Origin of the sequence: Vibrio sp. zbq_1, from assembly GCF_043102935.1 — a bacterium.
Taxonomy (GTDB): Bacteria; Pseudomonadota; Gammaproteobacteria; order Enterobacterales; family Vibrionaceae; genus Vibrio; species Vibrio parahaemolyticus.
On record NZ_JBICJH010000015.1, the window covers coordinates 1 to 115,343 of the forward strand.

The following is a 115,343-nucleotide window of genomic DNA, read 5'->3' on the forward strand; positions in this document are numbered from 1 at the left end:
ATCGACTCACTTCTTCCCTGGAACTTCTCCCACACATAAAAAGCGCCCGTGTGTTCATGGGGCGCTTACGAAATACTACCAGTCCTCGTTGCTATCTGAGCTAGCTCAAACACGTTTTGGGGCAGATCCGTGTCAGCCACACACTGAGCACGATTCTGGACAAATGAGGAGTAGTCACCTGTCTGACCGAATTAAGCTTTGACTTTAAAGGTAACAGATTCAGTCCAAGCTAATTCAGATTAGTATTTAGATAGGATGGCTGTCTTCTCAGATTGCAGCTTCTTGAGTTCTGATGAGATTTCACTTAAACGAGCTTTATCTTCTGGAGTAATTTCTCTGGCTTTTGGATTAAAGCTACACGCTGATAGTGCCTTCTTAGATTTAGCAGTAAAACCAGAAAGACTGACATTGAAGTCAACAATTTCTGAACGTCTGTCATTTTGAATCTTCACATATGCTTTATTACCAGCAATCATTTGAGCAAGTAACTTACTTACGTCTGCTTCTGTCTCACCGCTGGCGTTGACGTATCCTGCACGATATGAGTTTGTATATAGTTGACCTCGGAAGCTAATAGGCTGATTATCATCGACTTTAACAAACATATCTACGTTGGTTCTCGGTGTCCCTAATGCGTTATCTGCATTAAAGGTCAACATTATGCTTTTCTTGTTATCAGAAACATCACATCTCACACCAATACTTTCATCTTGCTTGTAAACATACGAAAATGCGCTCACTGTGCGTTTACCTGTGATTTCATCGGTATTATCCGTGTTCAGCCACTCAGCATGAACAACAGTTGATAGTAGTAAGGCTGCAATCGGTAATATCGTTCTTTTCATTGAATAACTCACTCCCAGATGATCTAGTTGTTTAGCTTAATCAGTTAAACATGCACTCATACGCCACTGTAGAATAGCATTTGGCTAATTAATTGACTAAAAGCATATTGAATCCTGAAAGTAAAAATGGACACTCAGCAAAGTAACATTTTTCAACCCATAGTTTTCTTGGCCACGATCCCTCAATTGCCAGTCATGAGTAAAAGTATTGAGATTCCAGTGGCACGATCTGCTACTGAGTAAAAGCGTTAGCAAGAAAAGGGACAAAGACATGTTTGCCGAGATCTGAATCAGAACGCCCTTGGACAAAAATCAGTTAGGGTAAACAGTCTAAACCGTGTAATTCGGATCAACGGTGTTTGTGTCCCCTGGTCACTAACGTCTGTCATTTCGATATCTATTTAGCTAATGTTGTGGACTCGGTTGTATAAATTGCTTTCGCCCCATGATACCACGCCTCTTTTCAGTATAAGTGTGACGGCTATAGTCACAATCGTTGCGGATGTCGTATATGGAAATACCTGTTGTCAGAAAGGTAACGCGCCAAATTGAGTAATGTTGCATATCATCCTCGTAAGCCCAATTCCTTTGCGAGGTAGTAATGGAACAAACTAATTTATCCCGATATCTGATGTGTAGCTTCGCCTTTGTGTTGCTATATCCTACAGCGATAGATCTCTACTTGGTTGCTTTGCCACAAATTGCGAGTGATCTGTCTGCAAGCGAATCACAACTTCATATTGCTTTTTCTATTTACCTTGCAGGCTTAGCATCGACCATGATTTTTGTTGGGCGTGCAGCTGATTATTTTGGTCGTAAGCCTGTTGCCATGTGCGGAGCCGTGATTTTTACCCTTGCTTCAATGTTTGCGGGCTCGGCAGAGACCAGTGATAGCTTTCTAATAATGCGCTTCTTCCAAGGTGTGGGAGCCGCATGTTGCTATGTAGTGGCCTTCGCCATTTTGCGCGACACTTTAGATGAGCAAAAGCGAGCCAAGGTACTGTCGATGCTCAATGGAATCATTTGTTCTATCCCTGTACTTGCCCCCGTGGTCGGAAATCTGATCATGATTAAGTTTCCGTGGCCTGTGTTATTCATCGCCATGGCCATGATGGGTATTACGATAGGTTTAATTGCTTGCTTTGTCTTAAAAGAAACCTTGCCCAAAAAAGCTAAGCGCCCTCTTTTAGATGTGAGTGAAGACACGAACGAATCGCTTTATAACCATTTTTTCATTTCGCGCGTTGTTTATACATCTTTAGGCGTCGCAGCAATTCTCTCTTATGTAAATACGTCACCAATGATCGTAATGGATTCAATTGGCTTTACTCGAGCCGAATACTCAATCGCGATGGCACTGCTCGCAATGGTAGGTATGACAACATCGTTTTCAGTCCCATTTGCTCTGTCTTACTTCAAACAAACTACATTAATGTTCACAGCACAAATAACCACTTTGCTGTCGGCTATCGTTATTCTCGCGGCTCACTTGAATGGCGATAGTTCGACACTCTATATGGTAGGTTTCACGCTAATCAGCATGGGTTTCTCAATGGGGTTTGGTGTGGCAATGAGTCAAGCGTTAAGTCAGTTCTCTCGCAAAGCTGGACTGGCAAGCTCTATGCTTGGCATAGGGCAGGTTTCTTGGTCTGCACTTTACATTTGGTTAATGGCTACGTTAGGTGTGTCGGCCGTGATGATGTTAATCATAGCGTTGGTTGCTAGTGGCGTTATTGGACTCTCCATAATATTATTATTTCCAAATCATAACGTTAGTGAGCCTCATGAAGAAATCTCTTGCCCGACTTGATCTTAATTTACTGCTCACTCTGCAATTGCTACTGCAAGAGCAGAGTGTTACTAAAGCGGCGAAAAAACTTAATGTGACTCCCTCAACCGTGAGTAAGTCTTTAGGCAAATTGCGGGCTTGGTTTGATGACCCGCTTTTTGTGAATACGCCGCAAGGCCTAAAGCCAACAAATCTCGCGACAAACGTGCAAGTGCTTTTGTCAGACTGGATGCAGATCGGTAACCAGATAGTTTCACACAGAGGTGATGATGCGCCAAGTGGAGTGAAATTTCATCTTGGAGTAGAGTCGCCATTGTCACTCATCATGGCGGATGAACTGACCAAACGAATCCATGATTTTTATCCAGACTCAACGGTGAAGTTCCATAACTGGGATTACGACTCGTTAGACGCCATTACCAGCGGTGAAGTGGATATTGGTTTTACCGGCCGTGAAAGCCATCCTCGCTCCAAAGAGTCGTTAGAACTGCTCCCGTATTTTATTAATTTCGAAGTGCTGTTCTCGGATTTACCTATGGTGTATGTCCGCAAGGATCATCCTGCGCTCAAGCAAGAGTGGAATTTAGATACTTTCTTAAGCTATGCCCACATTAATGTGGCATGGGAGAAAAATGACAGTTGGGCATTGGATGAGATCTTGGCTGAGCAAGGACACACTCGAAACGTTAGCCTAACGATGGCGAGTTTCGAGCAAGCTTTATTTGTTGCAGAAAAGCCCGACCATCAAATGTTAACCACTGCACCAAAATATTGTCAGCGATACTGCGAGCAACTTCACCCCAACTTAGTGGCGTTACCTATCCCCATTGCGGAAGATTATCAGCATAAGCTACTGATTCCATTTACGATGATTTGGCACAAGCGCAATAACCAGAATCCTAAAATCATGTGGTTGAGGAAGACGATAAAGAGCTTGTATGGCACAAGTTGAACGATTCGTTTTTAAGTACACCTAAAGCAAAGGAATGAACAGCCCCCCACCTTGATGCTATTAATAGCCGTAGGAGTGAAGTCTTACCTTCCATTCGATTAAGTATTTTAAAATCTTGGGTTCTATTATCCACTTCGACGTCGGTCTCTGCTCATTTTGGGGAACAAACAAGTTACATCAACTTCAAGTCACCAATTCCAAATGACTAGGGCGCTGAAGTGAAAATTGGCTTCCCCCTCTTTATCGAGTTTAACTCAGCACTAAAGAAGTGAACCAATAGTCTTATCTAATATCCAATGGACTTTGGACAAGAGTAGAGTGGGAACGAGAGAAGGCATAGATAGTTACCATCTATGCCTTTAGAACGAGCGTCTATTAGCTAATTAGAGCGGGAATACCCGGAAGCTGACCAACGACAGCAAGGGAACCTGCACAAACGATAAAGGCCACGCCAGGGATCAGGTATTTATCTTTACCCGATAGTTCGTTAGCGCGCTCATGATCACCGATAAGTCCGAGGTTATCCAACAGCATAGTTATTGCCCAGCCGAACACTGGGTTAACGAATGCACAAGCAAAAATACAGATACCTGCACTGAGTGAATCTTTATGCTTATGGATCATCTGCATACCCGCTTCAAGAAGTGGTAAGAACACGCCGACAATCAGCGCAACGCGTAGAACTGGTTCCCACATCGCGAGATCCATTGGGTAACCAATTACCGCGGCGGCAATACACATTAAGCCAGTTAACAGCGCGCCGCCAGGAATAGGACGTTTGGCAATTGCGGCTGGAATCATGTACGTGCCCCAAGAAGAGGCTAAGTTACCGCCACCTAATAGTGAACCAACCCCCTGACGAATAGACGCGCCGACCATCGTATCGTCGACATCCATTAGTACGCCTTTCGCTTCTTTTGGGTAGTTAAGCTCTTGAAAAACTCGATGCCCAAGGTAGTCAGGAGACCACATAGCGACGGCTAACAGAGCAAATGGCGTAACAGCAATAAAGTGCTCTAACGTTGGCCAGCCCAGTTGCCAGCCGGTATTTTCACCCCACCAGTAGAATGGACTGAAATTAGGCAGGCCCGGCTCCGTGGTAAAAGCAAACTCAGCACCCATCGCGTAAGCGACAATACCCGCTAGCGCAGAACACAGTGGGATAGCCAACCAACGTTTGTTGATTTTGGCTAAGTAGGCATAAACCATAACCGTTAGACCAATGACCACAAACGAGATGTAACCTTGGTCGGTACTTGCAGCCCACGCTTCTGTCTTATTGATTTGTCCGATCAATCCTACTGCGCCAAGGTAGATCAGCAACCCACCTCTAACCCCAATGCCAGTCAGGGTCATGAGTTTTGAACCGCCCTTAGTAAAAGCGAGAATTAAACCAAACGCACAAACCATCAAACCGAGAGCCAGTGGATGTCCCCCTGCGGCGGCAATCATAGGAATCAGCGGTATCATTGGGCCATGAGTACCGGCTAAGTTTGCGTTCGGGTTTAGGATGGCGGAAAACAGGATAACGAACAGAGCACCTGCAATAAGCAGTTCGTAACGCACGTTTTCTGCAACGAACTCCGGAGATAAACCAAACTGAGCAGCAAAGGCCGCAACCATGGCGGTCACCATAACCACTTTGCCTATGGTGGCGGCTAACGCTGGTACCCAATCTTCGATTTCAATACTGTAATCACGCGATGGCAAATGAATACCCCAGCGACGAAAGCTCATAACGGTTAAATCATGGTTTAGAAAGTCTTCTCGGCTTTCAAATTCATGCGGTTTCTTGCGCACATCCCTGTAAAAAGTCTTACTTGAGTCAGACATTGAGTTATCCTTTTTTACGTTTCAAAGCTGAACCATCTCAACTAGAGTTTCGCGAGGTACACAAACCTTCGACCAATACGAGACCACACCCTAGCTGCTATCGAGCACCTTTATTGATTTGCACTTATTAAGCATGTGTTGCTACCGGTAGGAATATTAGACATTAGTAAAAGAGCAACAAAACTCTCACTTATTAAACATTAATTTAACAACGCGTTGGTGTTCGTTGATCTTGTATGAGTTGTTTTCTCAAGGTAAGCCAAAGGGAGAACGGTCGTCGCTCCAACTTATGTTTGTTAAAGACTAAGTTTTTGGGGAACGTAATGGTTGCTATTGAGATACGTTGTCTATTTACAGTCAGCTTGAAGCCATTAGAACTAATAGTGTGAAAGGAATTAAATAGAGTTTCTGACTCTGAATGATTTTGGGCAAGAATAAATGAATCATGGCAAGCCAATTCGTGCTTACCATGATTTCTGCTCGTATGTACTGGCGTTCGAGAAACTCGAAAGTCAGCTCATGAGCTCTGGGTAGAGGCTATGTTCTGTAGAGAACCTTGACCACATGCCAGCCAAATTTTGTTTTGACTAAGTGCGGAGTTAACACTTCACCAGAAAAACAAACTTTGTCGAATTGAGGCACCATTTGACCGCGACGGAACTCACCGAGGTCACCACCACGTTTGCCAGACGGGCAAGTTGAATATTTTTTCGCTAGTGTTTGGAATTTAGCGCCTTTTTTCAGTTGCTTGATGATGTCTTCAGCTTGTTCTTTGTGCTTAACAAGAATGTGCAATGCGGCTGCTGTGTTTGCCATGTGTTTATCTCTCACTATTCTGGTGGCGCAAGTTTACCGAATACACTGGTTTGCGCCAAACATTTCTCCACCTTACCCATTTTAGGCCATGGCTTGCCCCAAAAACACTTGGCTAGGTGATGAAAACCTGTGCAACACGGGTAATATTGACCTCGATTTATAAAGAGATTGCTTAAAAAGCTCACATTTACTTCCTATACGGTTGAAGCTGTCGCTTTATAAGATATGATTAGACACAAATCGGTGGCATTTATAAGGTTATTTCATGGCAAAAGTCGTTAGTAAGGCGAATCAATCTCAGGGTATGTTGATGTTTAAACTCACCCTGCAACAAAACTTCGCAATAGGGACACTTAAAGTTCGTGAAATTGTACCCTACATGCCAACCACAAAAATCCCGTATTCCCATCACCATGTGATTGGTACGGTGACCATTCGTGATCTCACCGTTCCAGTTATCGACATGTCCGCTGCGGTTGGCTTTCGTCCAATTACGCAAGAAGAATACAAAAACTGCTACCTCATCGTGACCGACTGTTTACGCACTGTGGTTGCGTTTATGGTTCGTAGCATAGAGAAGATCATCGAATGTGATTGGAAAGCCATTGAAACGCCACCAGCAAGTGCTGGAAAAAACATCTTCGTGACAGGTATCACTCGTTATGGCGATCAAACAGTTCAAATGCTCGATGTCGAGCTGCTGCTTTCTAAAATTTATCCGCAGTATGAAAACGCGAATATCCCGATGCTGACGGATGTAGAGCGTGAACGCCTCAAAGCACTGAATATCTTGTTGGTGGATGACTCATCAATTGCGCGTAAGCAATTAAGTGACGCGCTAGATAGCATCAATATCTCCTATCAAATTTGTAAAAATGGCTCAGATGCACTGCAGTTGATGAAAAATGAGGCAGAAGCAAACCGCCCAATAGATATTCTGGTCAGTGATATTGAAATGCCGGGGTTGGATGGTTACGAGTTAGCGTTTGAAGTGCAAAATGACTCAGCTCTTAATCACTCGTACCGCATTCTGCATACTTCACTGTCGAGTGAGATTTGTGTCGATAGAGCGCATCAAGTTGGCGCTCACGAAGCGTTAGAAAAGTTTAATGCTGGTGAGCTCATCGAAGCTATGCTCCGTGGGGCAAAAGAGCTAGAAGCCAATGCCATGGCTTCTTAACTGCACGTTTAACTGAACATAATATGTGGCTTTGTGTTCACTCGAAATCGTTATCACTTTGTCGTCATTTCAACGATTTATCGCTGACTATTGATGACACTGCGACGCTTAAGGCACGTGTACTAAAGCGACTTGTTTACAGCGTTTACTTCTTTGGCATAGCGTAGCTGCGAGACACAAACTCAGTTTCTTCCACTTGGTAAACATGATTAATGTAAGAAGCCAAGCTGTAAATGACATTGGCCATTAAGTTGGCGTAACGGAACAGAATCGGCGCTGGTTGCTTTTTCCCAGCATGCTCTATCGCGACGAGTGCTCGAACGGTTTTCTTTGCTTGGCAGCGACACAAATGCAATTGACTAGACGTAGCATGGCCACCGGGCAGCACAAAACCTTTAAAACCACCGTCTATGCGCGCTTTTACGGCCTCATAGTCTGCTTTAAGCTCTTCAACTTCCGATTCTGTAATCGCTAACTTGCCACGCACCGAACCATTGAGATGGTAAACATTAGGCTGAAGGCGCGTGAGAATATCTCGACTGAAGTCGTCCAATTCCATCGACAGCACCACCCCAATCCGGCTGCACAACTCGTCTGCGGTGATCTCGAAATCGCACACAGGGCTGTCTTCGTAAATAAAGGGATAACAGATCTCGCTCAGTTCCTTGCTTACAGGTCTCATGCTGTTGTTCCAATGTAAAAAAGGGAGCCAGTATAACCTAACTCCCTCCTAGCAATCATAAAAACGACGTCCGCATTAGGCGTTTTCGATTTTCTTGTGACCTTCTTGTAGATGCACAAAATCAACCAAGTCATCGCCTGAGACTTGATACGCTTGACCGAACCCTTTTACGAACAAACCTTTCTCAGCTTTTAGGTTGAACAGTACAAAGTCTTCAAGCTGGCTTAGACCGTCGATGATGTCACCGAAACGCGCTTTCATCTGACCAACGACCAATTGCCACATTTCAGTATCACGCTCAACAACCGTTGCGACCGCATCAAACGTCAGACGCTTACGTGCGAAAAGCTGTTTGGATGAATCTTCATCTTCGATCATCATCAGTGAAACGTTTGGATTTTCTAGCAGATTTCGAGCATGGCGAGCAATCTGAGAGATCAAAACGAAGTAACCTTCCTGATTCTGAACATAAGGCGCGTAACTTACGTTCGGACGGCCTTCGCTGTCTACCGTTGCAAGCTGTAAAGTACGGCGCTCCTGACGAAATTCCTTAATCTCTGGCCCTAGACGGCCTTGCAAACGCTCTTGTTTAACTTGTTGATCCATATTGATACCTGACTTTATTTCTATTTATTTGTCCCGAATTCTAGTTCGGTTATGTATGTTCGTGGTCGCGACTTCTCACGTTCTTGAACGTAAAAACCGCGACGACTGGCGGTCTTTGTTACTGATTTAGCTCAGCTTGCATGGCACGAAACGCCGTTACCTGCTCAGCAATAAGTTCGCGTTTTTCATCACGCCCTAAGTACACTTTGAAGATATTGCTGCCGCATTCAGAGAAAAAGCCAAAGTAGTGACTTTCACGTCCCATAAACGGCTTACTGACCAGTGCGATATTTTTCACGTTATCCAATTTGAGGTGACCATGCAGCTCACCTTCTCGCCCCATTAGATTGTAATAACCACGCGCAACTTTGCCTTTCGGAAAAGGCGCTTTCACCTCGAAAATGGAGCCGAAGGAATGTACGATCGTCGTCACTGGGCCAAAGCCAACTAGGCTTTCAAGGATTGTTTGCGCTTGTTCGCCCGGAGCAATCGCAATCATCTCTTGCGGCAGTGCTGCGACAACATCAAATTCTGTCACACCTAAACGCTCTGCCATTGCGGCAGGCAGAAGTTGAGGTTCTTGTTCCAATAGAGCTTCTACCTGTTGCTTGATTGATTCCATTTTGTTTTCCATCTTTTTCTTCAATTTGTCTTCATTAATTATTGGATACTTTTGGCACGCTTTCGTTCATCTCTGATGTCAGTACCTGAATACAGGCTTGCGCTAACGAAACGGCCCAAAAACTGCCCGCTAAAGTAAGCACTAAGCTTCGCTCTTGAAGCTCAACTAAGCCTTTGTCTTGCCATACTTTAAACAGCGGCATGAGAAAATCGAACGTATCGCTACCCATAAACACCGGTAGTTTACTTGCCTGAACAATGCCGCGGTCAAACCCGGATTTTAGCGCTGAAAATAATGGCTCTAATGGGCTGTGCTTCATCATCATCGCAATCGTACTTTGCCCTTCATTCACCGCTTTGATGTAGGTGTCTAAAGTGCGGTGCAGCATCATCCCGTAGCCGCCAATGTTGCCACCAGCACCGCATCCAATCGGTAACACTTCTGCGTACGTCTTGGCTAAGCTGTTGTATAGGCTACGCTCACGGTTATCGACGGCCCAGTGGTTCACGCTCAACTGCTTCATGTGGTGCTTCGCCATAAAGTTCACACCCAGCTCATACATGCCCGCTTTCTCTGGCGTCGTCGCTGGTGGGGGGATCTTGCCTTTTTCAACGAGATTGAGCATTGGCGCGGTTCCACCCACGACCAACTGATACAAATCCAAGCCATGCGCGCCTGTCGACATAAAATCGTTAAGATCTTGTTCAAGTATTTCTTTGGTTTGATAAGGCAAGCCGTACAACAAGTCGATGATGACTGGGATTTTGTCTTCCTTCGCCAGTTCCGAAACGCGTTTAAGTACGTCTTCTCTATCATCAAGACGCTTTGCACTGCGACGAACTTGAGTGTTGAAGCTCTGCACACCAAAAGAGAAGCGATTAAAGCCGCCATCTAACGCACCTTGATACAACTCATCGGAAAAACGATTGATGCGCCCTTCTAAAGTAATTTCGCAATCAGACGCGAGAGGGAAATAATCATGAATGGCCTGCCCCAGCACGCGAACTTGTTCGGGAGAAAGATCGGTCGGCGTTCCACCACCAATGTAAACCGCATGGAAGATGCCGCTTTGCGTCCAAGGAAGTGCTGCTTTCTCCTTCAATTCCTGCATTAAAGCAGCGAAGTACTCATCGACAAGTTTGCGACTGGCCGCATTCTGAAAGAAGTTACAAAAAGTGCAGCGAACACGGCAAAACGGTACGTGAATGTACAAACAGCGCTTGTTGTTTCTCACGTTTTGGTCAGAAGCAATGCTCGACAAAACCCCTGCTTGTTGAGGTGGAGGTACTGGTACACTCGCTCCGCCAGCATGAGCCGAGTACTTCTTCACAAAAGCAAATCTCAGGGGGTCAGGGCTATCGCTGCCCAGAACTGATTCGTCAAATTTATCAATATCGACGCTCATATATACTCACTTAAACCCCACCACATAAGGGATAGAGGCTAATCTCAAAAAAACTGCAAGGATCATAATTTGACCGTAATGATAATGCAATTGATAATTGATCTTATTTCGATTGTAAGTAATAATCGCCTCAAGTTTTCATAGTACTACCGAGAATAACCCGTGAACGTACAAAGATATGTCATTGCAGGAGGCGCCTCTCTCGTCATTCATGCCGCACTTCTTTTTGTCTCGCAAGAGAACAAAGTGTTCGCAATGCCTGCTGGAAACCCAGCAAGCTCGGTAAGCCTCAACCTTGTATCTGCACCACCGCCAACGCTCGAAAAGCCCACACCAGAGAATGTGGAACCACCAAAAGAGCCACAGCCTCAAAAGCAGCCTGAGCCTGAAAAGAAGATCGTTAAGAAGCAGGTTGTCAAAAAAGAGGCGGTGAAGAAAAAGGTGGTCGAGAAAAAGCCAGAGCCAATTAAGCAACCTAAGAAAGTGGAACCAACCAAAACGGTTGCCAAGCAAGAAACTCAGCCCAAAGCCGAACCGAAGAAAAAAATTGAACCGGTGAAGAAAGATACGGTTACTCAGCAAACTGCATCAGCGAGCCAATCCAAAGGGGCAACGTCTCAGCCTATTTTGGTCGACAAACCAACGTTTGTGAGTCAACCAACGCAGCCCCGCTATCCAAGGTCTGCGCAAAGGCGCGGTATCGAAGGCGCAGCCTTGTATGAGGTATGGCTCGATGAGAATGGCAACCAAATCAAACATGTTTTGCTTGAATCATCTGGCACCGAGTCGCTGGATGCCTCAGCGCTGCGTGCCATTAAACAATGGCAATTTACACCACATATTTTAGGCGGGCTAAAAGTGGCTCACCGAGTACAAATACCAGTTCGTTTTAAGTTGGAAGGATAATGGAACAACTACAAGAATTACAAACTCAGTTCGGTCTTATGACATGGCCTTTGATCATTTGCTCGGCACTCACCGTCATGATCATTGCGGAACGACTCTTCCAAGTATTCATCAGTCTTGGCGTTGGAAAAAGTGCCATTCGTCAACATTTGGCTAGTCTAGACCCAACGAACAGCCGAGATATTGAAGCGCTGGCCGATGAGTTGTCGGGCAAGCGTCCCCTGCTTTATCGCGGTGTAGCAATGCTGTTGGCTCACCACTCATTCGCTAAATCGCTACGTGAAGACGCGGCGGGCATGTGGCTGCAAGAAAAGCGTCATCAACTGCATTCTGGTCTTCGCCTTCTGACGTTGATCGGCGTAATCAGCCCGCTAATTGGTCTTCTCGGCACAGTATTGGGATTGATTGAGATGTTTAAAGGCATTGCGGTTTCAACTGGGAACATCACACCTAACGATTTGGCCGACGGCTTGGGTTTAGCCATGCGCACAACGGCCGCAGGCTTGATCATCGCCCTACCTGCTATTTCTGGCGCACAAATCATTGGTTTGTGGGCTGACCGCGTACTCGCCAAACTTGAGCATACTCTCAACTACGTGAATTTGTGGCTTGAAGGCATTTCCCTGCAGCACGTGTCTCCAGAAAAAACAACGGCAAGTGTCACCAAAACGGCTGAGGCGAAAGCTTCATGATCAAAGTACCACAGGACAATAACCGCAACGGCTTAACACCAGATTTAACACCGCTGTTAGACATCATTTTTATTGTGATGGTTTTCTTGATGCTTACCGCCGCAGTCAAACTCGACTCATTAGATGTCGCGCTGCCAAGCACCGACTCGCAGGCCGTTGCAGAGGTCGATAAGCAGTCGATTACCGTTAATATCCTCAAGGATGAGCCTTATTGGGCGATCAACGGACAAACGTACATCGATTGGGAAAACTTCACTCTCGCGCTGTTAGAAGAGAGTAAATCAACCGATAAACCTATTGTGATCGGTGCAGAAAAAACAGCTAATATTCAATCACTTGTTCAGCTTCTTGGCTTTTTGCAAGAAAACGGAATTCAGGCGACTCAATTGCTCACTGAAGAGTCGCCATAACAAGAACATAAAACTGAGAACATTTTCATGAAGAACACATTATCACCAGTGCGCACTGCGTTGACTGCTGCCGCTCTGTTACTTGCAAGCACGAACCTTTTTGCCAACAACGCCCCAAACTCAGAACGCGTCGTCAGTGCGGGCAGCGCCGTTACCGAACTACTACTTGCGCTCGATGTGAAAGACAGCTTGGTCGCCGTTGATGTAACCAGTACTTTGCCGCAAGGCATGGAGTTACCCGACGTTGGGTATCATCGCCGACTTTCAGCAGAGGGGTTGTTGGCACTGAGCCCAACCAAGTTAATTGGCTCTGATGAGATGGGCCCAACAACCACCTTAAATCAACTAAAGTCGGCAGGTGTGGATGTCGAGATAGTCAATACAGAAGCCAACGTTGACGGGCTTTTGCATCGTATCGATCAGATTGCGACTATCATGAACCGTGAGTCTCAAGCAACAAACTTGAAGCAAGAGGTAAAAACGCAAGTCGAATCTTTGCAAGCGAATCAGCCTGCACCTTCTGCTAAAAAGAAAGTGCTATTTTTGCTTATTCACGAAGGTCGCCCAGCCAATGTTGCAGGCTTGGATACCACGCCAGACGCCATCATCGCGTTAGCAGGCGGAGACAATCCTGCGGCGAAAAAACTAACCTCTTACAAACCACTGTCCACCGAAGCGATGGTAGAAATGCAACCCGATGTCATTTTAGTTAGTGGCCGCAGCTATGAGACCATGGGCGGTGCAGACGCCATTTTAAAGGCGATGCCGTTACTTGCAGCAACACCAGCAGGCCAGACAAAGAACATCATCACCATTGATGGACACGCTTTGGTTGGCGGTTTGGGACTAAAAAGCCTGTCAGAGGCTAAACGTCTCAATGCCTTGCTTTACCCATAGAGATTTTCGATGCTGTTACGACGTATTCCTTTATCAACCACGCTGATTACGCTGTCTGGGTTTTTAGCGTTTATCGCCATCGCTTCTATAACCGTCGGCCCGATGAATATCAGTTTCACAGACAGTCTGCGCGGCTTAGTTGGCGCACATTCAGAGCTGGCACCGCACATTCAACTCGTTATCAATGAGATTCGCCTGCCTCGTACGATTTTGTGTATGTTCATCGGCGCAATCCTCGCCATTTGTGGTGTAGTCATGCAAGGGCTTTTCCGAAACCCATTGGCAGAACCCGGCATTATTGGGGTTTCTGCTGGTGCGGCGTTGGGCGGCGCTTTTGCCATCGTCGTTTTTGCTGAGTTTAGCCAAAACCATCCTCAACTCATGAACTTAGCAGCGTTGCCATTATTTGCTTTTCTGGGCGGTGCTCTGACAACGGTGCTGGTGTACTGGCTCGGTACGAATAAGTTTGGTACGTCCGTCACGATCATGCTGCTCGCTGGCGTGGCGATCAGTGCACTTTCAGGTGCCGCGATCGGCTTTCTCAACTTTTCTGCGGATGACCAAATGCTGCGCGATTTAACGTTGTGGTCGATGGGTTCGCTTGCGGGCGCAAACTGGGCAGGCATTGGCTTAGCTTCTGTGACTCTCGCGGTACTACTTTTCTGGTTTCACAAAAAAGCCATGTCTTTAAACGCATTATTGCTTGGTGAATCAGAAGCTCGCCACCTGGGCGTTCCAGTACAAAAATTGAAGCGTCAGCTCATTCTGCTTTCCGCCGTAGGCGTTGGTGTCACCGTAAGTATCTGCGGGGCAATCGGCTTTATCGGTTTGGTTATCCCACATCTCGGACGCATGCTAGCAGGCCCAGATCATCGCACACTGTTACCTATTTCGGCGTTGTTGGGAGCTTTATTGCTGACCTGTGCAGACATGATCGCGCGAGTGTTATTAGCACCAGCCGAATTACCTGTCGGAATCGTAACTGCGCTCATCGGTGCGCCATTTTTCATTTACTTACTGTTCCAGCAAAGAGGGAAGATTCTGTAATGAATCATGTGGTTTTATCTGGCCGGAATATTTCAATGAAATACGGCCATCGAGTAGTACTAGATGACATCAGCATCGATATTCGTGCCGGCGAAGTGACGGCGTTATTGGGGCCAAACGGCGCGGGGAAAAGTACACTACTTAAACTTTTGTGTGGTGAGATTCCATCACACAACGAAATTGACTATTTTGGCGAGCCTAAAGAAGCCTGGAAACCTGAAGACATAGCAAAGCACCTCGCCATGCTGCCACAGCACAGCACGCTCACTTTTCCATTTTTGGCACGAGAGGTGGTCGAACTCGGTGCGATCCCTTTGTCGCTTTCAAACAAAGAAACGACTGAGCTTGCCCTACACTACATGCAAAAAACCGATGTTCTGCACTTAGCGGAAAGCTTGTACCCTGCCCTCTCAGGCGGAGAGAAGCAACGTTTGCACTTGGCTCGAGTGCTAACGCAACTGCATCAATCTGGTGACAAAAAGATTCTGATGTTGGACGAGCCTACGTCGGCACTGGATCTCGCCCACCAGCACAACACGCTTAAAATTGCTCGTGAGGCGGCAAAAGCGCAGAACGCTGCAGTGGTTGTCGTATTGCATGACTTGAACTTAGCCTCACAATACGCAGACCGACTTGTGTTGCTCCATAACGGCAAACTCGTATGCGATGACAATCCTTGGCAGGCCCTAACGCCCGAACGTATTGAACAAGTTTATGGGTATCGCTCTATCGTGACAAAACACCCGACTCTGGACTTTCCTCAAGTCCACGCTGCGGCATAGCTTAAAGAGGCGCAGAGCCTCTTTAAGAAGCGATGTACGAGCGATTTCAAGCACTAGCCGGCTCTGTCACTCACTTGTTTAAATTTCCCCTCAGAAACGCAAAAGCCCCGCTAATAATTAGCGGGGCTTTTTGTAATTTGTGATTATTTGCTCATTTGAATCAGCGAGCGTCCAATCAACCATTCCAGTTCTTTATCTCCACCTGAGCCAAACTGGCTTTCTACCATCTTGTACAGACGATCAATGCCATTTGCTGCAAATTCGTGAGCGCTTTCAGACGTAACAATGTGATGGAATAGTAGTCGTAAAATCGCTAAGAATTCAGAGTCTTCTAAAGCTTTAATCCAGCTCTGTGAAAACGCATCTAAACCTTTTTCGAACTCAAGATGTTCGATAAACATTTTAAAAATACGACCATCTAGTGCTGCGGTGAAGTCCGTTTTCTTAGGAAAATGGTGGCTAATACCTGTACGCGATACACCTGTCTGCTGACTCAACGTCGTGTACGACATTTTGTCGTAACCAAGTCTTAGCAATTGATCAACAACGGCATCCATGATCTTCTGGATAGTGATTTCGGTATCTTCTTTACTACGCTTTGGCATACTTTAAGCTCTTCTCTTTGTAAATCCATCTAACTCACAATTAAATGAGGCCAGAATGAAATCATCCTCAGCATTATGTACTGTGCTTTCCTAACGTAACGTTAGGCCCTCAATCATAACGAAATTGCACTGCGTAACGCGCAATTTACGGTGATATTTGTGTCAATACACGTCGCTTAAAATCAGGCGAAAAGTGAATTGCATCAAAACCTTGCGCCAAATTATTCATTGAAACTATTCAAAGACCAAGAATGATAATTATGTAGAAATAATCAATCAAGAAATAGTCTTATAAATTTACCCCTAGTTCAACTGGCCTGACCCAAATCTCGTTAGTATGTTGGTTAATTGCTCTTAAATGTTGATACATATCACATTAACGTTATTGTTGACTTACTCACCCAATCGTTAACCGGCAATTAACAAAACAACATACTGTTGTATTTTTATACGAAACTGCTCATTTTTGTAGATACAGATCAAATACCTGCTAGAATACCCTTAGTTTTTACAAGAGGATTCGTTATGAGTGTCGAATTAGAAGAAAGCCAAGTATGTGAAGCTTGTGGCTGTGCTGGTGAGATTGGTTTCATCATCAAAGAAGGCGACGAGGTTGCTGACGTAACGATTTTCGCAGAGACTAAAGATGCATTAGAGTCTGAGTTAGCGAAATACATCGAACTAGCTAAATCAGTCTGCGCTGGCGTTGAATACAATGTGTCAGAGCTGACAGAAGAATCTAAAGAGCTAACCGCTCGATTCAAGTTTGAAGTAAGTGCAGAAAAGCTTATTTTTGAACTGAAAACTCGCTCTCTAGCGCGTTAATTCAATTTAAAGCGAGCAACGAGCTCGCTTTATTCTTATCTAAATCACTTCTTTTGCTTCAACACGACCCACTTTAACGACCCATTGGTTTCGTAGTCGTTTTCATCAGAGCACACCAAAAGCACATCATCAACTTTGATTACCGCACCAGCGGTATAGGCTTTATCTTCGTAGTAACAAATTCGCTGGCCTATTTTACCATCAGCAACCACCAAAGCCTTTGACTCCGGCGTACTGTAAGATTTGGCAAAAACTGAACCAGACAATAGCGCGACCATGGCGCTCAGAGTAAAAATAGAAACTCTTTTAAACTTCATGAATATCCCCTTATGCCCGAACAATACTAGCAAGGAAGTATTTCAGGTTCTTGGCAGAATCTCATATTCTAGCAATTTGTTCTTACTTCTAATTCTCAGATATTCCTCCACGTCGTTACGAACAACGGCGAGTTAAGTTCAGGCCGATATAGCCGTCACTAACTCTTTAGGTTATGCTTTTGTCGTTTTTATTGGAAAGTAATCGTTATGCGTTTCATCCCTTTCGCCCTTGCGTTAATTGCATTTAGCTCGTCTCCTAGTGCTTACGAGCTCGATTACTATTCCAAATTTGGCCATATCGACAACTATGGCAATCTAGATCTTCGAAACAAGCCATACACTGAACTCCCATCTGGCTTGGTCATAAAAGGGAATGTGGACATTTCCCAAACGCCAATTACTCAGCTGCCTAAGGGCTTAGACGTTGGTGGCAGCTTAGACGCGAAAAATAGCGCCCTGAAAACAATCAAGTCGGGCGTAAAAATCAAAGGTTACGCTAACTTACTTGGTAGTAAGATTGAAAGCTGGCCCAAAGGGGTAAAGCTGGGTGGGTATTTGAACCTGACCGATACTCCGTTAAAGACACTTCCGGCAAAACTTCGAGTAAAAGGTGATTTGAGTGTGATCCGAACGCCACTGAAAGCGCTGCCAGAAGGGTTGGTGGTCGATGGCAACCTCTACATTGGTGGATCGGCCCTGACCGAGTTTCCCGACACAATGACGGTAAAAGGCAACATCTTTTTGGGTGGCAATAAGATAATCAAGTGGCCAAAGAATCTGACCTTAGGTGGCGCAGTCGCGCGCTAATTGGATAGACAAAAAAAGATACGCAGAGACAAAAACACCTCGTTCAATACGAGGTGTTTTTTCATTGGAGTAGTTGGAATGCGCCCAACTCATTTGGGCAGCATACACAGCGACTAATCTTGGTTATTCACTGGGTTAGCGTAGCTCGCAACAAGATACGGTCTTGCGCCTTCTGGTAGCTGTTCTAGCTTATCAGCAAGCTGACGTTTCACCGCTTCTGTAATAATGCTTGAATCTTCACGACCTGCAGCGAGCAAGTTGATCGGATACAACTTGTAGTTCTCGTGGATCTGACGGTCGATTTCATTCGCTAGCGATTCAGGCGTTTCAAACTCTTGCTCAACCACGTCACCAAATGCCACATGAACACGGCCTTTGTAACCAACAATGCCTTGGATGATGCTTTCGATATCTTCAAACTCGCCTTTTTCATAACGGCCGTTTTCTGCTTTCTCAAATAGCTCTTTTGCCTTAGCGATGTCACATGGATCGTTCTCGTAAGCAATCGAGACCGGCACAATTTTTAACGAGCGCATGTACTCGCCAAACGCGACCTTTTGCTTGCGACCTTCAACGTGGAACATTTTTAAGATCGCAGGATCTGTAAAGTCGTTACCGTCTTTCGCGCGCCCTTCTTTTTGAGCAATCCAAATAGAGTTGCCCGTATCCAACGAGTGTTTGATGTAGCCAGACAACTGTCCAAGCGCTTTCATCATCTCTCGTGGCGCTTTTGCAGAACGCTTAACAATAAAGCTCTTGTTCAAACGCATCAGCTCTGTCGCACACGGTTTTTTCAGCAAATTATCGCCGATTGCAATACGCACAGTGCGGTGACCACTTTGGTACAAACCGTAGTTAACTAAAGCGGGATCCATTGCGATATCGCGATGGTTAGACACGAATAAGTAGGAGGTGTTTTTATCCAGTTTGTCTAAACCAGAGAACGTGACGCCATCCGTTGTCTTATTCAACGTATCTTGAAGGTATTTTTTCACCTCGATTTGGATCGCTTCTACGGAGTCAAGTTTGCTCCACTTCGCTTTTAGGTAAATGCGAAGGAACGGACTCATGAGCGTTTTGAACCATTTCGCTTTGTTTTCAAAACGGTGATCGAGAATCGCAGTGATAAATTCATCATCTTGGATTAGACGATCCAGCGCTGCTGGAATTTCTTCGTCATTGTAAGGACGAATTTCAATATAAGGATCGGTATTGGCAGTCATTATTCATTACATATCAAAAAAAGCTGGCACATTTTACGCATAGTTTTGCTGTCTCGCAGCATTTCAACCCATACTTTTAACATGGTCATACCAGTTAGGCTACAATTTCTCATGCTAAAAATTACGGTTAGCTGGTTGGAATCGTTTAGGTTTAGCGTTACCCTTAGCGCCCCAAAAACACTGGTGATCATAATGAACTACGCTATTGAATTTCACGACGCTAATTACCCTTTTCTGAACGTTGCCGCGCGTAAAAAATCGCTAAAGCACAGTTTACTGTCTGTCGTAAGCGGATTAGCGATCATCAAATTGGGTAAGCAAGAGTATGCCATTGAACCCGGCCAGTATTTTTGGATTCCTCAAGGATGTTTGAGCTCACTCACTTTTTTACCTAACACTCATGTCCATCGTTGTGATTTTTCTGTGCGTTTGAATGATGCATTTGCTCAACAGGCCGGTTTTATCAAACCATCAATTTTGCTGAAAGCCTTAATTGAAAAGTTGGCGAAGACGGAGACGCGTTCTGATATCCAGTTAGATTTGCTCGCTGTGGTTAAACACGAAGTACTGGCGATTTCACCAAATCTATCAAACTCGGCACTCAGCCAAGCAATCAATCAGTGGAAGCCAGGATGCGAAGCTCGCATTTCGAGAGAGCTTTGTTTGGTGCTTACGCTGCGCGAAGCAAGAAAAATGAAGTTGTCTGGGAAAAAGGAATCTCAAATTGTTGAGCACTTGTTTGCTGGCAACACAGAAGAATACGAACAGCTTTGCTTTCTAGTGTTTGGTGAAGCGCTATAAGTCAGCGGTGTATAGCGTTTTCTCACACAAAATTGCGAACACAAGATCGAAAAGGGCGTACTTTGCGGTACGCCCTTTTCTTATTCTTTGCCTCACGTAGGGTCACATATTTCCCCAAGTAACCCCAAGCACGACACACATCGAACGATTGGTGAAAAACGATGAACTAAAATGGCACTTCAATTTGCATCATCCAGTCGGCGTCGTAATACTCGTGCCAACGATAGTCGAAGCGCATTCTTGGCTCACCATCAGCTTTATTACCAAAACCGATGCTGAACATGAGACCATGGCTGCGAAGCCACTCTTCTGTGGTCATTTTGTTTTCTTCTTCACGTAGCTCTTCTGGCATCCAAATACCAAGACCAAAATAGTTTTTGTCTACGTTTTGAGTAAGAAACGGAATGTCTTGCGATTTGATTGCCCACTCTTCCCAGTAGTTTTCTGTTGGTCCTTCTGCTGTCGCTTCAGCAGCATACCAATCTAAGGTATCGGTACTAAGCACACCAACAGTATCAAAAATTTCTTCACAGATGGGCATGGTGTTGTCTTCAAACACCACGGAGCGATCAGAAAGATAGTTACATGCGGAGTTAGCTTGCGTCACCACAAGCAGCGCACATGCACTAAATACGGCTACTCTGACCATGAAAACCGACCTCTTATTTACCAGATAATGTTTCTCTATATAAGCCTTCGTTGAGCAACAGTTCACTGACAGTTGGTGTCGTATAGGTGCTGATATCTTTGCCTTCTACGAGTGCATTGCGGATATCCGTGCTTCTAATTTTAACTTTTTCTGGGCACGCCATGACAGTCCAACGTTCCGTAATTTCTTCCGCCTTATAAAATTTAGCAAATTTGAAGAAATTATCCGGACCAATGACAAAAGTTATATCGGCAGTTGGGTAGATTTCTTGAATTTTTCCTAATAACGCATAGGTCGTCACACTTTGTCCCGGTTGGTACAAAGCTTGCTCTAGGTCTGAGCGTTGAACATTAGAAAGCCCCATGTCCTTGATAAAGGCATCAACCAGTTTGCACCGAATTGGGTAATCCAACATATTCTTGCCCCATGCATGTGCAATGCTAGGCTCGAGTAGCACGAGATCGAAGTGGCTCAGAGACTCGATAACGCTCTTATGACCTAAACTAGGAGGGTTAAATGCGCTACCAAAAATGGCGATTTTTTTCATATCCGGTGATTACCTGGTTGAAGAGAGTTTTCTAATCTGATGAATTCGGTATGATACTACTAATCTTTAGAGCTTTTGACACTAAAGCGACGTTTACGAGCCTTAATTGAATGGTTTATCACCATTTTAGCTCGATAACGACGTCACACTGTTTGATCTTTGGTGAATGACCACTCGAAGCAGTTTTTGTGTCTAAGATATTTGCAGGAAAAGGAACCCTAAATGGAACAATCCATCCGTGACGAAATGCGTGTATTGCCGTCAATTGACCCGCATTTCGAAATTGAACGCCGTATTGCTTTTATTAAGCGCAAGCTACAAGAAGCAGGTTGTAAGTCACTTGTGCTTGGCATCAGTGGCGGTGTTGACTCAACCACGTTAGGTCGCCTTGCCCAACTTGCTGTAGACCAACTTAACGAAGAAACTGGCAGCAACGATTACCAGTTTATCGCAGTACGTCTGCCTTACGGTGAGCAAAAAGACGAAGATGAAGCGCAATTGGCGTTGTCATTCATTAAACCTACGCATTCTGTCTCTGTGAACATCAAACAAGGTGTTGATGGTATGCATGCCGCTTCTAATGTTGCACTAGAAGGCACAGGGCTAATGCCAGAAGACGCGGCAAAAGTAGACTTTGTAAAAGGTAACGTAAAAGCACGTGCTCGCATGATCGCTCAATACGAGATCGCTGGTTACGTCGGTGGCTTGGTGTTAGGTACTGACCACTCTGCAGAAAACATCACTGGTTTCTACACCAAGTTTGGTGATGGCGCGTGTGACCTTGCCCCTCTGTTTGGTTTGAACAAACGTCAAGTGCGCGAAGTAGCCGCAACGTTGGGCGCACCAGAGGTGTTAGTGAAGAAAGTGCCAACCGCAGACCTAGAAGAACTGGCACCGCAGAAAGCAGATGAAGATGCACTAAACCTAACTTATGAGCAGATTGACGACTTCTTGGAAGGTAAACCAGTTTCTCAACAAGTTGTCGATCGTTTGGTTTCGATTTACAAAGCAACTCAGCACAAACGTCAGCCAATCCCAACGATTTACGACTAAGTGATCTTTTTGCTCGCTTTTAAAACTCCAAACGCTGCTAAAATTAGCAGCGTTTTTTGTTGGTTAGTGGCCGCACCTTCTCGGTTATTCCGTTACCGTGACATCCGTTTCTGGAATCGCGCAACACGCCAATACCGTTCCCATTGTGCGTTCTTCATCCGTCAAGGCTGGTACATCTGGGTGATGAACTTGTCCTGATGTGAGCTGTACCTTACACGCACCGCACAAGCCAGCACGACAGCTATTGCTCACTACTTTCCCTGCATCTTCAATTTGATCCAAGAGCGTTTTTTGATTGTTGCCTTGGATCTTCAAGCCATTGAATTCAATCTCAACCTCTTTTTCTGGTCTTGCTTCCACAGCAGAAACACCAAAGGCTTCTTGATGATAATGTGCCTCTGGCAAACCTTTCTTCAACAATAAGTTTTTGGCTTTTTGCATGAAACCATCAGGCCCACAAACAAACACTTGTCGTTGTTCAACGTCTTTGATTTGCTTGATATGAGACAGACTTAAACGCCCTTTAAGACCAAACCAATCCACCGCTGGTTGCGTTAAACAGATTTTCACTTCCAGCCCTGAATGTTCGCGTTTTAATTGCTCTAACTCTGAGCGACATGGAATATCGTGCTCAGTACGGCATTGATGATAAAACACCACGTCATTCAGTTGATTGTGATCTGCAAGATAGCGCACCATCGACAGCATTGGAGTAACACCACTGCCCGCCGACAGCAATAGTAGCGGCTGCGCATCATGCGTTTTAAGGTGGAACTGACCATCTGGGTTTTCTGCCTCTAATACATCACCGACTTGTAGGTTGTCTAACAAGGCATTCGACACGCGGCCACCCGCAATACGCTTAACGGAGATAGCATAGCGACCAGGGCGAGATGGGCTAGACGATAAGGTATATCTACGACCAATTTTCTTACCATTGATATCCACCTCTATCGGCAAATGTTGGCCCGGTAAGTAGTTTGGTAAAGAACCTTTGCTCGGTTCTAGCCATAAGGTCACGAAATCTTGAGCAATCTCTTCACGCTCAACACACGTCAGCATCATGCGCACAGGTGAGTTGTCCGGATAAAACTCCGGCTCCTTATATTCGAGCACTTCAACTTTATCGCCTTGGCGAATAATGCCCTCATTGCGCGCCACAAGGTTTTGTCCAAAGAACACACCACCTCGTTCATTGGCGCGGAACTGTTGCAACGTTTTGAGCGGCTCTTTGCTTTCGCGGAAAGTGCCACGTTGAGTATTGATCGTGGTAAGAATACAACGCTCACAAGGTTTGAGAGATTCGAATTCCACTTCCCCTATTCGGATGCGCTTCCAAGAATCTTCTTCAAATGGCTTGGTATCAGATACGACTAAGTTTGTGCGGAACTGATCCATGGAGTGTTGCTCAGAACTTCTTTTGTTCAATTCCTCTAGCGAAGCTTGGCTGATCACCAACACTGGATAGCCGTCAGCAAAACTCACATTTTGTCCCAGGTTTTCACGGACACGATTGGATTGTTCACCGCAAAAAAGCAACTCTACGCGCTGTCCCAATACCTGACTAAACCAATCATCCGCATCATCGGTAGTCGTGTAAGCGGTGAAGGTATCTTTCCAAACCGTTGCGGGTGTTTCCTGCATTTTGAAATCTTGATAACGGATTTTAAGTGGTTCCATTCCCAAGCTACTGAACACCACCCCATCGGCAAGCAACGCTGATTTCACGGTTACCATTTGAGGGTACTTTCGCGCAGTGATCATCGAACCATCGGCTTTGGCAATCATAAAACGACGGTCAAAACTCAACCCTTGTTTTTCTACCCATGCGGACGAAAGCGACACACCTCCGACTGATTTAACCGGAAAAACATTGATTTGGGATAAAACGGGTTGCGACATAGCCTTCTTCCTACGGGTGATCTTTAATTGTTGCAGTATTGTATACCTAAATGACATTAAGATGCAGATTCACGAATTAGCATTTATCCCAAAATCAAACCTTTAAGAGAGAAAACGGTTTGGATTTACTGAGATGCCTTTACTACACTCAGAATTCACATTTTTTAACACTGCTCTGACCAAATACCATTTGATAAAGTGTGATACGAAACACATAATGCGCCATATTTTTGACGACATCCATTCATTGACTTGGAGCTTTACCCATGGATACAAAAAAACTGATTCTAATTTTGCTGTGTATCTTTCTTCCACCGGTAGCGGTTTACATGGAAAAAGGTCTGAATAAAGACTTCTTCATCAACTTGATCCTAACTTTCTTCTTCTTCCTACCAGGTACGATTCACGCACTTTGGTTAACGATGAAGTAACCACTTACACTCCTACTCTGTAGAAAAGTGAAAAATGGGATGAAATGTGAAGGCAATTCCTCTATCATCCTGTCGCCTAAGCGCAAGCGTTTGCTCCAAAAGGCAAATGCAGCGTTTAGGCTCCAATCAGACAACTTTTCAATGGTGGGAGCAATTAATGACAACACTGACTATTACTCGTCCTGACGACTGGCACGTTCACTTACGCGATGGTGAAGTTCTAAAAGACACCGTTCGCGATATCAGCCGCTACAATGGCCGCGCACTGATCATGCCAAACACCGTCCCACCTGTTACCAATACCGAAATGGCACTTGCCTACCGCGATCGAATTCTGAAAGAGCAGCACGGCGAACAATTCGAACCTCTGATGGCGCTTTACCTAACCGATAACACCACGCCAGAAGAGATTCGCGCAGCAAAAGCAACCGGTAAAATTGTCGCAGCGAAGCTTTACCCTGCAGGTGCAACGACTAACTCAGATTCTGGTGTGACCGATGCGAAGAACATTTACCACGTTCTCGAAGCCATGGAAGAAGTCGGGATGTTGCTTTTGGTTCATGGAGAAGTCACTCATCACCACGTTGATATCTTCGACCGAGAAAAAGAATTCCTTGATACCGTCCTCGCTCCTATCGTTAATGACTTCCCTAATCTTAAAATCGTTCTAGAACATATCACCACCGCCGACGCAGCACAGTTCGTTAACAACGCGTCTGATAATGTTGCCGCTACCATTACTGCTCACCACCTTCTTTTCAACCGCAATCACATGCTTGTCGGTGGCATTAAGCCTCATTTCTACTGCTTACCGATTCTAAAGCGCAACACCCACCAGCAAGCGCTAATCGAAGCCGCAACCAGTGGTAGCAAAAAGTTTTTCCTAGGTACCGACTCCGCTCCGCATGCAAAAGGCGCGAAAGAATCGGCTTGCGGTTGTGCAGGTTCTTACACTGCGCACGCGGCGCTAGAACTTTATGCAGAAGTCTTTGAAAAAGAAGGCAAGCTGGAAAACTTGGAAGCGTTCGCAAGCTTCAACGGTCCTGATTTTTACGGTATTGCGCGCAACGCAGATACGGTGACGCTAGAAAAATCGGCTTGGGATGTTCCTGAATCTATGCCATTTGGCAACGACATCGTTGTGCCTATTCGTGCAAACGAACAAATTGAGTGGAAAGTGAAGTAATCGCTTCACGTAAATAACGTGCATAAAAAAGGGTCATGAAGTTCTCCGAATTAGAGACAGCATGGCCCTTTTTCATTTTATATGTGGATTATTTACCGCGAAGCTTTTCTACCACCGTCCAAACAGCAACTACAATCAAACCCGCCACAAAGCCGATAATGCCGTTAAGCAAAATAGGCAGAATCGCTGTAGCAACCGAATGACCACTAAAGTTCATAATAATCGGTTCTACAAAGTGGTGAATGGCGGGTACGTTGTGCACTACAATCCCGCCACCGACTAAAAACATCGCAGCAGTTCCCACAATCGTTAACAACTTCATCAGCTTTGGTGCAAAAGCAACTAAAGCACTGCCAACTTTCGCCATCCAGCCCTTACCTTTTGAGCGAATTTCAAGGTAGAAGCCCAAGTCATCCAATTTCACGATGCCTGCTACTAAGCCATAAACACCAATGGTCATGATGACCGCAATTAAGCTCACCACTAAGATTTGCGTCACAAGACTCGCCCCAGTCACGGTGCCCAACGCAATCACAATAATTTCCGCTGAGAGAATAAAATCGGTTCGAATCGCACCTGCAACTTTTCGCTTTTCGTAATCCTCTAACGACTCGCCCGTATCCACAAGCTCTTCTTTTTCTTCATGGGGATGTGAGTGTGGAAACAGTTTTTCGAGTACTTTTTCAGCCCCTTCAAAACAGAGAAACAAACCGCCGATTAGTAGCAATGGCATGATCAACCAAGGAATAATTGCGCTAATCAATAATGCAGAAGGCACCAAAATCAGTTTGTTTTTAAATGAACCTTTGGCCACCGCCCAAACTACTGGAATTTCTCGCTCAGATGCGACACCCGAGACCTGCTGAGCGTTTAACGCTAAATCATCACCCAATACACCTGCGGTTTTTTTTGCCGCCATTTTTGACATCAACGCAACATCATCCAATACCGCGGCAATATCATCCAACAGTGTGAGTAAACTTGCTCCAGCCATTTTTTATCTCTTATATGAAATTGAGTAAGTAACAAAATGTAACACCATTAACCCCCTTGGCAAAGTGATGATTTTGCAAAGAATACCGTCACAATTGGTGTTTTGTATTGCCGATAAGATAAGACAGGTCTAGTCTTGTCATACCTTTCAGCACACAAAAGAAAAAGTATAGATGAAAAGCGGATACTCTTACCCAATAGGTACCCCAGGCCAACCTTGGGGCGAAGCAGAACGTAAAGCGTGGCTGGCACAGCGCGAAGTAAAACGCAGCTACCAAGAAGAAGTAGTCAGCAAAATTGATGCGTTACGCGACCGTTTCGATGTAGAACAATATGGTGCGCTTTCTTACGACCAAGCTCGCTTCCCACTTTTTTGCATCAAAACACGTAACTGGGACTCAGCAAAACCGATTGTTCTTGTAACTGGCGGTGTGCATGGATACGAGACCAGCGGCGTACACGGCGCGCTAAAATTCGTAGCAACAGAAGCAGAGCATTACGCAGAGCACTTCAATATTGTAGTGGCACCCTGCGTGAGCCCTTGGGGTTACGAAGTGATCAACCGTTGGAATCCAAACGCGATTGATCCAAACCGCTCTTTCTATGCAGATAGCCCAGCAGAAGAGTCAGCCAACTTGATCAAGCTCGTATCGACATTGGGCGACGTGTTAATGCACATTGATTTGCACGAGACGACAGATTCTGACGAAACTGAGTTTCGTCCTGCCTTAGCCGCTCGTGATGGTATTGAGTACATTGAAGGTATGATCCCAGATGGCTTTTACACCGTGGGAGATACTGAGAACCCTCAACCTGATTTCCAAAAAGCAGTCATTGAGTCGGTTGCAAAAGTGACTCACATTGCACCAGCAGATGAACACGGCGAGATCATTGGTTCACCAGTTGTACAATTTGGCGTTATCAACTACCCAATGGTGAAACTGGGTCTGTGTGGCGGCGTAACAAATTGCGTTTACGGCACCACCACAGAAGTTTACCCAGACAGCCCGAAAGTAACGGACGAAGAGTGCAATGATGCACAAGTCGCTGCTGTTGTGGGTGGTCTGGATTACATCCTCGCTCAGCTATAACAAGCGATTCTTATATTGCTCCGGTGTCATGCCGGAGTATTTCTTAAACATCGCGATAAAAGGGCTGGCTTGGTTGTAACCTAACGTCAGCGCGACTTCTTTTACGGTTTGCCCTTTGCGTAGCAACTCCATCGAGTGCAAATACCGCACACGTAAACGCCACTCAGTAAAGCTCATTCCCAACTCACTCTGGCAATGTCTCGCTAACGTGCGCTCTGTGGTATGCACTTTTGCCGCCCACTCCGCCAAGCTGATTTCATCGGTTGGCGATTCTTCTACCGCTTTTAAGATTGGCTGAAGATATTTGTTGTCGGTTGTCGGTAAAAAGTGATGTTCCACTTCTTGTTTCGCCAGTTGATCCAACAACACTCGCACCAAGCGTTTGTCTTCATCGCTCTGCGCGACGTTAATGTCACGCTGACGAAAGTCCTCAATGATGGCAGAAACGATGGGTGTGACTTTGATTAAACTGGTTTTGGTTGGAAAATGCGCCGTCAGCTCTGGAGCAATATTCAATGAGCAATATTCGATTGGTTTTCGGTTGTAGCTGGTATGACGAATGCCCGCTGGCACCCAAATTGCCAAATGAGGTGGCGCTAAAAATCGTGTGTCCTCCGCATCCATTTCCAAAATCCCACCGCTGATCAGCTGCACTTGCCCCCAAGGATGGCTATGAATCCGGGTTTCCGTATTGGAAAGAAACGCTTCAAAATTCATAAAAACATCCGATGGCGCACGATCAATTGATAATGAAGGATGAAGATTTCTCGCACTCTTTTTCAAAATTGTCTTCCTATCACTTACGATGTCTTTTAAGAGATACTTTTCATTATAAAGACCTGTCAGACTAGCGCCATCAATTATTGTGCGATGAGGTTCTCATGGTTTATTTGCTTCCGTTTTTTACTGTCATGATTTGGGGTGGAAATTCTATCGTAAACAAAATGGCGGCAAGCACGATTGAACCTAGCGCAATGAGCTTCTATCGTTGGTTTGTTGCGATGGTTCTCCTAACGCCATTTTGCTTGCCAGCCGTAATCAAACAGCGCCATGTAATTCGCCCATACCTGACTAAACTGGCATTTTTAGCCCTACTCGGCATGGTACTTAACCAGTCGTTAGGCTACTACGCAGGCTTAACTACAACGGCTTCAAACATGGCGTTGATTACGTCATTAGTGCCTTTGATCAGCGTGTTTTTAAGCGTCCCGCTATTGGGTAAATCGGTTTCTATATTAAGCATTGTCGGTGGGGTAATTTCACTTGGTGGTTTAGCATTTATGCTTGGGCACGGTGACGTCACCTACTTCTTGCATCAAGATATGACGCAAGGCGACAGCTTAATGTTACTGGCCGCGTTAGTTTATGCCGCATATTGTGTGCTTTTAAAACGTTGGAAAATGCCATTTAACAGCCTAACATTGGTTTACATGCAAGGCTTCTTCTCTGTCATCATGCTGACTCCACTGTGGCTTTCAAGCGAACAACTGCTTCCTAGCCAAGAGGCGCTTCCACTGATCGCTTATGCTGGTATCGCAGCGTCTATTTTCGCTCCATTGATGTGGGTAAAAGCAATAGATTTGATTGGCGCAGACTCCAGCGCCATGTTCATGAACTTAATGCCTGTGGTCTCTGTCGCCTTAGCTTCAACACTGCTCGGTGAAGAAATTCATGTGTACCATATTATCGGCGGCTTGATGGTTATCTCCGGCGTGATTCTGTCGCAGATAAAAGTACGTAAGAAGCAAACTCTTGCCGGCCAAGAACTACCATCAACTTCCGCCTAACAACAAAGAGAAAAGCCACGGAGTAGAGCCGTGGCTTTTTGGTATCAACACCTCAAACAAAAGTTAATGTTTTGTTGCTCGCCCTATTCCCGTCACAAACGCTTGCTGCTACATTGTCAGAACAATAACTCACAAAGGAATGACAGATGAGCAGTGGTCAAAGAGATATTACCCTTCGTTTTTTAGCTGAACCTGGCGACGTTAATTTTGGCGGAAAGGTTCACGGCGGCGCTGTAATGAAATGGATCGACTTAGCCGCTTATGCATGCAGTGCCGCTTGGAGTGGAAAATACTGCATTACTGCCTATGCGGGTGGGATTCGTTTTGTTGCGCCTATTCATGTTGGCAACCTTGTGGAAGTTAGCGCGAAAGTCATTTACACCGGTCGAAGCTCAATGCACATCGCCATTGATGTTCAAGCTAGCGATCCAAAACAGATGAAAAATCGTTTAACTACGCACTGTATCGTGATTATGGTAGCCGTAGATGAAAGCGGTAAACCTACCGATGTACCGAAGTGGATTCCTGAATCTGATGAAGACAAGGCTCTAGAGCAATCGGCTATTCGCTTAATGAATATGCGTAAAGAAATTGGCGAAGAGATGGAAGCGCACGTTAAATATCTTAAGTAATTTTCCTGCTTCGAAAGCCCCTCTCTACCCCTCTTTCCAACTCAGAGTGTGAAGCAACATCATGCTTCGGCCATTTGCTTCACACTCGTGACACATTGTCATAATTCCGTCACCTTGTTTTGCTTAAATCCACCCTGTATTTTGGAGCTATATAGAGTTTGGATCTTGAGACTAAAGCAAACAACCTTAAGTGAAGAGACGTTGACCAATTTGAAAGCGGTCGAATATCAATGGGTAAGAACCATGTACGTGGAGGGTTATAACGAATCGGAAATTAACCACTATATTCAGACCTGTTTCGGCGGCGATACCACTTTTGCCAACCTGTTTCGTCGCGTAGCGCTACAACAAGAGAGCTTGTATACACTGCTACAATACGTTGGCTGCGCGCCATCTAGCCGCGAGTTTTAAGTACCTCGGCATTTCCCGTCTTCACCTCGTTAAAACTGACGTCCTTACTTGTAAATACGTCCACGACACCGCACATTAGTAAGACCTAAATCTCATACTTTCCCGCCATCACAGGTATTTATGTGAAGTGATTCGCAGGGCACCTCGGCGCCCCTGTGTAATCCATTGCAAAGCCGCTACTCTTTGTGTGTTTATTAAGCATAAAAAAACCTGAGTCAAGACTCAGGTTATGGTTACAAAAACTGTTAGTGATTGAATCGTAAGGAACTAAGCTAACAGCCAGCTATGCGTAACGCCAATAGAAGCAGGATATTACTGATCGGCGGCCAAACCAAAAGTGTAATATCGATGCTAAATATAAGGGCGACCATATGGTCGCCCTTTTCTAGTTATTCTTGTCAATCTCAGACCACTTGAGATTATCCTTTCACACCACCAGCGGTTAGACCACCAACCAACCAGCGTTGAGCAAGTAAGAATACTGCAGTGATTGGCACTGCTGATAGAACTGCAGCAGCAGCAAAGTCACCCCACAAGTAGTTTTGTGGATATAGGTATTGCTGCATACCTACTGCAAGTGTGTACGAGTCTACATCAGAAAGTAGTAGTGATGCTACAGGAACTTCACCAATTACCATGATGAACGACAAGATGAATACTACCGCTAGGATTGGCACTGACAGTGGCAGTAATACCAAACGGAATGCTTGCCATGGTGTTGCGCCATCAAGAGCAGCCGCTTCTTCTAGAGACGAGTCAATACTTTCGAAGTAGCCTTTAATCGTCCATACGTGCAGTGCGATACCACCTAAGTAAGCGAAGATCAGACCGCCGTGCGTATTCAAACCAAGGAAAGGAATGTACTGACCAAGTTTGTCGAACAACGCGTATAGAGCAACCAATGCCAATACCGCTGGGAACATTTGGAAGATCATCATCGCTTTAAGGATGGTGTTCTTACCCTTGAACTTCATACGCGCAAACGCGTAAGCCGATGTTGTAGACAGCGCCACAATCAAGATTGCAGAGATGCCACCAACTTTTACCGAGTTCCACAACCACGTCATTACTGGGAATGGAGGTGGTGTTACGGTGCCATCTGCGTTCGTAATTGAGAAACCAAGCGCTAACTTCCAGTGGTCAAGCGTTGGGTTGTCTGGGATCAAGCTACCCGTTGCGAAGTTACCTTCACGGAACGAAATCGCGATGATCATCAATAATGGGAAAATAATCAGTGCTAAGAATGCCCACATAGCAATATGAGTAGCCCAAACACGATACTTTAATGACTTACCTTGTACCATTGCCATTGTAATCTCTCCTTAGTCTTGAGCTACTTTAGTTACACGTAGGTTGATAAGTGCCAACGCGCCAACCAATAGGAAGATAAGTGTTGCTACTGCACTTGCTAGACCGAAGTCTTGACCGCCCGCACCTTCGAATGCGATTCGGTAGGTGTAACTTACCAATAGGTCTGTGTAACCCGCAGGTTCTGATGTACCAATCATGTTTGGACCACCACCAGTCAACAACTGGATAAGCACGAAGTTGTTGAAGTTAAAAGCAAAGCTTGCAATCAATAGCGGAGTCAGCGGTTTCAGCATCATCGGCATTGTGATACGCGTGAAGTTGGTGATGAAGTTCGCACCATCGATAGCCGAAGCTTCATAAAGATCATCAGGAATCGCTTTTAGCAGACCCATACATAGAATCATCATGTAAGGGAAGCCTAGCCACGTGTTCACAATCAGGATCATGGTTTTTGCCATAAATGGGTCAGAGAACCATGCCGGGCTGATACCAAACAAACCTTCCAGAAGCATGTTGATCTCACCAAAGCTCTGGTTGAACAAACCTTTGAAGATCAGGATAGAAATAAACGCCGGTACCGCATAAGGCAGAATCAGTAGTAGTCGGTAGATTGAACGACCTTTCAACGCTTCCCACTGAACAACGCTTGCTAACACTAAGCCGATAACCAATGTGCAGACTACGGTTAGCGCAGAGAAAACAATAGTCCAGATAAAGATGCTGATGAACGGTTCTTTGATGCCATCATCTTTCCACACACGTTCAAAGTTGTGCGTACCGATGTTCACCACGAAACCTGGAGACACTGTGCTGCCAACAAACTGACCGTTTTCATCCACTGGCTGGTAGTAACCCACTTCCATATTTGGACGCAGTGTTTCTTGGGTACGGTTGTTGTAAAGGGTTTCGCCGTCTTCTTGTAACGTGTAGAGCGGAACCACTGCTGCGAACTTACGCAAGCCGCTCATACGGATATCGTCACCGTTCGGAAGATGCAGATCAACGCTACTTAGCGCAGTGCGGTTCTTCACGATGGTTTTGATTGGCTCTTTATCGCCTGCCGCCTCTGTAATAGGCGCTAGGTCTAAGTCTGTCTCTGAGAAGCCTTGAAGTTGGAAAACAGGAGTTGCTAGTAGCTCGCCATCTTTCTCAACCACAATTTGGTGGCCCTGCTCGGTGTTGTACAAAGTGAATGGATAGCTATCACCACTTTGGTAAGTTCTGTCTAACAGGACGCTCTGAGCACGATCAAATGAGAGTTGGTTTTTCGCGCTGTAGTTAGTAAACGCCAAACCGATGGTATAGGCCAAAGGGAAAAGGATGAACAAAATCATCCCTGCAATACCAGGGTAAATGTAACGGTGTGCGTACGTCTTTTTACTACCAAAAATGAACAACGCTAAAGCGGTAAGAATGATCGTAAGTAGTGCAAACGCAATCTCACCGCGAGAATACATAAGGATTGTTGCGTAGCCATTGAGAATGCCGACTGTGCCTAAAAGTGACCATTTGATGAACACTTTTTTGCTGCTCGGAAGGCTGGCTTCTGGTGCTGTCATAGCATTTGTACCTTGAACTGACTGCATAGGGAACCTGCTAGCGAATATAGAATAAATATAGAAAAGTAAGGAGGAGTTGCCCCCTCCTTAAAAAAGTATTACTGAATTATTTAGTCATTTGTTTTTCTGCATCTGCAAGAGCTGCATCTACAGTTTGACGACCGTCAACAACGTTGATGATTGCGTTCTTAGCCGCACCCCAGAATGCGTTCATTTGAGGAATGTTTGGCATGATTTCGCCGTTCATCGCATTGTCCATTGTCGCAGCGATACGAGTATCTGAATCTAGCTCACGTTGGAACGAGTTAAGCGCTACCGCACCTAGAGGCTTGTCGTTGTTAACCATACGTAGGCCATCGTTTGTTAGTAGGTAGTTCTCTAGGAATTCAACCGCTAGGTCTTTGTTTGGAGACGCAGTGCTGATACCAGCAGTTAGTACACCAACGAATGGCTTAGAAGACTGACCCTGGAACTTAGGTAGTGTTGTTACGCCGTAGTTGATGCCAGACTTCTCGATGTTGCCCCAAGACCATGGACCGTTGATAGTCATCGCAGCTTTACCTTGGTTGAATGCAGACTCAGAAACTGAGTAGTCCATATCCGCAGAGATAACGCCTTTGTCTACCAAGCCTTTCACGAAGTTCATCGCGTCTTTCACGCCTTCTTTCGCGATGCCTGCGTCTTTAACGTCGTAACCTTCAGAAGTGTATTTGAACGCGTAACCACCGTCAGCAGCCATTAGAGGCCAAGTGAAGTACGGTTCTTTTAGGTTCCACATGATTGCAGACTTGCCGTCTTTTTTAAGTTTTGCATCTAGCGCTGCAACTTCTTCCCAAGATTTTGGTGGGTTTGGAACTAGGTCTTTGTTGTAGATTAGAGATAGAGACTCAACCGCAACAGGGTAGCCAATCAGTTTGCCGTCGTAACGTACAGCATCCCATGCAAAGTCAACGATGCCTTCTTGGATTGCTTTAGAAGGCTTGATTTCTGCTAGTAGGCCGGCTTCTGCGTAGCCACCGAAACGGTCGTGAGCCCAGAATACGATATCAGGGCCATCACCTGTTGCTGCAGTTTGAGGGAATTTATCTTGAAGGCCGTCTGGGTGAGCCACTGTTACTTTGATACCAGTGTCTTCTTCGAATTTCTTACCAACTTCAGCAAGGCCGTTGTAACCTTTGTCGCCGTTGATCCAGATAGTAAGTTGTCCTTCTTCGATGGCAGCATTAGCACCAAAAGAACCCAAAGCAACAAGAGTACCTAGTGCTACAGCGCTTAACTTTTTCATGTTCGTATCCTTTTTATATTTTTGATGTAGGGCTAGTCCATTGAGGTTCAGCCGTATTTCGACATATATCATCTGAAATAATCCAATATGTCTCATCCTCCTAATCCCTACGCCCTTACAATTATGACGTATTTTCGTGATCTAAATCGCCAAGGGTAAGAGACTCAAATCACAAAATGGATACTTCCTGTGATCGGTTTCAACTTTAGGCGGTGCAATAATGTGATTTCCGCCCAACTGCTTCATTACTCCTCCTTTTTTACTCCTCCCCATCTACTCCCCCTACAATTATTTCGATTAGGAGGATGTAGCAGATAGCACAATCTTAGAAACTGCATTCATCCAAGAGTGGATGGTAAGAACCCTTTCCCAGCAGTGCCTATTAGCTAGGTAAAAAGATTTGCTGGTTTTGCATTGCCAGACGAGTGGAATGTCATTATTGGTGTTGTTTGTGGTAATTATTTCACGGGGGAGACAACACGAATAATGTGGGGGAGAGAAACTCGTACTTGGCTATGATGGGTAGCACTTCTATTTAGGACATTTCATTGAAGTGCTACCCTACTTTTCTTACCAACCGCAATAACTTACCGATTCCTACTGTTACTGCTCGCTAGATAATTCATATAATGATGAGCGGTGAATAATAAAAAAATTGATCGAGGACGAGCTACATGGCGAGTGTCACGTTAAAAAATGTTTGTAAAGCGTATGGCGACGTACTGATTTCTAAAAACGTAGACCTACAGATTGACGAAGGTGAATTTGTTGTTTTCGTAGGTCCATCTGGTTGTGGTAAATCTACCCTTCTACGTTGCATTGCCGGTCTTGAAGACATTACTTCAGGTGATTTGTATATTGGTGACCAGCGCATGAATGACGTCGAACCATCCAAACGTGGTGTTGGTATGGTTTTCCAGTCTTACGCTCTATACCCACACCTAAACCTATACGACAACATGTCATTTGGTCTGAAACTGGCTAAAGCAGACAAGGCAGAAATCGACAAACGTGTTGAACACGCAGCAGAAATCCTACAACTGGGTCACTTGCTTGAGCGTCAACCGAAAGCACTTTCAGGTGGTCAGCGTCAACGTGTGGCTATCGGCCGTACACTAGTATCGCAACCAAACGTATTCCTTCTAGATGAACCTTTGTCTAACCTAGATGCCGCGCTACGTGTAAACATGCGTGCTCAAATTACCAAACTACAACGTCAACTTGGCTGCACCATGATCTACGTTACACACGATCAGGTGGAAGCAATGACCATGGCGGATAAAATCGTCGTACTAGATGGTGGTTACGTCTCTCAAGTTGGCAAACCTCTTGAACTTTACCACTACCCACAGAACCGCTTTGTGGCTGGTTTCATCGGTTCTCCAAAAATGAACTTCATGAGCGTGTTCATCGATGAAGTAGAATCAGAACGCGTTAAAGTTCAACTATCTAACGGCGTATCATTCTGGATTCCTGTAGATGGTACAACCGTTAACCGTGGCGACCGCATGTCTTTGGGTATTCGCCCAGAGCACCTACTTTCTGCAACCGAAGCTGACGCAACCATTCACGGTGAAGTGATGATCGTAGAGAAGCTTGGTAACGAAACTCAGGTATACCTAAACCTAGAAGGCGCAGACGCGGATGTGATCTATCGTCAACCAGACACGCTAGCTGTCGACACGGGCGATAAATTGGAAATCGGTATTCCTGCTCACCGTTGTCACCTATTCCATAGTGATGGTCGTGCTTGTAAACGTCTATTTAAAGAAAATGGCGTAGATTTCGAATAAATTATTCACCTATAGTTGTTATAAATCCCTCTCTCCTGAGAGGGATTTTTTGTATCAAAACCACATAAATGACCGACATCACTCGCTCGCTGGACTCATCACTCATACTCCGCACCCAAGACTAAATCATTAACTTCCCTGTAAATAAGTCATCCGTTAGACCATCAAGAAATTAAACCTTAGTTTTTATAATCAAACTCGCTTCTTAATACTTTTCCTCATCCCTGCTTAGCAAGTACCAGCTTTTTCCTAAACAGCAAAACTTAGCCAAAGGTCTAAATTTCATTCTTATTTCCACTTACCTAAACAACACGAATTTTTAAACTTACCTTCGAATTTATGCGTTACAGAAATTCAGAAACATTCATAGAAATGTCTCTGCTCATCAATTAAAACGTTCGCGACACAGCTAATTGGGCAATCACCCCAATGGCGGTAGCGTGCTAGAAGGGAAACTAGGTCATGAAACACAAAGGACTAATTCGTTCTTATGAGATGGAGTTCGCTTTTTTATATCGCCTCTCAGATCTTGCTGTCATTGTCACCTTTATGCTGCTCCTAGTATTGAAAGACACAAATACCTCGATGGATAAGGACTACGTCATCTTGTCCTTCGTCGGGGGGATTTCATTTTTGTTTATGGCGGAGAGCGGCAACCTATATCGCTCATGGCGGACAAGCTCATTTAGAGAGCAAATGTTCATTGTTTGCATGTCGTGGTTAATGACAAGCGCCCTACTTTTCATGGTGCTTTACTTTTCCGAAGTTTACCCTTTGTTTGACCGCAGTATCTTAGCGTTATGGGTTACTATTACGCCGGCATTACTGTTGGCGTGGCGAGTGACCTTTCGTACCGTTTTGGCCTATTTGCGAAAAATGGGCTTCAACACACGCACCGCTATCATCATCGGCCAGACCCCTCACGGCATCACCCTTGCCAACGAGATTCAAAACCACACCGAGCATGGTGTTCTATTTGACGGCTTCTACGACGAACGCTCTAGCGACAGATTGCCTAGCTCCGAATACCCAATCAAAGGCGCGGTAAACCAAGCGTTAGAACGGGCAAAACGAGGAGAAGTCGATTACGTATACATTGCGATGCCAATGCATGCTAAAGAGCGCATTGCTTCCATCCTGAACCAGTTCTCCGACACCACAGCGAACACCTATCTGATCCCGGATTTCTTTACTTACAACCTGCTCCATTCTCGCTGGGATCAAATTGGTCAAGTTCAAACTCTCAGCGTGTTCGATACGCCTTTTGCTGGCGTTTCGTCTTGGATTAAACGCTTCGAAGACATTTTGTTCTCTAGCATTATCTTAGTGTTGATATCACCAATCCTGCTTGCTATCGCCATCGGTATTAAGTTGACGTCAAAAGGCCCTGTAATATTTAAGCAGCATCGTTATGGTTTGGATGGTCGAAAAATCGAAGTTTGGAAGTTCCGCTCGATGACGACGATGGATCAAGGGCCAAACATCAAACAAGCTACGAAAAACGACCCTCGTATTACTCCGTTTGGCGGTTTTCTACGTCGCACCTCATTAGACGAACTGCCGCAGTTTATCAACGTATTACAAGGCACTATGTCGATCGTTGGCCCTCGTCCTCATGCTGTTGCGCACAACGAAGAATATCGTCAGATTGTCGCCCGCTACATGTTGCGCCACAAAGTCAAACCAGGCATTACAGGTTGGGCTCAAATCAACGGCTATCGCGGCGAAACCGACACGCTCGATAAGATGGAAAAACGCGTCGAGTTTGATTTGGATTACATCCATCATTGGTCAGTTTGGATGGACATAAAAATCATCTTCCTTACCGTGTTCAAAGGCTTTACTGGCTCCAATGCGTACTAAGGCGGCGATGATGAAAACAACAACTCCAGCACTTGCGCTCGCCCTTTGTTCAACAGCTGCATTAGCAGAGCCAATGGCATATCAAACTGAATCTGGCATTGAGTTTATCCCATTGGTCAAAGCGTTCTACGAAGGTGACGACAACATAAACAAAGCGGAAAAATCTCAAGATATAGAATCCGTAAACATTTGGGGACTAGAGCCTAGCTTGTTGGCACGTATCGAGCGCAATCAATATCGCGCAGATATTCAGTACAAGCTGAAAGCGGGCTTTTCTTCGGACGATAAGAATGATTACGATGACCATACCTTTCAGTTCTCCAATTTTTTTGAATTCAATCATCGTCATCGTTTAGTCGTGGATTATCGTTTTCAGGCATTGCATGAAATCCGCGGTGAAGACATCACTGAAGGACAAGGTAACCTTCTCGATTCACCTATCGAGTTTTACCGTAATGATTTGAAAACCAACTACGTGTTTGGCTCTGCTGGTGCGAAAGGACGATTCGAATTTGGCTTAGGCTACAGCGATAAAACTTACCAAAATTATCGTAACGGTTTACCTGGCAAGCCCAACGCAAAAACTAAGTACAACGACTTCCGCGCCCCAAACGCCCACGTTGAGTTTTACCTTAGAGCGACTCCTAAAACCTATTGGTTAGTTGGGACAAAACAAGTCTTCACCGAGTACCTTAATAAAAACCCTCGCGCTGCATCAAAAGACAGCGACACCGGCTTTTACTACACCGGTGCTGAGTGGGAAATATCGGGGAAAACCCAAGGTATCGCAAGGCTTGGCTATCAAGTTAAAGACTTTGATAGTGAACAACGAGAAACCTTCAAAGGCTTTAGCTGGGATATCGGATTTGAATGGCTACCACAAGAGCAAACGTTGGTGACGGTCAAAACTACCCAAGCAGCCGTCAACCCTGACCAAGATGGTGACTACAACTTACAGACTCGTTATCGCCTAGATATCAAACACGATTGGAACAGCTATTTAGCCACTCGTTTAGGTGGCATTTATCAAGAAGATGATTACACCGGCATCACGAGAAACGACGAACGATATACCCTTTCCGCTGGCGTTGATTATCAAATTAGACGCTGGATTCAATTGAAAGCAGATTGGCAATATCAAGACAAAACATCCAATCGTTCAGGTTATAGCTACGACCAAAATGTCTGGACGTTAAGCGCGCAATTTTCGTTGTAACAAGGAATGTTAATGAATCCATTATTCAAGTTAATTGGCCTAGCTCTGCTACTTTTCAGTACTTTTGTTAGCGCAAATTCAAACGAACAAGATTACCTACTCGATACTGGTGACACTATTTCAGTGCAAGTTTACGGGGAGGAAGATCTTTCTATTAAAAACATCCTCATCACGTCAGATGGTTACTTTGATTACCCTTACCTTGGACGAATCAAAGCGATCAATAAAACGCCCAAACAGCTCAAGTACGAAATCGAAACGGGCTTAAAAGGTGACTATCTAATCAACCCGAAAGTCATGGTGACAATCAATTACTTCCGTTTGTTTTACGTCAATGGCGAAGTTCGTAAACCCGGAGGATTTGAGTATCGACCAGGACTGACTATAGAAAAAGCCATCGCACTAGCTGGCGGGCTCACCGATAGAGCTTCACGTAAAAGCATTAACTTAACCAAACACAAAACTGGCAAAACCGTAGAAGGCGTGAGTATGCAGCGCACGGTTGAACCAGGCGACATTGTCTTTATTGATCAGAGCTTCTTCTAGTGACAGGTAATCAAATGAACGGAACTCATCCCAACAATTTCCAGATGAACAAAGTGGAACTGATTCGTTTTGGCCATCACTTTAAAACGCTGAAAAAAAACTGGCTTAGCATTGCTGCGTTCACGCTTATATTCTCATTGACGTGCACTTGGTACATCTACTCCAAAACATCCATTTACCAAGCAACGGCAACGCTATTGATTCAAGAAGAGCAAAAAAGTGCGTTATCGATTGAAGAAGTGTACGGCGTAGATACGACCAAGAAAGAGTACTTTCAAACACAAATCGCTATTCTGAAATCCAACCACATTGCCGACAAAGTCATTAATGAACTGAATTTAACTCAACACCCTGAATTTACGAGCTCCGGTGGACTAAAACAAAAAATCGACGACATCAAAGCAGTCCCGTTAGTACAAGATTTATTGAATGTCTCTCCTAGCCCAAAAGAGACATCACAATACTCTGAGTCTTACTATCAAGCACTTCAAGCCTTCAAAAGAAAGCTAGAAATTGAACCTGTTCGAAACACACAGTTAGTGCGAATTAGCTTTCGTTCTGCCGATCCAAAGTTAGCAACAAGAGTCGCGAACGCGGTTGGTCAGGCCTATATTGATGCCAACTTCGAAGCCAAGCTCGTAGTGACTCAAAATGCAGCAACATGGCTGACTAATAACTCTCAAAAACTCGAAGAGCGCTTAAAAAAATCAGAGCATGCTTTGCAAGAGTTTTTGCTCAAAGAAGGCCTGATTGATATCAACGGCATCGACGACATCTACGCCAACGAACTAGAAGAGCTTAACCGTAAACTCAATACCGCTGTCAATAAGCGCATCGAAGCGCAAACCTTGATCCAACTACTAAAAAGAAAATCTTCTCAGAATCTTGATAGCCTGCTGTCCATTGACGAGTTTGCCAATCAAGCTCAGATTCGTGATTTAAAACTTTCCGAAGCCCAAGCTGCGAAGAACGTTTCTGAACTGGCGCAACGTTATGGACCAAAACACGATCGAATGGTCCAAGCGAAAGCGCAACTCGCCTCTATTCAAGAGCGAACTCAGCAATTGATTCGCGAAATCTCTTTTAGTAAACAACAAGACTTACTTGCAGCGAAAGCTCAAGAAGACATGTTGCGCGAAGAACTGGACAGAAAAAAATCAGATTTCCAATCATTGGGTTCGCAAAAGGCGCGCTATGAGCAATTGAAACGAGAAGTAGAGTCAAACAAAGATCTTTACGAAGCTTTCTTAAATCGAGAAAAAGAAACCAGCGCTACTAGCGATTACAAAAATGTGACCGCTCGCTTTACTGATAAAGCGATCATTCCACTGTTTCCTGTCGCGCCACAACGAATGAAACTGGTGCTTATCGCCACATTCTTCGGTTTTGCTATCGCTTGTGCATTGGTGATCATTTTAGAAACGTTGCGAGAAGTCATCCGCACTTCAAACGATGTTCAAGATAAGCTAGGCGTGACATGCTTGGGGGTTATCCCAATGGTGAAAAAACGTACCCTGCGAAAAAATGGGGTAAGTTATACCGCCTACTTAGATAAAGATGAAAAACTCTTTAGCGAAGCTTGTCGCTCTGTTCGAACGTCGTTGCTATTAAGGCTGACCAACACTAAGCAAAAGATCTTACCTTTTACTTCAGCGATTCCAGAGGAAGGCAAAACCTCCACCAGTATCAATATGGCGGTGTCCTTCTCGACTATGGAGAAAGTGTTGATTATCGACTGCGACTTGCGTCGTCCATCTTTAGCCAAGCGATTCAATATTCCTGAGTCCCAGCCAGGTTTAACCAACATATTGACGATGGATACCGCAATAAAAGATTGTATCGTTCGCATCGATGACGCCAATTTAGATGTACTACCTGCTGGGCTGATTCCACCCAACCCACAAGAGTTGCTGGCATCCAATCGCTTCAAAAAACTACTGGACCATTTTCAAGATAAATACGATCGCATCATCATCGATACACCACCACTGTTGTCGGTCAGTGATGCGCTCATCTTAGGCCAATATGCGAACGGACTCATCACAGTGATTCGTTCCGAGTCCACCAAAGCATCACTGGTTAATGTCGCGTTATCTAAACAAATACAACACTCAATACCGTCTCTTGGCGTGCTTATCACTCAAGCAAAAGCTAAGGAAGGAGAGACTTTATATGTCCAGAAATACGCCTACTAATCCACATGCGTCTTGGTATCAGATATTAAAAAGCCAAGAACGCCCGGTGCTGATATATCAAATGGGTAAAGTCGGCTCGAGTGCGTTAGAAAAGTCGATTCCTAACTCGATTCATTTGCATGACCTTATGGCGATTGATGCTAACAAGCAGATCTCTCCAGTGAGAGCGAAGCTGCATCAACCAAACAAGCATTATGTAAAACGTCTGCTCAAGCGAAGCGTTATGAGCCACATGCTCAAACGTAAACAAGACGTGCGCATCATCTCATTGGTGAGAGAGCCGATTGGTAGAAATATCTCGATGTTCTTTCAATCGTTACCTTTCTGGATGGCAGAAAAATACCTAAATGACGACAGTGCAATTCGCTCTGAGCGTCCGCAATTGTTGCAAGAAGCTTTCGAAGAGCACATGAATCACCACTACCCTTTGGAGTGGTTTGATAATGAAATCAAAACGCTAACAGGGATCGACGTGTTCAATAAACCGTTCGATCATGAAGCTGGTTGCCAAACCTACCAACAAGGCAACTTTTCTCTGCTCGTAATTCGAAGTGACAAGCTGAAGCAATCACCAGCTACCGTTGGCGAGTTTCTTGGCTATCCAGTTGATGTGGTCCACGACAACCAATCAAACAACAAATGGTACTCCTCGCTGATCAATGAGTTCAAAAACAGCTATCAACCTAAACCTGAGTTTATTGAGGAAATGTTGTCATCCAAATTGACGACCCACTTTTTTACTTCAAGTGAAATTTCCGAACTCAAACAAAAGTATCAAATGGCGCACTGATGAAAACAAAAATTTTACACATCATCAACGACCTATCTCAAAATGGTGGGGCGCAAAAGTTCTTAGTGGACTTGGTGCTCGAGCATAATCCCGAGTATGAAATCAAGATCCTCGTGTTGTGTGCTGAGAACGACTATTTGGAACAACTCTCCGCACAGGGAATCCAATGCTTTAACTGGCAGACACTGTCTCTATCGGAAAAATGGTCACTACTACGCTGGCCAGATCTCGTTCACGGACACCTGTATCCGTCTATTTACCTAGCGCTGCTTGCGATCGGGAAAAAACGCATTCAAACAGAGCACTGCTCTTACAACCGACGCAGAGATTACCCTCTGCTTAAGTTCATAGAATATGTCCTCTATTGGGGTCACCACTATACCGTTAGCATCAGTGAAAAAGTTCAAGAAGAATTGGTGAAGTTCATGCCTCGGTACCAACACAAGTATCGAGTTGTACATAACGGCGTCGACTTAAATCGCTTCCCGATGACGGCTAAACAAGCCCACGAACTCAGCCAGAAAGCAACCATCAACATTGGCATGGTTGGCCGACTACATGAACACAAAGATCATGAAACGTTAATTCACGCCATCGCAAAACTGCCTGAGTGCTACCACTTACACCTTGCCGGAGATGGAGACAGAAAAGCCTCGCTTCAACGACTCGCTCAATCGTTAAACGTTTCACTTCGCGTGCATTTTCACGGAGTCGTATCCGATATTCCTCTCTTTCTCAGCGATATGGATATCTACGTGCAATCTTCCCACGTTGAAGGATTCGGGCTCGCCGCCGTAGAAGCGATGGCAGCAGGTTTGCCTGTACTCGCGTCCGATGTTCCGGGATTAGATGAGGTTACCGGCAGCTCAAAATATCTGTTCGAAGTCGGTGATAGCAATCGGCTTGCACAAAAGGTTGCAGAGCTTTGCGATGACGCGGCTCTTTACAGTTCGGCAAGTCATTATTCCGTCAACCGAGCCAAACTCTACACCATCGACAAATTTCGAGAGGGCTATTATGGAATCTACCAACAGCTCTGTACCGATAAGTAATACCGTTCCACTCCTTGCAGCCATTACTCTGGCACTGTTTTTTGTCCCAGTGAAATTCGCTGTAGGTGGCGTGGCACTTGCGCCTTCCGATATCGCAAGTTTGCTTTCTGTTGGCTTAATCGCCTTGATCATTTTAGAAGGAAGAGCAAAGCAACTGTTGCATCCATGTATCGGATTCTTGGTGCTGTTTACTGGATATGTATTTATCAATGGTTTGTTGAACAGAGTGCCTTTGGCCCCACTATTGATCGAAACCGTTCAGTGGCTAGCCATTCTTTGTCTACTGAGCTTACTTTACGCTTACGGTGCATTTGATGATGAGCGAGTGATGGTCTATTTCACCTACCTACTTTTTATCATCTGTGGTCTAGTCGCAGCATGGCACTTCGCCCAAGGCTATCAAAGCGGATTTAAATTACTCGGGGTCAGTAAATACGGATTTGGAGTGTTGTGCTCGCTACTCTATTTGTATCGCGACAAAATTCGCCTGTTCCCTTTTTTGATGCTAGTTGCATTTTCGCTACTCGTGTTATCTCAAGAACGAAAAGCTCTGCTGGGCTTTTGTTTGCTGTTTTTTCTCGATCAGATTTTTATTAAAAACTGGATGCGAAAAACCATCAGTGAAACCTATACATGGATGCTTCTCTTGGCGTTGGCATTTGTGGTTATTGGAACAGTCTCTACCACGCTCTACGTCGGTTTTGATGCTCTTGCCGATAAACTGGAGATCACTCAAGAAGACATTTTGTTTGCCAACCAAAGTGAAGCGCGATGGGTGTCCAACTTGCATCGCAAGCTGCTACTCGCAAACGGCATGGATATCTTAACGCAGCACCCTATTTTAGGCGTGGGCGCCAAAATGCTGCCCAACTTTATGATCGATTACTTCAACTACGATGAACTAGCGATTTACACCCACAACTTTGTGCTTGATACCGCCATCGAATACGGTTTGCTTGGCATTGCGTTTCTGTTTGGAGGCTACTTTCTTTTCATCAAATTTTGTTTTCGCAGTATCGATGACAACAGAAAAAGTCTTTTACTCGCGGTTTACGCCCTCATCATGGTGTTCTTCGTTGCCGTAAATACTACCATCATTTTGATACTTTTGTTGCCAGTTATGATCAGTCGAAAACGAACACCAGAACCTCAGACAGTCATCCATTCGCTGCCAGTCAATAAAAGTCACGAATTTTAATAATCAAGGATTTGATCAATGAAATACTCTATCGCTCGACAATTTGAAAAGAACCGAGAACTTCGGGCTGATAACTTCATCTTGGTGTATCAAATGGGGAAAGTGGGCTCATCGTCTATCGAGCATACTTTGGAAGCGCGTAACATTCCGAGCTATCACATCCACACGTTTGACGATCATGAAGAATTTCACATGTACCACAACAAAAAGGATGTGAGTAAATTCTTCGATTTTAAAAATCGCGCGATGTACCGTTTGGTTCTGAATCAACGCAAGCGCATTTTGCAAAAGCGCGAGCAAATCAAGATCGTTACATTAATCCGTGACCCGATTGCGACGGTTTTCTCCCGTTTTTTCCAAGATTTGCATCTGCAATTTATCGAAGGCAAAAAGAACGACGCCATCCACCGCGACATGGAAGTGACCTACAAGCATCTCGAGCATTGCTTTGATAACTACATCAACCTGAACTACTTCGCAGATTGGTTCGATAACGAGCTAAAACGTAACTTCAGCATCGATGTCATGCGCCAAGAGATCGATAACACTCAACCATTTTTCACGTTCAACAATGACAAAGCCAGCGTCATTCTCATTAAGTGCGAGCAACTGAGTTCCCTCGACAAAGAGATTGGAGACTTCCTAAATGTCGACAACTTTGTTCTGAAAAACAGCAATGAAGCAAAGAACAAATGGTATTCCAACATCCACCAATACTTTAAACAGCATTACGATTTTTCTAAGTTGTTTTACATGTATGACTTACCGCTTTATCGCCATATTTACTCACAGCAAGAACGAGAAGCCTTCAAAACCAAGTGGTTAAAAACTCCAGGGACAAAGTCAGCATGAAAAAAGTACTGCATATTACCGAAGCCTTTGGAGGCGGTGTTCAAACCGCGCTGTACAGCTATGTATATTCATCTCGACATGAACCGTATGAACACTTTTTGCTTGCTAGAGCGCGTCACAATGATTTGACCAAAGACAGCAATCACGATGTTTTTGCTCAAACAAAATGGGTGGAAGGTGGGCTTCTGCAGTTTGTGCGAGACGCCAATCAAACCATCAATGACATAAAACCCGATATTGTGCACTTGCACTCTAGCAAAGCCGGTTTTTTGGGTCGATTTTTGAAACTCAGCCGCGCCCGCTTGGTGTATACCCCGCACTGCTATGCGTTTGAACGAGAAGACATTTCAGGCTTCGCTCGCCAACTATACAAAGCTTTAGAAAAGGTGATGCTCAACAAAATTGACGTGGTGGCAGGCTGCAGTCAGCGCGAATGTGATTTAGCCATTAGCATTGGAGCAAAACGAGCGGAACTGCTGAACAACTACGTTTCTTATCAAAGTGCGACGCGTGTCGGCAGAAACCATCAAGCTGCATTGAACATTGTTGTTTTAGGGCGTGTCGCACCACAGAAAGACCCTCAATTTTTACTTAACACACTCCGTTGCTTGAATCGATTTGCACTCAATCGCCAATTAGACATTACTTGGATTGGAGGAGGAGACAAAGAGCTAGAGCAAGCGTTAAGAGCCGAGGGCGTACAAGTAACGGGTATGCTTCCTCGCGATGAAGTGGTTAAGAAACTGCAGGCCTCCGATCTCTATTTACATACCGCCGCATGGGAAGGTATGCCTTTAACGATTCTAGAAGCCGCGAAGCTGCACCTCCCTATGGTGATTCGTTCCATTGGTGCCACAAAAGATCTCAACTATCCTTTTTTGGCGCAAACACCGGAAGACATGGCAAAGCAAATGACACATTGCATCAATCACTATGATGACATTGATTTTCGCCAATACACCACCGAGTTGAATGAGACGTTCAGTGAAGAAAAACAACGCCTCGCTCTAAACAACATTTACAGTTAGAGAAATAGAATGTTTCAAGCCATTCAACAAAAAGTGCTACTTATGCCGAGTGGCAAAAAGAACTTGCTGTCACTCGGCATGAAAACGGCAATCACGCGAGTTTTCAGTGCATTATTTGCCTTTTTGCTTACGCTCATCGTGTCGCGCACAACCGATGCATCCACTTCAGGTCAGTTTTTCTTCTTGTTCAATCTCGTATCGCTCACAGCCATTATTTCTCAGCGAGGCTTTGACGTTGCTTTAGTCCGATTCAACGCTATCGCGTTTAGCAACGGAGAAATTCAACAGCAAAGTGACAACTATTGGACGGCTTTAACTCGCAGCATCACATTTTGTTTCATGGCAGCCGTTACTCTATTTGTCGGCTTTTACCTTTTTCCAAATCAACTGAATCAAACCAACAGTCCAATAGTGGCGATTACGCTCGCGCTGATGTGCGTACCTTTCCTCGTATTAGGACAAACCAACAGCCGTGTTTTACAAGCAAGTAAAATGGTGGTGCCATCCCTATTCGCGCTTCAACTCGGCGTCAGTGTGCTCATGGTTTTGTTCATTATGGGCCTGAGCACACTGCACTTACAAAACATCAACAGCCTAATGACTGCATTGCTGCTGGCGAGTCTGATCGTCAGTATTGCTTCAACGACTAAATGGTTTAGCTCTGGTCAATATCAAAAGCCGACCCCGACAACAAATATCGAACTGATCTCCTCCGCGAAGCAAGTGTGGATTGGCAGCATTTTCACCAATATCCTCCAATGGGGAAGCATTGTTATTGCTGGTTTTTTCATTTCTACCACGGAGCTAGGGTTGTTAGCAGCAGCGCAACGAACATCACTACTGATTGGCTTTGTACTGATTACCATTAACTTCGTTGTTGCCCCAATGTTCGCCTCTCTTTTTAAAGAGGGAAAGCTGGATAAACTGCGAAGTTTAAGTCGATGGGCTTGTCGTGCAAACATTGGCGCAGCTTTACTTCCTGTCTTAGTTTGCACCCTATTTCCTGAATTCGTCATGCAGCTTTTTGGTGATGAATTTCTTGCGGCAGCTCCGCTGTTAGTTGTTCTTTCTTTAGGGCAGCTGGTCAATATCGCCACTGGCTCGGTAGGATTTTTATTGCTAATGAGCGGCCATGAGAGAACGATGAAATACATCACGATTTGTTCAGGCACTATTTCCATCGCTCTTTTGGTTTTTCTTAGCCAAAGCTACGGCGTTCTGGGGGCTGCATGGGCAATGGCGATCGGCATGGCGATCCAAAACCTTGCCGCGCTCTATTTTGTAAAACGCTATTTAGGCTTCTTTCCTGTGGGGTAACGATGACTTCGACGATCGCACGTTTAGGTTTTATTTCTATATCTCTACTGACCATCGGCCTTTCTTTGTGGAAGAGTTCAGAGCTAAATCATGCCGTTTATCTGAATATGGAGAACTATGTTGGAGGCTCAAGCACGCTGCATTTTACGTTTAGCATGTTGATTGGTTTTCTTGCTGTGTTTACCTTCCCTCGCTTTACCCACGCAACCAAAATGGATGCGTTCGGGATTCGACTGCTGTTTTGCTTACTACTGATCATCTCGGCGGAAGAATTTAGCCAGTTGTTTATTGAAAGCCGTTCATTCAGCTTTGACGATTTGAGTACCAACTGGATTGGTATGATCCTTGGGTATTTTGGTGCCAAAGCGATTACCCTCTTTCGAGCATCTCGCTCTCGTGCATAAACTCTCCGGCAGGTGACGCACCTGTTGTTAGGCAAACACCTTTGGGTTATTTGGGTATATAATCTTGCCAAATAACCCGGAGAAAAGAGAGCCTCATGTCATCTCATCCAACAAAAATTACCTTTTTCGAATTTCTCACGCCATTGATCACTTCTGGCCAAAAGACCATCACTATTCGTGACGGATCAGAAAGTCACTATGTACCAAACACAGAAGTAGAAGTGTTCACGTTGGAAACTGACCGTAAGGTTTGTGATATCAAAATCTTGTCTGTTGAGCCATTAAACTTTGATGAAATCAACGAGTTTCACGCAGAACAAGAAGCCATCGAGTTGCCAAAACTCAAACAGTTGATTCGAGAAATCTATCCGGATATCGATAAGCTATTTGTTATCGAATACGAATTGATCAAAAAGTAGACCACAAAAAAACTAGACGACTGGTCTAATTCATCTTATAGTACCGCCCATGAACGCAAAAACAAATGACACACGCCAACACATTCTCGACGTCGGGTACGAATTGATTGTTACCCGAGGGTTTACCAGTGTTGGACTTTCAGAGCTACTAAAAACAGCCGAAGTGCCAAAAGGCTCGTTTTATCATTACTTCAAATCTAAAGAGCAGTTTGGTGAGGCAATGATTCAAGATTACTTTAACAAGTACTTTGAACAATTGACTGCCCGCTTCACTAATACCGAGCTCAATGGCTACCAACGCTTAATGAGCTACTTTGAAGAAATGGTAAAAGTGGAAGATGATGTCTGCAATGCAAACAAATGTTTGTTAGTGAAGCTAAGCGCCGAAGTATCAGATTTATCGGAGCCTATGCGTATCGCACTGCGTCGAGGCGCAGATAAGACCATTCAAGCTATGGCAGAGTGTATTGATGTCGGTATTCAAGATGGTTCTATTCCAAACGGTGATAGCGCATTGTTGGCCAGACAGATTTATTATCTTTGGAATGGCGCAAGCTTACTGAACAAACTGTATCAAGATCAGGAAGCGCTTACGCAAAGCCTGACCTATACTCAACATCTACTGCAAAACACGCGTACTTGCCCATAACAAGTAACGTTAAAGAAAGATGAATACCCTACACGTGTTTCATTTGGGCTATTAACCTTTTGGAACACACTAAATCTTCCCGCTCTAAGAGCGGGATATTTTGGAATGAACACTAGACGACCGGTCTAATCTATAAGTGAGATAAACATGACTAACGCAACCAATCGTAGAATCGTCCTAGCATCACGCCCACATGGTGCTCCTACAACTGAAAACTTTCGCCTAGAAGAAGTAGCAAAACCTGTTCCACAGGCAGGAGAAATGCTGCTGAGAACGGTTTACCTCTCTCTAGATCCATACATGCGCGGTCGCATGAGCGATGCAGAATCTTATGCAGAACCAGTAGCGCTAGACGATGTGATGATTGGCGGCACCGTTTGTCAGGTAGAAGCATCCAACCACCCGGACTATGAAGCGGGTGAATGGGTACTTGCGTACACCGTGGGTTGGCAAGACTACGCAATTTCTACCGGAGAGATGGTGATTAAATTAGGCAAAGAGCCACAAAACCCATCATACGCTCTGGGTGTTGCAGGCATGCCTGGCTTTACCGCATACATGGGTTTGTTGGATATTGGCCAGCCAAAACCAGGTGAAACCATTGTAGTTGCTGCGGCAACGGGCCCTGTCGGCGCGACAGTTGGTCAAATCGGTAAAATCAAAGGCTGCCGCGTAGTTGGTATCGCCGGTGGCGAAGAAAAATGTCGCTACGCAAAAGAGGTTTTAGGCTTTGATGAGTGTATCGATCACAAAGCAGATGATTTCGAACAACAATTGAAAGATGCATGCTACAACGGCATCGATGTTTACTTTGAAAACGTAGGCGGCAAAGTATTCGAAGCTGTCATGCCACTTCTCAATACCAGTGCGCGTATCCCTTTGTGTGGATTGATTTCTCAATACAACGCAACAGAATTACCTGAAGGCACAGACCATCTACCTCTGCTAATGGGTAAACTACTGACGAAACGAATCAAGGTACAAGGCTTTATCATTTTTGATGACTACGGTCACCGTTACGGTGAGTTCGCTCAAGATATCAATCAATGGTTGGCTGAAGGAAAGATCCAATACCGCGAACATCTAGTAGAAGGTCTAGACAATGCGCCAGAGGCATTTATTGGTCTGCTAGAAGGCAAGAACTTTGGCAAGCTTGTTGTAAAAATCAACGACCCACTATAACAACCCGCAATAAGGAAGGGATAACAAATGATAAAACTTCATCATCTGAATCAGTCACGCTCTAAGCGTATTATCTGGTTACTTGAAGAGCTCAACGTGGAATACGAAATCGTGCCTTACGTTCGTGACAAAGTGACTTTCATGGCACCGCCAGAACTAAAGAGCGTTCATCCACTTGGTAAGTCGCCACTCCTTGAAGATGATGGTGAGTTTATTATTGAATCAGGAGCCATGACTGAATACTTGATTGAAAAGTACAGTGATGGAGCGCTTGCCCCTAAGCGTGGTACAAAAGCGCATACTGAATATTTACAATGGATGCACTTTGCAGAAAGCTCCGCTATTTTGCCGATGCTATTGAAAATATTCATCAGTAAAGAGCCGAACTCGATGCAGTTTTTGCCTGCATACGCCGACAAAGAAGCAATGAATGTATTGAGCTACTTCGAACAAGCGTTAGAAGGAAAAACCTACCTCGTAGAAGAGCGATTGACGGGTGCAGACATCATGATGTCTTTCATCGTTGAGTTAGTACAGATGTTTGGCCTAGCAGAACAATTCCCGAATATGGTTCGTTACGGTAAACAACTTGCGACGCACCCTGCTTTCGAGAAAGCCGAACAAATTGAAGTGAACTACGCTTAATTTAATCGTCCCTTTGAGGCTTGGATTGAAGACAAATAACGTTGTCTCAATCGCATCAAAGGGACGTTTTTTATCGAAATAGAGCGCAAGTATTCATTTATAAATTCAATCATTCATACCTCTTCTATCCCTACCAATTATTCTTAATTGTTACTAATAAATCCTAAGATAAATCAACAACTAAAATGTAGTCCAATTCTGATTTCTGTGACTTTTCGGCCATAGTCACCACCTATTGAATTGATAAGCATTATCAGCTTTAACCTCATGACTTTCCGTAATAATCTTCCTTTCAGATTCTAAGGTTTTGATGAATCCCTGGAGGGAAATAAGAATGACAAACAAAAAGCTAACGACTGCGGCAGGTTGCCCAGTTGCTCATAACCAAAACGTGATGACAGCAGGCCCACGTGGCCCTCAACTCCTACAAGATGTCTGGTTTCTAGAAAAGCTAGCGCACTTTGATCGTGAAGTGATCCCTGAGCGTCGTATGCACGCAAAAGGTTCTGGTGCGTACGGCACATTCACCGTGACTCACGACATTACAAAATACACGCGTGCAAAAATTTTCTCTGAGGTTGGTAAAAAGACCGAGCTATTTGCTCGCTTTACGACCGTTGCGGGTGAGCGCGGCGCTGCGGATGCAGAACGAGACATCCGTGGTTTTGCCCTAAAGTTTTACACCGAAGAAGGCAACTGGGATTTAGTCGGCAACAACACGCCCGTCTTCTTCTTACGTGACCCGTTGAAGTTCCCTGACCTCAACCACGCGGTGAAACGCGATCCACGCACCAACATGCGCAGCTCGACGAACAACTGGGATTTTTGGACTTCACTCCCAGAAGCGTTCCATCAAGTAACCATCGTCATGAGTGACCGCGGTATTCCTGCGTCTTACCGTCACATGCACGGCTTCGGTAGCCATACATTCAGCTTTATCAACGCTGAAAATGAACGCTACTGGGTGAAGTTCCACTTCAAAACTCAGCAAGGTATTAAGAACATCAGCGATGAGGAAGCACAACTGCTGGCGGGCAGAGATCGTGAAAGCCATCACCGCGATTTGTATGAGTCGATTGAGCGTCAGGATTTCCCGAAATGGAAAATGTACGTACAGATCATGCCAGAATTAGAAGCCGATGAAGTTAACTTCAACCCATTCGACCTAACAAGAGTATGGTCTCAAAAAGATTATCCACTTATCCCTGTAGGTGAGTTTGAGCTGAACCGTAACCCAGAAAACTTCTATGCAGAAGTTGAGCAATCCGCGTTTAACCCGGCAGCTATCGTTCCTGGAATTGGTTTCTCGCCAGACAAAATGCTGCAAGGCCGTTTGTTTGCATACGGAGATGCACAGCGTTACCGCCTAGGTGTAAACCATCACCAAATTCCAGTCAATGCCCCTCGTTGTCCGGTACACAGCTACCATCGTGACGGCGCAATGCGAGTTGACGGTAACTTCGGTTCAACACTAGGTTACGAGCCAAACTACAAACAAGAGTGGGCAGAGCAGCCTGATTATTCAGAGCCACCATTGCGAATTAGCGGCCATGCTGACCATTACGACCATCGTGTTGATGAGGATTACTTTAGCCAAGCAGGTGACCTGTTCCGACTAATGAACGAAGAGCAACGCCAAGCGCTGTTTGATAACACCGCACGAGCGATGGATGGTGTGCCAGACTTCATTAAAGAACGTCACGTCACCCACGCTTACCAAGCGGACGAAGCCTACGGCAAAGGCTTAGAACTGGCGTTAGGTTTAGCGAAATAACCCACAGCAAATATGCCATAGTAAATAAAAAGGGAGGCGCACGTTGCGCCTCCCAGTTAAGAGGAATTCGATATGATCAATTTAGACTTTTTCAAACTCTTCGATACCAAAGAGTTCTTCATCTACTACTGATTTTTAGCTACAGCCTTAATCAGTACTGACGTATCCATACGACCAAGCCCTTCACGTTGAAGGCCTGCGTACTGCTCGTCGACCATCTTAGTCAATGGAAGCTCAAGCCCAACACGCTCAGCTTCTTCCAAACAAAAGCCAAGGTCTTTGCGCATCCAATCAATCGCGAAGCCAAAATCAAACTTGTCTTGCGCCATGGTCGTGGCACGGTTTTCCATTTGCCATGAACCAGCAGCGCCGTGTTTCAGCGTCTCGACAACCTGTTCAATGTCTAAGCCCGATTTTTGCGCAAGCAAAAGTGCTTCACTCAAGCCCTGCAAAATACCACCAATACAGATTTGGTTTACCATTTTACAACGCTGTCCCTGACCATTTTCGCCCAGTAGAGTGATTTGTTTCGCGTACACATCCATCACAGGTGCAACATGGTCAAATACATTCGGTTCACCACCGCACATGATGGTCAATACGCCATTTTCTGCGCCCGCTTGACCACCCGAGACTGGCGCATCGATAAAGTGATTGCCCACTTTTTTACACGCGTCCGCCAGTTCCACAGCAAGTTCTGCCGAGGTTGTTGTGTGATCAACCAAAACCGCGCCCGCTTTGAGACCAACTAACAAGCCTTCTTCACCATACACAACGCTACGTACGTCGTTATCATTACCAACACAAGTAAATACGATATCGCAACCTTCAGCCGCTTCTCGCGGTGTCTCGCACGCAACGCCATTGTATTCTGCAGCCCATTTATCAGCTTTGGCTTTGGTGCGGTTGTATACTTTGGTTTCATACCCCGCTTTGCTCAAATAGCCCGCCATTGGGTAGCCCATGACACCCAAACCAATAAATGCTACTCGTTGTTTTTCCATTGCACGCTTCCCTTAGTTCACCTGACTGAAATGTTTTGTAACATGCTACTAAAGAATTGAAAACATTACTCGTAATTTATCCTTCACTCGCGGCACAAATAAAATCGGAGCACGATGTTGGAGTAAAAACCGAAGCAGTCAGCAGGGTTATTAAGGAAAAATTTCTCAGAAGTAAAATGCTAAGACACTCTACGTGCTTGCAACAAAGCCGTAGCGTTCAACATGGCATCCTTGGTCGTGACATCCAACACTTTTATTTTTCGAAAACGTTCCGGTTCTTTGATCGCGACATCATGAGCAAAGATCACAAACTTCGCTTTCTCGATGTCTTTCTCGGTAATTCGGTTGATGACGCCATTCGCCCCTTGGGTTTCGACTTTAATCTTAATGCCGAGTGCACAAGCCGCTTTTTCCAATGACTTCGCCGCTAAGAACGTATGTGCCACTCCTGATGGGCAAGATGTAACCGCCAAAACATCCGCCTCACCTTCGCCTTGAACAGAACCATATACTTGAGAATGACCTGTGTAACTCTCATCTTCGGTGACGGTTTTCTTTAGTGCAATCACGATCAATGCCGTGGTAACTGAGCCCGCAATCGTGCCGATGATGTAACCAATTTTTCCATCCACAACAGGGAGAACAATCCAACCGCCCCATGGTGCATGGTTCATTACGTGGAACATAAAGCCAATCACGTTACCGACAATGCCACCCGCCACAATAGCGGGTAACACTCGTGCAGGGTCGCCAGCGGCAAAAGGAATCGCACCTTCGCTGATGCCGATCATCCCCATAATACCTGCGGCTTTCCCCGCTTCGCGTTCATCTCGCTTGAATTTACTCGGCGCCAAAAACGTGGCTAGTGCCATACCCAATGGCGGCGTACAAATCGCAATACCGACCCCGCCCATCAACCATGGTTGCGTGTTCACTTGGGTTTGAGCAAACAACGTCGCCACTTTGTTAATTGGGCCGCCCATATCAAACGCGGTCATTGCCCCAAGCACAGTTCCGAGCATTACTTTGCCTGAGCCCGCCATGCCCGTCAGCACTTCGTTCATGGTGGTCATTGCGCTGGCAATCGGAGCACCTATCACCCACATCACCGCGCCGCAAGTAACAAACGTACCGACTAGCGGATAAATAAAGATCGAGCCAAGCGAACTCATGCTGTCTGGTAGCCGAATTTTCTTTAATAGCCAAACGACAAAGCCAGCAAAAAAGCCGACCACAATCGCACCTAAAAAACCCGTATTGTAATGACTGACCGCAATCCAAGATCCAATCATACCCGGCGCAAGGCCCGGCTTGTCGGCAATGGAATAAGCAATGTAACCGCCAAGCACGGCAGTAAACAATGTCAGGCCAGCAATCCCCATTTGGGCAATATCGGCCAGAATGCCCTCTTGTGGTACACCACCGTGACCAGAGATCATCACCGACAACGACAACAGCACACCGCCCGCAACGATAAACGGGATCATGTGGGATGTGCCAAACAGCAGGTGCTCTTTAATACGACCAAGTTTTTGCGCCCAAGGGCTCAGGGGTTCTGATGCAAATTCTAAAGAAGTTGGGAGAAATTCATTGGATTGGGTTTGAATATCAGTCAGCATCTCAAGCGCTTCTTCTCGCGATTGAGCCAACTTGAGCTTTTCAACAAAGCCGTCTTCGATAATTTTGGTGGAAATTTGTGCCAATACTTCAATGTGATGATGGTCATCACCATCTGGAGACGCCAGCATGAAAAACACATCGGACAGCTCGCCATCTTCGGCGCCATAATCAATCCCATTACGGCTGATCCCGACCGCGACAGCCGGTTTCGCTACAGCATCACTTTTGGCATGAGGGATCGCAATACCATCATCAAATCCTGTGTTACCGATCTCTTCTCGTTTCCAAATATCTGCCAAGAACTGGCTTTGACTATTGAGCTTGCCGGCGGCCTCTAACATCTCGACCAGCTCTTTGAGCGCTTCATCTTTGGTTTGAGCTTTTAGATCTAAACATATCGTTTCCAGCTCAATTAGGTTTGTGATGTCCATTGTTTTACCTTCCAATATTCACGCTCGAATATATACCCAAGTGAGTTTGAGATACAGGATCCCCTGGCTCGTATGCGTTCCTACTCATTTTATTTGGGCATAGATTAACCAGTGCCTACCCTTTGATATATAGGACTAAAAGTGCATTAACTGGATTAATGTAACATGAGATTCAAACTGTGATAGAGCTCTTGCGTTAATCCAGCTCAAATCAATTCAATCTGCGGTGGCTGTGCTAATATCCACAAAAAATAAAATGGATAGAACATGAAAATCGTAGCGGTGACAGCATGCCCTACAGGCATCGCTCATACTTATATGGCGGCAGATGCACTAATGAAAGCTGCGCCAAAACATAACGTGCAAATTAAAGTAGAAACGCAAGGTGCGATGGGGATAGAAAATCAGCTCACTCCTCACGATATCGCTCAAGCGGATCGGGTTTTGATTGTGTCGGATATTGAGATAGAACAACCTGGCCGATTCGAAGGGACGCGCAAAATTCAAATCCCCATTGAAGAGGTTTTGCTGAACGTCGACAAAGTATTCCTCGTCCACTGCCGCGACTAAATTTGCAGATGAACGAATACCAAATCACCTTTTTCGTCGATAATGCAAATGCCAGTGCGCACCTTGCTCAGCCACTCAATCGAGTGGCAAAGAAGTTCAAAAGTACCTTACATATCATTAATGTAACGCAAAATCGTGTTGCGGAACTCACCAAATCCGTGGCGATTTTGCAAGCAGGTCTACAACAAGGTGATTTGTGTCAAATCACAGCGATTGGCATTGACGCAGAGCTGGCCTGCTTCGTCATCAAAGACATGATTGCTGAACACTTTACGGTGGTGGGATCTCATATCAACTATGAGTTTTCTAGCCAACTGGCCGAGCGTTTACCGCAAATTTGCCCACCTTGTGAAATCAAATGGCACTACGCCAAAGCGCATACCGAGCTCACTAAGTTTGAATGTCTTAAAGGATTAGCTCAGCTGATCCACCCCATTCATCCCGACGAACTGATCCTTGCTTTTATTAAACGCGAAGAACGTTCATCAACTTGCGTGACTCCGGGGATCGCTCTACCGCATGTGATGTTTTCAGGTGTTGACCACATTTCCATTGCCGTTATTGCAAATGAAAAGTCGATGGATTGGGCTTCAAAGATGGGTGATGTTCATCTGGCTATAGCACTGGTGATGCCAGAAAGGCCGACCCGAGATCAGATCATTGCGGCTACTAACCTCACACGAAATCTGCTTACCGATCAAATGGCGGAACGCCTACTACTAACAAAAAGCAGCGTCGACTTACAAGCGCTGCTGATGTACGCCATGTCGAGGCTGCTCGCCTAAACTTCTCTATAATTTACGCACTCTGACTGAAGGCTTAAATCGAACCACGATATTCCGTCGGCGTTCTGCCTGTACGGTTCTTAAATACTCGGCAGAAATAGTTCACGTCTTTAAATCCACAGCGCACTGACACGTCATTGAGTTTGAAGTTGTATTTCTTGAGCATAAACTTCGCACGATCCACGCGTACCCAAGTAATGTAGTCTGCCAAAGTCATGTGCCCCTGCTGACGGAACAAGCGCGACAAATGGTTCGAGGAAATACTGAATCTCGACGCAATGCTGTCACGCGTGATTGGGCGATGGAAGTTCTCTTGAATGTAGATACAAATCCCTTGATAGAGATCTTGCACACGGCTATGTGACTGCTGCTCGACTGGTGCATCCAACATCGTCTTCGCGTATTGCAGTAATGCTTGCAGTAAAAGCTCATCCATTGGTTTTTTAGTATTCTCACGAGCCAGTGAGCTCAACGCTTCTAAGATGTTATCTATCGCAAATCCTGAGCGTGTTTGGATGCTATGCTTTTGAATATCGTAAAAGTTTGCCTCACCTTTGCGTTTGCTCACCAAACTTAACCCAAGTTGTCGACGCCCAAACAAAATACTTAACACTGAGCAATCGGTATCCCAGTCTGGTTTATTCCAACAGTTAGGTGGAATAAATATCGCGTCGCCTTTTTTAGCAACGATGTGCGTTACTTTTCGATCATGACTTTCCATTTCATTAATATATTCCCCATCCAGAACTAACTCTAGGCGAGGGAAATTAACTTGATAGCTAAATTCAGGCGGCGTATGAAAATCTCCTGCAAACCAAATATTATGAAATGGCTCTCTTTCATTTAATACCGCTGAAATTAAATCATGAAAAATCATTGTTTCACACTCTATATATGCATCAATGATGCTATTTACTATAGATATACACCGGACTGGACTTTTGTGCTATTGAGCAAAATCACACTTCCATCTTAATGTTACAAAAATCCAGTTAACACATCAATTTTCCAGTAACAAAAACTCTATCAAAAACACTCAATCCCTTTTTAAATGGGAGCAAAGCCACATTTCACTTATCGTTTAGCTTCTTATCCATCATGTCACAGATATGCAGCTAGATTTGTCCAGTGAGCGATCTAAATCACACTATAGTTAGTCGGTTACAATCCTCCAGTAAATGCATTTTTTATTCACTACAGTCTTTTTCTCAGTAATTTAAAAATACCTCTGAAATAAAAATTATATTTATAGGGGTTCGACAATGATCACCAAACTAATAAATGAAGACTTAATTAAGCTTGATCTTAAAGCGTCTTCAAAAGAAGACGTATTTAAAGAACTGGTTGCCGTTCTTCATGACCAAGGTCGTATTTCTGACCAAACACAATTTCTTGCAGATATAAAAGCACGTGAAGAATTAGGAAATACCGGATTTGAAGATGGCGTGGCAATTCCACACGCGAAAAGCGCCGCTGTGATTGAACCGGCGGTTGTGATCGGCGTAAGCAAATCAGGTATCGAGTACGGCGCGGAAGACGGTTTACCTTCAAAGCTGTTCTTCATGATCGCCTCTCCAGACGGTGGCGATAACCACCACATCGAAGTACTTGCAGAACTGTCTTCAAAACTGATTGAAGATGGTTTCATCGATGCGTTCTTAGGCGCAGCAAACAACCAAGACGCACTGGCACTCCTTCTTGCTAAAGAAGAACCGCAACCAGTGACAGATGCTCCAGCGAACCAAGGTTTCATCATTGGTGTTACCGGTTGTCCTGCGGGTGTTGCTCACACCTACCTAGCAGCAGAAGCGCTAGAGAAAGGTGCAGCGGCAATGGGTTACGAAATCAAGGTTGAAACGAACGGTTCAATCGGTGTGAAAAATAGCCCAACCGCAGAAGAAATCGAGCGTGCAGATGCCATCATCGTGGCGTGTGACAAGCAAGTTGACATGAACCGCTTCGCGGGCAAACGCGTGGTTAAAACCAACGTAAAAGCCCCAATCCGCGATGCTCAAGGACTGATTAATGAAGCGTTAAACGCACCGACGTACCAAGCTGATTCCAATGGCAATACGCAAGCATCGGTTGCCGACAAAGCTTCTCAAGCTCGTTCTGACTTATATCGCTACTTGATGAATGGCGTATCACACATGATCCCATTCGTCGTAACCGGCGGTCTGTTGATTGCCCTTGCTCTTGCTGTAGGCGGTCAGCCAAGTGAAGCGGGCATGGCGATTCCTGAAGGCAGCATGTGGAACCAAATCCTCAACGTCGGTGTGGTTGCCTTTACGCTGATGATCCCAATCCTTGCCGGTTACATTGCTTACGCGATTGCTGACCGCCCAGCTCTAGCTCCTGGCTTGATCGGTGGTTGGATTGCAAATAATGGTTCTTTCTACGGCGCAGACGCTGGTACAGGCTTTATCGGTGCCATCATCGCAGGTCTACTTGTGGGTTACTTCGTGAAGTGGATTACGTCGATTAACTACCACAAATTCATTCAACCTTTGGTGCCAATCATGATTGCGCCAATCACAGGTTCGCTATTCATCGCTGGTCTCTTCATCTTCGTTATCGGCGCGCCAATCGCAAGCCTAATGGACGGTCTGACTGCGCTACTAACAAGCATGAGTACAGGTAACGTCGTTCTACTAGGCATCGTACTTGGTGGTATGGCTGGCTTCGATATGGGTGGTCCATTCAACAAGGTCGCGTTCCTATTCTCTGTGGGCATGATTGCGAGTGGTCAAACTCAATTTATGGGTGCTATGGCGTGTGCAATCCCTGTTGCACCTCTAGGCATGGCACTAGCAACAGCACTTGGTCGTAAGTTCGACCTGTTCGAAGAATCAGAAACCGAAGCGGGTAAAGCAGCAGGCGCCATGGGTCTGGTTGGTATCTCTGAAGGTGCGATTCCGTTCGCAGCGCAAGATCCAATGTCAGTGATTCCAGCAAACGTACTTGGATCAATGGTAGCGGCAGTAATGGCATTCTCATTCGGCATTACCAACAGTGTTGCTCACGGCGGTCCAGTTGTCGCTCTACTTGGTGCGATGAACCACCCAGTACTTGCTCTGATTTGTATGGCAGCTGGCGCAGTAGTTACCGCAGTAACGTGTGTAACTCTGAAGAAAGTTCGCAAAGCGAAAATGATGCAAGCAGCCGCTTAATCACCCCTACCCCCAAATGGCTCCTATGGCTTGGGCAATGTCGCCCAAGCCATGATTTTCTCTCATGGTGACACTCTATGTCTGATTTAACGATGTCCGATACACAAACGATTCAAACTCAAGCTAAGCATCCGATGTTTTTCCTGATGAACAACGTGATTCAAAACTACGCTTGGGGCAGTACTACTTCTGTTAACCAACTGTTTGGCATTGAAAACCCAACGGGCGAACCACAAGCAGAAGTATGGATGGGCGCGCATCCAAACGGTTGCTCATTGGTGATGGTAAACGGTGAGGAGACCAAACTCTCTTCACTGATTGCTCAAGACATGAATGCTTTTCTGAGTGAAGAAGTCGCAAACCGTTTTGGTGAACTTCCATACCTGTTTAAAGTGCTTGCCGCTGAGAAAGCGCTGTCGATTCAGGTGCACCCAAACAAGCAACAAGCAGAACTGGGGTTTGCACTGGAAGAAAAACAAGGCATTCCCCTAACCGCTGCAAACCGTAACTACAAAGATCCAAACCACAAACCAGAATTGGTTTACGCGCTAACCGAATACCAAGCGATGAATGGCTTCCGCCCAACAAGTGAAATCATCAGCTTCTTCTCTGAGCTGGCGATTCCTGAGCTGCAAGGCTTGGTGGATGACCTTATCGACAATCAAACTTCCAAAGGATTGGCGAGCTTCTTCTCCGGTCTATTGTCACTGGAAGGCGAACAGAAAGAGATGGCGTTGACGGTGCTATTGGCACAAGCTCGCATCACCGACTTGCCTCTGTTCAACCTGATCTTGGAGTTAGAAACGCAATACCCGGGCGACATTGGTTTGTTTGCACCCTTGCTACTCAACGTTATCACGCTGAAACCAGGCGAAGCGATGTTCTTGGATGCAGAAACGCCACACGCGTACTTGAAAGGGACGGGGCTTGAGATCATGGCGAACTCAGACAATGTGCTACGCGCAGGTTTAACACCGAAGTATATGGACGTAAAAGAACTCGTTGCATGCACACGCTTCGAAGAAAAACCATTCGACAGCTTATTGCTCGCACCAAACGAAATCGACGATATGTTGGAATACCCAATTCCTGTGGACGATTTCAAATTCGCGATTGTAAAGCAGGCCAACCAACGAACACTTGATGTAAGAACCGCAGAAATCCTGTTGCCGCTAGATTCCCCGCTCGTGATTACACACGCAAATGGTGAAACGTGTGTAGTAGATAAAGGCCAATCTGTTTTCATCCCAGCTTACGCCAAACAATACACCTTGAATTGCGAAGGTCGCGTTGCACGGGCTTACAGTTGATTCAAATTGAAACAAAAACGCCTCGCAATTTAAGCGAGGCGTATTCTTTTTCACTCGAGCGATTTTTGTGGCGGTGATAATTAATTAAATATTTGCGGCATCAAACAAGAATTAATCTCGCTGTTGTTATAGTTCAAAGTGTCCAGTAATTCACCTTGCACAGTCAGGTTCTTAATTCCCATGTGTCGCATATCAGATTCAGTGTAATACCAACCATTCGCGAGCGTTGAACGTTGGCATGTATTCGTTCTTGTATGCCCATAAACGGTAATATTTGGATCCACTCCTACTTTGTTGTAGAACTCCGCTTCTTTAATTCGTAAGCGAGTAAGATAGCGATAAAACTGCTTTTCGTATTGCGAAGGAACCGATTGATCCCACATCTCGTCACTCTGATTCGCGCCACCATGCCACCCAATAAGCGCATCTTTTCCAATCACCACACTTTTCGCCGCAGGCAATATGTAATTCGCGCAAGCAGAAAAACACAATTGGCTGACGATCACATCCATATCGTTGTTTTTTATGAAGTGACCAAACTCGATCCCGACGCCAATATCACCACCACTACTGGTAATACGTAGTGTTGTCACTTTCTGGTCACTATCATTCACCATTCTTATGGCTTCGAGCACGGCATCCCCGGTAATCATGCCGTCGTACACCAACGTATTGCCTGTAATGGTTAATTTGTTTTGTGTCGGGAAAGCCATTTTTTGAGTCGCGCACCCAGATAACAAAATAGCTGCGGATATTAAACCGATTTTAAACTTCATCCTTAAACTCCAATACAAACCACTCACTTCGGACTTCATTAAAACGCTCTGTACTTTTTAAGCTTGAAGGAATAGTTATCGAGACATTCATACCTTAAACAACATCTATTGTAGTGATAAAAAAAACCATTCAACTCAATAACCTAAAAACCAAGTAATGAATTACGACAAGTTTCACGCTTTAATTAGAGATAGTTTTTATAAAAACTCTACGGGAATAATCCAAAACATTTAAACAATCAATATTTACAATAAATTAACCACGAAAACATAAACAGTACCAATAAAAATAATATTGATTAATTAGAATGATATACGCTGCGCTGTCACCATTTTTGTTTTAGAGCCATAAAGTCACCCTATCGAATAAGACCGCACCCGATTTATACAGCTGCGACAAACAGAAAAGTAAATTTCCGAGAAAATTACGTCGGCTTATGCCAGAATGTGTTCCCTCACTCAACAAGCCTGTAATGTAATGAAATACCAAGCTGCTATTTTTGATATGGATGGTTTACTTCTTGATACTGAACGCGTCTGTATGCGTATTTTCCAAGAAGCATGTGAAGTACAAAACCTTCCATTTTATGAAGATGTTTACCTATCGATCATTGGCCGCAATGCGGCAGGAATTGAGACGATTTTCCGCAAAGCCTACGGCGAGAATTTAGACCGCCTGCATCTTGAATGGCGCACTCGTTACAACGCAGTTGTCAAACACCAAGCCATCCCTGTAAAAGATGGCGTTGTTGAGTTGCTGGAGTGGTTGAAAGCACAAGATTTACCTATCGCGGTCGCGACATCTACCGCGAAAGAGGTGGCAAAAATCAAACTGGAATTAGCAGGGTTGAGCAAATACTTCGATAACCTAACGACAGGCTGCGAAGTGAGCCACGGCAAACCCGATCCAGAAATCTATTTGCTGGCAGCGAACCGTCTGGATGTAGAGCCAAGCCAATGTTTGGCCTTTGAAGATTCCAATAATGGTGTTCGCGCCGCTGTAGCGGCAAACATGGTCACTTATCAAATTCCGGACTTGGTTGAACCTTGCGATGAGGTGAAACAATTTGGTCACTCTATCGTGCCTTCACTGCACGAAGTATTAGCCGAGCTTAAACAGACTCGCTAACCCTCCTCTGAATACGTTCTAAAGTCCAACGTCGACGTTGGGCTTTCTCTTAGTTTCTTACCCATCTCATATTCCCTCTCTTAATTGAATCGACTCCCTCAACCTACACGAATTAAGAATTGAGCCAGTTCACGCCACGAAAGAAAATCAGGTAGTTCAGCGATCAATCAGTGGAACGAACCAGTACAAGTTTGCAACAAATCGTCAATATACCGATTGAAGCACGTTTTTCGGGTCAAAACTGGCTGATAATGAGAACTATTGGACAAAAAAGTCCAAGTCAGCCCAAAACAACAAAATGGAGAGTGTTATATGTCTTTACGTATATTAGCAGCAACCTTAGCACTGGCAGGATTGAGCTTCGGCGCACAAGCCAGTGCCGAGTGTGAGGTTTCTATTGATGCTAACGATATGATGCAGTTTTCGACCAAAACATTGAGTGTTCCAGCAACTTGTAAGGAAGTAACGCTAACGCTCAACCACACCGGTAAAATGCCAGCGCAATCTATGGGGCACAACGTTGTCATCGCAGATACAGCCAACATCCAAGCGGTAGGCACTGACGGCATGTCTGCTGGCGCAGATAACAGTTACGTGAAGCCAGACGACGAGCGCGTTTACGCTCACACGAAAGTCGTTGGTGGCGGTGAAAGCACCAGCATTACATTCAGCACGGAAAAAATGACGGCTGGCGGTGATTACTCATTCTTCTGCTCATTCCCTGGTCACTGGGCGATCATGCAGGGTAAATTTGAGTTTAAATAATCGTTGAATTCAATTTGAGTGTGACTAAAGGGAAGCGCGTGCTTCCCTTTTTACTAGGCGAATCCGGTCATGCTCTCTCATCCGATAAGTCTTGTATCGGCATCGGTTTGGCCAGATAAAAACCTTGTACTTTGTCGACGCCACATTGCGCGACGAACTCATATTCGGCTTGAGTTTCTACGCCCTCGGCTACTACTTCGCAGTTGGCAATGTGCCCGAGTTTAGCCACGATTCGGTATAACTCGCGACCCTTTTCGTCTGTGGCATCAAGCAGTAATGAACGGTCGAGTTTGATCTTATCAAATGGATATTTGAGCAAATGCGGAAACGAAGCATAACCCGTTCCGAAATCATCCATTGCAATGCGAATACCACACGCTTGCAGCGCGATCATCGTATTGGTCAACGACACTTTATCGTTTAGCACCGCCTCTTCGGTTATCTCGATTTCTAACCAATCTGGGGACACGCCATAGTGCTCAAGTCGCCCTTGTAAGTGCTGAACAAAATCCGCTTGTTCGATCGTCGAAACCGAAATATTGATCGCAACTCGACGTGACGGCGATAACGACATTGTTTTCATGTCCGACAGCACTTTTTCGATGACCAACTTATCAAGTAGCGGCATGGCATCAAGCATTTGGAAGTCACTGATAAACGTTGGAGGGCACAGTTTTCCCTCTTTATCGATGTAACGAATCAGCGCTTCATAGGAGAACACGCTCTTATCTTGGGTCGATTGTAACTTTTGATAAAACATCACCAGCTCCCCTTCTCGCAGAATTGAAGTCAAACGCTTCTGAGCTGATGATTTATTGATACTATATATGTTTGAATCTTTCACGCTATTAAGCAGAGACTTAAACAGCGATTGTTCAATACCATTCAGCGCATTGTTCAACCCGAACTGACTCGCGTGTTTGCCAGCATAAGCAAGATAAAAAGGTCGATAGATCAATACTCCTGCCGCGATCACTATCAGTTGAAGTATTGTGCCTTGAATATGATTTCCCATTGCGACATATCCACTGATTAACGGCGGCGTCATCCAGTTCACGATCTTCTCTACAGGATCAATCATACCCGACGCAATGCTCGCATAGGTGATCACGAAGCTCACCAAAGGCACCAGCACAAATGGGATGATGAGAATAGGGTTAAAGATGATCGGCAAACCAAACAGCAACACTTCATTAATGTTGAACATCACCAATGGCGCAGCCGCCAACGCCAACATGATGTGGTTGCGCTCTCTGGCAAAAATCAGGATACACAAAAGCAAACAGACACTGTTTCCTGAACCACCCATAGACAAAAAGGCGTCGTAAAAACCTTGGCTGATAACGTTAAGCGACGCTTCGCCAGCTTGCCAAGCAGCCATGTTGGCTTCGGTCGCAGCGTATATCTGCTGCTTGATGGCAAACAACATGTTGTGAGCATTGATGCCCGTCGCCCCTAGCAACCCCAAAACGGTTTGATAGATTAAACCGCCTTCAAGCGTTAAAGGATCGACGCCGATACTGCGCACTGCGCCACTAAACCACACCATGATCGCCGCAGTAACGTGAGACAGGCTTACCGCGACAAGAACAAATACGAAAAAGTGCAAAACGTCTTTAAACAGCCGAGAAGTAAAGTCCAGTGCTTGGGGTTCAAGCAATTGAATTCTCAAATGTTTGCAGTACAAATACGACATCATGGCGCTGATCAGCGCCAACAGAGAGTTATTGGGCAACGTATACGTCGCAGATAAGCTTTCATTTTCTATCGACACCAAATAAAACATGATCAGCGAATAAATAATAAGCACCACACTCGATACATTGGCTTTGTGCGACAAATAATATGCAGCAACCACGCAAAATGCCGTGGGATATAGGTTGATCAAAATGTCGGAAAGGTGGAAAAGCAGTAAGGAAACATCACCCAAGCCCGCCACTCGAAATGCGTGACCAAGTAGAATAGCCAGCGCGTTGGATAATGTCAGTGGGAGAAGCAGTAACGCGATTGAAGCTAAGTCTGTTAAGTAAGATTTAGACCCAGCTCGCCATTGCTCTGCGATTACAGCCAGACGCTGAAAAGGGGCAAAGAAGAGTTCGCGGCGAGTTTGCATGGAGAGTTCTTTTGTAAAGTAGTTATCTTCAACTGCAGAAAATGCAGCCGTTAATACAACAGCCGAAACTCAGGCAAACATTGTTGATAGGTAATGTCGTTTTTCGTATTAAGGTCAAACAATGGATACTAAATGCCAATAACAGCACGGAAAAGTTGCCAACTTAATTTAGCGACTATACATCGCTCGATCCAATGAGATTATTGACCTTCACGACAAACAAAAGGCATATATAATTTGTGGTTATTCCAGAAATTACCACTTACTCATAAAGCTCATTTATTCCTCTTTTTATATAACTTTCGATGAACAACTTAGTAATAATGCTATGCACAAGCAAACAGCAAAGCATGCCATCCACATGCTTTGCCGCCGCATCGGTTTCATCATCCTATTGCCAGTTTAGTGCTCGCGTAACGCGCTTTTTTCTTTCTTGGACTGGCTAAGAAGTACGCTAAAGTAAGAGGCCCTAATCGTCCCATAAACATCATGAAGATGATCACTAACTCACCTGGTTCGGACAAACTGCCCGTTAAGCCTCGCGATAACCCAACCGTACCTAGCGCCGAGACCGCTTCGAACATAATGTCTAACATAGACGCTTTCTCTGTCAGTAACAGCGTGAAGATGGCAAACCAAGTCACACCCACCGAGATCAGAGTCAGCGCCAATGCCTTGCTGATGGTCTCTTTGGGAATCTCGCGTTGAAAGGCATAGGTTGCTTCATCACGACGCAAATAGCTGTAAGTTGCCAAGACTAACACCATAAATGTCACAACTTTAATACCACTTGCCGTGCTCAATGATCCACCGCCGATAAACATCAACACCAGAATGATCGCCGTTGTGGCATCTTCCAACTGATCGATAGCTAAAGTGTTGAACCCTGCCGTTCTTGGCGTCACCGCTTGAAACCACGATGCCCACCATTTCCCTGCCTCGCTCAACGGGGCAAGCGTGTTGGGGTTGTCATATTCAATCAGGTAAATCGCGATAAGTGCCACCACGTTAATGATCACCGTGCCTAAGATCATCATTCGACTGTAAACGGTGAGCCGGTGCCAACGGCGATTGCGTTTTAAGTCAATCCAAACCGAGAAGCCTAAACCACCAATAATAAACAAACTGGTAATGGTGAAGTTAACGACCGGGTCGTCCACGTAAGGCATTAAGCTATCGGCACTCAACGCAAAACCTGCATTGTTAAACGCACTGATGGTGTAGAAGAAACCATGGAACAGACTGGTTTTCCAACCCAGCTCTTCACTCCAATAAACGCTCAAAATAGTGAAACCAATAAGTTCAACGAGCAGAGCGAACATCAATACAGATTTAGCAGTGGCAATGAGTGTCGACGAGTCAGTTTGGTTGAACGCCTCTCTCGCGACGGCTCGCTCCAAAAAGCCAATTTTTCCGCCCAGAGCCAGCAAAGTCACGATGGCAAACGTCATTAAACCTAGGCCTCCACATTGAATCAGGAAAGCAATAACCACTTGCCCAAAAGGCGTAAACGCCGTGCCCGTGTCTACCACAACTAATCCCGTCACCGTAATGGCCGATGTCGCAGTAAACAGGCTTTGAATCCAAGTGATGGGCTCTGTGGTGGCAATCGGCAGTTTGAGTAAAACTGTGCCGAGCATGATCAAGCACGCAAAACTGAGGCTAAGTATCAATGGCGGTGCGCCCAACAATTTTTTACCCGCTTTAGGTTTTCGCTCGATTGGGATAATAGAGGGATGCCACAAAACCATGTTACACCAACCTCGGAGCGACGTATTTCAGCTCAGCGCGACTACCACAAAGCAACAGCGTGTCGAACTCATTAAGCACAAACTCATCATTGATATTGGTGTAGACGGCTTCTTCGCGCTTCACCAGGATAGGCTGAATGTTGTAACTGCCTCGGCTGATCAACTTAGAAAGCGGCGTATCGTGCAGATTGGATTTAACGTGGATTTCCACCACATACAAACCATGCCCCATTTCCAAATAGTTGTTCACCATCGGATAGTTGAGTGCCTGCGCGACTCTTACGCCCATCTCCTCTTCCGGATGAATAATGCGTTGTACACCCAGCTTAGATACGATGGTGTGGTGTGCTTTGGTGCTCGCTTTGACCCAAATGGATTTCACGCCTAAATTTTTCAGCGCCAGCGTACACAACAAACTGGCTTGCATGTCTTCGCCAATCGCCACCAACACCACATCACTGTTCGCTAACGCTAACTCTCTGAGTGCGCCTTCGTCTGTTGCGTCACATATGACCGCTTGCGTTAACTCTTCGACGTATTTTTCGACGATTTTCGGGTCGCTATCCACCCCCGTTACCGTGTGTCCAAGATGAATAAGTTCTAAGCTGGCGGCAACGCCAAATCGCCCTAAACCAATTACTGTAAAGTGAGCCATATCAATCCCTAACTGTGTTTTATGTATAGAAAATGCTAATGCGTTAAGGGCTAGACTGATTTTCCGTCACGGAAAATAGGCAACACGAATCCTGTTCGAGTGCCGATAACCAGCACTAAACCTTGGCATTAACGTTGATTAAATTTGGAATTTAGTGGTGCTTGGACGCCTCAAGCACTAAACGATAACCCAGCCCCGGCTCGGTTTTTAAAAGTCGCTGTTCGTCAGCGCTATCGTTCAGTTTTTTGCGTAGTTGACTCACTAGTACGCGTAAGTAGTGAGTATCTTCGACATGACTTTTTCCCCAAATCACCGCTAGCAAATGAGTTTGCTCAATGAGTTTTCCCGGCTTGAGAATCAACTGTTCAATGAAAGAAAACTCTTTCTTGGTGAGTGGAATTTCCCTCTGATCCAACCAAAATTGGTGAGTACTTTTGATGATTTTGACTCGGCCAGCCACCAGCTCATCAGCGATGGATTGCTCATCCACCAAATCTCGAACCAGCACTTTGATGCGCGCGATAAGCTCTTTTACGCCAAAAGGCTTGCTCAAGTAATCATTCGCGCCCGCTTCTAAAAGGCGGATTTTTTCCTCTTCTTGATCGCGAGCTGTCAGCACTAGCACTGGCGTTTTATATGTCTGACGAAGCGTCGTGAGAAACTCCGTCCCATCGCCGTCGGGCAAGCCTAAATCTAGCAGAATGACGTGCGGAGAATGCGCTTCGAAACACGCTTTGGCTTCTGCAATGGTACTCGCGCCAATGTAATCAAACCCTTCAGCAGACAGCGAAATTCGAATAAAGGTATGAATGCGAGGCTCATCGTCCACGACTAAAACTTTGTAACTCACGTCTGCTCTGCTCCTTGATTGAGTGGAAGTCGAATGCGGATCAGCGTCCCTTCTGATACTGGCATAGATTGGATCTCTCCTTGGTGTGCGGTGATGATGCCTTTGGCAACCGCGAGTCCCATTCCGGTGCCTGAATCGGCCGATTTGTTGTTCGCGCCGGAATAGAAAAGGCTGAATATTTTTTCCGCATCTTCAGCTTTGATGCCAATCCCCATGTCCCGAACATCAATCACGCACGACGAACCCTGCTTAGAAAGAGAAACCTCAACAGGTTCATTCTCTGGTGAAAATCGCATGGCATTATCCAACACATTAAAAAACGCTTGTTCGATGAGCGAACGACTTACTGATAAATAACCAACGGAATCATCCATATTCATGGACACTTTCTCGGTGTAATTCGGCAAACGAGAAACCGCATCCCGCACAATATTCGCAATAGGCTCAGCTTTTTTGGTAATTTTTAATGTGCCGTGTTGGAGCTTAGTCGCCTGTAAGAGGTTCTCTATATATTGATGCAAGCGGTGGCTTTCTGAAGTCGCACTGTCGAGCAATTCTTTGCGCTCTAAGTCATTGAGCTTGGGCATGTACTCGTTGAGAGTGGTCAGTGTTCCAATAATGGTTGCCAGCGGCGTGCGTAGGTCATGAGACACCGATAGCAGGATGCTGTTTTGCAGCTTGGTTTGTTTTAACTCGCCCTGCTGGCGACGATAGAGATCCGCAAAGGTGCTGGTGATAAATGCCACCACCATAAACACGACTAGATTAAAAATGTCTTCCGGACGAAACATCTGCAAAGAGTAACGAGGCGTCGTGAAAAAGAAGTTGAAGCTCAGCGCTTCGATCACCGCCGCCGCATAAGCGAATCGCGAGTTGCATTGAAACGCCACCACCACGACTGCTAACTGCAAAATCAGCAGAACGGCAGCCGTAGAGCCAAACAGTTGGTCTAACAGCCATGAGGCCACAACCGCGCCAACAATCACGATGGCAGAAAAGAGAAATGTGTTATCTCGCCAATGAGCAAACATAAAGTACATCAACCAAAATTCGATGCAGAAACTTTAGCAAAAGCCCATTCGGAGTTCGCGTAAAAAAAGCGTAAAAAATTCAATAACGACAGACAGTTATAAACATAACCATCACTAAGTTGGTCTAACCCAATGAATAATCACAAGTTAACGTTACCCATTGACGCCACCCACTCGGTATAAACGACAGACACAAAAAAGAGGAGCATTTGCTCCTCTTTCGTTTAGCCTCATTTAGATGCAGCTGTTTGGCAGCATCTTACTCAGACAAAAAACCGCCGGTTTGATGCTTCCACAACTGAGCGTAAACGCCACCCAATTGGAGCAGCTCGTGGTGTGAGCCTTGCTCAATGATTTTGCCGTCATCCATTACAATCAAACGATCCATCGCGGCAATCGTTGATAAACGGTGAGCAATCGCGATCACTGTTTTTCCTTCCATCAGAACTTCAAGGTTTTCTTGAATTGCCGACTCCACTTCTGAATCAAGTGCAGACGTAGCTTCGTCCATGATCAAAATTGGCGCGTTTTTCAACAGCACGCGAGCAATCGCCACACGTTGACGCTGACCGCCAGACAACTTCACGCCGCGCTCACCCACTTCAACATCGTAGCCGGCATTGCCTTGTTCATCTTTCAACGTTTGGATGAAGTCATGCGCGTGCGCTTTTTCAGCGGCGTTAATCACAGCCTCCATTGAAGCGCTTGGATCACCGTAAAGAATGTTCTCTTTAATTGAGCGATGCAGCAAAGAAGTGTCCTGCGTGATCATACCGATGTGTTGACGCAGCGACTCTTGTTTGACTTGCGAAATGTCCTGCCCATCAATACAAATCTTACCCGTATTCACATCGTAAAAACGCAGCAACAGGTTAACCAACGTGGATTTACCTGCCCCAGAGCGACCGACAATACCGACTTTTTCGCCCGGTTTGATGGTCAGGTTCAAGTTCTCAAATACCGCCTTCTCGTCACTGTAGTTAAAACCTACGTTGTCGAAACAGATCTCACCTCGCGAGATTTTCAGAGGCTTGGCATTTGGCACGTCTTTCACTTCAACGTCGTTTGAAATCGTATTGATGCCGTCCACTACCGTGCCAATGTTTTCAAACAGCGCGCTAACTTCCCACATGATCCACTTCGACATACCTTGCACACGCAACGCAATACTGATGGCAATCGCAATGGCACCAATCGTCACGGCCTCGTCTAACCAGAGGTAAACCGAGATAGCGCTGATAGACAGAAGCAATAAATAGTTGATGGCATCGACACTGAACAGCAAACAAGTCACCATGCGCATTTGGCGGTAAACCGTCACCAAAAACTGCTTCATGCTGCTTTCTGCGTATTCCAACTCTCGTTGCGAGTGCGCGAACAATTTCACGGTAGAAATGTTGGTGTAAGAATCCACAATGCGTCCGGTCATAACCGAGCGAGCATCCGCTTGATCCGTCGCAACCTGCTTCATTCGTGGGATAAAGTAGAACTGGATCAGAACATAAATGCCTAACCAGACCACAATCGGCAGCATCAACAAGCCATCTGCCTCACCCATCATCCAAATCATCGACAGAAAATAAACGCTGATGTAAACCAGTACATCCACCAGCTTCATCACTGTTTCTCGTACCGCCAACGCGCTTTGCATCACTTTAGTCGCGACTCGGCCTGCAAAGTCTCGTTGGAAAAAGCCAACCGCTTGTTTCAGCAAGTAACGATGTATCAACCAACGGATAGACATCGGGTAGTTACCCAATAACGTTTGGTGCATCACCATCGAGTGCACAAAGCCTAAACACGGCATCACAACGACAACAAGCAACACCATCATCATCATGCGATCGCCTTGATCCACCCAGAATGTTGCACGGTCTTGGTTGGCAAGAATATCCACCAATTCGCCCATGTAACGTAAGAGCGTCACTTCCGTCACCGCAATCAATGCACTGAATATCGCCATGACAAGTAAAGGGGCTTCAAAGCCACGAGTGTAAAAGCGACAGAAGCCAAAAAGCGTCTTCGGTGGCTTTTCGGTTTCCATCTGGGGAAAGGGTTGGGTCAGTTTTTCAAACCAATTAAACATAACAACTACTTTGGTTACCGCGAATAAATTTGCGGACGTTTTACTATCTTTTGATACGAAAGTCAGTAAAATACCGAAACAAAAGTTCAAATGATAATAATTACAATTAAGCTTCTTGTTAAATATAATTGTCGGGAATGTATTTATGACGAAAAATAACTTACTGACCGTTGCGATCCGTAAAGCAATGGTTTGCGCGATTGCGCCTACAGTAGCAGTGGTTGCGCTTTCAGCGAACGCACAAGATGACGTTACCGCGATGGAAACCATCACCGTCACAGCACAAGCGTTAAAAGTAGAAACACCAGCGGCAGAAACACCACGCAGCGTTTCTATTATCTCTGAAGACGAACTTCGCGTTCGTGCACCGAAAAAATTGGACGAAGCATTACGCTACACATCTGGCGTAACCGCTCAGCCTTATGGCGCCGACAACGACACCGATTGGTTCAAAGTTCGCGGTTTTGATGCTGCGACTTACCTAAACGGCAACCGCCTATTCCGCGACGGTTACTACACATGGTTGGTCGAACCTTACGGCCTAGAAAGTGTGGAAGTGGTTAAAGGCCCATCAGCTATTCTGTTTGGTGAATCGGCACCAGGCGGTATCGTGAATGCAGTACAGAAAAAACCAACGTTTACGCCTCAAGGCGAAGTAAAAGTGGAAGTGGGCAACAACCAACACCAGTCGGTGGGTTTTGACATTGCTGATGAAGCAAACGACGATGGCACAATCCGCTACCGTTTGGTTGGCCTGATGACAAGCCAAGATGGCGAACTGGACGGCACCAACAACGAGCGTTTTTATCTAGCGCCAAGCGTCGAGTTCGACATTTCTGACCGTACAATGCTGACCGTTTTGGCTACTTACCTTCGTGATGACGGTGTGCCAACCAACCCATTTTTCCCAGCGGCAGGTACTCTGATTGGTTCTAACTTTGGCAAAATCGATCCTTCGACTAACCTTGGTCAGCCAAACTACGATAAATACGAACGCACGCAGTTCTCTCTAGGTTACTTGCTAGAGCACGACATCAATGACACGTGGTCATTCTCGCAAAACCTCAACTACGGTTCGAATGAGTTGTACTTGCGCAGCTCTTACGCGTTCTCAAACAACGATCCAGCGAAAGAAGAATTAACGCAAGGCATCGTATTTCGTGACGGCAAAAACCAGAGCATCACGTTCGATAACAATGCTGTCGGCAACTGGATGACAGATAACGCAGAACACACTGTGCTCGTCGGTATGGATCTGCAATTCCACAAAACCGATGGCGACGAACAGGACAACTACGCGTTTGGCACCATCAACCCGTGGAACCCAGTTTACGGTAACTTCAATCCACTTGATCCTTCAAAGAACGTAAAACGTGAGATTGAGAAATCTCAAGCAAGTGTCTACTCGCAATACCAATTGAAACTGCATGAACAATGGATTGGTAACGTAGGTGCTCGTTACGACTGGGTAAAAACAGAAAACTCTGGCAAAGGCGTAGGCGTTGATCAAAACGAATCTCGTGATGATGGTCAGCTGTCTCTCAGCGCGGGTGTGATGTTCCTTGCAAACAATGGTTTGTCACCTTACGCAAACTACTCTCAGTCGTTTGAAGTGATCAGCACCATTGATGCGGCAACCAATGAGCTTTACAAACCGCTAGAAGGCGAGCAAGTAGAAGTAGGTGTGAAGTATGAGCCAAGCTTTATGGATGGCTTTATCAACCTAGCATGGTTCGACATTACGCAAAAGAACGCGTTGGTGACCAACCCATCAACATGGATCGCGACACAAACGGGTGAAGTGACTTCTCAAGGTATTGAGCTTGAAAGCACGGCGCAGCTAACCGACGATCTAAAACTGATGGCAAGCTACACCTACACCAAAGCGAAAACAGACGAAAGCTTTGGCAAAGGCAAAAAACAAGCCGCGCTTATTCCTGAACACCAAGCTTCGGCATGGGTAGACTACAGCGCATACAGCCTAATTCCAGGTCTAAACATCGGTACTGGTGTTCGTTATGTGGGCGAATCTAAAGATAACCCTAAGAGCTCGAACCTAACCGTTCCTTCAGTGACTCTTTGGGATGCGTCAGTCACTTACGACATCACTTCACAGTGGCAAGCACAGCTAAACGTGAACAACATTCTGGATAAAGAATTTGTATCAGGTTGCGATTACTGGTGTTATTACGGCCAGTCTCGCTCTGTCATGCTAAACGCAAACTACCGCTGGTAATTGAACTTTCGACTCCCCTCTCTTGAGGGGAGTTTTCTCCTGAGAGCCATCCATGTTTCAACTGTCTAATATTGAGATCGTTCGAGGTGGACGTCAGATCCTCGGCATCGACCAACTTAACATCCCAACGAATGAACTGACTGTCGTTTTGGGCCATAACGGTTCAGGCAAATCGACACTGGTAAACCTGCTTTCTGGTCAAATGTCGCCAGATAAAGGCACGGTAACACTAAACGATACTTCCCTTTCATCACTCAAAACCAAAGAGCTGGCAAAGCAGATAGCCTATTTGCCACAAAAGCTGCCCTCCTCGGCTGGTTTAACGGTAGAAGAGCTAGTGCGCTTAGGCCGCTTTCCGTGGCGTGGCGCACTTGGTCGTTGGAAACCTGAAGACAAACAGATTATCGCTGAAGCCATGGCTCGCACTGGCGTTGCTCCGTTTGCTCAAGCATTAGCGGACGATTTATCGGGCGGTGAGCGCCAACGCGCTTGGGTGTCTATGCTTTTGGCTCAACAATCACCGATTTTGATCCTAGACGAACCGACCTCCGCGCTCGATGTTCACCATCAATTTCAACTGATGGCGCTACTGGCAGAGCTGAATCGAACCGAGAACGTAGGCATTATCGTGATCCTGCATGATTTGAACTTAGCACTGCGCTACGCAACCCACATAGTTGCGCTCAAAAAAGGTCAAATTGCCTTTGAAGGCAGTGCCGAAATGCTACTTGATGAATCGCGTTTGTCTGCACTTTACGAATCACCAATTAAGCTCATTGACCATCCAACGCCCGCGGACACACTTGCTAGCCAGAAGGTGGCGGTGGTATGTGCATGATGGTTCGATTTCTCAAGCAACTAAGCTGCACGACTCTACTTTTTACAATGATGATTGCACGTGCGAACGCAGACATTACCGTTCATGATGCGTACGGAGCGGTGACTTTTGAGCAAGTGCCGCAACGCGTCGTGGTTCTCAACTGGGACATTTTGGAGCAAGTGCTCGCGTTGGACATCGAGCCCATTGCTGCGCCTAACTTGCCAGGTTACCGCCAGTGGGTAGTGAATCCTTACGCACCAGAATCCATTGAGGATATCGGCACTCGCGCCGAACCCAATTTAGAGAAAATCGCGAGTTTGAAACCCGATGTGATCCTAGCAGCTTCTCCCCAGCAAGATTTGATTCCCCTGCTCAGACAAATCGCGCCGGTGGTGTATTTGCCGAATTTTTCGCAAAACGAAGCCGCGGCTCAAACCGCAATCAAGCATTTTCGTACGCTAGGTGCGCTGTTTGATAAACAAGAGTTAGCGGAACAAAAACTGGCAAAACTCAATGACTCATTCAAACAACTGCGTGACAAGATTCGTCAGCATTATTCTGCCCCATTAGACGTGTTGGTGATGCGCTTCTCGACACCCAATTCTGTTCTGCTATCAACGGAAAATTCGACCACTGATTATGTGGTTGAGCAGCTTGGGTTAACCAACCCTATCCAAGTCTCTGCGCGCGCTTGGGGCATCAAACAAGATCGCATCAACCGCTTACAAAACCTTGAACAAAGCTACGTACTTTACGTGCAGCCTTTCCCACAAGAGAGCAAGTTGAACAGCTCACCACTTTGGCAAGCGATGCCATTCGTGAAAAAACAGCGCGTAAATTCGGTAAGAGCGGTGTGGGCCTACGGCGGCGCGATGTCTTTGCAATACATGGCAGAAGCCATTACCGACAGCTTAATTGAACTGGCACCAAAACAATGAGAACGAAACCGTACATTGGCTATGCCGCGCTGATTGCGTTGCTTAGCCTATTGAGCTTACAAATTGATACGAGCTTGTCGTTGAGTAAACAATGGCAGTTGTTCACTCAACCAGAAAGCGCCAGCGAATTTCGTGATGTTTTCTTTATGCAGTCTCAGTTACCTCGATTGAGCATCACATTATTGGTTGGTGCAATGCTCGGGCTGACTGGCAGTTTGATGCAGCAGTTAACGCAAAACAACCTCACCTCACCGCTGACCTTGGGCACATCTTCCGGTGCTTGGCTTGCGTTGGTCATCGTTAACATTTGGTTTGTTGACTGGGTGGCCGACTACTCCGCTTTCGCTGCCATGGCAGGTGCTTTGGTGGCGTTTGGTTTGATCATTTCGATCGCTGGTGTGCGCAATATGACGGGGTTGCCTTTAGTGGTCTCCGGCATGGTCATCAACATTTTGCTTGGCTCCATTGCGACAGCTCTGATTATTCTCAATGCACAGTTTGCTCAAAACATCTTTATGTGGGGAGCGGGCGACCTTTCACAATACAGTTGGGATTGGTTTGAATGGTTGCTGCCACGTTCTACTGTCGCAATCGTCATTTTGATTGTCGCACCACGCATTCTGACCCTAATGAAACTGGGACAAGAAGGCGCAGCAGCCCGAGGCTTAGCGGTATTACCCGCGTTTGGGGCGTTAATGGTGATGGGTATTTGGCTGGTATCAGCCTCAATCACTGCGGTTGGTATCATCAGTTTTATCGGCTTGTTAACACCAAACATCGCCCGTGCAATGGGAGCGAGAACGCCACGCGATGAACTCATCAGTAGCATGTTGCTTGGCGCTGCGTTGCTGCTTATCACCGATTCTGCGGCGATTTATCTCAGTTTATTGTTAGAAGAAACCATCCCAAGCGGTGTGGCCGCGGCGGCCATTGGTGCACCTGCGTTGATCTGGTTTACTCGCAAGAAACTGACAGCTACGGATCAGCTGAACTTATCGATGAGCCAAGGAAAAACGGCTCTATCGAACGCAGCAGTTTGGGGCATTGCAGTAATGGGGATCATCGGCATTCTGGCGTACTCATTTGTTACGCACGGTATCAGTGGTATTGAGTTTGCGATTGCTGGCGAGTTCCAATGGCAACTGCGTTGGCCACGCATGATCAGTGCGATTTCAGTAGGTGTTGCCCTTTCCATTGCAGGGATCATTTTGCAGCGTATCGTTTACAACCCACTTGCGAGCCCAGACATTCTCGGTGTGTCATCCGGCGCAACCTTTGCCATTATCATCACTGGTGTGATGGTTGGATCTGTACTCGCCGCATTTAACTGGGGCGTCGCTTTTCTGGGCAGTCTGACCGTATTGATGCTGCTGCTCATTATCGGGAAACGCAGCCACTTTAACCCTTCTAATTTTGTACTCTCGGGTATTGCCCTTAGCGCCCTATTACAAGCTCTCGTTCAGTTTGCGTTGGCGCAAGGCTCTGGGGAAAGTTACAAAATTTTGCTCTGGCTCACGGGCTCAACGTATCGCGTCACCAGCACAAGTGCATTGGTGTTACTTATCTCCGTGTCGGTGCTTTTAGCGATTGTATTTGCGTTGTCACGTTGGCTAACACTGATTTCTATTGGTCGAGCGTTTTCTAACGCGCGCGGGCTGAATCCATCATCTGCGAACACGATTTTGCTTGTTATCGTTGCTCTGCTGTGTGCCTTTTCAACGGCGACGGTCGGCCCCGTTTCCTTTGTTGGTTTGGTCGCACCACACATGGCGATGATGCTAGGAGCAAGAAAGGTCAAAGAACAATTATTCGTTGGCAGTTTGATTGGTGCAACGCTTATGGTTTGGGCGGATTGGTTAGGGCAAATCGCCATTTACCCGAGCCAAATTGCAGCAGGTACGTTAGTCGCGATTATCGGTAGTACCTACTTCTTGTTCCTGATGCTCAAAAGCAAGTTCCGATAGCTTGGCGTAAAGATAAGCGAAAAAAGAAACCCGCTCTTTGGGAGTTTACTCCGAAGCAGCGGGTTTCTTTTTAATGCAAGTTAGTTGAATGCAGCGTCGTTCGATTCATCATTCGAAGCAGGAAAACGCTGCTCGTAAAGCTCCATAAAGTCCTGACGAATCAAATGTTCTAAATGGTTCGCCTTATCTGTCGGGCAGAAGATCATCACATGCACAATCTGCTCACCATTAATATGACTTGAAATGTGGATGTGCGGCTCTGCGCCCGGCAGATCAACGCCGGCATGCTTCTCGATCATGGCATTGTAACGATGTGCCACATCACTAAAGTAACTGCAATGCTCATCAATTTTGTCCGTTAATGGTGTCAGTAGCGGATACAGGTTGACGAAGTCTTTCACCACAATCGTGAAATTATGGTAAACATAACGCTTCATGAAGTTGAGGTTTTTAACCGGATAGGTGAAAAACATACTATTAGGCAACGTCGCAGTTTTACCCGTGTAATGGTATTGCCCGTGATGTAAATCGATCTCTTGAATCACTGTCGCCATCATGTTGTGTTCGATCACCTCGCCACACAACTTACCCACTTCAATCCAATCACCCACTCGAAACGAGCGCGAACTCGCACGTTGAATCGAGCCTGTAAAACACAAAATGATCTCTTTCGATGCCACCACAATAGCAACCGCAATCGCTGTAACACTGAGCGCAAACTCACTGATTTCTGATTGCCAGAGGATAAACAGGATCAGCAATGTGAACGCAAACGTACCGTTTTTGGTTCTCGACATCCAACTGCGTTGATCTTCGGTTAAAAAGGCATGATCACCGCGAATCATCGACAAAATTGAACGACGTACCAACCACATAAAAAACAAAATTAATGTGGTAAACAGCATTTTGTGCGTGAGAAGAAAATCGACGACCAACTGCACTTTCTCCATTACCCAGCTCCCTTGTTACAGACTTATTATCTTTCGAATAGTAATGGGTAACCATAACAAATTATTCTGTCAGTTGTCCGTGTTCACTCTCTTTAAATACGATAAAGGCACGTCGATTCAGTGCGTTTGCTTCCGAAGTCGTTTGATTTATGACCGGTTGCAGTTCACCAAACGCTTTGACCTCCCAAACAAGCCGCGACGCATCAAGTTTGGTCTTGAGATATTCGACCACAGTTTGAGCTCGTCGCTCTGCCAATTTTTCATTGTAAGAAAGCGAGCCGACTTGATCAGTGTGCCCTGCAACCAAAATGCTGCCTTCTAACCCTTGTAACTGTTCAATGAAATCATCGAGCTGAGTGAGATCTTCAGCTTTCAACTCTGACTGATCAAAGTCGAAGTGTGGCGTCATGGTCATATAAACCTTACGCTCTGGCTTTGGAGGTTCGCAGAATGGCATCTCATCGTATTTTTGCGCCTCCTCAAACATGACGTACGCTCGGCGGTTTTCAGCACGCGCTTGATCTGAAGTATCGAGCGTAAGCGGTTGAGTCTCGCCAAAGTGCTTGATCTCCCAATCATAAAAAGTGGGATCAAGCTGCTGCTTGAGGTACGCCGCAACGGATTGTGCTCGGCGTAGAGAAAGCGCGTCGTTGTACTCGTTTGAACCTTTGTAATCAGTGTGACCGACAATGGTAATGCGTCCGCTTAAACCTTGAATATCGCGAATAAACGCATCCAGACTTGTCGCATCTGCTTCACGGATCTTGAATTTGTCGAAATCAAAGTGCTCTGCAACGGCAATATGAATTTCTCGCTGCGGCGCTAAACACTCACTAATAAGAAATTTAGAGACATTCACATCGGCGAATTTCTCTCGGTTTTCTTGGCTCACGTAAGTCTCGGTAGCGCAACCTGCTAACAATGCACCAATCATAATACCGCTCAACAAGCGAATCGTCGTTTTCATGTGACCCTCTTATAACTTGCCAACTAGGTTAATGAACACGCCTGATGCGTCGTAGTCATCATCATTCGCAAGGTTGCTGTCAAAGCCTGAGAAGTTATAGCCGACGCCGACTTTGAAGTTGTCGCCAAGATGTTTGTTCACTGAAATCAGCGCACCTTGCTCTAACTCATCGTAGGTCGAATCGGTCTTCCAATGGTACTCGCCTGTCACGTCCCACTCTTTCATCACTCGGTAAGAAGCACTTAAGCCGTACAATGAGATTTTGCTGTCAACCGGAATGTCTTCACCCGATTGACGAGTGAAAAGTTCATGCTTGTTTTTGAATGCGTATTTCGCGCCTAAATCCCAGTTGGCATCAAGTGAATAGATGCCTTCCACTTCAATGATATGGCTTTCTTCATCTTTGTAATCCACATCGCGATTGAGTTGGTCGAAGTCCACTAAGTAGGTGTAGCGCGACAACAAATTCAAGCGATCGTTGTAAATTGGGCGATACGCCAATCCAGCGGTCGACTCAATAAAACGAGCCAACATTTTGTCGCTCGATTTGCTTTCTGAGCGTGAGTAATTGAACTTACCGAATAAGGTGTACTCTTCCGTCAGGTGATGGGTGTAACGGTTGGTCGTCACCCATTGGTCGATGCGTTTTTTGTCTGGGTCAGCAGAGTCATCTGTCTTATCGACACGATATTCCACTTTGTTCTTGAACAACACATCATCGACATCAATCGAGGTGCTTACACTCACCGCTTGGCGCTCGGTGGTGATGTTTTGATCATCCTCGATTTCGCCTTTCTGATAGCCGATACCCATGTCGATGTCGTCATTCATGTCGTAGCCAAAGCCGAATGAATCGATGCGACCTTTGCCGTTGTTCTCATCAACAAATTGGTTTTCTTGGTAGAAATCGACCGTAGAGGTCAGATCTGCACGTTGGCCGACAATCACGTTGTTTTTGCCTTCGTAGCTGTCATCGACATAGGTTAAGTAAGTGCTGTAGTCTTCCGTCACATCATAAGTCACGCTGGCTTCAGCCGCATCGCCACGATCGCCCGTGGTGTATTCTGCGCCGACGACGAAGTCTTCTAAAATACGCGTTTCACCACCAATAGTGACGCTGTCGTTCTCATCGTACTCATCTGTTTTACCAACGGTTTTCTGCCCTTTGATGTAAACATTGTTGTCGCTATCCCAAATGTAATCGGCACGCAGGCCCGCTAAAGTGCCTTTGCCTTTTTCTTCTTCGTTGTTTAGCTCTTCGACTTGTTTACCTGCTGCGGAAATCTTAATGTGTTTGGTTACTTTGATCTGAGTTTCCAGCTCTGCCTGTTGAGAATCCGTTCTTAGTGTGCCGTCGGACTCACGCTCTTCCATCGAGGTAAATCGAGTTTTCACCGCAACACGATCCGTTGCTTGAAGACGGATTTCCGTACCATAAGATTCTTGTTCTAAATCGTCATCTTGGCTTGCGTAGCTGTAACCTGCATCTTTAGATTTGTACCAAGCTTTAACATCGTTACCCACAGCAGAAAACACGCTCGGGGCGATGTCGTAGAGGTTCATCACCCCTTTCACTTGATAAGAGTCACCTTCACGATCATCCGCACTGCCACCAATAGGCGTAAAGGTTAAACCGCCATCGAAAGAGACATAGTTAGAATCGGTTTGACGACCTTTACTGTGACCGAACTCGGCTTTCAAATAGGTGCCTTCTGATGCTCGTAGCGTTAAGTCTGTGCCGTACGCTTCGTAGTCTTGGTTATCTTTTTCTTCGGTTTGATAGTTTGCACCTACACCTATGTAGTCGTTTACCCAACCTTTGACGCGTCCACCAGCGGTCATTGCACCAAGCGCTTCACGGCCTTGAGGCACGTATTCATAATCAACAGCAAGATAGTTGTCATAACCGTCAGCTGGGGAGTCGTTAATGACCGAGCCAAAGTTGTCAGAAATGATGTTGTTTAGCGGTTTGGTTAGAATAATTCGGCCTTGGTATGGGTCGACTTCATAGTCACGTCCCGACTGCAACGGCAGTTCTTGCAAGGTGATGCCGCTGTTTGGGTCGACCACCTTAACCATCACTTTGTCGCTGCCCGGTACAACTTCACCATGGCGTAAGAAGTACAGCGAACCGCCAGTACCTAAAAATTCATCGTGCGCAAACAGCGAATCCGATTCGGCTGCAAAGCCAACGATGTTAAGACGATCTTCACCGAACTTGGTGGTAGAACGTGTGCGATAGTCACCTTTGAAACCATATAGGCTGCGGTTGTAATCGTTGTTGTCAGTACCAGTTATACCTGTGTTGTAGTTCCCCCACAAAACGTTGGACTTGTCGTATTCAACGTTGAGATACACTTTGCCTTTAGTGTTGACCACTTTGTAGATGTTCGAGCTGTCACCGTAGTTGCCGTAATACATTTCATCGTCGTCTTCGAGAATGTCGAATACGCTGGATGAATCAGAGGCAAACGGGTGCTTAAACATGTCTCGCACGTCACTCTCTTTGGTATCAAAGTGGGTGGTAATTCGGAGTTTGTCACCAAACTTACCTTGGCCAAAATACGCTAAGCGACCTTGGTTGTAGATATCATCTTGATATTGGTCATCAACCGCCAATGCTGCCGAATTACCTGTGACTTTGTTTTTACCAATGTAGAAATCCGCCAAACCCGCTTGTACCCAATATTCATCCGGAATACGCACGTACAGTTGGTAACGTCGCTCTTCACCGCTATCAAATACCACACGAGTTGGGAATAGATAGGCGTCGGCTGGCAAGTATTGTTCGGCGTAAAGCTCGCCCTCTTCTACGTCAAATTCATCTTCACCAATCACCACCTTGTCGACACCTTTTAGTCCCGTCCCCATAAACCTTGCCAGACCAGCCGAGGTAGGAATGTTGTGGCGCATCAACTGAGCTTTGCCAAGCTTACGGCTTTGATCTTCTTCACCATCATTCTTGTCGATGTCGACTTCAGAATCGGGGTCAACAAGATCGATCACACCGACACTTGTCACGTCCATGTTGCCGTCTTTATCAAACGCTTTTAAGCGAAACAGAAGCTGCGTGTTGGATTCAAATTGGTAGTCTTGAGCGGTCTTGCCATCCCAAACGATGTTGAAATCGTTGGCAAATTGCTGACCTTCCACCACCGCCAGCGGAGACACCAAACCACGATCGCCACCGCGATACACTTCTAATTGGTAATGATCCACGTAGTAGCTGAAGTTGGTGGTGATAGCAAAACTCATCTCTTGCAGAGGTTTGCCGTTTCTGACTTCCACATTGCTGCTGATGCTCAGATCCAGCACCGGGTCAAAGCGCATGATGTCACGGCTAACCCAAATCGCACCTTGTTCCAGATAAATACGAGAATTGTCGGTTTGTTCATGCGTGTTAACTTCAATACCCAGTGAGTCACTGCCCAGCTTTTCTAACTGGCTGGTGTCTTTTGCGTACGATAGGATCGGCAACGCCGCCGCGATACATATCGTCAGTTTTGATTGTCTAAATCTAATCATAATTTTCTTGCTTAACCGTGGCAGTCAATGGCTGAGAACAAGCCCAGCCAACGTGTAAGTTACGAACGGTTAATCATCCCCACTGCTTTGAATACTGAAGTTAAATTTCGTCAGTTTGTTTGGTGTGATTCGTTGTACTTTCGGGTTTTCACTGATCACTTTCATACCCGTTGGTAGCGAGTCTGTGTCGACTTTGACCAAGAACTGCTTCCCTTTCTTATTCAACACCCACTGATCTGGAACATGGTATCGACCATATTGGTCGGTCTCGATAATGATGCCTTCGACGGTAAGCAGTCGAACACCCGGAATACCGTCTTCATAAAGCCCTTTGTTCTCAACGATGATCTCCCACAGGTACTCATCCCCGTCGCGATAAAGGTTTCTCTCTACATCGATGTTCTCTGCCGACAGGCCTTTTTGCTTATCACCTTTATGCTTGGTAATCGCATTGCCTTGTTGGTCGAACTCGATGTGCGTGCCGTTATCGGTGGTCACCTTGAATGAGAAGCCTTGGCGAGTGCGTGTTTTGAATTGGAACGCCACTTGGTTGATCTGCTTAAGCGTTCGGTTACGAGACAAGCCATATAGCTCATCCACTTCGTAGCCTTTATCCATTCTCGACATCACTACAGGTTGACCTTGCTGTTTACCCGTCACATCTTTGAGCTGAGTTTCTACGCCATCTTGGATAATGAAGGTCGAGTTCGGAACGTAATCACCTAGCGCAAGGTCAATGTCGATGAGAACATCGTCCGCGGTTGCATCTGCTTGGAAACCATCACCATTGTGGTCTTCGAACACCTTACCGATGATAGAAGCAGTATCGAATACTTTGTCTGGCATCACTTCGACGGTTGCGCTCGCTAGGTTCGATTTCACCACGTAGTTAGTGCTGGTGTTCTGTGCCGAGAAGCTTTCAGCTGGTGGCGCTTCTGCCCATGCAGTGTTGGTGTAGACACCAAAGGTAGCACCGACACTGACGCGCATTAGGTAACGAATGCGCACAGCATCCGCAGTTTGAGAATCGCCTTTACCATAGATATTCATGTCACCAACATCGAAGAACAGCTGGTTTGTCTTGGTCGGCTCGACCGTGATTTGAATATCGTCTGAGGTATCAAATACGCCATCAGGGCCGCTATTTACCATCTCGGTAGAATCAGGAATGTAAGCAAAGCCACCAGGATAACGGTCGACCAGACGCACACCTGAGAATGGGTTGTCGTTTTCGTTGGTGATCACCACTTCGTATTCAACGACTTCACCGACACTGGCTTCCGATTTGCTTGCCACTTTAGTGACTTTCAGCATGCCTTCGTTGTAAGCCTGCTTTTTCACTTTGATCGTGACATTCGCAGATGCCGTTTCGCCCGTTGATGCTGCTGCCGTGAAGACGTTGGTAAAGTTGTCATCAATGCCTTGATTGATCTCACCTATCACAACGATTTCAAACTCGTTGCCTTGGTACGCTTTCAAGGTATGGTTGGAATTGACGTTGTTATCTGAATCCACAGAAACCACAACACCAGATTTCAGCTCTGTGATGGTCGCTTTCCATGTCGTGAACAACGCATTACCGTTGCTACCAATCAATTTGTCGATTTCGTCCAACAAGTTCACGCTCTCTGCATCACCAGAGCCACGGTTGGCCGCCGTCATCGTGAACGTGATTTCATCGTCATCATTGGTGTATTCGGCTTTATCGGCTACTTTGGTCACCGATAAGATGATCGGTTGCGGTTTGATAATGGCGACATCTTCTGCCAAAACATCGCTTTCCGATTTGTCGTATGCGTAAGCGTGGTTGGTGATTTCGCCCATCGCGTCTGCATTGACCACTCCGGTAATCTCAATATCTAACGTGTCGTTTGGCGCAAGAATCACGCGACTATTTACATCCAGGTTGTCGCCCTGAATTTGCGGCAGAACGATGGTTCGTTCATCGTTGTATGAACTGGTCATACGCCAACTGGTAAATGCTTCAGCTTGAGTGTCGTTGATGGTGTTGACCTTGAGTTCTGAGATCAGATCTTTCAGTACCATCTCTTCAGTAAATGAACCCGATTCATTCGTTAACACCACGTGGTAAGTAACACTCTCTCCCGGACGGTAGAACTCATCGTCAACGGTTTTTTCAAGTTTGACCGACTCCGGCATCGCCAGCAGTGTCGCTGTTGAATCTTGCGTTTCACCACGGAATGTGGCGCTGGCGGTATTCTCAATTTCGCCAGTAGCGTATTGGTTCACAAGGCCTGTAATCACAAACTCCACTTCATCATTCGCAGCAATCGTTAGCGTTGAATCGATGTCGGAATTCACGCCCGGCATGTTGGTGATCTCGGTTTCCGCATTCGCTTTATTCACCTCAATGCGCCAAGAGTCGAACGCCTTTACCGACGTACCATCAAGACGCACGACTTCAAGATTACTAATGGCGTCTTTTACAGCCACATCTGTCGCTGGGACTGTGCCTTCATTCTTCACTTTGACGCGGAACGTCGCTTCTGCACCCGGAACGTAATATTGGGTGTCTGCGGTTTTCTCAATCGAGATCCCCTGAGATTGAGGCTGAACAGTGGCACTTGAATGCTGCTGCGTACCGTTGAGATCCGCCGTTGCCGTGTTGGTGATATCACTCGCGGCTAACGGGTTAGTCTTCGCGGTGATCGTGAACTCCACAATATCATGCGGTGCTATATCGATCATCGAACGGATATCCTGATTATCGACAGGCATCGGGGTAATGGTGGTGCGGCTGTCGCTGTTCGTCGTTTCAATCGTCCAACTCTCGAAAGCACGATCACTCACGCCATAGATGTTGGTGACTTTAATGCCCGACAAAATATCTTCTAACGCGATGTCGTTATCGAAACCATCAGTGCCGTTGTAAACGCGAACGTGGAATACCGCATCTTCTCCCGGAATATACATTGGCGATTCGGCCGTTTTCTCAATCCACACTTCTTCAGGCAGCGTTTCTAAGGTTGCGGTTGCTTCTGTCGTTGCACCTGCAAACTCAGCCGTTGCTGTGTTAATGATGTTGGCAACCGCTCGGCTGTTCACCGTGCCTGTAATGGCAAATTCAACCGTATCTCCTGGAGCAATATCGAGATTGGTCGCGATGTCCGAATTTGGTCCCGGTAAGGTCTCGATATTGGTGCGAGGATCGCCTTTGCTGGTCACGATAGTCCAATCGTTGAATGCCGCTTCCATTGCGCCACCAGACGTTTCAACCTCTAATGAAGAAATCAAATCCTCCACTTTGACATCCGCAGCAAAACCAGAACCATTGTTCGTGACCTTGACTCGGAATGTCGAGAACTCTCCCGGCTGGTAATATCGTTCGTCAGCGGACTTTTCGATAACGACATCGCCCGGATAAGGTTTTAGCGTTGCAGTTGCGAGAATATCTTTGCCGTTGTAGTTGAGTGTGGCTTGGTTAACGATGTCACCAGTTGCTTGTGCATTCACTAAACCAATCACGTACAACGTAATGCTGTCATTTGGTGCTAGGTCGATGTTGTAGTCAATATCTTTATCCACCACCAGAGAGTTCGCATCGACCGTAGTTAATGCACTGCCCGCTACATATTGAACGGCCCATTGCAAAAATGCTTGGTTGGTTGAACCATCAATCGTATCGACAGTTAACGCGCCAATGGCATCTTTCAAATTGATATCGTTCGCGTAGTTGTTGCCTTCATTGACAATTTTAAGAATGTAACCCGACGCTTTGTTTGGGCTGTAATGCTCCACCATCGGCGTTTTCACAAACGTTAGATCGGGGATCTTGGCCGTGCTGGTCGCTTCTGCCGTTTTTGTGGTGCCGTTGTAGGTAACATCAACGGTATTGGTCACCTCACCAACGACTTGCGAGTTAAGCTCACCTTCTACGGTGATGGTCACCACATCATTAGGCGCAATATCAATACTGCCATCAATGAACTCGTCATTGGCTGCGGGGAACTTAGTGGCTCCGTTCAGAGACTCGGCATTCATGTAAATAGTCCCAGACTCAAACGCAATCACGTCTGCACCAGTCACACTGGCCGCCGTAATTTTGTTTACGAAGTCTTTAACTTGGACATCGTTCGCCCAGTTTGCCGTAGTGTTTTCAATTTGAATCGTATACGTCAGCGTATCGCCAGACTCATACTGAGTTTTATCGACGATTTTTGTCACATTCAAATCGGCGGCAGCTGCAACATACGTCGCTTGCGCGGCTTGTTTACTCGTCGCGTCACTGACTTCGACCACGTTTGTGATATCACCAACCAGATCGGCTTTGACCACGCCTTCTACATGCAGCTTGACGCTATGAGCAGGGTGAATGTTGTAACGAACTTGATAACCGTTATCGCCCGTTACTTCTGAGCCCGACACAGCTTGAGTTAAGCTCGGATCCGTTCCATCTACGCTAACGCTGACATCCGACCACCCCTCAAAGGCACGAACAGGCAAGGCAGAACCTGCTTTTTCAGTACGAATGGTTTTCCACAAATCCGCAATCAATACGTCAGTTGCATAGCCGCTGCCAGTGTTTTTCACCTCGATGTCGTAACCAATAATGTCGCCCGGATGGTAGATAGCCGCTGGATCGGTAGTGATTTTCGTGACGGCCAAATTGCCCGGTTCAGGAACGATCACTTTTTCGCGTAAGTTATACGTCACATAGCGCGAGCCACTGCTTAACTTCCCTTGCAACTGGTTGGTAAACTCGCCAACCGCGTCGTCACGCACGTGCCCTACCACCTCAATGAGAACCTCGGTATAGGTGTCATCTGGCGCTTTGCCACCCATCTGAATGGTGGTGTCGATGTCGGTATTATCCGCAATGAGATTTAAGTTGTTGATGTCGGTGTACGCCGGGTTACCGTCAGAGATAACGCTCGCGCTTACACTCCAATCTTTCAGTGCTACTTTTTCAGTGCCGTCCGCGGTCTCAACCAAATAGTTACTAATGGTATCGCGCACATCCACCAGTTCATTATTGGTGGTTACGTTGCGAATTCGCATCTGATAGCGCACTTCCGAGCCCGGCGTGTACGTCGGAGTGTCCGTCGACTTTTGCGCCAGCAGGTTCGAAGTTCCCGGATCAAGCACGACAGCATTACTGTCCACGCCTGCAACTTTTGCTACGTTAGTTATTGCGCCCGTTGCATCCGCCGCAACCGTGCCATCAATTTCAAAGACAACGGTATCGCCTGGCATCAGATCGAATGCTGCGTTTAAGGGTACATTGCCTTGATATTGACCATTGATGGAGAAGCGGTCTGACGTTGGTGCACTAACAATCGCCACGCTGTAATCCGTAAAAGCTGGTTTGCCATCAGACGTGTTAATCTTGTCCAGTTCATCCACAATGGTGGCACCATTAGTGGTACTTTCACCTACGTTGGTGACTGAGACTTGATACTGGATCTGGCCATTCGGATTGTAGTGACAATCAGTGCCCGTCGAAGATGGGAACGTACACGTACTGCTGTCGGCGGTCGTGTTCAGCACCAGTTTTTGGAAATCTAAAACAGGTGCGACAGGAGGAATGGTTTCCGTTGTGTCACTCTGGTTGCCGGCTTTTGCGGTGTTTCCATCGATATCACCGACAGCATCTGCGCGAACTTTCCCCTTTACGGTAAATTCGATCACTTCTTCAGGCGCAATATCAACCACCAAATCCAGATCATCGGTGGCATCGTATGGTTGGATGTAGGTGTCTTGCGTGCCACTGGTACCAACAGAGGTAAAGACGTGGCTGATTTCAGATTCTGAAAATGCTGATTTCGTTGTGTCACCAATAACTTCAACACGAACATTAGAGATGATGTCTTGAATCGCGGCCTCATCACGCCATACAGGTTCGGTGTTGGTCACCGTAAACTTATACACCACCTCATCTTCTGGTTTATAAGTATCTCCCGCAGCGTAAGGTTTACCAGCAATCGAAACGATCTCTTTGTTAACGGCTAGATTGCTGCCTTCCGGTGTCACGCGAGCTGTCGCAAAGTTCGTGCCGTCGTATTTCGGCGTCGAAGCAATTTGATCCAAAGCGTCTGAGCGAATACGTGACTTCATCACAAACTCAATCCAACCGCCCGGCGCAATGGATAGAACTGGAATATCGATATCCGCATTTGCACCACCAACAAAACCGCCGATATCCGTCGTTGCTTCACCAGAAGTTTTCACGCTCACATCCCATCCGTGCGCAGCAAACGCAGGTAAACTCTGCGCGTCTGATTCTCCAGCCGCATTTTGTGCCACTCGGACTTTGATGCTAGAGAATAACTCTTGCAGTGATTTGTTGTACTCCAGTCCTTTACCATTGTTTTGAAGGCGCAGACGGTACACAATGCTTTCACCACTAGGCGTGTGATTGTACGTCAGCTTTTCGCTCGATAAAGACGAATCCGTGTACGCTTTGTGGGATTTGCTTACCTCAGAAGGCAGCATGTTGGCTGGCTCAGCGACTAGGTTATGACTGTTATCGATAACCGCTACGTTTAAGATTTGGCCAACCGCTTTCTCGCTGATCTTTGCTTTCACCGTATATTTGATGAAAGTGCCGCCAACAGCGAAACTATTTGCTGCAAGGTTAAACTGGGTGTCAATATCGCGGTTATCCGTGACCGACCCCGGCTCACTAATATCACTGGTATCGGTTTGAGTCGTGATGGTCCAAGAGTCAAACGCTGCACCCATCGTTCCATCTAAGTATTGGGTTTTGATTGCGCTAAGTTCATCCTTAATCGGCATGTTTTGCATGTGCACGTTGTTAAGGTTAACGAGCGATATTTCATACTCAATGTAGCCGCCTGGCGTGTAACCGCCGCTCAATGAAGTAACACCGTCTTGATCTAAGAAGCGGGTAATGTGTTTTTCGAAGTCGTATTTCTCTGCCGATGCTTTCGTCTTCGCACTGACAGTATCGCCGTCAACGGTCAACAAGTTGAGGATTTCACCGACTGCATTGTTGTTTACCGTCGCCGTCACTTTGTACTCAATTGTAGTGCCCGCGGGGATGGAGGCATGCGTGTCGATATCTCGATTATTTTCAACTGAACCATCAAGATCGAGAATGGCTTTATCGCTACCACTGACGATGTTCTGCTCGATAGTCCAGCCCGAATCAAACGCCTTTTCACTTGTTCCATCAACAAGTTCCACAGTGATGTTGGATAAGCGATCCACCACAGGAATATTGTACGCGTTCCCCTTACCATCGTTTTCAATCGTTAGGCGATAGACCAATGGCTGACCCGGCTCATAGCTTGCTTCATCAACGGTTTTGCTGAATGAAAGATGGTAGCTGTTTGGAATAACGGTGATACCGCCGATGGTAATGTTACCTACCGACTCTTCACGAACGACGCCTTCGACTTGGTATGTGACTGAGTCCCCACCCGCCACATCAATAACGGTTGAGATGTTTTGATTGTTTGCTACCGTGCCATCTAGCGTACCATCGGTTGTGCCGTCACCGCCGTGGGCATCACTTTTCGATACATCAACGGTAAAACCAGACGCGAAGGGCGTTGCAGTTGACCCATCGAGCAATTGTGTCGTCACGTCAGTGATGTTTTCACTCACAGTATGGTCGTTCACGTAACCTGTTTGAGACGATACCGTCACTAAATAGGTCAACGTATCACCTGGTGAGTAAAAACGAGATTCGACTCCATTCACCAATAGCTTGCGCGTGACATTCTCGCCGTTGTATGCCTTTTTCATTTCATGGTGTGAAATGTGAGAAGTTTCCGTTACTTCACCAAGATCGCTATAGATGTATGCATCATTTGCAATTTTATCGTTGAGTTTCCCCCCTTCATCTAGCGAACCAACGACGTTATCTTTTACACGCGCTTTAATTTTAAACGTACGCACTTCGTCCGGTTCCAAACTCATTGTTTTGGAAGCGTCCCCTTCGGGATACACAAAGTTCTCCGTTGTTACAGAATGAAAACCGGCACCGTCGTCATAGTCAAATTGCCAATATTCGAACGGGCTTTGGTCCGGATAATCTTGATAACGATTGTCTTTGTCGTTCGCTAATACAGACAAAATATCTTGCAACTTATCAACGACTTTTAACCCGGTTTCAGTGTGCGAGCCATTGTTGAGAACACGGATTTCGTAGGTCACGTCTTCACCCGGAACAAAGCGGACTTTATCGGCAGTTTTTAAGATCGATACATTAAGCTTGTCGCTCGAACCATCACCAATTTGTGCAGAAGACGACTGGTTCAAATTGGTTAAAGGATCATAAGCTTGCGCCGTATTGGAGATCTCTTGCTTGGCATAATCGTTCTTCACTCGACCATGAATAACGTAAACCACCGAGCCTTTCTCACTACCCACTTTAGGGTCGATATCAATACGCGAGTCAATATTTCCATTGTTTGGGTAACCCGATTTAGGCCCTGCGTAACTGCCTGTTTTGTATGGCGAGTTGTTTGAATCAATCGTCGCGTCTATCGTCCATTCAGAAAACGCATCCAGACCCACAATATCGTCCGTTACATGAACTTCGTTCGCATAACCTTCACCAAAGTTGAAAATGGATATCGTAAATGTGACCCAATCACCGGGGATAAACTCGTCATCCGGTGTGGTTTTAGTCACGATGATCTTAGGTTCTTTTGGATACACCGTAACGCTGTCTGATGCTGATGACTGGACAGTAGAATCTGGCGTTTTAACCGTCGCGGTATTACTGAATTGAGAGTACAGAATTTGATCCGGATTTGAACGGTCAATCTGAGCGACAATTGTGTATACCACTTCAACGTTCGGCGGAATTTGAGCGTTAGTATCTAAATCAAGGTTGTCTGAGAAGCTGCCGACATCGGTGTAAGCAGGATTGCCGTTCAGCAAAGGATCGTCAGACTTGATTTCAGCACGAATAGTCCAAGCATTGAAAACTGGCTTAGTGACGCCATCTGGCTCCAAAATTTCAGCCGTGATGGTTGATATCGCATCTTTGACTTGCACATTGGTTGCATAGCCGTTTTCTTTCGCATTTTTCACACTGATTTCAAACGTCACTTCGTTGTCCAGCTTGGAATACGAGGTTTGCTTTGTATCAAAACTGGTATCGGTGTTCGTTTTAACACGCTTGTTAACCTCGATCGCGAAATCACGCGGATCAGAACCTCGGTCGGCGTACACAGTGCCATCGACCGTCACTTGGTTTTGAATGTGCCCATTCGCCAGAGGATGAGTGTCTGCCACGATGGTGTATTCAATGTAGGAATGTGGCTCAAGCGTCGCAATCACATTCAGGTTGTCGGGATACTTTACTGCCCCAACAATACCAGTGTTGGAAGCCGTAGCGGCTGTACCGTCTGCTTTATATGCGTTTGCAGTAATGGTCCAATCCGAATAGGCGTTGATCGTATTACCATTAATGTCTTGAGTAGTGATCGCCGAGAGTTCATCCAAGACCTGAACTTGGTTTGCAAAGCCATCACCATCGTTAGTCACTACGATGGTGTAAGTGAGTGTTTGACCCGATGAATAGTAACGACTGTCGACATCTTTACTCACACGCAAGTTGTCGTCAGGAGTTTGAACCCCTGAACCACTTTCGGTCACGTTGTCGTTGGCGCAGCTCGTAGAGTCATCCAAAATAACGCCCATGCTAGCGTTATTGGTTTTTGCAGTAAGTTTGTATTTAACGGTTTTTCCTGGAGCAAGATCGGGCGTCAAAGCAATTGGATTTGAGCTCCATGAGCCATAGCTATACGAACCCGGATCCGAGCCAAGCGAGTCCTCACCCGAAATGACGTCAACTTTCCATTCTTTAAATGCTTGCGCATCGCCAGCGCCGCCTGCTTGCTCCGTCATGACACAAGTTAAGTTGTCTTGAATCAATAAGTTATTGGCAAAGTACTTAGACGAACCGTTGGTTACCGTAATTTCATATTCGATGTTTCCACCGGGCACATATTCTGATGCGGTGGTTGTTTTAGAAATGGCGATCTCGGAATCAGAAACGTTCAGCACTTTTTCTGCATTGACTATATCTGCAACGTTTGCGCTCTGAACTAATGAACCTGATTCATCTTTGATGGCAGCAGAAAAGCCTTGAAGCGTACCAATGGTGATTGGCGTCAGTGTGGCTTCAACTAGGTAAGTGATTGACTCACCGGGGTAGATCGACACCGTATCGTCAAAATCGACATCAGTTTGAACTCCACTTGCTTGATAGGCAGATAACGAGTTAGAGCCAATGTTGTTGACCGTTACAGTCCACGTTGAGAATGGATTTCCGGTCACATCGGTGTTGTTAAAAGCAGACGAGAGATCGTTCGCCAAGCCATTGTTGGTAAGTAACGTGTTGATGTTCTGCGTAACGTGGTAACCATGTGCAATCGCACCACCGTTGTTACTGACTTTGATTTCGAAATTAAGCTTACCGTTTATTAAATAAGGTGTCGAAGACAAAAGTGTATGGGTAAGCGTAACGTTCGGCGTCGCTGGAGGCGTGACAAGAACATTACTTTCTACAGGGCCATCGCGCGTTAACGCCGACGCCTTAGTTGTAATGTCAGAAACCAGATCATTCGCAACGGTCGCTTTGATGGTGTAAGTGATGTAACCACCCACGGATAGCTCCGCATTCTCTACCGACAAATCATCTGCTTTCGAAAATGTTCCCGTATTACTCCCAGAAGAAGCGACAGCACTGATCTCGACATGACTAAAAACTGGAGCATTGGCACCGCTTAGAACCTCACCAGTAAGAGACAAAAAAGGTTGGGTTATGTCTAAGCCTTTTACTGCAAACAGGCCAGTATTTTTTGCGGTGAGCGTGTACGTCAACACGTTAGCGACTTGATATTCAACTGGCGTTACCGCTGCATCTAGCGTGTATTTGTATTCGGCAGGTTCAAACGTGACGTTGGTTGTATCAACGAATGTATTCTCTGCCCCAGCAATCAGCGCTTTTACTTGTGCGCCACCTAATACGATGTTTTCAGCACTCTCATGAGACACTGTCGCGCTAACATGATAAGTAACTCGACCAAATGGCAGCAATGTCGCGCCAGTCACTTCTAAGTTCGCATTGCTAGATGCGTAACTACCAGCGATTGAACCTAGACTGTGAGTGTCTGATATCGATACGCTCTGAAAGGCTTTTTGGTCGCCCGACATGACATCCCAAACCGCGTTTATCACTGAGACATCTGCAATTGTGTCCGCCGTTGTATTTTTTACCTCAATCGAATACGAAATTTCTTCACCATTTTCATAATGACTCCCAGAAGCAGGACTAAATGAAATTTCCACCTCTCCTGCAGCTAAAGCATTTGCAGAGGTAAATAAGGCAACTAAGAGTAAGGTAAAACAACGCTGAACCATCGACACAGTACTTTCCAATTTATATAAAATTCTTATGAATTACCGAGAGTAAAATGAACACAAAATCGTCAAAATTTTGAGGCGACGAATTTTTGACGACAATTAATCAATAAATGTCACGATATGGTCAATTTTTTATTTAATAACCATAAATAGGTAGATATATAATCTTATGATTGCACATCCAACGTTCGAAAACCATAGGATCTGGCTATATCGTTAGATTTAAAACATGAATTAGTAGATAGGTGAAAGGTAACTGATTATGATATTTAAATTTATATGAAACGACGGTTATCAGAATTATCTGACAACAACTTCAAACTAGTAACACAGCGTTGTAGATGAAAACAATGATGACTACTAGATAAGTCATCATTTTATCAAACTAAGCCACAACAGAAATTACTCATTAAAAATCAACAAGATAAAACAAAAAAAGTAAGAAGCAAACCGTAATCCACACCATTTAATAGGCATTATTTTCAAAAAACATTAGGAATGATTCGACGCATTATAATTTATAGCGAAACTTAACCATTCTCGATCGCAAAAATTGATATATAGGAAAGAAAATTACAGATCTTAAGTAATACAAAACCTACAAAGCAGGACAATTCCTACAAATAACCGAGAAAATATCATTCGTTTTCGATTTGGATTTGGATTTGGATTTGGATTGTTAAGCCCCTCAAAAATACCGATAAAAACAAACTGACAAATCAAAACATCAGAGTGTTGATAATTAAAACTGTCACTCGAAAACCATCGGTAGATTGGTTCAATCTTAGCAACATATATCCGATTCAAATACGCTATTTGAAAAAGAAAAATGCCCCACGAGATCTATATCCAACGAGGCATGTAATTGGCGTGAATACGCTTCTTCGAAGACAGAATACCTATTCTTCTCGAAATGCTCGGTTCATGCTTTCTGTCAGTGGCTTAATCAAATAACTCAGCGGTGTTCGAGGCTCAGACAAAATGAGGACTTCGGCGTTCATTCCGGATGTCAAACGGTACTTGGCAACATCATCTTGAGAAATTGAGATTCGCGCTAGGTAATAGTCATCTTGGTTTTCTTGTGACAATTTATCCGCAGAAACAGTCAGCACCGTGCCATCGAGAGGAGCCAATGTTCGTGCATTCAGAGCGGTTAATCGCACATGCGCTTGTTGTCCAGGATTGATCAAGTCAATGTCTTGCGGATTGACTCTTGCTTCAACAAGCAACTTATCATCTTGAGGCACTAACTCTAACAACGTTTGTCCTGAACCAATAACCCCCTTTTCAGTGAACACTTGCATGTTCACTACGCGGCCTGAGATTGGCGCATTGATTGAAGTTCTAGCCACCACATCTTGAGCAGATCGATACTCTTCACGAATAGCAACGACTTCTTTTTTGGTATTCCGCAACTCTTCGACGATTTCATTCAATCTTTCGAGCTTTAACTCTTCTATCTTGGCTTGGTTCTCGTCTAACCTTTTCCCAACGGTTAAAGATTGCCGATCAAGCTGACTTAGAGTACTGCGAACCTCTGCGGCAAGCCGTTTGAGTTGCAACAAAGTGGATTTGCCAGAAAACCCCTTCTGGACCAAAGCTTGGTTACTTGCAATTTCTTCTTCAATAAAGTTGAGGCGCTCTCTTTCGATGACTTTGGTTTGCTTAAGATTTTCGAGCTCTAAGCTCGCACCAGAAATACTTTGTTCAATAATACTAAGCTTGCTCTCAAAAAAACGCTTTCTGGCAGTAAAGATTTTGTTTTGCACTAACTGTGCTTCTTTAACGATGTTTACACGAGGAATCGCTTCTAGATCACCAGACCACGAGATATCCGCTAATTCATCCAATTCGGCACTCAGCCGGTTTTCCTTCGCCAGCGTGTGAATGTACTGACCACTAACTGCATCTAACTTGGCCATTGGCTGACGTTGCGATAATTGAACAAGCGGCTGGCCTTTCTTTACCAAATCGCCCTCTTGAACATATAGTTTTTCAATGATACCGCCTTCTAAATGCTGTATCTCTTGCCGCTTGGTTAGAACAGACAAATCTCCATAAGCGATAGCAGCACTCTCTAACTTTGCGGTAGCCGCCCAATATCCTAAACCGCCTAGGAAAAAGCTTAACGTTGCAACTCCGAGCAAAATTGGCTTTTTGAAACTCAAGTTAGCATCTGAACTGAAACGGTACACTTTCTCCGCAGGAAGTTCGTTAACGACTGGCTGCTGATTGCTCATTTTTCACCCTTGGAATATCCGTTCTGTCCTCACCCATTAAACGCTTCAACACTTCATCTCGAGCACCATAAAGTTTGGCGCGGCCATCAGCTAAATACAGCAATCGATCCATTTGCCTCAATGTGCTTGGATTATGGGCGATGACCACAATGGTCGAGCCCTGAGATTTTAGATAAGCGATAAGACGCTGATACGCAGCCTCTCCTTCTCCGTCTAGATTGGCGTTTGCTTCATCAAAGACGACGATAGAAGGATCACCATAAACAGCTCGTGCTAGCGCAATCCTTTGTCGTTCACCACCCGACAGTCCACGACCATTTTCGCCAATAACGAAGTCGTAACCTTTGTTCTTTTTGAGGATTAATTCGTGACAACCCGCTAATTGTGCAGCTTTGATCACCTTCGCTGGATCTTCTTGTTTAAAACGCGCGATGTTCTCACGAATGGTTCCTGGAAATAGCTCCACCTCTTGGGCCAAATAGCCAACGTGAACACCTCGGTCTTCAGATGCCCAAGTCGACACTTCCATGCCATCTAAAGTCACCTTTCCAGCTAAAGGCCGAATGTTACCAAGCAATAAGCGAGCAAATGTCGATTTGCCAGTGCCAGAAGGGCCAATTACTCCGACGGACACCCCCGGCGGGATTGATAATGTGATAGAAGACAGCACTGGCTCAGTCGCACCCGGGTGACGGTAAGTGAGCCCGGTTAACTCATAATGGCCTTTCGGTTTAGGTAACGGCATGTCAGATTCGTCTTGACGAACAATCGCATCAATCTCCTTTAACCGTTTATAAGCCGTTCGCGCAGACATAGCGCTGCGCCATGTTCCTATCGCTTGCTCCATCGGCGATAATGCCCTGCTCATCAGAATAGAGCTCGCGATCATCGCACCCGCCGTGATTTCATGCTGAATAACCAACCATGCACCACCGCCGAGTAAAAATATTTGCAAAGAGCCACGAACAAACTTAGAAAAGTTAGCCATATAAATCGATTTTCCTGCAACTCGCTCTTCAAGCACGCTGACACTTTGTACTCGCGATTGCCACTGCTCTAAAAATGCGTTCATCATCCCCATGGCTAAAATAGAGTTGGCGTTTTGTGTCGCTAACTCTGCACTACTAATATGAGAAATGGCCCTAACTTCACTTTCTTGCATCGTCTTTCTCGTCATCAACTCGTTGATCAAACCTAAGCTAAACAGAACGACAGAACCAAATAACGCAATATGCCCAAGCAAAGGATGGAGTAGATAGACGAACAAAATAAACAGCGGTGTCCAAGGAGCATCTAACAAGGGATAAGGGGCTTGGCTGCTCAAAAAGCTTTTTATGGTTTGAATATCTCTAAGAACCTGAGAGGTGTAACTCTTTCCAGTATGCGATTGATACTGAATGCTTCGTTTAAGCATGAACAGTGAAAGTTTCGCGTCCATCCAAAATCCGAACGATTTACTCATTTGTGCGCGAGCAATATCGATAATGGACATAGTAAACAAAGCCGCCAACACGATGATGGTAAGAAGCAACAAGGTGTCCGTCGAATAAGATGAGATGACTCGGTTGTACACTTGCAACATATAAAGTGGGATAGCAAGTACGAGTAAATTAATGAAGAGACTAAAACCGATCAGCAAACCTGCAAGCGTGCATAGTTTTTGTCTGACTTCTTTGAAAACTGTTTTCTGCACGATTACTTCCACTTTAATCGAATGATGTAGGCGCTAGATGACTAGCGCCTTAAACTAGATTTTAAATAACAAATAAATCGGCACCGTAGGTGTTAATATCTGTTTCAGTAACACCAATCAGCTTAACGGTTAAATCTGCGCCGTCAGTAAATACTGCATTGCCAGCCGCATCGTAGCTGAAAGTTAAATCGCCGAACTCTGTCACAGTGTCACTAATGATGTGAAGCGAGTCTTCACCGATAGTGAAATCCACTACCTTCGCTTCACCATGACCACCAAACTTGTCAGTGAACACAAATTTGTCGCTGTCACTGCCACCAACTAAAACGTTATCACCTGAACCTGCGACAAGGATATCTTCCCCGACACCGCCGTTCAGTTTATTGTCGCCGAGAAGACCTAGTAGCAAATCATTTCCCGTACCTCCGCCAAGATAATCATTTCCCGTACCAGCTCTCAGGACGTCGTCACCAGCACCACCCGTTAGACGATCATTGCCCGCGCCGCCAATGATATAGTCATCACCGCCGCCACCAACAAATGAATCGTTACCGCCATAACCGATAAACAGATCATCACCGCCATCGAAATCAGCGATATTGTTGTTTGCGCCTGCATCGCCTAGATACGTGTCATTGTCACTTGTGCTCATTTTTATTCCCTCTTGGCTTATTTATTGAATAGACCTTTTATTCCACGTCTGATGAGATTCGTTCCAGACATGAGAAGTCTAATAGCCAATCCGATAGGAATAAGTTTGAATATGGGATGATATTTTTGACTGACCTTATTATTATAAAAATAAAACTTAGTACTTTATCTATTATTTTCTTTTTATTACATGTAGTTATTCCTAGTACTAGAGGTTTCTTTTCGCCCAACTTGTAGCTTGCGTCCTATTTTTTACTTCTAACTTTCTAAAAATATTGTATAGATGCGATTTAATCGTATGTTCGCTGATAAATAGTGAATCAGCTATTTCCATATTTGAGCCGCCTTCTTTCAACATTTTCAGAACTTGTATTTCACGCCGTGTCAGTTCTACTTCAATCGCAGGCTCTACAACGTTATTCGATTCTTTTCCTTTGTAATAATTTACCAATTGATCCAGCAATTTTCTTGATAGCCAATTATCTCCTTTAATAATGGCACTTAATCCTTGGCACACTTTCTCCATTGAATCCCCTGGGCCAAATATACCTTTTACATGAGGCCAAGATGCAAGTTCTTCAGTATCTAAGTCGTAACCCAGATTGAGCATGATTGTACCTAGAACTTTGCGGCTATCCTTCAAGTAAACTAAAGTGTCAGATGGCGTATCAACTGAGAAATCAACCAATAAAAAATAACGTTCAGGGATGAGTTCATGGTAGCTAGGGTTTTTAGCATCGATGATCGTTATCTTTGTTCCTGTATTTCTAGAAAGCATTTCCTTAAAGTTTTCACTCTGTAAACTTTGTTGAGTGAGCATTAGGATTTCAGGCTTTTCCGTGTACTGTTCCATAATGTTTCTCATACTTTCATTAACTTAACATTATTAAATTCGTAGTTAATCGTCAGCACTCAAGTTCATATCTAAGTGCTAGACAACAGAGTAAAGTTATTTGCTACTTTTTTGAATTATTAATTTATTAAAAATAGAAACAAAAAAAGCGTTTCTCATAAAAGAAACACTTTTAACATGATCTATTTTTGACTAAATATGAGTATGCACTAAATTAGTCAGACATCGATTTTTATAAAATCAAACAACTACTATAGATTGTTCTGATATATTTTCTTTCGCCCAAATCAGCGCTTGCACTCTGTTTTTTACATCAATCTTTTTAAAAATATTGTGAAGATGCGTTTTAACCGTATTTTCGCTTACAAATAACTGCTCAGCTATTTGTTGATTCGAGGCCCCCATAGATAAAAACATAATGATCTGTTGTTCCCGCTTGGTCAATATTGCCGGAACGTTTTTATTAATTGGCCTGCTATGACGACGCAGGTGAGTAATGTACTGTTGTGCGAATTTACGACTGAACCACATATCGCCTTGGAGCACCTTGTCAATGCCCGTTTGTAAGGTTTGTATATCGTCTGAGGTATAGAAAATGCCGGCAAGTGAACGCCAGACAAAGAGCTCATCCGTTGAGATAGATTTGTCACAGTTGATGAGGATTTCAAGCGTTCCAGTTAAATTGGGGGTTTTAAATTCCATATAACGAGCAAACACTTCATCTGTGATAACGCTGTAATCTAGGACAATCGCTGATATAGGTCGATTTCTAACAAATGGGCTAGCAAGATTTTCGGGAGTGATCAGTAGAACGTTAATACCGAGCTTCGTTTCCAAAACATCCTTTAAGAGAGATGACTGTAGACTGCCCTCCGTAATTAAGATGACATTCCTTGTAGTTTGATGCTCCATCCTGCTCGCATTCCTTTAGTAGTTTAGATTGAAATATGCAATAGAGTAGATAGAGCGGGAGCATTGTCAAGTATGAAAATCCCTAGTACTAATTAGTAAACTATTGAAGTGTCAATAATTTTTAAGTAACAACATGATGTAGGGAGAAATGGTAGAGAAAAGCTATCCGATTAGAAAATGATGAGTAGAAGTCGTGCTTGTGACTTAGTAAATTGAAGGAATGATGAATTTCACGAATGAAAAAAGGGAGTAAGCACTCCCTTTTTATTAATGAACCGGAACAGAATTTTTCTGATTAAACTTGCCGAAGTATTGCTCCAAAATTTCTGGCGTTAACTTGCCTTCTGCTTCTAGCTTTTTAAGCTCAGCCGCAATGGCTTTTTGCTCTTCTAGCGAAGGTAGCTTTACTTCTGGCTCCTCTGCAGCTTCTTGAGAAATCTGCGCTAGTTCTTTTTCGAAGTCGTTCATAGTACTTACCTAAATATAGTCATTAAACTGTTCAACTTCGTCTATTCTATCCAACTCTAGAGTTTGAAGCTACCAACCATCTTATCTAGGCGAGATGAAAGCTCTTGAAGATCGCGGCTTGCGCCAGCCAACTCTTCCGCCGTTGCAGTTGTCATCTCGTTGATCGCGTTGATTTCTTCAATATTCTGATTGATCGTATGAACCACGGTAGATTGCTCTTCCGTTGCCGTCGCAACTTGCGTGTTTCGATCGGAGATATCCGTAATGCGTTCAGAGATATTCACCAGCACTTCTACTGCTTCATCCGTCGAAGCCACACCCTCAAATGTAACCGCTTTGCCAGCTTCCATCGCGCTTACTGCGTCCTGAGCATCACTTTGAAGCTGGTTGATCATACGTTGAATCTCTTCCGTTGAATCGGCAGTGCGCGACGCTAGGTTACGAACTTCATCTGCAACTACCGCAAAGCCTCGACCTTGCTCACCTGCGCGTGCCGCTTCAATCGCTGCGTTCAGTGCCAACAAGTTTGTTTGCTCAGAGATATCGCGGATTACACCAAGGATAGAGCCGATATCTTTCGTTGTAGAAGCAAGCTGTGTCACAACGATGTTTGTCGTTTCCACATCGTCAGCAAGACGGCTAATCACTTCTTTCGCTTTCATCACAACTTCACGACCCGTCTGAGTATTATCAGACGCTTGGTTTGCAGTATCGGCTGCCGTCGCTGCGTTAGACGCAATTTCACTGATCGTCGCACCCATTTGGTTGATCGCTGCAACTACTTGAATCGTCTGGTCACGTTGCTCTTGGCTATTGTCGTACGTTGACGTTGCTTTGCTCGACACGCTGTCTGCCGCTTGACTCAGTGCACCGCTCGTCAAAGATACCTCTTTAATGGTTGCGTGGATTTTCTCAATAAATCCGTTGAAACCTTTAGAAAGTTGCGCGATTTCATCATTGCCACGAATTTCAATACGCTGTGATAAATCACCTTCGCCTTGACCAAGATCGGTAAAGCGATCTGCAATCAAACGAATTGGCTTAGTGATACTGTTTGCAAGCAATACGCCCATCAAAATGAACACCAACGCCACTACAATGGTTGTGATCATCATTTTTTGGCCAGTTGCATTGAGGTCAGCAAACACTTCGTCAACAGGCACGACGCCAACAACAAACCAGTTCATTGATGGCACATACAAACTCGCGATGAAATTGTCCTTACCTTCAAACTCGACATTAATTAGGTTGAAGCTGTTTTTGCTCAGCAGTTGATCCGCGTTGCTGCCAAAAAGCTGCGCAATCGACGTTTTGTTTTTGCCTTGTTGACGATGAATTTGAATGTCACCTTTTTCATTCGTTAAGAACACGTAACCTGTGTCCTCAATTTGGAAGCTGTTTAGAAGTGACACCATGTCATCCATCGACTTAGATAGACCCGACATCGAGATACCGTTTAAGTCTTGGTAGTTAGTGAACATTTTCACTTCACCATTAGCTTCTTGGAAAACACTCACTGATGTTTCGCGACCCGAAGAGGTGAAACCAAAGAACCACGCGTCTTGCGAATGGTTTAGCTGACGCAAGAAACCATTTTGGTTCCAGTAGTACGCTGTTTTACGGTTTGCGACCGATGCGTCATTCAATCCATACTGAGATTTGATGTTGTTTAGCTGCTGAACAAGCTGCGTTTCAGAAAACTGTGGGTGATCAGTATTTTTTAGCGCTTCGACAACAAATTCGTTTGTTGCTAGTTGCTTCGCCGCTTGCTGCATTTGCACAACTTCGCGGTCAATTTCAGTATTAATTTGTTGCAGCATGGCTGGCAACTCAATATCAATCAGGCGGTGACTTAACACGTCTCTCGCATGGCGTTGAGCCATCACACCAACGATAATGGTTGATGCAAGAACAGCAAAAGTAATACCAAGTACAACCTTTTGTTTGATACTCAGAGAATGAAGTTTCAACATATTCGGACCTTTTAAAAGAATCACTTGTTATTGGCATCCTAGATAGTGGCTATCAGGTGCATATCTCTGTGACATACACAGCATGGAACCTATATCGACCTGAGCGAAAAAAACTAGAGGTATTTCTCACTATCTTATGCAAAATAAATGTAACACCCTGTCATTCAAGCACTTTCAGCGTTTTTCTTCGCTTGCAATCCTTTTCTTTGCCCCAATATTGAAAAGATAAATTTCGAGAGCGAACAGGAACTTTTTCCTGATTGGCAATGACCAATACTCAAAACGAAAATCAAATGGATATCGAGAGTCCAAAGCATGCATAAATCAAACTTCGAAACTCTTCAGCACTATTTAGAGTCTCAGATCATTGGCCAGCATGATCTGGTTAAACAACTGTTGATCGCCCTTCTTGCTGACGGGCATATTTTGGTTGAGGGTCCTCCGGGACTTGCTAAAACTCGCGCCGTAAAATCACTGTCTGATTGCGTAGAAGGCGACTTCCATCGCATTCAGTTCACCCCAGATTTGCTGCCTGCCGATTTAACCGGTACGGATATTTTCCGCCCAGAAACGGGCGAGTTCACATTCCAATCTGGGCCGATTTTCAATTCACTCATTCTTGCGGATGAAATCAACCGTGCGCCAGCCAAAGTGCAAGCCGCAATGCTTGAAGCGATGGCAGAAAAGCAAGTCACCGCAGGTCGCCACACCTACGCGCTGCCTGAGCTGTTCTTGGTCATGGCGACGCAAAACCCGATAGAACAGGAAGGTACTTACCCTCTTCCAGAAGCTCAGCTCGATCACTTTTTGCTTCACTTAGAAGTGGATTACCCAGATGCAGAACATGAATTAGCGATCTTGCGGATCAATCGTGGTGAAGCGAAAGGTGAATGCTCTATTGAGCGCCCGAGCTTGAGTCAGCAAGACATCTTCACCGCACGCCAAGAAGTGCTCGACATCCACATGGCAGAAGCCATTGAGCAATACATTGTGCGTTTGGTGATGGCAACACGCCAAGCAAGCGAATACGACAGTGAGTTGGATAAATGGCTAGCAATGGGTGTCAGTCCGCGTGCAACCATCGCCCTTGACCGATGCGCTCGTGCTCATGCTTGGTTAGCAGGTCGTGATTTTGTCTCTCCTGAAGATGTCCAAGCAATGGCGTACCCAGTGTTACGTCACCGATTATTGCTCAGCTACCACGCTCAAGCAGAAGGCGTAACGGCAAATCAAGTCATCGATAAGTTGCTAAGCTTGGTTGGCAGCGCATAAAGCGGGTGAGTGACATGTCTGCAAACCATCCATTACCGCCTCATGCGAATGGGGTGACATTAACACTGGAAGAACTGCTTCAATATCGCACGCAGTCGGTACGTTGGTTGCCACCGGCACAAAGCATTTGGTCGCAGATGAGCGGCAACCATACGAGCCGACAAAAAGGTCGTGGTATGGACTTTATGGAAGTGCGCCAGTATCAAGCCGGAGATGACATTCGCAGCATCGACTGGCGAGTCACAGCGCGCACCGGAAAAGCACACACTAAATTGTTTGCGGAAGACAAAGAACAAGCGGTGATTTTGTATCTCGACCTCAGCTCAAGCCTTCACTTTGGCTCAAAGTACGTATTGAAGTCCGTACAACTCGCTCATTTCGCCAGTGTTCTTATTTGGCTCACATTAGCCAAAAAGGATCGTATTGGCGCCGTGATTGATGATGGACACCAATGCTTAGAATTTCGCCCTTCCTCTTTGCAAAAACAGGGGCTACGGATTCTCAATGCTATCGTTGATACCCATAACGCGCAGTTGACTCAAGATCCAAATCATGAGACTCGCACAATGCCATATTCGCAAGCGTTAGAAACACTCCACACACTCACGCCAAAAGGCAGTGAACTGATTCTACTCAGTGACTTTGCACATGTAGAAGAAAGAGAGCTAACGCAACTGCGTCGCCTTAAACAACACAACAGCGTGAGAGCCATTCAGTTTTACGACCCATTGGAAAGAGGAGAGACCGACTTTCGTGGCCAAGCAAAAGCCTCTGATGGTCGTCGTAGCCAATGGTTCAACTTCGGCTCAACAGGACAAAGAAAAGCGCTCGAAACACACTTTACTCAACACCAAGAATCCATTAAACAGCAGTGTCATTCGATGGCGATTCCATTTAACACGCTATCAAGTGGTTGGCCTTTGATTCAGCAATTAAGCTAACAGGCCTTACAAAGCAGTTTTCAATAAAGCAGTAATAATAATGACAACAAACAACCAAAGCCTAAACCTTGAACCTTTGATTTTGCCGAACGCTCCGGATTGGTTCCCACTTGCGTGGGGATGGTGGGCAATGCTTGCGGCGATCGTTCTTTTTGTTTTAGGTGTATATTTGTATGCAAAATGGCGTAAAAAGCGCTTACTTGCCCAAAAAACGGCATTAAAGCTTTTGACTCAATCCGTCACACCTCATACGCCTTCCTCTGCTCTGGAAATTCTGCGTCAAGCAGCATTGAGTTACTTCCCACGTGAAGACATCGCCCCGTTAACTGGAATGGCATGGTATGAATTTCTCGACAGTCATACCAAAGAGACTCGATTCGTAGACAAACAACAACAGTGGCAAGCCGCGTTATATCAAAAGTCGCCTCAAGAGCAACATCAAGATTTGATCGACGATTGTGCCTTTTGGATAACTCACGCTTTGCCACCGAAGAAAAAGGCAAACACCCGTGACTGAGCAAACACTCATGACAGACCTTTCCCAATGGTTAAACATTGAATTTGTCTGGTGGTGGGCACTTTTTTTGTTGCCCTTACCTCTGCTGATTTACAAGCTTCTTCCTGAAGAAACTCGACAAGCAGAAATCAAACTGGCGTATTTGCCAGAAAGCAAAAACAGCCATAAACCTAAACAATGGCAACAAAAGTCGTTGTCGGTAGCCATTTGGACGCTATTGGTCATCGCTTGTGCGAGACCAGTTTGGTTTGGCGAACCTGTCGAGTTTCAACCTAAGTACCGAGACTTAATGCTGGTGGTTGACCTTTCAGGCTCCATGCAAAAAGAGGACATGAACTTAGAAGGCGAGTACATCGACCGACTCTCTGCCGTGAAAAAAGTCCTATCAGATTTTGTCGCGAAGCGAAAAGGTGATCGGCTTGGAGTAGTTCTATTTGGTGACCACGCGTACTTACAAACGCCACTGACGGCTGACCGACAAACCGTTATCCAACAAATCAAGCAAACCGTAATTGGCCTAGTTGGTCAACGAACCGCAATTGGCGATGGTATCGGCTTAGGAACAAAAACCTTTGTCGATAGCGATGCGCCCCAGCGCGTGATGATTTTGCTCAGTGACGGCAGTAACACCGCTGGTGTGTTAGATCCAATCGAAGCGGCTGAGATTGCGAAGAAATACAATGCCACTATTTATACCGTCGGCGTAGGTGCTGGCGAAATGATGGTGAAAGACTTTTTTATGACTCGTAAGGTCAACACCGCAGCCGACCTTGATGAACAAACGCTCACGAAGATTGCAGAAATGACTGGCGGGCAGTACTTCCGTGCGCGAGATGCCGAACAACTTGAAAAGATCTACGACACAATCAACAAACTGGAACCTGTATCAAGCGACACCCAAACTTGGCGGCCTCAGTCCGAATGGTTCCCATATCCATTGAGTGCAGCTTTAGTGCTTTCTATGTTGTTGTTCCTGCTAAGGAGAAAACATGGCTGAGTTTACTTTCCTTAACCCATATTGGTTACTGGGACTGATAGCAATCCCCTTCGTACTCCTGATTAATCAAAAATTTAGAGCGAAAAAATCCGCGCTGATTGCCCCGCACCTCGCCAAAATGCTTGGGAAGACTACCCAGTCCAAACCCTATTTTACGATTTGGGGCTTGGCTTGGGCGATTGCCTGCGTAGCGCTCGCTGGGCCGAGCTGGCAATCAAATACACGTCCAAGCTTCGAGCTAAGCCAAAATCGCATGCTAGTGCTAGATATGTCTCGCTCGATGTACGCCAACGACATCAAACCCAATCGCCTTACTCAAACACGTTACAAAGCGTTGGACTTGTTGCCAAAGTGGAAAGAGGGGGCGACTGGATTGATCGCCTATGCAGGCGACGCCTACAGCTTGAGTCCGCTAACGACGGATGCTAGTACGCTAGCAGGTATCATCGAGAACTTGTCGCCAGAGCTGATGCCATTCCAAGGCTCGAACCTCCCTGCTGCGATCGAATTGGCGTTAAGTCAATTTTCACAAGCAGGAGCAAACCAAGGAGACATTGTTGTTCTTGCCGATGATCTTGATGATTCAGAATTGGCACGCTCTCTGAATTTAGTTAAAGGTAAAAACATACGAGTCTCGGTTCTTGCAATCGGCACGGCAAACGGCGCACCGATTGCCCTACCCGACGGCTCGCTTCTTAAGACCACGCAAGGCTCGACCGTTGTTGCCAAAACACACCTGAAAAACCTACAAACGCTAGCCAACAAGACGGGCGGTATGTTTGTTCCTATTCAGCACAACAACCGAGACGTGGATAGCATCGCAGCGTACACGAATAATACTGGGAACAACTTGGCAGCAAAACAGAATCAAGAGGTCAAAACCGATTCTCGTTTGAATGGTGGATTTTGGCTATTGCCTCTACTGTTACTACCTACCGTTTTCCTGTTCCGCCGTGGTGTAATTTGGGTATTTGTCGCAGCGCTGCTTCCAATGACTTGGACTCCAGGTGCACAAGCCAACCCGTTCTTAAATGCAGATCAGCAAGCGGCTAATCTCTATAAACAGGGAGAATATGAACAAGCCAAAAACCTGTTCACTGACCCAAGTTGGCAAGGCGCGGCAAGTTACCAAACTGGCGATTACGAAGCGGCCATCAAAGCGTTTTCGAATGACCCATCACAAACCGGCCGCTATAACCTAGCGAACTCGTTAGCACAAAATGGTCAGTTAGAAGACGCAGCTGAGCAATACAAAAAGCTGCTTAAAGAAAATCCTGATTTTGAAGCAGCGAAGAAAAACCTGTCGGTTGTGGAGGAGAAACTGAAGCAGCAACAGCAACAGCAACAGCAACAGCAACAGCAACAGCAACAGCAACAGCAACAGCAACAGCAACAGCAACAGCAACAGCAACAGCAACAGCAACAGCAACAGCAACAGCAACAGCAACAAAAGTCTCAGAATAGTACTAAACAAGATCAAGGACAGCAGTCACAAAATCAACAAGACGCTGAAAATAAAAAAGAAAAGCAAAAATCCGAACACAAAGCTAAGCAGCAAAAGGCCGAGACGGAAGTAGAAAAGAAAGGTGAGCACAAAAAAGGTGAACCTATGCAAGCGCAAGCCCAACCAGAAAAAACACCTCAGGATGATCCTGAATTCCGCCGCCTAGAAGCTGTCGAAAGTGCTCGAGATCCAAGCTTTTTGATTCGTGCACAAATGCAGTTGCAAGCTCAACAAAAACAACGTCCACAACAATCTCAGAAGGAGTGGTAAGCCCGTGATGAAAAAAGGCGTACATCTGGTCTTTATTCTTGTGGCCAGCCTGTTATCTAGTTTCTCGGTGATGGCACAAAGCCTCCAGGCAAGTGTCAACAAAACTGAAGTGGCTAAAAATGAAGTCATCAACCTACGGATAATGGCAGACTCAGAAGTGGCGTCCGACGCCATCGACTTCAGCGTATTGGAAAAAGATTTCTTCTTAGGACAGCCTCGCTACGGACGTTCGAGTAACAACATCAATGGTCGAAAATATCAGCGCACAGAATGGAGCATTTCTATAGCGCCAATGAAAGAAGGGATAATTACGATCCCGAGTTTTTCGGCCGATGGCATGAAAACCGAGCCAATTCAGCTAAGAGTCACGGCGAACAAATCGGCACCCGATCTGGATGATTTGTTCAGCTTCAATATGAGTGTCGATAACCATACGCTATATCCGCAGCAATCTGCGAATTTACGCATGCAACTGATCATCAAGGCCGACACTCGCCGTTTAGACAACCCACAAGTTGTGCCACCACGTATTGAAGGCATGAAGCTTGAACCTGTTGGTGAAATGCAACAAGGGCAGCGAGTCATTTCTGGGCTTGAAGTGACAGTGGTGGAGCAATCTTTCCGCTTAACCGCAGAACAACCGGGAACATTCACGCTCCTTGGCCCACAACTGACTGGATCTTATATCTATGGCGATAGTCTGACGGGCTCAACCAAGATCATGCCGATCAGCACAAAAGTGGAGCAAATGCCAATAACGGTAAAAGCCATACCTAGTGAGTTTAAAGGCAGTTGGTTACCCGCATCGGCACTGCAAATGACTCAGAGCTGGCAAGACGATCAAGGCAATACGCTATCCGCCAATACGGTAAATAACGTGAAACAAGGTTCGTCTATTACTCGTACCATTCAAATCAAAGCTCGCGGTACACAAGCCGAATACTTACCGCGTATTACTATGGATTACCCAAACTCCTTACGCGTTTACCCTGAACAGCCTCAATTCGACACAGCAAGAGATGGCACGGTAATCATGACGGTAAAACAAGTGCTGATCCCAACAGAAGCAGGCGAATTCACGCTGCCAGGCTACACACTGAATTGGTGGGACAGTAAAAGCGATGAAGCAAAGCAGGCAAACTTGTCTGAGCTGAAACTGAATGTGGAACAAAGCGATGCAGGCTTGATTACCTTACCTGAAACCGCGCTTCCTATACCAACCGTTTCAAATGCAGCTCCTGCCCAACAAAATGGCGTCGATAAACTCTGGCAAACGCTCACTTTTGTTTTTGCAGGCTTGTGGATTCTTACTGCCGCAATTGCATTCGTAATTTGGAAAAAGCGTCCTGTTGCTTCCACAGAACCATTGTCAGCATCAGAAAAACCACTTTGCGTTGAAGCGTTGAAACGCATCATTAATGAAGGCGACGAAGCGAAAATCGAACGCTCGGTAAACGAGTACTTGAGTACCCATCGTGACCGACTAAATCCCGAAGATGTTCAAGCGATCAAACTCGAACTCGATGCCATGAACAGAGCACGTTTTAGTCCAAATCAACAGCCATGGAGTCACAAAGCCCTGTTGGAGAAAGTGCAAAAACTGGCCAAGGCCAAACGTGACAAATCTAGCCACCAGCTAGAAAAACTATAAATAAGAATGGCAGCGCTCTAAACGCTGCCATTTTTGGTTTCTGATGTTCAAGAAGTACGTAAAAACAAACTCACGCTACAATTTGATCTTTTTGAGGGTCTTTTAACTCATATCGTTTCACGCAATTTCTCCCACTGCTTTTCGCCTGATAGAGCGCCTTGTCGGACAACTGATACAAGTGGTCGAAATTGAAGTCTTTGCCTTTGGTTTTGTAGCAGGAGTAGCCCACCGAAACCGTCAGCAATTCACCTTCTGGGTTATGTTGATGCTTGATGCCTTCATCTTCAATGCATTGACGAATGCATTCCGCTCTCAATCTAACCTCTTCTTGGTTTGAGCCGATCATCAATAACACAAACTCTTCACCCCCAATACGACAAAAGACCTCGTCTTCATCTTTGGTATGGTGTTCAAGAATGTTCCCAATGCGCATCAGTGCAATGTCGCCTTCAAGATGACCATAGTGATTGTTAAACAAACCAAAATGGTCAATATCAATCAGAATCAGACCGAATGACATCGCCTCTTCGCAATCCAATGCGCAGTATTTTTGCATCACATGTTCCAGCATACGGCGATTGCCAAGGCGCGTAAGTGGATCGAGTTTAGACAGTACTTCGAGCTGGCGATTCGCCTCTTCTAGCTCTTTAGTTCGATTCTGCACTTCTAACTCAAGGTTTTCATTTAACTCTCGAATCGCCTCTTGAGCTTGAGTGCGTTGCAGCACCTCGGCCAAACTGGAAGAGAACATACGAATCACTTCGCGCAGTTGAGAGGTTAACGGCGCACGAGTGAGCAAGTTATCGACGGCAATAAAAGCGATGGGGCCACTGCTGTTTGAGGTGAGAACCGTCATTGCCGCCCAACCAAAACCGACGATATTACAGTCGTGGTAAATGGGAACGGATTCTTCGAATGCAACTTCACTCGGTACGGCGCGAGCCAAATTGATCAGAGAGAAGTTTTGCGTCTCACCAAAGAAATAGGACTCATCGACGACATTCCCTTGAATGTCCGTGCCCCAAGTGCCCTGCATGTATGAGCAGTTTTCATCGGTCAAAAATACCGCCATACGATCAATACCGAGGTTTTTAATCGCGAAAGTCACTGCCGATTTACACACATCACTAACGGTTGTACAGCGTGATAGCTCAACCATGCTTGAGTGCAACATGCGCACATTCTGCTCTTGGCGCTTACGGATATAAATTTGTGAGAAAAGAGAACCAAACGAGTCCAACATCTGTTTTTGATACGCCGTTATCGGCTTGCGATGAATGAAGTTATCGAGCGCAAACCAACCGAAGGGCTCATTGCCGTCGCGCAAGATTAACATCGCGTTCCATCCCTGCCCGACCACTTTGCCCGCCGTGTATATTGGCGCATCTTCGATGATCACTAAATTGCTCTCAAGGCTCGACAGCGCAGCGATGTATTCCTCACTCAGTTGATGAAGGTCGTACTGCGTGTGGAATTCATCGATCGTAATACCAGACTCATCCGTGCCGTATGTACCGCTGAAACTGCGCTTTTTCATGTCCAGTAGCATCAGTGTGGTGCGGTCAAAGCCCAATCGTTCGCGCAGGGCTTCGACGGCTTTGTAATACAAATCTTTTAAGGAATCAGGGTTGGAGATCTCGAGTGCGACTTGCTGAACTAACTTCATGTTTTCGATAAAGCGTTCGCGCTGGCTAATTTCATCGACGTATTGAGCTTCACGGATGTCTCGATGTCGCATCTCTTGTGATGCATTTTTCTCGGCTCGAATGCATTGCCAACGCGCAGCCGCGAGCTGCATTGCGTCGTAGCTTTCTTCGTAAATATTGTGTGCGGTGCGAGCTTGGACAGATTGGATAAGTAAATAGGTGCGTTTTATTGGCGTGTTGTCGAGCATCATTATGTAGCTGTCGCCACCTAAATCTTGGGTGTGATTCCAGTTACAAGTGTTAATCGCCAGAGGAATAATGCTTTCGGATGTATCAAATTGGCAGGCCCAGTCCCAGAAAATCTCAGGGTACTTTTGAATAGGGTAAAGCTCTCCGCGAGAAAAACTCACAGAACAACGAGGATTGGTTAAAGGGTCTTCAAAAATGGCGATCGCGTGGGGGGAAAAGAGGTTCTCTAATTGATCGAATATTGCTTCGGCCAGTAGCCGGTGGTCCCTCGTTGAAGACACTTTTCTCGTAAAACTTTTTAAATTCACCCTACCAACCTAATTTACTTTTTTATCCTCGATAAAAAACTACGCAGGTGGTGATATGCAATCAATATAATCAATTTTGAGCTGTTAAGTAATTCGCAAAATTTTCGGACTAAATTTCACATTCGAGAACTCTTCAGCACTTTTAGCACCATGTTTCACGAGAATTACATGTTGCATAAAAGTGGCCAATGTCGCTTAATTTTTAATAATTATTTATGCAGATAGATTTTATAAATCAGCACCTTAAAAAGAAAAAGGCCCCTCATAAAGAGGGGCAAAGTTACCATCGCTTATAGTTATTTGGTTATTTCAAAAAATGCGGTTGTTAACCGAAGTCGCCGTTTACGTACCCTTGCGTACGGTCGTCTTGAGGGCTGCTGAAGATCACTTGAGTATCGTTGTGCTCAACCAGTTCACCCATTAGGAAGAACGCGGTGCGGTCAGAGATACGACGCGCCTGTTGCATTGAGTGAGTCACGATTACGATGGTGTAGTTCTTCTTCAGTTCTTCCATCAATTCTTCAATTTTGTGAGTTGCAATCGGGTCAAGTGCCGACGTCGGTTCATCCATCAGAATTACGTC

General features: G+C 45.5%; 93 protein-coding genes (1 of these 93 running past the window's edge). 52 read left to right on the forward strand and 41 right to left on the reverse strand.

What is annotated here, in order from left to right; translation table 11 throughout:
• Positions 1-239: 239 nt before the first annotated feature.
• Positions 240-845 carry a hypothetical protein gene (locus tag ACF8CV_RS08020; protein ID WP_005498242.1) on the reverse strand — a complete coding sequence of 202 codons (606 nt, stop codon included), beginning with the start codon at positions 843-845 and terminating at the stop codon, positions 240-242.
• Between the two features lie 601 nt (positions 846-1,446).
• On the opposite strand from ACF8CV_RS08020, the gene ACF8CV_RS08025 reads away from it, so the two are divergent.
• Positions 1,447-2,655, forward strand: a complete 1,209-nt coding sequence (locus ACF8CV_RS08025) for an MFS transporter (RefSeq protein WP_021450676.1) — start codon at positions 1,447-1,449, stop codon at positions 2,653-2,655.
• Positions 2,630-3,586, forward strand: a complete 957-nt coding sequence (gene yidZ, locus ACF8CV_RS08030) for an HTH-type transcriptional regulator YidZ (protein ID WP_021450675.1) — start codon at positions 2,630-2,632, stop codon at positions 3,584-3,586. The genes ACF8CV_RS08025 and yidZ overlap by 26 nt, the downstream gene beginning before the upstream one ends.
• A 375-nt stretch (positions 3,587-3,961) precedes the next feature.
• Here yidZ and ACF8CV_RS08035 read toward each other — a convergent pair whose 3' ends face one another.
• Together ACF8CV_RS08035 and ppiC are read right to left on the reverse strand one after the other, a co-directional pair.
• A complete protein-coding gene (locus ACF8CV_RS08035) occupies positions 3,962-5,419 on the reverse strand; it encodes a DUF3360 domain-containing protein (protein WP_025500425.1) in 1,458 nt (485 codons plus the stop codon).
• Positions 5,420-5,956: 537 nt separating this feature from the next.
• A complete protein-coding gene (gene ppiC, locus ACF8CV_RS08040; RefSeq protein ID WP_005375342.1) occupies positions 5,957-6,235 on the reverse strand; it encodes a peptidylprolyl isomerase PpiC in 279 nt (92 codons plus the stop codon).
• A 265-nt stretch (positions 6,236-6,500) separates the two neighbouring features.
• Between ppiC and ACF8CV_RS08045 the strand changes: the two genes are divergently transcribed.
• A complete protein-coding gene (locus tag ACF8CV_RS08045; protein WP_005457535.1) occupies positions 6,501-7,415 on the forward strand; it encodes a chemotaxis protein in 915 nt (304 codons plus the stop codon).
• Positions 7,416-7,560: 145 nt separating this feature from the next.
• On the opposite strand, the gene ACF8CV_RS08050 is transcribed toward ACF8CV_RS08045, so the two are convergent.
• The 4 genes from ACF8CV_RS08050 to hutW form a co-directional block, all read right to left on the reverse strand.
• Positions 7,561-8,097: an ATP:cob(I)alamin adenosyltransferase gene (locus ACF8CV_RS08050; RefSeq protein ID WP_208871078.1), complete on the reverse strand. Its 537-nt coding sequence runs from the start codon at positions 8,095-8,097 to the stop codon at positions 7,561-7,563.
• Between the two features lie 75 nt (positions 8,098-8,172).
• Positions 8,173-8,703 (reverse strand): heme utilization protein HutZ, encoded by a 531-nt coding sequence (gene hutZ / locus ACF8CV_RS08055; protein WP_005488117.1) that lies wholly within the window; start codon positions 8,701-8,703, stop codon positions 8,173-8,175.
• 118 nt (positions 8,704-8,821) lie between these two features.
• Positions 8,822-9,325, reverse strand: a complete 504-nt coding sequence (gene hutX, locus ACF8CV_RS08060) for a heme utilization cystosolic carrier protein HutX (protein ID WP_029834266.1) — start codon at positions 9,323-9,325, stop codon at positions 8,822-8,824.
• A gap of 34 nt (positions 9,326-9,359) precedes the next feature.
• Positions 9,360-10,730, reverse strand: a complete 1,371-nt coding sequence (gene hutW, locus ACF8CV_RS08065) for a heme anaerobic degradation radical SAM methyltransferase ChuW/HutW (RefSeq protein WP_208871077.1) — start codon at positions 10,728-10,730, stop codon at positions 9,360-9,362.
• A 162-nt stretch (positions 10,731-10,892) separates the two neighbouring features.
• On the opposite strand from hutW, the gene ACF8CV_RS08070 reads away from it, so the two are divergent.
• Genes ACF8CV_RS08070 through ACF8CV_RS08095 form a run of 6 tightly spaced genes read left to right on the forward strand, consistent with a single transcriptional unit; the run spans position 10,893 to position 15,464 of the window.
• Positions 10,893-11,636, forward strand: a complete 744-nt coding sequence (locus ACF8CV_RS08070; protein ID WP_005488160.1) for an energy transducer TonB — start codon at positions 10,893-10,895, stop codon at positions 11,634-11,636.
• Positions 11,636-12,328: a MotA/TolQ/ExbB proton channel family protein gene (locus ACF8CV_RS08075; protein ID WP_025500715.1), complete on the forward strand. Its 693-nt coding sequence runs from the start codon at positions 11,636-11,638 to the stop codon at positions 12,326-12,328. The genes ACF8CV_RS08070 and ACF8CV_RS08075 overlap by 1 nt, the downstream gene beginning before the upstream one ends.
• Positions 12,325-12,738 (forward strand): biopolymer transporter ExbD, encoded by a 414-nt coding sequence (locus tag ACF8CV_RS08080; protein WP_005454456.1) that lies wholly within the window; start codon positions 12,325-12,327, stop codon positions 12,736-12,738. Before ACF8CV_RS08075 ends, ACF8CV_RS08080 begins: the two co-directional genes overlap by 4 nt.
• A gap of 27 nt (positions 12,739-12,765) precedes the next feature.
• Positions 12,766-13,635, forward strand: a complete 870-nt coding sequence (locus ACF8CV_RS08085; RefSeq protein WP_140058676.1) for a hemin ABC transporter substrate-binding protein — start codon at positions 12,766-12,768, stop codon at positions 13,633-13,635.
• A gap of 9 nt (positions 13,636-13,644) precedes the next feature.
• Positions 13,645-14,682, forward strand: a complete 1,038-nt coding sequence (locus ACF8CV_RS08090; RefSeq protein WP_069538343.1) for an iron ABC transporter permease — start codon at positions 13,645-13,647, stop codon at positions 14,680-14,682.
• Positions 14,682-15,464: a heme ABC transporter ATP-binding protein gene (locus ACF8CV_RS08095; RefSeq protein ID WP_025500710.1), complete on the forward strand. Its 783-nt coding sequence runs from the start codon at positions 14,682-14,684 to the stop codon at positions 15,462-15,464. Before ACF8CV_RS08090 ends, ACF8CV_RS08095 begins: the two co-directional genes overlap by 1 nt.
• A 143-nt stretch (positions 15,465-15,607) precedes the next feature.
• On the opposite strand, the gene ACF8CV_RS08100 is transcribed toward ACF8CV_RS08095, so the two are convergent.
• Entirely contained in the window at positions 15,608-16,069 is a 462-nt protein-coding gene (locus ACF8CV_RS08100; RefSeq protein WP_005481342.1) for a TetR/AcrR family transcriptional regulator, read from the reverse strand.
• Between the two features lie 525 nt (positions 16,070-16,594).
• On the opposite strand from ACF8CV_RS08100, the gene ACF8CV_RS08105 reads away from it, so the two are divergent.
• Positions 16,595-16,894, forward strand: coding sequence for a YfcZ/YiiS family protein (locus ACF8CV_RS08105; RefSeq protein WP_005488152.1), 300 nt, complete (start codon positions 16,595-16,597; stop codon positions 16,892-16,894).
• Between the two features lie 44 nt (positions 16,895-16,938).
• Here the strand turns inward: ACF8CV_RS08105 and ACF8CV_RS08110 are convergent, their stop codons facing one another.
• Entirely contained in the window at positions 16,939-17,211 is a 273-nt protein-coding gene (locus ACF8CV_RS08110; protein WP_005498191.1) for a YnjH family protein, read from the reverse strand.
• Between the two features lie 207 nt (positions 17,212-17,418).
• Between ACF8CV_RS08110 and ACF8CV_RS08115 the strand changes: the two genes are divergently transcribed.
• On the forward strand, positions 17,419-18,018 hold the full coding sequence (locus tag ACF8CV_RS08115) for a hypothetical protein (protein WP_023624749.1): 600 nt from the start codon (positions 17,419-17,421) through the stop codon (positions 18,016-18,018).
• Positions 18,019-18,131: 113 nt separating this feature from the next.
• On the opposite strand, the gene ACF8CV_RS08120 is transcribed toward ACF8CV_RS08115, so the two are convergent.
• Positions 18,132-19,241 carry a 1-acyl-sn-glycerol-3-phosphate acyltransferase gene (locus ACF8CV_RS08120; protein WP_005498187.1) on the reverse strand — a complete coding sequence of 370 codons (1,110 nt, stop codon included), beginning with the start codon at positions 19,239-19,241 and terminating at the stop codon, positions 18,132-18,134.
• A 192-nt stretch (positions 19,242-19,433) separates the two neighbouring features.
• On the opposite strand from ACF8CV_RS08120, the gene ACF8CV_RS08125 reads away from it, so the two are divergent.
• Positions 19,434-20,042: an AraC family transcriptional regulator gene (locus ACF8CV_RS08125; RefSeq protein WP_005480809.1), complete on the forward strand. Its 609-nt coding sequence runs from the start codon at positions 19,434-19,436 to the stop codon at positions 20,040-20,042.
• A gap of 166 nt (positions 20,043-20,208) precedes the next feature.
• Here the strand turns inward: ACF8CV_RS08125 and ACF8CV_RS08130 are convergent, their stop codons facing one another.
• Entirely contained in the window at positions 20,209-20,691 is a 483-nt protein-coding gene (locus ACF8CV_RS08130; RefSeq protein WP_005480810.1) for a hypothetical protein, read from the reverse strand.
• A 13-nt stretch (positions 20,692-20,704) separates the two neighbouring features.
• Positions 20,705-21,238: a nicotinate-nicotinamide nucleotide adenylyltransferase gene (locus ACF8CV_RS08135; protein ID WP_208871076.1), complete on the reverse strand. Its 534-nt coding sequence runs from the start codon at positions 21,236-21,238 to the stop codon at positions 20,705-20,707.
• Between the two features lie 222 nt (positions 21,239-21,460).
• On the opposite strand from ACF8CV_RS08135, the gene nadE reads away from it, so the two are divergent.
• Positions 21,461-22,291, forward strand: coding sequence for an ammonia-dependent NAD(+) synthetase (gene nadE, locus ACF8CV_RS08140; protein ID WP_005498177.1), 831 nt, complete (start codon positions 21,461-21,463; stop codon positions 22,289-22,291).
• 84 nt (positions 22,292-22,375) lie between these two features.
• On the opposite strand, the gene ACF8CV_RS08145 is transcribed toward nadE, so the two are convergent.
• Complete coding sequence (locus ACF8CV_RS08145; protein WP_208871075.1) at positions 22,376-24,193, reverse strand: hybrid-cluster NAD(P)-dependent oxidoreductase; 1,818 nt, start codon at positions 24,191-24,193, stop codon at positions 22,376-22,378.
• A gap of 266 nt (positions 24,194-24,459) precedes the next feature.
• Between ACF8CV_RS08145 and ACF8CV_RS08150 the strand changes: the two genes are divergently transcribed.
• Positions 24,460-24,624: a YqaE/Pmp3 family membrane protein gene (locus tag ACF8CV_RS08150; RefSeq protein WP_005480188.1), complete on the forward strand. Its 165-nt coding sequence runs from the start codon at positions 24,460-24,462 to the stop codon at positions 24,622-24,624.
• 157 nt (positions 24,625-24,781) lie between these two features.
• Entirely contained in the window at positions 24,782-25,810 is a 1,029-nt protein-coding gene (gene pyrC / locus ACF8CV_RS08155; RefSeq protein WP_005480191.1) for a dihydroorotase, read from the forward strand.
• Positions 25,811-25,898: 88 nt separating this feature from the next.
• On the opposite strand, the gene ACF8CV_RS08160 is transcribed toward pyrC, so the two are convergent.
• Entirely contained in the window at positions 25,899-26,804 is a 906-nt protein-coding gene (locus ACF8CV_RS08160; RefSeq protein WP_005464288.1) for a DUF808 domain-containing protein, read from the reverse strand.
• Between the two features lie 172 nt (positions 26,805-26,976).
• On the opposite strand from ACF8CV_RS08160, the gene ACF8CV_RS08165 reads away from it, so the two are divergent.
• On the forward strand, positions 26,977-27,894 hold the full coding sequence (locus tag ACF8CV_RS08165) for a M14 family metallocarboxypeptidase (RefSeq protein WP_025555740.1): 918 nt from the start codon (positions 26,977-26,979) through the stop codon (positions 27,892-27,894).
• Here the strand turns inward: ACF8CV_RS08165 and ACF8CV_RS08170 are convergent.
• Positions 27,889-28,677 carry a helix-turn-helix domain-containing protein gene (locus tag ACF8CV_RS08170; RefSeq protein ID WP_017447919.1) on the reverse strand — a complete coding sequence of 263 codons (789 nt, stop codon included), beginning with the start codon at positions 28,675-28,677 and terminating at the stop codon, positions 27,889-27,891. The two genes, ACF8CV_RS08165 and ACF8CV_RS08170, sit on opposite strands and share 6 nt — an antisense overlap.
• Positions 28,678-28,775: 98 nt before the next feature.
• On the opposite strand from ACF8CV_RS08170, the gene ACF8CV_RS08175 reads away from it, so the two are divergent.
• The 3 genes from ACF8CV_RS08175 (at position 28,776) to ACF8CV_RS08185 (ending at position 30,724) form a co-directional block, all read left to right on the forward strand.
• Positions 28,776-29,681, forward strand: coding sequence for a DMT family transporter (locus tag ACF8CV_RS08175; RefSeq protein WP_208871074.1), 906 nt, complete (start codon positions 28,776-28,778; stop codon positions 29,679-29,681).
• Between the two features lie 146 nt (positions 29,682-29,827).
• Positions 29,828-30,313, forward strand: a complete 486-nt coding sequence (locus ACF8CV_RS08180; RefSeq protein WP_005499665.1) for an acyl-CoA thioesterase — start codon at positions 29,828-29,830, stop codon at positions 30,311-30,313.
• 165 nt (positions 30,314-30,478) lie between these two features.
• Positions 30,479-30,724 (forward strand): hypothetical protein, encoded by a 246-nt coding sequence (locus tag ACF8CV_RS08185; protein ID WP_017447309.1) that lies wholly within the window; start codon positions 30,479-30,481, stop codon positions 30,722-30,724.
• A gap of 419 nt (positions 30,725-31,143) precedes the next feature.
• On the opposite strand, the gene malG is transcribed toward ACF8CV_RS08185, so the two are convergent.
• From malG to malE, 3 genes are all read right to left on the reverse strand, one after another.
• Positions 31,144-32,034, reverse strand: a complete 891-nt coding sequence (gene malG / locus ACF8CV_RS08190) for a maltose ABC transporter permease MalG (protein WP_005463109.1) — start codon at positions 32,032-32,034, stop codon at positions 31,144-31,146.
• A gap of 12 nt (positions 32,035-32,046) precedes the next feature.
• Positions 32,047-33,621 (reverse strand): maltose ABC transporter permease MalF, encoded by a 1,575-nt coding sequence (malF, locus tag ACF8CV_RS08195; RefSeq protein WP_005499668.1) that lies wholly within the window; start codon positions 33,619-33,621, stop codon positions 32,047-32,049.
• A 79-nt stretch (positions 33,622-33,700) separates the two neighbouring features.
• Positions 33,701-34,879, reverse strand: coding sequence for a maltose/maltodextrin ABC transporter substrate-binding protein MalE (malE, locus tag ACF8CV_RS08200; protein ID WP_005463104.1), 1,179 nt, complete (start codon positions 34,877-34,879; stop codon positions 33,701-33,703).
• 674 nt (positions 34,880-35,553) lie between these two features.
• Between malE and malK the strand changes: the two genes are divergently transcribed.
• From malK to ACF8CV_RS08285, 17 genes are all read left to right on the forward strand, one after another.
• Complete coding sequence (malK, locus tag ACF8CV_RS08205; RefSeq protein WP_005463102.1) at positions 35,554-36,672, forward strand: maltose/maltodextrin ABC transporter ATP-binding protein MalK; 1,119 nt, start codon at positions 35,554-35,556, stop codon at positions 36,670-36,672.
• Positions 36,673-37,134: 462 nt separating this feature from the next.
• Positions 37,135-38,535 carry an undecaprenyl-phosphate glucose phosphotransferase gene (locus ACF8CV_RS08210; RefSeq protein WP_023584596.1) on the forward strand — a complete coding sequence of 467 codons (1,401 nt, stop codon included), beginning with the start codon at positions 37,135-37,137 and terminating at the stop codon, positions 38,533-38,535.
• Positions 38,525-39,751, forward strand: coding sequence for an outer membrane beta-barrel protein (locus tag ACF8CV_RS08215; RefSeq protein WP_392416622.1), 1,227 nt, complete (start codon positions 38,525-38,527; stop codon positions 39,749-39,751). The genes ACF8CV_RS08210 and ACF8CV_RS08215 overlap by 11 nt, the downstream gene beginning before the upstream one ends.
• A 12-nt stretch (positions 39,752-39,763) precedes the next feature.
• Positions 39,764-40,297 carry a polysaccharide biosynthesis/export family protein gene (locus ACF8CV_RS08220; protein ID WP_005463089.1) on the forward strand — a complete coding sequence of 178 codons (534 nt, stop codon included), beginning with the start codon at positions 39,764-39,766 and terminating at the stop codon, positions 40,295-40,297.
• Positions 40,298-40,311: 14 nt separating this feature from the next.
• The gene (locus tag ACF8CV_RS08225) at positions 40,312-42,492 is read left to right on the forward strand and encodes a polysaccharide biosynthesis tyrosine autokinase (protein WP_005478105.1); all 2,181 of its coding nucleotides are present in this window, start codon (positions 40,312-40,314) and stop codon (positions 42,490-42,492) included.
• The gene (locus ACF8CV_RS08230) at positions 42,470-43,282 is read left to right on the forward strand and encodes a putative capsular polysaccharide synthesis family protein (RefSeq protein WP_025503545.1); all 813 of its coding nucleotides are present in this window, start codon (positions 42,470-42,472) and stop codon (positions 43,280-43,282) included. The genes ACF8CV_RS08225 and ACF8CV_RS08230 overlap by 23 nt, the downstream gene beginning before the upstream one ends.
• Complete coding sequence (locus ACF8CV_RS08235; protein ID WP_171055940.1) at positions 43,282-44,334, forward strand: glycosyltransferase; 1,053 nt, start codon at positions 43,282-43,284, stop codon at positions 44,332-44,334. The genes ACF8CV_RS08230 and ACF8CV_RS08235 overlap by 1 nt, the downstream gene beginning before the upstream one ends.
• Positions 44,300-45,532 (forward strand): O-antigen ligase, encoded by a 1,233-nt coding sequence (locus ACF8CV_RS08240; protein WP_021450110.1) that lies wholly within the window; start codon positions 44,300-44,302, stop codon positions 45,530-45,532. Before ACF8CV_RS08235 ends, ACF8CV_RS08240 begins: the two co-directional genes overlap by 35 nt.
• Before the next feature lie 18 nt (positions 45,533-45,550).
• Entirely contained in the window at positions 45,551-46,384 is an 834-nt protein-coding gene (locus ACF8CV_RS08245; RefSeq protein WP_020838115.1) for a putative capsular polysaccharide synthesis family protein, read from the forward strand.
• The gene (locus ACF8CV_RS08250) at positions 46,381-47,412 is read left to right on the forward strand and encodes a glycosyltransferase (protein WP_138938055.1); all 1,032 of its coding nucleotides are present in this window, start codon (positions 46,381-46,383) and stop codon (positions 47,410-47,412) included. Before ACF8CV_RS08245 ends, ACF8CV_RS08250 begins: the two co-directional genes overlap by 4 nt.
• A 9-nt stretch (positions 47,413-47,421) precedes the next feature.
• The gene (locus tag ACF8CV_RS08255; protein ID WP_138938056.1) at positions 47,422-48,729 is read left to right on the forward strand and encodes an oligosaccharide flippase family protein; all 1,308 of its coding nucleotides are present in this window, start codon (positions 47,422-47,424) and stop codon (positions 48,727-48,729) included.
• Positions 48,730-48,731: 2 nt separating this feature from the next.
• Entirely contained in the window at positions 48,732-49,133 is a 402-nt protein-coding gene (locus ACF8CV_RS08260) for a VanZ family protein (protein WP_020838118.1), read from the forward strand.
• A 95-nt stretch (positions 49,134-49,228) separates the two neighbouring features.
• The gene (gene yqfB, locus ACF8CV_RS08265) at positions 49,229-49,552 is read left to right on the forward strand and encodes a N(4)-acetylcytidine aminohydrolase (protein WP_138938057.1); all 324 of its coding nucleotides are present in this window, start codon (positions 49,229-49,231) and stop codon (positions 49,550-49,552) included.
• Positions 49,553-49,601: 49 nt separating this feature from the next.
• Positions 49,602-50,201 (forward strand): TetR/AcrR family transcriptional regulator, encoded by a 600-nt coding sequence (locus ACF8CV_RS08270; protein ID WP_005463060.1) that lies wholly within the window; start codon positions 49,602-49,604, stop codon positions 50,199-50,201.
• A gap of 147 nt (positions 50,202-50,348) precedes the next feature.
• A complete protein-coding gene (locus tag ACF8CV_RS08275; protein WP_015313528.1) occupies positions 50,349-51,383 on the forward strand; it encodes an NADP-dependent oxidoreductase in 1,035 nt (344 codons plus the stop codon).
• Between the two features lie 27 nt (positions 51,384-51,410).
• The gene (locus tag ACF8CV_RS08280; protein WP_005499689.1) at positions 51,411-52,028 is read left to right on the forward strand and encodes a glutathione S-transferase family protein; all 618 of its coding nucleotides are present in this window, start codon (positions 51,411-51,413) and stop codon (positions 52,026-52,028) included.
• A 334-nt stretch (positions 52,029-52,362) separates the two neighbouring features.
• A complete protein-coding gene (locus ACF8CV_RS08285) occupies positions 52,363-53,802 on the forward strand; it encodes a catalase (protein WP_005499691.1) in 1,440 nt (479 codons plus the stop codon).
• A gap of 125 nt (positions 53,803-53,927) precedes the next feature.
• Here ACF8CV_RS08285 and ACF8CV_RS08290 read toward each other — a convergent pair whose 3' ends face one another.
• Both ACF8CV_RS08290 and ACF8CV_RS08295 read right to left on the reverse strand, forming a co-directional pair.
• Complete coding sequence (locus ACF8CV_RS08290) at positions 53,928-54,806, reverse strand: NAD(P)-dependent oxidoreductase (protein WP_025499498.1); 879 nt, start codon at positions 54,804-54,806, stop codon at positions 53,928-53,930.
• A 179-nt stretch (positions 54,807-54,985) separates the two neighbouring features.
• Positions 54,986-56,857, reverse strand: coding sequence for a fructose-specific PTS transporter subunit EIIC (locus ACF8CV_RS08295; RefSeq protein ID WP_140378321.1), 1,872 nt, complete (start codon positions 56,855-56,857; stop codon positions 54,986-54,988).
• Between the two features lie 267 nt (positions 56,858-57,124).
• Here ACF8CV_RS08295 and ACF8CV_RS08300 point away from each other — a divergent pair, with 267 nt between their 5' ends.
• A complete protein-coding gene (locus ACF8CV_RS08300) occupies positions 57,125-57,427 on the forward strand; it encodes a PTS fructose transporter subunit IIB (protein ID WP_005463048.1) in 303 nt (100 codons plus the stop codon).
• A gap of 8 nt (positions 57,428-57,435) precedes the next feature.
• Positions 57,436-58,212, forward strand: a complete 777-nt coding sequence (locus ACF8CV_RS08305) for a PTS sugar transporter subunit IIA (RefSeq protein WP_021484097.1) — start codon at positions 57,436-57,438, stop codon at positions 58,210-58,212.
• 34 nt (positions 58,213-58,246) lie between these two features.
• Here the strand turns inward: ACF8CV_RS08305 and ACF8CV_RS08310 are convergent, their stop codons facing one another.
• Positions 58,247-59,089 carry a helix-turn-helix transcriptional regulator gene (locus ACF8CV_RS08310; RefSeq protein ID WP_006742228.1) on the reverse strand — a complete coding sequence of 281 codons (843 nt, stop codon included), beginning with the start codon at positions 59,087-59,089 and terminating at the stop codon, positions 58,247-58,249.
• Between the two features lie 385 nt (positions 59,090-59,474).
• Here ACF8CV_RS08310 and ACF8CV_RS08315 point away from each other — a divergent pair, with 385 nt between their 5' ends.
• The gene (locus ACF8CV_RS08315; protein WP_138938059.1) at positions 59,475-61,382 is read left to right on the forward strand and encodes a fructose-specific PTS transporter subunit EIIC; all 1,908 of its coding nucleotides are present in this window, start codon (positions 59,475-59,477) and stop codon (positions 61,380-61,382) included.
• Between the two features lie 77 nt (positions 61,383-61,459).
• The gene (gene manA, locus ACF8CV_RS08320; RefSeq protein ID WP_138938060.1) at positions 61,460-62,692 is read left to right on the forward strand and encodes a mannose-6-phosphate isomerase, class I; all 1,233 of its coding nucleotides are present in this window, start codon (positions 61,460-61,462) and stop codon (positions 62,690-62,692) included.
• Between the two features lie 80 nt (positions 62,693-62,772).
• Here the strand turns inward: manA and ACF8CV_RS08325 are convergent, their stop codons facing one another.
• A complete protein-coding gene (locus tag ACF8CV_RS08325; protein ID WP_021452117.1) occupies positions 62,773-63,468 on the reverse strand; it encodes a hypothetical protein in 696 nt (231 codons plus the stop codon).
• 478 nt (positions 63,469-63,946) lie between these two features.
• On the opposite strand from ACF8CV_RS08325, the gene ACF8CV_RS08330 reads away from it, so the two are divergent.
• Both ACF8CV_RS08330 and azu read left to right on the forward strand, forming a co-directional pair.
• Positions 63,947-64,597 (forward strand): HAD family phosphatase, encoded by a 651-nt coding sequence (locus ACF8CV_RS08330; protein WP_025636414.1) that lies wholly within the window; start codon positions 63,947-63,949, stop codon positions 64,595-64,597.
• A 312-nt stretch (positions 64,598-64,909) separates the two neighbouring features.
• Positions 64,910-65,362: an azurin gene (gene azu / locus ACF8CV_RS08335; RefSeq protein WP_005463034.1), complete on the forward strand. Its 453-nt coding sequence runs from the start codon at positions 64,910-64,912 to the stop codon at positions 65,360-65,362.
• 67 nt (positions 65,363-65,429) lie between these two features.
• Here the strand turns inward: azu and ACF8CV_RS08340 are convergent, their stop codons facing one another.
• The 6 genes from ACF8CV_RS08340 to ACF8CV_RS08365 all read right to left on the reverse strand — a co-directional run bounded on the left by ACF8CV_RS08340 (position 65,430) and on the right by ACF8CV_RS08365 (position 73,848).
• Positions 65,430-67,475 (reverse strand): EAL domain-containing protein, encoded by a 2,046-nt coding sequence (locus ACF8CV_RS08340; protein ID WP_025504871.1) that lies wholly within the window; start codon positions 67,473-67,475, stop codon positions 65,430-65,432.
• A 386-nt stretch (positions 67,476-67,861) separates the two neighbouring features.
• Positions 67,862-69,226 (reverse strand): TrkH family potassium uptake protein, encoded by a 1,365-nt coding sequence (locus ACF8CV_RS08345; protein ID WP_005392443.1) that lies wholly within the window; start codon positions 69,224-69,226, stop codon positions 67,862-67,864.
• A 1-nt stretch (position 69,227) separates the two neighbouring features.
• Positions 69,228-69,881, reverse strand: a complete 654-nt coding sequence (locus ACF8CV_RS08350; RefSeq protein ID WP_005375180.1) for a TrkA family potassium uptake protein — start codon at positions 69,879-69,881, stop codon at positions 69,228-69,230.
• Positions 69,882-70,032: 151 nt separating this feature from the next.
• Positions 70,033-70,731 carry a response regulator transcription factor gene (locus ACF8CV_RS08355; protein WP_021452112.1) on the reverse strand — a complete coding sequence of 233 codons (699 nt, stop codon included), beginning with the start codon at positions 70,729-70,731 and terminating at the stop codon, positions 70,033-70,035.
• A complete protein-coding gene (locus ACF8CV_RS08360; RefSeq protein WP_180919905.1) occupies positions 70,728-71,762 on the reverse strand; it encodes a DUF4118 domain-containing protein in 1,035 nt (344 codons plus the stop codon). The genes ACF8CV_RS08355 and ACF8CV_RS08360 overlap by 4 nt, the downstream gene beginning before the upstream one ends.
• A gap of 259 nt (positions 71,763-72,021) precedes the next feature.
• Positions 72,022-73,848, reverse strand: coding sequence for an ABC transporter ATP-binding protein (locus ACF8CV_RS08365; RefSeq protein ID WP_138938061.1), 1,827 nt, complete (start codon positions 73,846-73,848; stop codon positions 72,022-72,024).
• 145 nt (positions 73,849-73,993) lie between these two features.
• On the opposite strand from ACF8CV_RS08365, the gene ACF8CV_RS08370 reads away from it, so the two are divergent.
• The 4 genes from ACF8CV_RS08370 to fhuB are packed head-to-tail and all read left to right on the forward strand — an operon-like array spanning position 73,994 to position 79,806.
• Positions 73,994-76,084 (forward strand): TonB-dependent siderophore receptor, encoded by a 2,091-nt coding sequence (locus ACF8CV_RS08370; protein WP_208871073.1) that lies wholly within the window; start codon positions 73,994-73,996, stop codon positions 76,082-76,084.
• Between the two features lie 52 nt (positions 76,085-76,136).
• Positions 76,137-76,922, forward strand: coding sequence for an ABC transporter ATP-binding protein (locus ACF8CV_RS08375; RefSeq protein ID WP_138938062.1), 786 nt, complete (start codon positions 76,137-76,139; stop codon positions 76,920-76,922).
• A 47-nt stretch (positions 76,923-76,969) separates the two neighbouring features.
• Positions 76,970-77,842 (forward strand): iron-siderophore ABC transporter substrate-binding protein, encoded by an 873-nt coding sequence (locus ACF8CV_RS08380; protein WP_373272416.1) that lies wholly within the window; start codon positions 76,970-76,972, stop codon positions 77,840-77,842.
• Positions 77,839-79,806 (forward strand): Fe(3+)-hydroxamate ABC transporter permease FhuB, encoded by a 1,968-nt coding sequence (gene fhuB, locus ACF8CV_RS08385; protein WP_392416639.1) that lies wholly within the window; start codon positions 77,839-77,841, stop codon positions 79,804-79,806. The genes ACF8CV_RS08380 and fhuB overlap by 4 nt, the downstream gene beginning before the upstream one ends.
• Before the next feature lie 80 nt (positions 79,807-79,886).
• On the opposite strand, the gene ACF8CV_RS08390 is transcribed toward fhuB, so the two are convergent.
• The 11 genes from ACF8CV_RS08390 to ACF8CV_RS08440 form a co-directional block, all read right to left on the reverse strand.
• Positions 79,887-80,756, reverse strand: a complete 870-nt coding sequence (locus tag ACF8CV_RS08390; protein WP_005463003.1) for a mechanosensitive ion channel family protein — start codon at positions 80,754-80,756, stop codon at positions 79,887-79,889.
• Between the two features lie 61 nt (positions 80,757-80,817).
• Positions 80,818-81,723 (reverse strand): OmpA family protein, encoded by a 906-nt coding sequence (locus tag ACF8CV_RS08395; protein ID WP_021452107.1) that lies wholly within the window; start codon positions 81,721-81,723, stop codon positions 80,818-80,820.
• Positions 81,724-81,732: 9 nt separating this feature from the next.
• A complete protein-coding gene (locus ACF8CV_RS08400; RefSeq protein ID WP_182020934.1) occupies positions 81,733-85,248 on the reverse strand; it encodes a hypothetical protein in 3,516 nt (1,171 codons plus the stop codon).
• Positions 85,249-85,317: 69 nt separating this feature from the next.
• Complete coding sequence (locus tag ACF8CV_RS08405) at positions 85,318-96,612, reverse strand: DUF11 domain-containing protein (protein ID WP_182020950.1); 11,295 nt, start codon at positions 96,610-96,612, stop codon at positions 85,318-85,320.
• Between the two features lie 902 nt (positions 96,613-97,514).
• Entirely contained in the window at positions 97,515-98,855 is a 1,341-nt protein-coding gene (locus ACF8CV_RS08410; protein WP_005462986.1) for an HlyD family type I secretion periplasmic adaptor subunit, read from the reverse strand.
• Positions 98,830-100,548, reverse strand: coding sequence for a type I secretion system permease/ATPase (locus ACF8CV_RS08415; RefSeq protein WP_182020933.1), 1,719 nt, complete (start codon positions 100,546-100,548; stop codon positions 98,830-98,832). The genes ACF8CV_RS08410 and ACF8CV_RS08415 overlap by 26 nt, the downstream gene beginning before the upstream one ends.
• A gap of 61 nt (positions 100,549-100,609) precedes the next feature.
• Positions 100,610-101,200 (reverse strand): calcium-binding protein, encoded by a 591-nt coding sequence (locus tag ACF8CV_RS08420; RefSeq protein WP_005462984.1) that lies wholly within the window; start codon positions 101,198-101,200, stop codon positions 100,610-100,612.
• 207 nt (positions 101,201-101,407) lie between these two features.
• Positions 101,408-102,064: a cyclic-di-GMP-binding transcriptional regulator CpsQ gene (gene cpsQ, locus ACF8CV_RS08425; RefSeq protein ID WP_031792346.1), complete on the reverse strand. Its 657-nt coding sequence runs from the start codon at positions 102,062-102,064 to the stop codon at positions 101,408-101,410.
• A 228-nt stretch (positions 102,065-102,292) separates the two neighbouring features.
• The gene (locus ACF8CV_RS08430; RefSeq protein WP_045545887.1) at positions 102,293-102,964 is read right to left on the reverse strand and encodes a LuxR C-terminal-related transcriptional regulator; all 672 of its coding nucleotides are present in this window, start codon (positions 102,962-102,964) and stop codon (positions 102,293-102,295) included.
• 267 nt (positions 102,965-103,231) lie between these two features.
• Positions 103,232-103,432 carry a chromosome segregation ATPase gene (locus tag ACF8CV_RS08435; RefSeq protein ID WP_005462979.1) on the reverse strand — a complete coding sequence of 67 codons (201 nt, stop codon included), beginning with the start codon at positions 103,430-103,432 and terminating at the stop codon, positions 103,232-103,234.
• 56 nt (positions 103,433-103,488) lie between these two features.
• Entirely contained in the window at positions 103,489-105,405 is a 1,917-nt protein-coding gene (locus ACF8CV_RS08440; RefSeq protein WP_182020932.1) for a methyl-accepting chemotaxis protein, read from the reverse strand.
• Positions 105,406-105,720: 315 nt separating this feature from the next.
• On the opposite strand from ACF8CV_RS08440, the gene ACF8CV_RS08445 reads away from it, so the two are divergent.
• From ACF8CV_RS08445 to ACF8CV_RS08470, 6 genes are read left to right on the forward strand one after another with little or no spacing between them, the layout of a single operon-like run.
• Complete coding sequence (locus ACF8CV_RS08445) at positions 105,721-106,677, forward strand: AAA family ATPase (protein WP_392425373.1); 957 nt, start codon at positions 105,721-105,723, stop codon at positions 106,675-106,677.
• Positions 106,678-106,691: 14 nt separating this feature from the next.
• Entirely contained in the window at positions 106,692-107,618 is a 927-nt protein-coding gene (locus ACF8CV_RS08450) for a DUF58 domain-containing protein (protein WP_138938067.1), read from the forward strand.
• A gap of 40 nt (positions 107,619-107,658) precedes the next feature.
• Entirely contained in the window at positions 107,659-108,135 is a 477-nt protein-coding gene (locus ACF8CV_RS08455) for a DUF4381 domain-containing protein (protein WP_029850478.1), read from the forward strand.
• A complete protein-coding gene (locus tag ACF8CV_RS08460) occupies positions 108,128-109,132 on the forward strand; it encodes a VWA domain-containing protein (RefSeq protein WP_171055941.1) in 1,005 nt (334 codons plus the stop codon). Before ACF8CV_RS08455 ends, ACF8CV_RS08460 begins: the two co-directional genes overlap by 8 nt.
• The gene (locus ACF8CV_RS08465; RefSeq protein WP_392425376.1) at positions 109,125-110,906 is read left to right on the forward strand and encodes a VWA domain-containing protein; all 1,782 of its coding nucleotides are present in this window, start codon (positions 109,125-109,127) and stop codon (positions 110,904-110,906) included. The genes ACF8CV_RS08460 and ACF8CV_RS08465 overlap by 8 nt, the downstream gene beginning before the upstream one ends.
• A 4-nt stretch (positions 110,907-110,910) precedes the next feature.
• Entirely contained in the window at positions 110,911-112,557 is a 1,647-nt protein-coding gene (locus tag ACF8CV_RS08470) for a BatD family protein (RefSeq protein ID WP_196216430.1), read from the forward strand.
• Between the two features lie 70 nt (positions 112,558-112,627).
• Here ACF8CV_RS08470 and ACF8CV_RS08475 read toward each other — a convergent pair whose 3' ends face one another.
• Complete coding sequence (locus ACF8CV_RS08475; RefSeq protein WP_025535120.1) at positions 112,628-114,706, reverse strand: GGDEF domain-containing protein; 2,079 nt, start codon at positions 114,704-114,706, stop codon at positions 112,628-112,630.
• A gap of 379 nt (positions 114,707-115,085) precedes the next feature.
• On the reverse strand, positions 115,086-115,343 hold the end of the coding sequence (gene pstB / locus ACF8CV_RS08480; RefSeq protein WP_020838153.1) for a phosphate ABC transporter ATP-binding protein PstB. Its footprint extends 492 nt past the window's final position; only the last 258 of its 750 coding nucleotides appear in the window; the start codon falls outside the window, past its right edge — the gene reads right to left on this strand; it ends in the stop codon at positions 115,086-115,088.

Excerpts from the sequence above, each read along its gene's own strand:
- ACF8CV_RS08025 (WP_021450676.1), top strand. The coding sequence starts at position 1,447 with ATGGAACAAACTAATTTATCCCGATATCTGATGTGTAGCTTCGCCTTT.
- ACF8CV_RS08270 (WP_005463060.1), top strand. The coding sequence starts at position 49,602 with ATGAACGCAAAAACAAATGACACACGCCAACACATTCTCGACGTCGGG.
- ACF8CV_RS08130 (WP_005480810.1), bottom strand. The coding sequence starts at position 20,691 with ATGGTCAGAGTAGCCGTATTTAGTGCATGTGCGCTGCTTGTGGTGACG.
- ACF8CV_RS08365 (WP_138938061.1), bottom strand. The coding sequence starts at position 73,848 with ATGTTTAATTGGTTTGAAAAACTGACCCAACCCTTTCCCCAGATGGAA.
- ACF8CV_RS08145 (WP_208871075.1), bottom strand. The coding sequence starts at position 24,193 with ATGTCGCAACCCGTTTTATCCCAAATCAATGTTTTTCCGGTTAAATCA.
- ACF8CV_RS08135 (WP_208871076.1), bottom strand. The coding sequence starts at position 21,238 with ATGAAAAAAATCGCCATTTTTGGTAGCGCATTTAACCCTCCTAGTTTA.
- yidZ (WP_021450675.1), top strand. The coding sequence starts at position 2,630 with ATGAAGAAATCTCTTGCCCGACTTGATCTTAATTTACTGCTCACTCTG.
- ACF8CV_RS08290 (WP_025499498.1), bottom strand. The coding sequence starts at position 54,806 with ATGGAAAAACAACGAGTAGCATTTATTGGTTTGGGTGTCATGGGCTAC.
- ACF8CV_RS08435 (WP_005462979.1), bottom strand. The coding sequence starts at position 103,432 with ATGAACGACTTCGAAAAAGAACTAGCGCAGATTTCTCAAGAAGCTGCA.
- pyrC (WP_005480191.1), top strand. The coding sequence starts at position 24,782 with ATGACAACACTGACTATTACTCGTCCTGACGACTGGCACGTTCACTTA.
- malF (WP_005499668.1), bottom strand. The coding sequence starts at position 33,621 with ATGCAGTCAGTTCAAGGTACAAATGCTATGACAGCACCAGAAGCCAGC.
- ACF8CV_RS08465 (WP_392425376.1), top strand. The coding sequence starts at position 109,125 with ATGGCTGAGTTTACTTTCCTTAACCCATATTGGTTACTGGGACTGATA.
- ACF8CV_RS08035 (WP_025500425.1), bottom strand. The coding sequence starts at position 5,419 with ATGTCTGACTCAAGTAAGACTTTTTACAGGGATGTGCGCAAGAAACCG.
- ACF8CV_RS08125 (WP_005480809.1), top strand. The coding sequence starts at position 19,434 with ATGAACTACGCTATTGAATTTCACGACGCTAATTACCCTTTTCTGAAC.
- yqfB (WP_138938057.1), top strand. The coding sequence starts at position 49,229 with ATGTCATCTCATCCAACAAAAATTACCTTTTTCGAATTTCTCACGCCA.
- ACF8CV_RS08100 (WP_005481342.1), bottom strand. The coding sequence starts at position 16,069 with ATGCCAAAGCGTAGTAAAGAAGATACCGAAATCACTATCCAGAAGATC.
- ACF8CV_RS08330 (WP_025636414.1), top strand. The coding sequence starts at position 63,947 with ATGAAATACCAAGCTGCTATTTTTGATATGGATGGTTTACTTCTTGAT.
- ACF8CV_RS08020 (WP_005498242.1), bottom strand. The coding sequence starts at position 845 with ATGAAAAGAACGATATTACCGATTGCAGCCTTACTACTATCAACTGTT.
- ACF8CV_RS08120 (WP_005498187.1), bottom strand. The coding sequence starts at position 19,241 with ATGACTGCCAATACCGATCCTTATATTGAAATTCGTCCTTACAATGAC.
- ACF8CV_RS08075 (WP_025500715.1), top strand. The coding sequence starts at position 11,636 with ATGGAACAACTACAAGAATTACAAACTCAGTTCGGTCTTATGACATGG.
- ACF8CV_RS08430 (WP_045545887.1), bottom strand. The coding sequence starts at position 102,964 with ATGGAGCATCAAACTACAAGGAATGTCATCTTAATTACGGAGGGCAGT.
- ACF8CV_RS08150 (WP_005480188.1), top strand. The coding sequence starts at position 24,460 with ATGGATACAAAAAAACTGATTCTAATTTTGCTGTGTATCTTTCTTCCA.
- malK (WP_005463102.1), top strand. The coding sequence starts at position 35,554 with ATGGCGAGTGTCACGTTAAAAAATGTTTGTAAAGCGTATGGCGACGTA.
- ACF8CV_RS08085 (WP_140058676.1), top strand. The coding sequence starts at position 12,766 with ATGAAGAACACATTATCACCAGTGCGCACTGCGTTGACTGCTGCCGCT.
- ACF8CV_RS08380 (WP_373272416.1), top strand. The coding sequence starts at position 76,970 with ATGATGATTGCACGTGCGAACGCAGACATTACCGTTCATGATGCGTAC.
- ACF8CV_RS08050 (WP_208871078.1), bottom strand. The coding sequence starts at position 8,097 with ATGAGACCTGTAAGCAAGGAACTGAGCGAGATCTGTTATCCCTTTATT.
- ACF8CV_RS08405 (WP_182020950.1), bottom strand. The coding sequence starts at position 96,612 with ATGGTTCAGCGTTGTTTTACCTTACTCTTAGTTGCCTTATTTACCTCT.
- ACF8CV_RS08115 (WP_023624749.1), top strand. The coding sequence starts at position 17,419 with ATGCGTTTCATCCCTTTCGCCCTTGCGTTAATTGCATTTAGCTCGTCT.
- ACF8CV_RS08095 (WP_025500710.1), top strand. The coding sequence starts at position 14,682 with ATGAATCATGTGGTTTTATCTGGCCGGAATATTTCAATGAAATACGGC.
- ACF8CV_RS08310 (WP_006742228.1), bottom strand. The coding sequence starts at position 59,089 with ATGATTTTTCATGATTTAATTTCAGCGGTATTAAATGAAAGAGAGCCA.
- ACF8CV_RS08345 (WP_005392443.1), bottom strand. The coding sequence starts at position 69,226 with ATGGTTTTGTGGCATCCCTCTATTATCCCAATCGAGCGAAAACCTAAA.
- ACF8CV_RS08410 (WP_005462986.1), bottom strand. The coding sequence starts at position 98,855 with ATGAGCAATCAGCAGCCAGTCGTTAACGAACTTCCTGCGGAGAAAGTG.
- azu (WP_005463034.1), top strand. The coding sequence starts at position 64,910 with ATGTCTTTACGTATATTAGCAGCAACCTTAGCACTGGCAGGATTGAGC.
- ACF8CV_RS08360 (WP_180919905.1), bottom strand. The coding sequence starts at position 71,762 with ATGTTTGCTCATTGGCGAGATAACACATTTCTCTTTTCTGCCATCGTG.
- ACF8CV_RS08080 (WP_005454456.1), top strand. The coding sequence starts at position 12,325 with ATGATCAAAGTACCACAGGACAATAACCGCAACGGCTTAACACCAGAT.
- ACF8CV_RS08440 (WP_182020932.1), bottom strand. The coding sequence starts at position 105,405 with ATGTTGAAACTTCATTCTCTGAGTATCAAACAAAAGGTTGTACTTGGT.
- ACF8CV_RS08325 (WP_021452117.1), bottom strand. The coding sequence starts at position 63,468 with ATGAAGTTTAAAATCGGTTTAATATCCGCAGCTATTTTGTTATCTGGG.
- cpsQ (WP_031792346.1), bottom strand. The coding sequence starts at position 102,064 with ATGAGAAACATTATGGAACAGTACACGGAAAAGCCTGAAATCCTAATG.
- nadE (WP_005498177.1), top strand. The coding sequence starts at position 21,461 with ATGGAACAATCCATCCGTGACGAAATGCGTGTATTGCCGTCAATTGAC.
- ACF8CV_RS08045 (WP_005457535.1), top strand. The coding sequence starts at position 6,501 with ATGGCAAAAGTCGTTAGTAAGGCGAATCAATCTCAGGGTATGTTGATG.
- ACF8CV_RS08455 (WP_029850478.1), top strand. The coding sequence starts at position 107,659 with ATGACAACAAACAACCAAAGCCTAAACCTTGAACCTTTGATTTTGCCG.
- manA (WP_138938060.1), top strand. The coding sequence starts at position 61,460 with ATGTCTGATTTAACGATGTCCGATACACAAACGATTCAAACTCAAGCT.
- ACF8CV_RS08340 (WP_025504871.1), bottom strand. The coding sequence starts at position 67,475 with ATGCAAACTCGCCGCGAACTCTTCTTTGCCCCTTTTCAGCGTCTGGCT.
- ACF8CV_RS08090 (WP_069538343.1), top strand. The coding sequence starts at position 13,645 with ATGCTGTTACGACGTATTCCTTTATCAACCACGCTGATTACGCTGTCT.
- ACF8CV_RS08160 (WP_005464288.1), bottom strand. The coding sequence starts at position 26,804 with ATGGCTGGAGCAAGTTTACTCACACTGTTGGATGATATTGCCGCGGTA.
- ACF8CV_RS08370 (WP_208871073.1), top strand. The coding sequence starts at position 73,994 with ATGACGAAAAATAACTTACTGACCGTTGCGATCCGTAAAGCAATGGTT.
- ACF8CV_RS08220 (WP_005463089.1), top strand. The coding sequence starts at position 39,764 with ATGAATCCATTATTCAAGTTAATTGGCCTAGCTCTGCTACTTTTCAGT.
- ACF8CV_RS08250 (WP_138938055.1), top strand. The coding sequence starts at position 46,381 with ATGAAAAAAGTACTGCATATTACCGAAGCCTTTGGAGGCGGTGTTCAA.
- ACF8CV_RS08350 (WP_005375180.1), bottom strand. The coding sequence starts at position 69,881 with ATGGCTCACTTTACAGTAATTGGTTTAGGGCGATTTGGCGTTGCCGCC.
- ACF8CV_RS08230 (WP_025503545.1), top strand. The coding sequence starts at position 42,470 with ATGTCCAGAAATACGCCTACTAATCCACATGCGTCTTGGTATCAGATA.
- ACF8CV_RS08215 (WP_392416622.1), top strand. The coding sequence starts at position 38,525 with ATGCGTACTAAGGCGGCGATGATGAAAACAACAACTCCAGCACTTGCG.
- ACF8CV_RS08375 (WP_138938062.1), top strand. The coding sequence starts at position 76,137 with ATGTTTCAACTGTCTAATATTGAGATCGTTCGAGGTGGACGTCAGATC.
- ACF8CV_RS08280 (WP_005499689.1), top strand. The coding sequence starts at position 51,411 with ATGATAAAACTTCATCATCTGAATCAGTCACGCTCTAAGCGTATTATC.
- malE (WP_005463104.1), bottom strand. The coding sequence starts at position 34,879 with ATGAAAAAGTTAAGCGCTGTAGCACTAGGTACTCTTGTTGCTTTGGGT.
- fhuB (WP_392416639.1), top strand. The coding sequence starts at position 77,839 with ATGAGAACGAAACCGTACATTGGCTATGCCGCGCTGATTGCGTTGCTT.
- ACF8CV_RS08285 (WP_005499691.1), top strand. The coding sequence starts at position 52,363 with ATGACAAACAAAAAGCTAACGACTGCGGCAGGTTGCCCAGTTGCTCAT.
- ACF8CV_RS08105 (WP_005488152.1), top strand. The coding sequence starts at position 16,595 with ATGAGTGTCGAATTAGAAGAAAGCCAAGTATGTGAAGCTTGTGGCTGT.
- ACF8CV_RS08180 (WP_005499665.1), top strand. The coding sequence starts at position 29,828 with ATGAGCAGTGGTCAAAGAGATATTACCCTTCGTTTTTTAGCTGAACCT.
- ACF8CV_RS08395 (WP_021452107.1), bottom strand. The coding sequence starts at position 81,723 with ATGAAAACGACGATTCGCTTGTTGAGCGGTATTATGATTGGTGCATTG.
- ACF8CV_RS08300 (WP_005463048.1), top strand. The coding sequence starts at position 57,125 with ATGAAAATCGTAGCGGTGACAGCATGCCCTACAGGCATCGCTCATACT.
- hutX (WP_029834266.1), bottom strand. The coding sequence starts at position 9,325 with ATGGAATCAATCAAGCAACAGGTAGAAGCTCTATTGGAACAAGAACCT.
- ACF8CV_RS08165 (WP_025555740.1), top strand. The coding sequence starts at position 26,977 with ATGAAAAGCGGATACTCTTACCCAATAGGTACCCCAGGCCAACCTTGG.
- ACF8CV_RS08295 (WP_140378321.1), bottom strand. The coding sequence starts at position 56,857 with ATGGACATCACAAACCTAATTGAGCTGGAAACGATATGTTTAGATCTA.
- ppiC (WP_005375342.1), bottom strand. The coding sequence starts at position 6,235 with ATGGCAAACACAGCAGCCGCATTGCACATTCTTGTTAAGCACAAAGAA.
- ACF8CV_RS08175 (WP_208871074.1), top strand. The coding sequence starts at position 28,776 with ATGGTTTATTTGCTTCCGTTTTTTACTGTCATGATTTGGGGTGGAAAT.
- ACF8CV_RS08255 (WP_138938056.1), top strand. The coding sequence starts at position 47,422 with ATGTTTCAAGCCATTCAACAAAAAGTGCTACTTATGCCGAGTGGCAAA.
- ACF8CV_RS08225 (WP_005478105.1), top strand. The coding sequence starts at position 40,312 with ATGAACGGAACTCATCCCAACAATTTCCAGATGAACAAAGTGGAACTG.
- ACF8CV_RS08275 (WP_015313528.1), top strand. The coding sequence starts at position 50,349 with ATGACTAACGCAACCAATCGTAGAATCGTCCTAGCATCACGCCCACAT.
- malG (WP_005463109.1), bottom strand. The coding sequence starts at position 32,034 with ATGGCAATGGTACAAGGTAAGTCATTAAAGTATCGTGTTTGGGCTACT.
- ACF8CV_RS08450 (WP_138938067.1), top strand. The coding sequence starts at position 106,692 with ATGTCTGCAAACCATCCATTACCGCCTCATGCGAATGGGGTGACATTA.
- hutW (WP_208871077.1), bottom strand. The coding sequence starts at position 10,730 with ATGAGCGTCGATATTGATAAATTTGACGAATCAGTTCTGGGCAGCGAT.
- ACF8CV_RS08305 (WP_021484097.1), top strand. The coding sequence starts at position 57,436 with ATGAACGAATACCAAATCACCTTTTTCGTCGATAATGCAAATGCCAGT.
- ACF8CV_RS08110 (WP_005498191.1), bottom strand. The coding sequence starts at position 17,211 with ATGAAGTTTAAAAGAGTTTCTATTTTTACTCTGAGCGCCATGGTCGCG.
- ACF8CV_RS08210 (WP_023584596.1), top strand. The coding sequence starts at position 37,135 with ATGAAACACAAAGGACTAATTCGTTCTTATGAGATGGAGTTCGCTTTT.
- ACF8CV_RS08400 (WP_182020934.1), bottom strand. The coding sequence starts at position 85,248 with ATGATTAGATTTAGACAATCAAAACTGACGATATGTATCGCGGCGGCG.
- ACF8CV_RS08420 (WP_005462984.1), bottom strand. The coding sequence starts at position 101,200 with ATGAGCACAAGTGACAATGACACGTATCTAGGCGATGCAGGCGCAAAC.
- ACF8CV_RS08245 (WP_020838115.1), top strand. The coding sequence starts at position 45,551 with ATGAAATACTCTATCGCTCGACAATTTGAAAAGAACCGAGAACTTCGG.
- hutZ (WP_005488117.1), bottom strand. The coding sequence starts at position 8,703 with ATGGATCAACAAGTTAAACAAGAGCGTTTGCAAGGCCGTCTAGGGCCA.
- ACF8CV_RS08315 (WP_138938059.1), top strand. The coding sequence starts at position 59,475 with ATGATCACCAAACTAATAAATGAAGACTTAATTAAGCTTGATCTTAAA.
- ACF8CV_RS08260 (WP_020838118.1), top strand. The coding sequence starts at position 48,732 with ATGACTTCGACGATCGCACGTTTAGGTTTTATTTCTATATCTCTACTG.
- ACF8CV_RS08390 (WP_005463003.1), bottom strand. The coding sequence starts at position 80,756 with ATGGAGAAAGTGCAGTTGGTCGTCGATTTTCTTCTCACGCACAAAATG.
- ACF8CV_RS08235 (WP_171055940.1), top strand. The coding sequence starts at position 43,282 with ATGAAAACAAAAATTTTACACATCATCAACGACCTATCTCAAAATGGT.
- ACF8CV_RS08240 (WP_021450110.1), top strand. The coding sequence starts at position 44,300 with ATGGAATCTACCAACAGCTCTGTACCGATAAGTAATACCGTTCCACTC.
- ACF8CV_RS08445 (WP_392425373.1), top strand. The coding sequence starts at position 105,721 with ATGCATAAATCAAACTTCGAAACTCTTCAGCACTATTTAGAGTCTCAG.